106 protein-coding genes, 3 pseudogenes and 1 riboswitch (2 of these 110 running past the window's edge) are annotated in these 114479 nt (G+C 71.4%); of the genes and pseudogenes, 57 read left to right on the top strand and 52 right to left on the bottom strand.

Features of this window, described 5'->3' with window-relative positions; translation table 11 throughout:
- Nucleotides 1-73, top strand: the end of a protein-coding gene (locus CLT74_RS09410) for a response regulator (RefSeq protein ID WP_099846201.1). 374 nt of this gene lie to the left of the window's left edge; the window shows 73 of its 447 coding nt (coding positions 375-447); its start codon lies beyond the left edge, outside the window; the stop codon is at nt 71-73.
- Nucleotides 74-91: 18 nt separating this feature from the next.
- On the opposite strand, the gene CLT74_RS09405 is transcribed toward CLT74_RS09410, so the two are convergent.
- The 3 genes from CLT74_RS09405 to CLT74_RS09395 all read right to left on the bottom strand — a co-directional run bounded on the left by CLT74_RS09405 (nt 92) and on the right by CLT74_RS09395 (nt 2712).
- Nucleotides 92-961, bottom strand: a complete 870-nt coding sequence (locus CLT74_RS09405; RefSeq protein ID WP_099846200.1) for a hypothetical protein — start codon at nt 959-961, stop codon at nt 92-94.
- 321 nt (nt 962-1282) lie between these two features.
- Entirely contained in the window at nt 1283-1705 is a 423-nt protein-coding gene (locus tag CLT74_RS09400; protein ID WP_093402731.1) for an OsmC family protein, read from the bottom strand.
- A gap of 59 nt (nt 1706-1764) precedes the next feature.
- Nucleotides 1765-2712 (bottom strand): serine/threonine-protein kinase, encoded by a 948-nt coding sequence (locus tag CLT74_RS09395; protein WP_099846199.1) that lies wholly within the window; start codon nt 2710-2712, stop codon nt 1765-1767.
- Between the two features lie 165 nt (nt 2713-2877).
- Between CLT74_RS09395 and CLT74_RS09390 the strand changes: the two genes are divergently transcribed.
- The 7 genes from CLT74_RS09390 (at nt 2878) to CLT74_RS09365 (ending at nt 11188) form a co-directional block, all read left to right on the top strand.
- Complete coding sequence (locus CLT74_RS09390) at nt 2878-3102, top strand: hypothetical protein (protein WP_099846198.1); 225 nt, start codon at nt 2878-2880, stop codon at nt 3100-3102.
- 94 nt (nt 3103-3196) lie between these two features.
- Nucleotides 3197-3940, top strand: coding sequence for a response regulator transcription factor (locus CLT74_RS09385; RefSeq protein ID WP_199172151.1), 744 nt, complete (start codon nt 3197-3199; stop codon nt 3938-3940).
- Between the two features lie 5 nt (nt 3941-3945).
- On the top strand, nt 3946-5394 hold the full coding sequence (locus CLT74_RS09380; RefSeq protein ID WP_099846196.1) for a sensor histidine kinase: 1449 nt from the start codon (nt 3946-3948) through the stop codon (nt 5392-5394).
- A 532-nt stretch (nt 5395-5926) separates the two neighbouring features.
- Complete coding sequence (locus CLT74_RS30755; RefSeq protein ID WP_013734425.1) at nt 5927-6076, top strand: hypothetical protein; 150 nt, start codon at nt 5927-5929, stop codon at nt 6074-6076.
- Between the two features lie 9 nt (nt 6077-6085).
- The gene (locus CLT74_RS09375) at nt 6086-7561 is read left to right on the top strand and encodes a class I SAM-dependent methyltransferase (protein ID WP_099846195.1); all 1476 of its coding nucleotides are present in this window, start codon (nt 6086-6088) and stop codon (nt 7559-7561) included.
- 92 nt (nt 7562-7653) lie between these two features.
- The gene (locus CLT74_RS09370) at nt 7654-9654 is read left to right on the top strand and encodes a sulfatase-like hydrolase/transferase (RefSeq protein ID WP_486582712.1); all 2001 of its coding nucleotides are present in this window, start codon (nt 7654-7656) and stop codon (nt 9652-9654) included.
- Between the two features lie 250 nt (nt 9655-9904).
- Complete coding sequence (locus CLT74_RS09365; RefSeq protein WP_099846194.1) at nt 9905-11188, top strand: citrate synthase; 1284 nt, start codon at nt 9905-9907, stop codon at nt 11186-11188.
- A gap of 92 nt (nt 11189-11280) precedes the next feature.
- Here CLT74_RS09365 and CLT74_RS09360 read toward each other — a convergent pair whose 3' ends face one another.
- The 4 genes from CLT74_RS09360 to CLT74_RS09345 all read right to left on the bottom strand — a co-directional run bounded on the left by CLT74_RS09360 (nt 11281) and on the right by CLT74_RS09345 (nt 15651).
- Entirely contained in the window at nt 11281-11949 is a 669-nt protein-coding gene (locus CLT74_RS09360; RefSeq protein WP_099846193.1) for a fasciclin domain-containing protein, read from the bottom strand.
- A gap of 83 nt (nt 11950-12032) precedes the next feature.
- Nucleotides 12033-14129, bottom strand: coding sequence for a M14 family zinc carboxypeptidase (locus CLT74_RS09355; RefSeq protein ID WP_486582184.1), 2097 nt, complete (start codon nt 14127-14129; stop codon nt 12033-12035).
- 120 nt (nt 14130-14249) lie between these two features.
- Complete coding sequence (locus CLT74_RS09350) at nt 14250-14906, bottom strand: response regulator transcription factor (RefSeq protein WP_099846192.1); 657 nt, start codon at nt 14904-14906, stop codon at nt 14250-14252.
- A 175-nt stretch (nt 14907-15081) separates the two neighbouring features.
- A complete protein-coding gene (locus tag CLT74_RS09345) occupies nt 15082-15651 on the bottom strand; it encodes a hypothetical protein (RefSeq protein ID WP_099846191.1) in 570 nt (189 codons plus the stop codon).
- Between the two features lie 98 nt (nt 15652-15749).
- Here CLT74_RS09345 and CLT74_RS09340 point away from each other — a divergent pair, with 98 nt between their 5' ends.
- A complete protein-coding gene (locus CLT74_RS09340) occupies nt 15750-16196 on the top strand; it encodes a hypothetical protein (protein WP_099846190.1) in 447 nt (148 codons plus the stop codon).
- A gap of 153 nt (nt 16197-16349) precedes the next feature.
- Nucleotides 16350-16835 (top strand): DinB family protein, encoded by a 486-nt coding sequence (locus CLT74_RS09335; protein WP_199172150.1) that lies wholly within the window; start codon nt 16350-16352, stop codon nt 16833-16835.
- A 115-nt stretch (nt 16836-16950) separates the two neighbouring features.
- Here CLT74_RS09335 and CLT74_RS09330 read toward each other — a convergent pair whose 3' ends face one another.
- Nucleotides 16951-18354, bottom strand: a complete 1404-nt coding sequence (locus CLT74_RS09330) for a glycosyltransferase family 4 protein (RefSeq protein ID WP_099846189.1) — start codon at nt 18352-18354, stop codon at nt 16951-16953.
- A gap of 361 nt (nt 18355-18715) precedes the next feature.
- Here CLT74_RS09330 and glgX point away from each other — a divergent pair, with 361 nt between their 5' ends.
- The 4 genes from glgX to CLT74_RS09310 all read left to right on the top strand — a co-directional run bounded on the left by glgX (nt 18716) and on the right by CLT74_RS09310 (nt 26101).
- The gene (glgX, locus tag CLT74_RS09325; protein WP_099846188.1) at nt 18716-20833 is read left to right on the top strand and encodes a glycogen debranching protein GlgX; all 2118 of its coding nucleotides are present in this window, start codon (nt 18716-18718) and stop codon (nt 20831-20833) included.
- 1 nt (nt 20834) lies between these two features.
- A complete protein-coding gene (gene treY, locus CLT74_RS09320; protein WP_099846187.1) occupies nt 20835-23120 on the top strand; it encodes a malto-oligosyltrehalose synthase in 2286 nt (761 codons plus the stop codon).
- A gap of 16 nt (nt 23121-23136) precedes the next feature.
- The gene (gene treZ, locus CLT74_RS09315) at nt 23137-24861 is read left to right on the top strand and encodes a malto-oligosyltrehalose trehalohydrolase (RefSeq protein WP_099846186.1); all 1725 of its coding nucleotides are present in this window, start codon (nt 23137-23139) and stop codon (nt 24859-24861) included.
- 307 nt (nt 24862-25168) lie between these two features.
- Nucleotides 25169-26101, top strand: coding sequence for an AIPR family protein (locus CLT74_RS09310; protein ID WP_099846185.1), 933 nt, complete (start codon nt 25169-25171; stop codon nt 26099-26101).
- Here the strand turns inward: CLT74_RS09310 and CLT74_RS09305 are convergent.
- The gene (locus CLT74_RS09305) at nt 26093-26869 is read right to left on the bottom strand and encodes a transposase family protein (protein ID WP_099845186.1); all 777 of its coding nucleotides are present in this window, start codon (nt 26867-26869) and stop codon (nt 26093-26095) included. The genes CLT74_RS09310 and CLT74_RS09305 overlap by 9 nt on opposite strands.
- 136 nt (nt 26870-27005) lie before the next feature.
- On the opposite strand from CLT74_RS09305, the pseudogene CLT74_RS09300 reads away from it, so the two are divergent.
- A pseudogene (locus CLT74_RS09300) lies at nt 27006-27785 on the top strand (AIPR family protein); the annotation flags it as partial.
- Between the two features lie 480 nt (nt 27786-28265).
- On the opposite strand, the gene CLT74_RS09295 reads toward CLT74_RS09300, so the two are convergent.
- Nucleotides 28266-28505, bottom strand: a complete 240-nt coding sequence (locus CLT74_RS09295) for a GntR family transcriptional regulator (RefSeq protein ID WP_099846183.1) — start codon at nt 28503-28505, stop codon at nt 28266-28268.
- 180 nt (nt 28506-28685) lie between these two features.
- Between CLT74_RS09295 and CLT74_RS30750 the strand changes: the two genes are divergently transcribed.
- A complete protein-coding gene (locus CLT74_RS30750; RefSeq protein ID WP_199172149.1) occupies nt 28686-28853 on the top strand; it encodes a hypothetical protein in 168 nt (55 codons plus the stop codon).
- Nucleotides 28840-29979: a helix-turn-helix domain-containing protein gene (locus CLT74_RS09290; protein WP_099846182.1), complete on the top strand. Its 1140-nt coding sequence runs from the start codon at nt 28840-28842 to the stop codon at nt 29977-29979. The genes CLT74_RS30750 and CLT74_RS09290 overlap by 14 nt, the downstream gene beginning before the upstream one ends.
- A 13-nt stretch (nt 29980-29992) precedes the next feature.
- Here CLT74_RS09290 and CLT74_RS09285 read toward each other — a convergent pair whose 3' ends face one another.
- Together CLT74_RS09285 and CLT74_RS09280 are read right to left on the bottom strand one after the other, a co-directional pair.
- Nucleotides 29993-31105 carry a hypothetical protein gene (locus CLT74_RS09285; protein WP_486582183.1) on the bottom strand — a complete coding sequence of 371 codons (1113 nt, stop codon included), beginning with the start codon at nt 31103-31105 and terminating at the stop codon, nt 29993-29995.
- 116 nt (nt 31106-31221) lie between these two features.
- Nucleotides 31222-32100 (bottom strand): inositol monophosphatase family protein, encoded by an 879-nt coding sequence (locus CLT74_RS09280; RefSeq protein WP_486582711.1) that lies wholly within the window; start codon nt 32098-32100, stop codon nt 31222-31224.
- A 633-nt stretch (nt 32101-32733) separates the two neighbouring features.
- Here CLT74_RS09280 and CLT74_RS09275 point away from each other — a divergent pair.
- Nucleotides 32734-34512, top strand: coding sequence for a cellulose binding domain-containing protein (locus CLT74_RS09275; RefSeq protein WP_143697121.1), 1779 nt, complete (start codon nt 32734-32736; stop codon nt 34510-34512).
- 90 nt (nt 34513-34602) lie between these two features.
- Here the strand turns inward: CLT74_RS09275 and CLT74_RS09270 are convergent, their stop codons facing one another.
- Nucleotides 34603-35589: a DMT family transporter gene (locus tag CLT74_RS09270; protein WP_199172148.1), complete on the bottom strand. Its 987-nt coding sequence runs from the start codon at nt 35587-35589 to the stop codon at nt 34603-34605.
- An 81-nt stretch (nt 35590-35670) separates the two neighbouring features.
- Here CLT74_RS09270 and CLT74_RS09265 point away from each other — a divergent pair, with 81 nt between their 5' ends.
- Nucleotides 35671-36579 (top strand): LysR family transcriptional regulator, encoded by a 909-nt coding sequence (locus CLT74_RS09265; RefSeq protein ID WP_099846179.1) that lies wholly within the window; start codon nt 35671-35673, stop codon nt 36577-36579.
- A 107-nt stretch (nt 36580-36686) separates the two neighbouring features.
- On the opposite strand, the gene CLT74_RS09260 is transcribed toward CLT74_RS09265, so the two are convergent.
- From CLT74_RS09260 to CLT74_RS09250, 3 genes are all read right to left on the bottom strand, one after another.
- Nucleotides 36687-37037, bottom strand: a complete 351-nt coding sequence (locus CLT74_RS09260) for a UBP-type zinc finger domain-containing protein (protein WP_099846178.1) — start codon at nt 37035-37037, stop codon at nt 36687-36689.
- A gap of 99 nt (nt 37038-37136) precedes the next feature.
- Entirely contained in the window at nt 37137-37751 is a 615-nt protein-coding gene (locus CLT74_RS09255) for a GNAT family N-acetyltransferase (protein WP_099846177.1), read from the bottom strand.
- A 96-nt stretch (nt 37752-37847) separates the two neighbouring features.
- Nucleotides 37848-38342, bottom strand: coding sequence for a nitroreductase/quinone reductase family protein (locus CLT74_RS09250; RefSeq protein ID WP_486582181.1), 495 nt, complete (start codon nt 38340-38342; stop codon nt 37848-37850).
- Between the two features lie 209 nt (nt 38343-38551).
- Between CLT74_RS09250 and argG the strand changes: the two genes are divergently transcribed.
- The 3 genes from argG (at nt 38552) to CLT74_RS09235 (ending at nt 41704) form a co-directional block, all read left to right on the top strand.
- Nucleotides 38552-40000, top strand: a complete 1449-nt coding sequence (gene argG / locus CLT74_RS09245; protein ID WP_099846176.1) for an argininosuccinate synthase — start codon at nt 38552-38554, stop codon at nt 39998-40000.
- A 130-nt stretch (nt 40001-40130) separates the two neighbouring features.
- A complete protein-coding gene (locus CLT74_RS09240) occupies nt 40131-40457 on the top strand; it encodes a hypothetical protein (RefSeq protein ID WP_143697120.1) in 327 nt (108 codons plus the stop codon).
- Between the two features lie 269 nt (nt 40458-40726).
- Nucleotides 40727-41704 (top strand): hypothetical protein, encoded by a 978-nt coding sequence (locus CLT74_RS09235; RefSeq protein WP_143697119.1) that lies wholly within the window; start codon nt 40727-40729, stop codon nt 41702-41704.
- Nucleotides 41705-41712: 8 nt separating this feature from the next.
- Here CLT74_RS09235 and CLT74_RS09230 read toward each other — a convergent pair whose 3' ends face one another.
- The 5 genes from CLT74_RS09230 to CLT74_RS09210 all read right to left on the bottom strand — a co-directional run bounded on the left by CLT74_RS09230 (nt 41713) and on the right by CLT74_RS09210 (nt 45250).
- Nucleotides 41713-42705, bottom strand: coding sequence for an NAD(P)-dependent alcohol dehydrogenase (locus tag CLT74_RS09230; RefSeq protein WP_099846173.1), 993 nt, complete (start codon nt 42703-42705; stop codon nt 41713-41715).
- Nucleotides 42702-42926, bottom strand: a complete 225-nt coding sequence (locus CLT74_RS09225; RefSeq protein WP_099846172.1) for a helix-turn-helix transcriptional regulator — start codon at nt 42924-42926, stop codon at nt 42702-42704. The genes CLT74_RS09230 and CLT74_RS09225 overlap by 4 nt, the downstream gene beginning before the upstream one ends.
- Nucleotides 42920-43348, bottom strand: a complete 429-nt coding sequence (locus tag CLT74_RS09220; RefSeq protein WP_099846171.1) for a hypothetical protein — start codon at nt 43346-43348, stop codon at nt 42920-42922. The genes CLT74_RS09225 and CLT74_RS09220 overlap by 7 nt, the downstream gene beginning before the upstream one ends.
- Before the next feature lie 118 nt (nt 43349-43466).
- Nucleotides 43467-44372, bottom strand: coding sequence for a serine hydrolase (locus CLT74_RS09215; RefSeq protein ID WP_099846170.1), 906 nt, complete (start codon nt 44370-44372; stop codon nt 43467-43469).
- The gene (locus tag CLT74_RS09210) at nt 44369-45250 is read right to left on the bottom strand and encodes a LysR family transcriptional regulator (RefSeq protein ID WP_099846169.1); all 882 of its coding nucleotides are present in this window, start codon (nt 45248-45250) and stop codon (nt 44369-44371) included. Before CLT74_RS09210 ends, CLT74_RS09215 begins: the two co-directional genes overlap by 4 nt.
- Nucleotides 45251-45384: 134 nt before the next feature.
- Between CLT74_RS09210 and bla the strand changes: the two genes are divergently transcribed.
- On the top strand, nt 45385-46299 hold the full coding sequence (bla, locus tag CLT74_RS09205; protein WP_099846168.1) for a class A beta-lactamase: 915 nt from the start codon (nt 45385-45387) through the stop codon (nt 46297-46299).
- Between the two features lie 144 nt (nt 46300-46443).
- Here the strand turns inward: bla and CLT74_RS09200 are convergent, their stop codons facing one another.
- Nucleotides 46444-47520, bottom strand: a complete 1077-nt coding sequence (locus CLT74_RS09200) for a hypothetical protein (RefSeq protein WP_099846167.1) — start codon at nt 47518-47520, stop codon at nt 46444-46446.
- An 85-nt stretch (nt 47521-47605) separates the two neighbouring features.
- Entirely contained in the window at nt 47606-49084 is a 1479-nt protein-coding gene (locus tag CLT74_RS09195; RefSeq protein WP_099846166.1) for a glutamate-cysteine ligase family protein, read from the bottom strand.
- Between the two features lie 87 nt (nt 49085-49171).
- On the opposite strand from CLT74_RS09195, the gene CLT74_RS09190 reads away from it, so the two are divergent.
- The gene (locus CLT74_RS09190) at nt 49172-49516 is read left to right on the top strand and encodes a DUF3817 domain-containing protein (RefSeq protein ID WP_099846165.1); all 345 of its coding nucleotides are present in this window, start codon (nt 49172-49174) and stop codon (nt 49514-49516) included.
- A gap of 33 nt (nt 49517-49549) precedes the next feature.
- Here the strand turns inward: CLT74_RS09190 and CLT74_RS09185 are convergent, their stop codons facing one another.
- Nucleotides 49550-50089 (bottom strand): hypothetical protein, encoded by a 540-nt coding sequence (locus CLT74_RS09185; RefSeq protein ID WP_099846164.1) that lies wholly within the window; start codon nt 50087-50089, stop codon nt 49550-49552.
- A 147-nt stretch (nt 50090-50236) separates the two neighbouring features.
- Between CLT74_RS09185 and CLT74_RS09180 the strand changes: the two genes are divergently transcribed.
- From CLT74_RS09180 to CLT74_RS09165, 4 genes are all read left to right on the top strand, one after another.
- On the top strand, nt 50237-51355 hold the full coding sequence (locus CLT74_RS09180; RefSeq protein ID WP_099846163.1) for a baeRF2 domain-containing protein: 1119 nt from the start codon (nt 50237-50239) through the stop codon (nt 51353-51355).
- Nucleotides 51348-52457 (top strand): thiamine pyrophosphate-binding protein, encoded by a 1110-nt coding sequence (locus tag CLT74_RS09175; protein ID WP_099846162.1) that lies wholly within the window; start codon nt 51348-51350, stop codon nt 52455-52457. The genes CLT74_RS09180 and CLT74_RS09175 overlap by 8 nt, the downstream gene beginning before the upstream one ends.
- Before the next feature lie 291 nt (nt 52458-52748).
- Nucleotides 52749-54119: a hypothetical protein gene (locus CLT74_RS09170; RefSeq protein ID WP_099846161.1), complete on the top strand. Its 1371-nt coding sequence runs from the start codon at nt 52749-52751 to the stop codon at nt 54117-54119.
- A 219-nt stretch (nt 54120-54338) separates the two neighbouring features.
- On the top strand, nt 54339-55214 hold the full coding sequence (locus tag CLT74_RS09165) for a SigB/SigF/SigG family RNA polymerase sigma factor (protein WP_099846160.1): 876 nt from the start codon (nt 54339-54341) through the stop codon (nt 55212-55214).
- Between the two features lie 66 nt (nt 55215-55280).
- On the opposite strand, the gene ctaD is transcribed toward CLT74_RS09165, so the two are convergent.
- The 3 genes from ctaD to CLT74_RS09150 form a co-directional block, all read right to left on the bottom strand.
- Nucleotides 55281-57284, bottom strand: coding sequence for an aa3-type cytochrome oxidase subunit I (gene ctaD / locus CLT74_RS09160; protein WP_099846159.1), 2004 nt, complete (start codon nt 57282-57284; stop codon nt 55281-55283).
- An 87-nt stretch (nt 57285-57371) separates the two neighbouring features.
- The gene (locus CLT74_RS09155; protein ID WP_099851633.1) at nt 57372-58100 is read right to left on the bottom strand and encodes an ATP-binding protein; all 729 of its coding nucleotides are present in this window, start codon (nt 58098-58100) and stop codon (nt 57372-57374) included.
- Nucleotides 58101-58185: 85 nt separating this feature from the next.
- Complete coding sequence (locus tag CLT74_RS09150) at nt 58186-59166, bottom strand: glucosyl-3-phosphoglycerate synthase (RefSeq protein ID WP_486582710.1); 981 nt, start codon at nt 59164-59166, stop codon at nt 58186-58188.
- 318 nt (nt 59167-59484) lie between these two features.
- Between CLT74_RS09150 and secA2 the strand changes: the two genes are divergently transcribed.
- The 4 genes from secA2 to CLT74_RS09130 all read left to right on the top strand — a co-directional run bounded on the left by secA2 (nt 59485) and on the right by CLT74_RS09130 (nt 64161).
- Nucleotides 59485-61779: an accessory Sec system translocase SecA2 gene (secA2, locus tag CLT74_RS09145; protein ID WP_099851631.1), complete on the top strand. Its 2295-nt coding sequence runs from the start codon at nt 59485-59487 to the stop codon at nt 61777-61779.
- Nucleotides 61780-61969: 190 nt separating this feature from the next.
- Complete coding sequence (locus CLT74_RS09140) at nt 61970-62710, top strand: GAF and ANTAR domain-containing protein (protein WP_099846157.1); 741 nt, start codon at nt 61970-61972, stop codon at nt 62708-62710.
- 77 nt (nt 62711-62787) lie between these two features.
- Nucleotides 62788-63288 carry a DUF2231 domain-containing protein gene (locus CLT74_RS09135; RefSeq protein ID WP_099846156.1) on the top strand — a complete coding sequence of 167 codons (501 nt, stop codon included), beginning with the start codon at nt 62788-62790 and terminating at the stop codon, nt 63286-63288.
- A 117-nt stretch (nt 63289-63405) separates the two neighbouring features.
- Entirely contained in the window at nt 63406-64161 is a 756-nt protein-coding gene (locus CLT74_RS09130; protein WP_099846155.1) for a methyltransferase domain-containing protein, read from the top strand.
- Nucleotides 64162-64268: 107 nt separating this feature from the next.
- Here the strand turns inward: CLT74_RS09130 and CLT74_RS09125 are convergent, their stop codons facing one another.
- Nucleotides 64269-64658 (bottom strand): ankyrin repeat domain-containing protein, encoded by a 390-nt coding sequence (locus CLT74_RS09125; RefSeq protein WP_099846154.1) that lies wholly within the window; start codon nt 64656-64658, stop codon nt 64269-64271.
- Between the two features lie 227 nt (nt 64659-64885).
- On the opposite strand from CLT74_RS09125, the gene CLT74_RS09120 reads away from it, so the two are divergent.
- The 8 genes from CLT74_RS09120 (at nt 64886) to CLT74_RS09080 (ending at nt 70450) form a co-directional block, all read left to right on the top strand.
- Nucleotides 64886-65344, top strand: coding sequence for a cysteine dioxygenase (locus CLT74_RS09120; protein ID WP_099846153.1), 459 nt, complete (start codon nt 64886-64888; stop codon nt 65342-65344).
- Between the two features lie 241 nt (nt 65345-65585).
- A complete protein-coding gene (locus CLT74_RS31230; protein WP_486582180.1) occupies nt 65586-65885 on the top strand; it encodes a rhodanese-like domain-containing protein in 300 nt (99 codons plus the stop codon).
- A 43-nt stretch (nt 65886-65928) separates the two neighbouring features.
- Nucleotides 65929-66453 carry a winged helix-turn-helix domain-containing protein gene (locus CLT74_RS09110; RefSeq protein WP_099846152.1) on the top strand — a complete coding sequence of 175 codons (525 nt, stop codon included), beginning with the start codon at nt 65929-65931 and terminating at the stop codon, nt 66451-66453.
- Nucleotides 66454-66802: 349 nt separating this feature from the next.
- The gene (locus CLT74_RS09105) at nt 66803-67414 is read left to right on the top strand and encodes a winged helix-turn-helix domain-containing protein (RefSeq protein WP_099846151.1); all 612 of its coding nucleotides are present in this window, start codon (nt 66803-66805) and stop codon (nt 67412-67414) included.
- Between the two features lie 175 nt (nt 67415-67589).
- On the top strand, nt 67590-68216 hold the full coding sequence (locus tag CLT74_RS09100) for a uridine kinase (protein ID WP_099846150.1): 627 nt from the start codon (nt 67590-67592) through the stop codon (nt 68214-68216).
- 136 nt (nt 68217-68352) lie between these two features.
- On the top strand, nt 68353-68751 hold the full coding sequence (locus CLT74_RS09095; protein ID WP_099851628.1) for a TraR/DksA family transcriptional regulator: 399 nt from the start codon (nt 68353-68355) through the stop codon (nt 68749-68751).
- Between the two features lie 45 nt (nt 68752-68796).
- Nucleotides 68797-69672: a DUF72 domain-containing protein gene (locus CLT74_RS09090; protein ID WP_099846149.1), complete on the top strand. Its 876-nt coding sequence runs from the start codon at nt 68797-68799 to the stop codon at nt 69670-69672.
- Nucleotides 69673-70021: 349 nt separating this feature from the next.
- Nucleotides 70022-70450, top strand: a complete 429-nt coding sequence (locus CLT74_RS09080; RefSeq protein ID WP_099846147.1) for a DUF2267 domain-containing protein — start codon at nt 70022-70024, stop codon at nt 70448-70450.
- Nucleotides 70451-70525: 75 nt separating this feature from the next.
- Here the strand turns inward: CLT74_RS09080 and CLT74_RS09075 are convergent, their stop codons facing one another.
- Nucleotides 70526-71263 (bottom strand): PIG-L deacetylase family protein, encoded by a 738-nt coding sequence (locus CLT74_RS09075; protein WP_199172147.1) that lies wholly within the window; start codon nt 71261-71263, stop codon nt 70526-70528.
- A gap of 207 nt (nt 71264-71470) precedes the next feature.
- On the opposite strand from CLT74_RS09075, the gene CLT74_RS09070 reads away from it, so the two are divergent.
- Both CLT74_RS09070 and CLT74_RS09065 read left to right on the top strand, forming a co-directional pair.
- Nucleotides 71471-71713, top strand: coding sequence for a hypothetical protein (locus tag CLT74_RS09070; protein WP_099846145.1), 243 nt, complete (start codon nt 71471-71473; stop codon nt 71711-71713).
- A gap of 9 nt (nt 71714-71722) precedes the next feature.
- A pseudogene (locus CLT74_RS09065) lies at nt 71723-73018 on the top strand (cupin domain-containing protein); the annotation flags it as partial.
- Nucleotides 73019-73249: 231 nt separating this feature from the next.
- On the opposite strand, the pseudogene CLT74_RS31225 reads toward CLT74_RS09065, so the two are convergent.
- The 5 genes and pseudogenes from CLT74_RS31225 to CLT74_RS09040 all read right to left on the bottom strand — a co-directional run.
- Nucleotides 73250-73906 (bottom strand): annotated as a pseudogene (locus CLT74_RS31225) (hypothetical protein); the annotation flags it as partial.
- On the bottom strand, nt 73903-76572 hold the full coding sequence (locus tag CLT74_RS09055) for an FtsK/SpoIIIE domain-containing protein (protein WP_099846144.1): 2670 nt from the start codon (nt 76570-76572) through the stop codon (nt 73903-73905). The gene CLT74_RS09055 and the pseudogene CLT74_RS31225, both read right to left, overlap by 4 nt.
- Nucleotides 76565-77632, bottom strand: a complete 1068-nt coding sequence (locus tag CLT74_RS09050; RefSeq protein WP_099846143.1) for a hypothetical protein — start codon at nt 77630-77632, stop codon at nt 76565-76567. Before CLT74_RS09050 ends, CLT74_RS09055 begins: the two co-directional genes overlap by 8 nt.
- A gap of 8 nt (nt 77633-77640) precedes the next feature.
- The gene (locus tag CLT74_RS09045; RefSeq protein ID WP_099846142.1) at nt 77641-77901 is read right to left on the bottom strand and encodes a hypothetical protein; all 261 of its coding nucleotides are present in this window, start codon (nt 77899-77901) and stop codon (nt 77641-77643) included.
- 147 nt (nt 77902-78048) lie between these two features.
- The gene (locus tag CLT74_RS09040) at nt 78049-78438 is read right to left on the bottom strand and encodes a hypothetical protein (RefSeq protein ID WP_099846141.1); all 390 of its coding nucleotides are present in this window, start codon (nt 78436-78438) and stop codon (nt 78049-78051) included.
- A gap of 140 nt (nt 78439-78578) precedes the next feature.
- Here CLT74_RS09040 and CLT74_RS09035 point away from each other — a divergent pair, with 140 nt between their 5' ends.
- From CLT74_RS09035 to CLT74_RS09030, 3 genes are read left to right on the top strand one after another with little or no spacing between them, the layout of a single operon-like run.
- Entirely contained in the window at nt 78579-81137 is a 2559-nt protein-coding gene (locus CLT74_RS09035; RefSeq protein ID WP_099846140.1) for an ATP-dependent Clp protease ATP-binding subunit, read from the top strand.
- A gap of 14 nt (nt 81138-81151) precedes the next feature.
- Nucleotides 81152-81316 carry a hypothetical protein gene (locus CLT74_RS30745; RefSeq protein WP_199172146.1) on the top strand — a complete coding sequence of 55 codons (165 nt, stop codon included), beginning with the start codon at nt 81152-81154 and terminating at the stop codon, nt 81314-81316.
- A complete protein-coding gene (locus CLT74_RS09030) occupies nt 81316-81666 on the top strand; it encodes a DUF3140 domain-containing protein (protein WP_099846139.1) in 351 nt (116 codons plus the stop codon). Before CLT74_RS30745 ends, CLT74_RS09030 begins: the two co-directional genes overlap by 1 nt.
- A 76-nt stretch (nt 81667-81742) precedes the next feature.
- Here the strand turns inward: CLT74_RS09030 and CLT74_RS09025 are convergent, their stop codons facing one another.
- The 3 genes from CLT74_RS09025 to CLT74_RS09015 all read right to left on the bottom strand — a co-directional run bounded on the left by CLT74_RS09025 (nt 81743) and on the right by CLT74_RS09015 (nt 83674).
- Complete coding sequence (locus CLT74_RS09025; RefSeq protein ID WP_099846138.1) at nt 81743-81979, bottom strand: hypothetical protein; 237 nt, start codon at nt 81977-81979, stop codon at nt 81743-81745.
- Between the two features lie 19 nt (nt 81980-81998).
- The gene (locus tag CLT74_RS09020) at nt 81999-82997 is read right to left on the bottom strand and encodes a LysR family transcriptional regulator (RefSeq protein WP_099846137.1); all 999 of its coding nucleotides are present in this window, start codon (nt 82995-82997) and stop codon (nt 81999-82001) included.
- Between the two features lie 77 nt (nt 82998-83074).
- Complete coding sequence (locus CLT74_RS09015; protein WP_099846136.1) at nt 83075-83674, bottom strand: hemerythrin domain-containing protein; 600 nt, start codon at nt 83672-83674, stop codon at nt 83075-83077.
- A 115-nt stretch (nt 83675-83789) separates the two neighbouring features.
- Here CLT74_RS09015 and CLT74_RS09010 point away from each other — a divergent pair, with 115 nt between their 5' ends.
- Together CLT74_RS09010 and CLT74_RS09005 are read left to right on the top strand one after the other, a co-directional pair.
- A complete protein-coding gene (locus tag CLT74_RS09010) occupies nt 83790-85118 on the top strand; it encodes a M20/M25/M40 family metallo-hydrolase (RefSeq protein ID WP_099846135.1) in 1329 nt (442 codons plus the stop codon).
- A 92-nt stretch (nt 85119-85210) separates the two neighbouring features.
- Nucleotides 85211-85864 carry a hypothetical protein gene (locus CLT74_RS09005; protein ID WP_099846134.1) on the top strand — a complete coding sequence of 218 codons (654 nt, stop codon included), beginning with the start codon at nt 85211-85213 and terminating at the stop codon, nt 85862-85864.
- Between the two features lie 491 nt (nt 85865-86355).
- Here the strand turns inward: CLT74_RS09005 and CLT74_RS09000 are convergent, their stop codons facing one another.
- Nucleotides 86356-86547 (bottom strand): DUF5703 family protein, encoded by a 192-nt coding sequence (locus CLT74_RS09000; RefSeq protein WP_053655860.1) that lies wholly within the window; start codon nt 86545-86547, stop codon nt 86356-86358.
- 55 nt (nt 86548-86602) lie between these two features.
- On the bottom strand, nt 86603-87574 hold the full coding sequence (locus CLT74_RS08995; protein WP_099846133.1) for an aldo/keto reductase: 972 nt from the start codon (nt 87572-87574) through the stop codon (nt 86603-86605).
- A 177-nt stretch (nt 87575-87751) separates the two neighbouring features.
- Here CLT74_RS08995 and CLT74_RS08990 point away from each other — a divergent pair, with 177 nt between their 5' ends.
- Nucleotides 87752-88804: an LLM class F420-dependent oxidoreductase gene (locus CLT74_RS08990; protein WP_099851626.1), complete on the top strand. Its 1053-nt coding sequence runs from the start codon at nt 87752-87754 to the stop codon at nt 88802-88804.
- Nucleotides 88801-89637, top strand: a complete 837-nt coding sequence (locus CLT74_RS08985) for an undecaprenyl-diphosphate phosphatase (RefSeq protein ID WP_099846132.1) — start codon at nt 88801-88803, stop codon at nt 89635-89637. The genes CLT74_RS08990 and CLT74_RS08985 overlap by 4 nt, the downstream gene beginning before the upstream one ends.
- Before the next feature lie 277 nt (nt 89638-89914).
- Here CLT74_RS08985 and CLT74_RS08980 read toward each other — a convergent pair whose 3' ends face one another.
- Entirely contained in the window at nt 89915-90499 is a 585-nt protein-coding gene (locus CLT74_RS08980) for a hypothetical protein (RefSeq protein WP_099846131.1), read from the bottom strand.
- A 566-nt stretch (nt 90500-91065) separates the two neighbouring features.
- On the opposite strand from CLT74_RS08980, the gene CLT74_RS08975 reads away from it, so the two are divergent.
- The 4 genes from CLT74_RS08975 to mshC all read left to right on the top strand — a co-directional run bounded on the left by CLT74_RS08975 (nt 91066) and on the right by mshC (nt 94571).
- Nucleotides 91066-91779 (top strand): MSMEG_4193 family putative phosphomutase, encoded by a 714-nt coding sequence (locus tag CLT74_RS08975; protein ID WP_099846130.1) that lies wholly within the window; start codon nt 91066-91068, stop codon nt 91777-91779.
- Nucleotides 91780-91873: 94 nt separating this feature from the next.
- A complete protein-coding gene (locus CLT74_RS08970) occupies nt 91874-92452 on the top strand; it encodes a DUF3090 domain-containing protein (RefSeq protein WP_099846129.1) in 579 nt (192 codons plus the stop codon).
- Nucleotides 92449-93267, top strand: a complete 819-nt coding sequence (locus CLT74_RS08965; protein ID WP_099846128.1) for an SCO1664 family protein — start codon at nt 92449-92451, stop codon at nt 93265-93267. Before CLT74_RS08970 ends, CLT74_RS08965 begins: the two co-directional genes overlap by 4 nt.
- A 65-nt stretch (nt 93268-93332) precedes the next feature.
- Nucleotides 93333-94571: a cysteine--1-D-myo-inosityl 2-amino-2-deoxy-alpha-D-glucopyranoside ligase gene (gene mshC / locus CLT74_RS08960; protein WP_099846127.1), complete on the top strand. Its 1239-nt coding sequence runs from the start codon at nt 93333-93335 to the stop codon at nt 94569-94571.
- A gap of 150 nt (nt 94572-94721) precedes the next feature.
- On the opposite strand, the gene CLT74_RS08955 is transcribed toward mshC, so the two are convergent.
- Nucleotides 94722-95513 carry a GntR family transcriptional regulator gene (locus CLT74_RS08955; protein WP_099846126.1) on the bottom strand — a complete coding sequence of 264 codons (792 nt, stop codon included), beginning with the start codon at nt 95511-95513 and terminating at the stop codon, nt 94722-94724.
- A gap of 148 nt (nt 95514-95661) precedes the next feature.
- The gene (locus tag CLT74_RS08950; RefSeq protein ID WP_093402074.1) at nt 95662-96531 is read right to left on the bottom strand and encodes a PAC2 family protein; all 870 of its coding nucleotides are present in this window, start codon (nt 96529-96531) and stop codon (nt 95662-95664) included.
- A 303-nt stretch (nt 96532-96834) separates the two neighbouring features.
- Here CLT74_RS08950 and metH point away from each other — a divergent pair, with 303 nt between their 5' ends.
- Nucleotides 96835-100350 (top strand): methionine synthase, encoded by a 3516-nt coding sequence (gene metH / locus CLT74_RS08945; protein WP_199172145.1) that lies wholly within the window; start codon nt 96835-96837, stop codon nt 100348-100350.
- Here the strand turns inward: metH and CLT74_RS08940 are convergent.
- From CLT74_RS08940 to CLT74_RS30175, 3 genes are all read right to left on the bottom strand, one after another.
- Nucleotides 100337-100564: a hypothetical protein gene (locus CLT74_RS08940; RefSeq protein WP_199172447.1), complete on the bottom strand. Its 228-nt coding sequence runs from the start codon at nt 100562-100564 to the stop codon at nt 100337-100339. The genes metH and CLT74_RS08940 overlap by 14 nt on opposite strands.
- 273 nt (nt 100565-100837) lie before the next feature.
- Nucleotides 100838-101548, bottom strand: a complete 711-nt coding sequence (locus CLT74_RS30180) for a hypothetical protein (RefSeq protein ID WP_143697118.1) — start codon at nt 101546-101548, stop codon at nt 100838-100840.
- Between the two features lie 12 nt (nt 101549-101560).
- Complete coding sequence (locus tag CLT74_RS30175; RefSeq protein ID WP_143697117.1) at nt 101561-101938, bottom strand: hypothetical protein; 378 nt, start codon at nt 101936-101938, stop codon at nt 101561-101563.
- On the opposite strand from CLT74_RS30175, the gene CLT74_RS08930 reads away from it, so the two are divergent.
- From CLT74_RS08930 to CLT74_RS08920, 3 genes are all read left to right on the top strand, one after another.
- Nucleotides 101859-103127: a helix-turn-helix domain-containing protein gene (locus tag CLT74_RS08930; RefSeq protein ID WP_486582178.1), complete on the top strand. Its 1269-nt coding sequence runs from the start codon at nt 101859-101861 to the stop codon at nt 103125-103127. The two genes, CLT74_RS30175 and CLT74_RS08930, sit on opposite strands and share 80 nt — an antisense overlap.
- A gap of 565 nt (nt 103128-103692) precedes the next feature.
- A riboswitch (cobalamin riboswitch) is annotated at nt 103693-103898 on the top strand.
- 188 nt (nt 103899-104086) lie between these two features.
- Nucleotides 104087-106402 carry a ribonucleoside-diphosphate reductase subunit alpha gene (locus CLT74_RS08925; protein ID WP_486582709.1) on the top strand — a complete coding sequence of 772 codons (2316 nt, stop codon included), beginning with the start codon at nt 104087-104089 and terminating at the stop codon, nt 106400-106402.
- Between the two features lie 35 nt (nt 106403-106437).
- Entirely contained in the window at nt 106438-107433 is a 996-nt protein-coding gene (locus tag CLT74_RS08920) for a ribonucleotide-diphosphate reductase subunit beta (protein WP_199172350.1), read from the top strand.
- Nucleotides 107434-107520: 87 nt separating this feature from the next.
- Here the strand turns inward: CLT74_RS08920 and CLT74_RS08915 are convergent, their stop codons facing one another.
- From CLT74_RS08915 to CLT74_RS08885, 7 genes are all read right to left on the bottom strand, one after another.
- Nucleotides 107521-108216 carry a class I SAM-dependent methyltransferase gene (locus CLT74_RS08915; protein WP_099846122.1) on the bottom strand — a complete coding sequence of 232 codons (696 nt, stop codon included), beginning with the start codon at nt 108214-108216 and terminating at the stop codon, nt 107521-107523.
- 76 nt (nt 108217-108292) lie between these two features.
- Entirely contained in the window at nt 108293-109078 is a 786-nt protein-coding gene (locus tag CLT74_RS08910; RefSeq protein ID WP_099846121.1) for an ABC transporter ATP-binding protein, read from the bottom strand.
- Nucleotides 109075-110061: an ABC transporter substrate-binding protein gene (locus tag CLT74_RS08905; RefSeq protein ID WP_099846120.1), complete on the bottom strand. Its 987-nt coding sequence runs from the start codon at nt 110059-110061 to the stop codon at nt 109075-109077. The genes CLT74_RS08910 and CLT74_RS08905 overlap by 4 nt, the downstream gene beginning before the upstream one ends.
- 25 nt (nt 110062-110086) lie before the next feature.
- Nucleotides 110087-111175: an iron ABC transporter permease gene (locus CLT74_RS08900; RefSeq protein WP_099846119.1), complete on the bottom strand. Its 1089-nt coding sequence runs from the start codon at nt 111173-111175 to the stop codon at nt 110087-110089.
- Nucleotides 111176-111360: 185 nt separating this feature from the next.
- Nucleotides 111361-112488 (bottom strand): alanine racemase, encoded by a 1128-nt coding sequence (locus tag CLT74_RS08895; protein ID WP_099846118.1) that lies wholly within the window; start codon nt 112486-112488, stop codon nt 111361-111363.
- The gene (locus tag CLT74_RS08890; RefSeq protein ID WP_099846117.1) at nt 112485-114122 is read right to left on the bottom strand and encodes an IucA/IucC family protein; all 1638 of its coding nucleotides are present in this window, start codon (nt 114120-114122) and stop codon (nt 112485-112487) included. Before CLT74_RS08890 ends, CLT74_RS08895 begins: the two co-directional genes overlap by 4 nt.
- Nucleotides 114119-114479: the 3' end of an IucA/IucC family protein gene (locus CLT74_RS08885; protein ID WP_099846116.1), read on the bottom strand. Its footprint extends 1265 nt past the window's final position; 361 of the gene's 1626 nt are visible here — the last part of the coding sequence; the start codon falls outside the window, past its right edge; the stop codon is at nt 114119-114121. The genes CLT74_RS08890 and CLT74_RS08885 overlap by 4 nt, the downstream gene beginning before the upstream one ends.

The raw sequence follows: 114479 nt of genomic DNA, 5'->3' as shown, positions 1-114479 counted from the left end.
CGACTTCAACGACGTCGTGCACCGCATCGACGAGTTCTTCGGTCGCGTGGTCGTGCTGCCCAAGCGCGCCTGACCCGGCGGCCCGTCCGGCTCAGGTCAGTGCCGCCACGATCGTGGTCGCCCGCTCCTCGTGCTGGGCGTAGGCGTACGGGAAGGCCGAGATCTGCACGGCCTGGGCGGCCAGGGTGAGGCTCATCTGCTGCCATCCGGGCACCTCCAGCAGCGCCTCGTAGAACGCGCGGGCCGCGTACGCCGGCCGCATCAGGTCCCGCACGCTGCCCCAACCGCTGCTGGGTCGCTGCTGGAACAGCCCCACCGAGTCGTGGTCCCAGCCGATGGCCTGGTGCGGGTAGTTCTGCGACTCGGGCAGCACACCGCTTGCGTAGTTGAGCAGGGTGCTCTCCTGCATCGCGGTGGCGACCGCGATCACCAGCCCCTGGCGGGGGATCTTCATGTCGACGCCGACGTCCACGATCGCCTTGGCGTTGTCCATCTGTGCCTGGTTGAGCCCGGCGACGGGCCGGGGGCGCGGTGGCTTGGTGGGGGCCTTCTTCTTCGTCGCCTTCGGCTTGGGGGTGGCCGACGGCTTGGCGGTCGGCGAGGCGGTAGGCGTGGGGCTGGCGCTGGACGGGGCGGGCGTGGGGCTGCGGTCGAGGGAGCGGGAGGCCGCCTCCTCCTGAGCGGCGAGCGCGCGCTCGGTGAGCGCCTCGGTCACCGGAGGCGGCGATGCCCCGTCGTCGTGCCTGGCTGCCACCACGGCTGTCGCGCCGAGGCAGCAGGTCACACCGGTGGCCAGGGCCACCCGGACGGGGGTGGAGGCGAGCACCGCGCGAACGCCGCGGCGCTGCGTCGGAACGGCGCGATGTCGGCCCATCACCCTTTCGGGTGATGCCTCGTCGGCCGAAAGGCTTGCCGGTTGCCCGGGGGTCAGCTTCTGGTCGATGTCGTCGTCGGGATGCACCCGCCGAGGCTAGAAACTTAACGGCGGTCTGCCATCGGCCCGGTTGGTGGCATGCGTCACAATTCGCGGCTATCCGCCAGGAGATTCTCCACGCTCACTGACAAAGGGAACTAAGCCCTCCTGTCCGTCGATGGGTAAATGTCGTTAATGTCTGGACAAAGCAGGGCGAAAAGCGAATCTTGCCGGCGTCTATCGACCCCGTGGGGTGCCTCCCCCGAACGGACGAGGACAGGGTCGACCCGACCGCGCCGACGGGTCGGGCGGTCGGGCCAGCAGGTGCCCCGGGTGCCAGGGAAAGCCCGGGATCAGCTCACCAGCGGGTCAGTGCCGGCCATTCTCCGCCGGACTCACGGTGAGCCGGTGCCGGCCGCCGTCCTCGCTGGAGAACGGCCACAGCCGGTCGGCGTGCTCGACCAGTTCGGCGAGCTGCTGTCGACTCAGCCCGACCGAAGAGATCGAGGCGTGCACGTCAGCCCGATACCGGCCGTCGTCGTCGCGTCCGAGTTTCGCCTCCGCGCGTACCTGCACGGTGTGTGCCTCGTCGGTGATCCCGCCGGCCGCCTCCACCGCCGCGTGGTGCAGGCAGGACGCGAACGCGGCGGCCAGCAGCTGCGACGGGGTCAGCCCGGTGCAGTGCGGTGCCAGGGGCGAGGCGAGGGCGGTCGAGAGCGCCTCGTCGTCGGTGTGGATGTGACCGCCCTCGGCGGTCGCGGCGGCAACCTCGTTCAGCCAGGAACTCGGCATCGCGTTCCTCCCGTCACTCCCCGCCCGGCTACCCGGGGCGGGTCGGGTGAAACCGGGAATCAGCCGCCGTGCCGACTCCACTGGGCGACCGCGGCGGCCTCGGTGACCTCGGCCGCGGCCCGCTCCGTCCACGGGCTCACCGCCGGCGGCCGCTGCCGTGGCATCAGCGGCTCGTGCATCGGCACGTACACCCGGGCGTCGACCGCCTCGGCCAGCAGCAGCGCGGCCACCAGGCTGCTGGGCCGCCGGGTCGGGTCGTCGGCGAGGCAGCGCCGACACAGCTCCGCCACCTCGGCGGGCAGTCCGGACAGCTCGGGCAGGGGGCGAGGCTCCCGGCGGCCCTCTCGGCCGAGCAGCTGGCTGACGCTGTCCGCCGGGTACGGCAGGCGTCCCGCGAGGCAGTAGTAGAGCAGCACCCCGAGGGCGTAGATGTCGGCCGCCGGGGTCGCCGGGGCCCGGTGCAGCTGCTCCGGCGCCAGGTAGGCGGGCGTACCCACGACGACGCCGTCGGGCGTGGTGTCGGCGGCGCCGGCAGGGGTGGCGATACCGAAGTCGAGCACCTTCACCCCGGACGGGGTGAGCATCACGTTCGCCGGCTTGATGTCGCGGTGCACGATGCCGTGGGCGTGCGCGGCGGCCAGCGCGGCACTCACCTCCGCACAGACGCGCACCGCGATCCGCCAGTCCAGCGGACCGGCCCGCAGGTGCGCGGCAAGGGTCTGCCCCTCGGCCAGCTCCATCACGATGTACGGCAGCTCGCGCCCCATCACGGTGTCGCAGGTGCCGAAGTCGTGCACGCTCGCCACGTTCGGATGGACCAGGCGGGCCGCGGACCGGGCCTCGCAGCGGATCCGCTCCACCGAGGCCGAGCCGTCGGGCTGCCCGGGCGAGACCAGCTTCACCGCGACCGGCCGGTCCAGCACGGCGTCGTACGCCCGCCACACCTCCGACATCCCGCCGATGCCGATGCGCTGGTCGAGCCGGTAGCGCCCGTCCAGCGTACGCATCGATCGCCCCCTGTCCCTCGTGCCGCTCCGTCACGACCCGACGGACCGTGGCCTCGGCACGGTACCCCACCCCCGATCAGGGCAAACCCGCCTCCGACGGCGGCTGGTGCGTTAGCGTGCGAGCCGGGACGCCCGACGCGCCGGGCGGGCTGGAGGCGGAACGTGATGAGTGAGGTGACCGTGCGCTTCGTCGGCGGTCCGGCCCACGACCTGGTCCGGTCGTTGCCGGCCGGACCGGACGGCACCCCACCGCGACTGTGGGTGCTCCGCCGGCCCCAGGAGGCACCCACGCCGGCCGCGGACCATCTCTACGTGCGGCAGCGACCTGACGGGTCGGGCACCTGGTCCATGCGCTTCGTCCGTACCGACCCGGTAGGTGTGACCGAGTGACCCCGGGCCCACCTCGGGCGATCGTGGCCGCACAGCCGGCCCACAGGAGCCGCACAAGTGGACCCCAGCACGCGGCACCACCATGGGAACCGTGATGACCGAGGGGGAGGCCGCGCCGGGCCGGGTGGAACTGCGTCGACCGGACGGTGAGCCGGTCCGGGTGCTGGTCGTGGACGACGAGCCGACCCTGACGGATCTGCTGTCGATGGCCCTGCGCTACGAGGGCTGGCAGGTGCGTACGGCAGGCGACGGCATGGCCGCGGTACGCGCGGCGCGGCAGTTCCGACCGGACGCGGTGGTGCTCGACGTGATGTTGCCCGACCTGGACGGCTTTCAGGTGCTGCGCAAGCTGCGGGCGGACAACGACACGGTGCCGGTGCTCTTCCTGACCGCCCGGGACGCGGTCGAGGAGCGGGTCGCCGGGTTGACCGTCGGCGGCGACGACTACGTGACCAAGCCGTTCAGCCTGGAGGAGGTCATCGCCCGGCTGCGCGCGTTGCTGCGCCGTTCCGGCTTCGCGGTGGCCACCCGGCCCGACGCGGTGCTCACCGTCGGCGATCTCACCCTCGACGAGGACAGCCACGAGGTACGCCGGGACGGCCGGCTGATCACTCTCACCGCCACCGAGTTCGAGCTGCTGCGGTACCTGATGCGCAATCCCCGCCGGGTGCTGAGCAAGGCCCAGATCCTCGACCGGGTGTGGCACTACGACTTCGGTGGCCAGGCCAACGTCGTCGAGCTGTACATCTCGTACCTGCGGAAGAAGATCGACGCCGGTCGCCAGCCGATGATCCACACGCTGCGCGGGGCCGGGTACCTGCTCAAGCCGGCGGAGTGACCGGGATGCGCCGCTGGCTGGCGGGCTGGTCGCTGCGGACCCGCCTGGTGCTCACCCTGGTGGCGCTGCTCGCCGCGGTCAGTCTGGCCATCGGCGGCCTCACCACCGTGGCGCTCCGTCAGTTCCTGATCTCCCGGGTGGACGAGCAGTTGCGTTTCACGCCCTCGGGACGGCCCACCGCCCCATGGGAACCCGGCCCCGGCACCGGCCCCTGGGGCGATGTGCGGGTGCCGCGCGGCTTTCCGCCCGGCACGATAAGCGCGCAGGTCGTCGACGGCCGCGTCACCGAGGCGTGGACGCTCGTCGGCCGGCAGGAACAGTCGGTGCCTGTCGACGAGGTGGGTGAACTGGCCGAGGTGTCCACCGACGGTCAGGCGCACAGCCTGAGCCTGGGGGAGCGGGGCGGCTACCGGGCGGTGGCCCGGCAGTCGCCCACCGGGACCGTGCGGGTGTTGAGTGTGCCGCTGGCCGGCGTACAGGAGACCGTCTGGGCGCTGGTGGCCGCGCAGGCCGGGGTCACCGTGGTCGGCCTGCTCGTCGCCGGCACCGCCGGGGCGCTCATCGTCCGGGTCACCCTACGTCCGCTGCGCCGGGTCGCCGCCACCGCCGCCCGGGTCAGCGAGCTACCGCTCGACCGGGGTGAGGTGGCGCTCTCCGAACGGGTCCCGGCCACCGACACCGATCCGCGTACCGAGGTCGGGCAGGTCGGCTCCGCGCTCAACCGGATGCTCGGCCACGTCGCCGCCGCGCTGGCCGCCCGGCAGGCCAGCGAGACCCGGGTACGCCAGTTCGTCGCCGACGCCAGCCACGAGCTGCGTACGCCCCTCGCGGCGATCCGCGGCTACGCCGAGGTGGCGCGCCGGGGCCGGGACCAGGTGCCGCCCGACGTGGCCCACGCGCTGCGCCGGGTCGAATCGGAGAGCACCCGGATGACGAGTCTCGTTGACGACCTGCTGCTGCTGGCCCGGCTGGACTCCGGCCGACCCCTCGCGGTGGAACCCGTCGACCTCTCCGCACTCGTCGTCGATGCCGTCAGCGACGCGCACGTGGCCGGCCCCGAGCACCGCTGGCGGCTCGACCTGCCCGAGCCGGTCATCCGGGTGACAGGTGACCCCGCGCGGCTGCACCAGGTGCTGGCGAACCTGCTGGCCAACGCCCGGGTGCACACCTCGCCGGGCAGCACCGTCACCACCCGGCTTCGGCTGGCCGGCGACACCGCCGAACTCAGCGTCACCGACGACGGCCCCGGCGTACCCCCCGAACTGCGGCCGGAGGTGTTCGAACGCTTCGCCCGGGGGGACAGCTCCCGGTCCCGTGCCCACGGCAGCACCGGCCTCGGCCTGGCCATCGTGGCGGCCGTGGTGGAGGCGCACCACGGCACCGTGGCGCTTGACTCCCGGCCGGGCCACACCGTGTTCACCGTCCGGCTGCCCAACTCCCCAGCCGACGCATAGCCGACGCACGGAGGCGGGCCAGTTGCCCGGCCGAGGCTGGCCGGCATGGACAGTACGGACAACCGGTCCGCCACGCTGACGGTGCACGAGCGCCCCGACGCCCCGCCGGCAGCCGCTCCGCCCGGCCCCGCACCTGGAGCTGACCCTCGGCGACAACGGCCTGGGTCGGATCACCGGCACCGAGGTGGGCAGCGTCGGCGGTGGTGGCGGGCCGGGCGGCGGTGGTCCGTTCTCCGGGCAGATCGGCCCGCTGCGGATGTTCGGTAATTCACCCTCCTCCGCCTAGCCATGCACCACCACCCCTGAACCCCCTCCCCTCGCGTTGATCATGAGGCTGGCGGCACGTTTGGCGTGGCGTGACAACAACTTCATGATCAACCGGCCGGAAATGGGGTGGGAAGTGTGCGGTTGTGGCCTGCGCGGGTTGGATGGGGGCGTACGGTGGGGTAGGTCCGGCTATGTCGCCCTCATGCTGAATGTGAGCTGTGGCGGTTGGTGTCGGTGTCGTGACGGCAGAGGGAAGGAGCGGTCGGTGAACCACCTGGCCTACCTGGACGCGGGATCCGGCAGCCTCATCGTGCAGGCGGTGGTCGGCGGTGTCGCCGGGGTCGCGGTGGCGGCCAAGCTCTACTGGCGCAGGCTGGTCAGCCGGTTCCGCCGCCAGCCGACCGACCAGAGCTGACCCGACGCGATGGTGATCCCAGACCTGGGCCGGTCGACCCGACCGGCCCCGCTCGACGTCGACCCACGCCCGGAGCCCGGTTCCTTCCGTGACCCGGCCAACCGGGTGTTCCACGCCGGCGACGACGTGCTGCGCGCGCTCGACCGGACCGCCGCGGACCACTGGCGTGCCCTCGCCGCCAGCAGCTTCTTCCCGCCGCTGCTCGCCACCGGCAAGGTCTGTGGCACCGAGGAGTTGCCCGCGGAGTCGCCGCTGCGGGACCTGCCGACCGGCTCGGCGTCGTCGAGCTGGGCGACGGTGCTGCGGCACGAGCGTGTCCCGTTCGTCTCGCACCCGTACGAGTGGTCCTTCGCCATGCTCCGCGACGCGGCGCTGCTGCACCTGGAGATCCTCCGGGCCGCCCTGCCGGCCGGGTTCACCACCAAGGACGGCTCGGCCTACAACCTCCAGTGGCGTGGCACCGATCCGGTCTTCATCGACGTCGGGTCCTTCACCCCGCTGCGCGACGGCGAGCCCTGGGCCGGCTACCGGCAGTTCTGCCAGACGCTGCTCTACCCGCTGATGCTCGGCGCGCACCTGGGGCTGGCGTTCCAGCCCTGGCTGCGGGCTCAGGTCGACGGCATCGAGCCGGAACAGATGGGACCGTTGTTCCGGGGCGCCCGCCGACTGCTGCCGGGAGTGCTCACCCACGTCCACCTGCACGGCTCCGTGCAGCGCCGCAGCGCCGCCACCAGCACCGCCGAGGTGCGCGCCCAGTTGCGCGACGCCGGCTACACCCGTGAGCTGGCCCTGGCCACCGCGCGTGGGCTGGAAAAACTCGTCCGCCGCCTGGACCATCAGCCGCCAGCCACGCACTGGGTCGACTACCAGCACACCTGCGGCTACTCCGGCGACGACCGGACCGGCAAGGAGCGTTTCGTGGCCGCCGCGTTGACCGCCGCCGGTCGGCGCCGGCTGGTGCTCGACCTGGGTGCCAACGACGGACGGTACGCCCGGCTCGCGGCCCGGCACGCCGACTACGTGGTCGCCGTCGAGCAGGACCCGGCGGTGGTCGACCGGCTGTACCGCACCCTGCGCGGGGAGGGCGAACGGCACGTCCTGCCGCTGGTGATGGACCTGGCCGACCCGTCACCGGGCGGTGGCTGGCGCGGCACCGAACGGGCCTCGTTCGCCGCCCGGGCCAAGGCCGACACCGTGCTCGCCCTGGCCCTGGTGCACCACCTGGCGATCGGGCGCAACGTGCCGCTGCCGGAGGTGGTGGCCTGCCTCGCCGGCTTCGCCGCGCCCGGCGGCCGGCTGGTGGTGGAGTTCGTCCACCCGGACGACCCGATGGCCGCCCGGCTGCTGGCCAACAAGCCGGACGGCATCTTCCCCGACTACCGGCGGGACGCCTTCGAGGCGCTGCTCGCCGGCCACGGGACCGTCGAGGACCGGCTGGAACTGCCCTCGGGCACCCGCACCCTGTACCGGGTGGCGCTTCCGTGACCGACCGCCCCACCACCGGAGCCGACGCGAGCGGCTCCGGCGACGACCTGGTGCCGGGTCCGGCCGCGCCAACCGGTACGACCGGGGAGCCGGTGCGTCGTAGCTGGGGCTGGGGCGGCTGGCGGGCCGAGGGTCGGCGGCTGCTGGAGGTCACCGCGCTTGTCGGGCTGGTGGTCACCCAGCCGCTGCTGGACATTCTCGGCCGCAGCCCGGACTTCTTCCTGTTCCACCGGGCTGACCGGGGCGAGATCCTGCTGCTTGTGGCCCTGGTCGCGGTGCTGCCGACGGTGGCACTCGGGCTGCTGGGCCTGCTGTCCGGCCTGGCCGGAACCGTGACGCGGACGACGATCCACAGCCTGCTGCTCGGGCTGCTTGTCGCCGCGCTGGCGGTGCAGGTGGGGCGGCACACCACCGCGCTGCGGGGCGTACCGCTGCTGCTGGTGGCGCTGGCGGCGGGCGCCGCCGCAGCCGTCGCCCACCGGCGCTGGACGGCGCTCGGCGGGGTGCTGCGCCTGGCGGCCGTCGGCCCGCCGCTCTTCGTCGGGCTGTTCCTGTTCGCCTCGCCGACCGGGCCGGTGGTGCTGCCGCTCGGCGACGGCGGCGTGGCCGGTACGGCCACCGGCAACCGGCACCCGCCGGTGGTCATGCTGATCCTCGACGAGCTTCCGCTGGTCTCCCTGCTCGACTCCGCCGGTGGCGTCGACGCGACCCGGTTCCCGCACTTCGCCGAACTGGCCGCCGCCTCCACCTGGTACCGCAACGCGACAGGGGTCAGCGGGTGGACGCCCTACGCGCTGCCGGCGATGCTGACCGGCCGCTACCCGGCGGAGCCGTTCGCCCCGCACTACTCCCACTACCCGGACAACCTCTTCACCGCCTTCGGCGGGCTGTACGACATCCGCGCCGAGGAGAGCATCACCCGGCTCTGCCCACCGAGCCGCTGCGAGCAGCCGGTCACCCCGGAACAGGGGATCGGCGTGCTGGTGCGGGAGACGGCGGGGCTGCTGCGTCAGGTCACCGCACCGTACGACAGTCGGATCGACCCGGAGGACTCCTACCGCGAGCGCACCGCTGAGGAGGCCGGCATCGACGCCGCCGAGCCGGTGCCGACCGACCCGAAGTTCCGCTGGGACAGCCTCAACGTCAACCAGCCGGCCCGGTTCACCAGCTTCCTCAACGGCCTGACCCCGTCGTCGCGACCGACGCTGCACTTCCTGCACCTGCTGATGCCGCACTCGCCGTGGGCGTTCCTGCCCTCCGGGGCGCGGTACGAGGCCCCGGAGGACTTCCCCAACGAGGGCGACGGCTGGGTGGATCTGGCCCGTGCCCGGCACCTGGCCCAGCTCGGCTACACCGACCGGCTGATCGGCGAGACCATGCGTACGCTGCGCGCCAGCGGGCTGTGGGACGAGGCGCTCGTGGTGGTCACCGCCGATCACGGGGTCAGTTTCACGAAGGGCGTGCAGGGGCGCGGTGAGGACGCGATCCGGGCCGCCGCGGACGAGGTGGCCTGGGTGCCGCTGTTTGTCAAGACACCCGGCCAGCGCGGTGGGCAGGTCGACGACCGCAACTGGGCACACGTCGACCTGCTGCCGACGATTGCTGACGAGGCCGCGATCCGGCTGCCCTGGCGGGTCGACGGTCGTTCCGCCCGCCAGGCTCCCCGCACCGACGCGGGCAAGGTCTTCTACGACCGGCCGTCGCAACCGATGCCGATAAGCGGCGGGGTGCCGGCCGCGCCGCCACCGGCGGCCCCGCATCGGCTGGTCGGCACCGCCGTCGGCGCGGTGCCCACCGCCGGCAGCGCCCGGGTCGGTGGGTTGGGCGCCTTCCGGGCCGTCGATCCCGACGAGGGTGTGCTGCCCGGCATGATCTGGGGCACCGTCGACGACGACGTCGCCGACGGCACCGAACTGGCGGTGGCCGTCAACGGCACCGTCGCGGCGGTGGTCCCGGTGGTCGCACCCGATCCGGGTGGCCGGCGCTTCGCGGCGCTGCTCGCCGACGACCGGCTCTTCCGAGCCGGCGCCAACCGCCTCGACCTGTACCTGGTCGGCCAGGACGGCGGGCTGCGGCAACTGTCGATCTCCTGACCGGCGGGGCAGGCCGGCCGGCCGCACAGTTCCGCCCCTCGACCACGGTTCTCTTCGCCCGCCTGCTTGCACGCTACGTGTGCCTTTCGTACCCGTCCGTCCCGGTCGTCGGGGTTTCCCGGCGCTTCGGTCGGGAATCGGGTGACGCATGCCTCACCGCCGAACCACGAGCGGCGGTGTCGCCGCAACCGCAATTACGGTAGAAGCGAAGGCAATTCAACGTAGATCTGCCGGCGAAGCGAGGAACCACATGACGGAAGTCAAGCTCGATCACCCCGGCGGGCAGCTGTCGATGCCGGTACATTCCGCGGTCGAGGGCCCCGCCGGAATCGGTGTGGGCAAGCTGCTGAAGGAAACCGGGCTGACGACGTACGACCCGGGGTTCGTCAACACCGCCGCCTGTTCGTCCGCGATCACCTACATCGACGGTGACGCGGGAATCCTGCGTTACCGTGGCTACCCCATCGAGCAGCTGGCCGAGAAGAGCTCCTTCCTGGAGGTCTCGTACCTGCTGATCTACGGTGAGCTGCCGACCACGCAGCAGCTGACCGAGTTCACCGAGCGGATCCGCCGGCACTCGTTGCTGCACGAGGAGATGCGGCGCTTCTTCGACGGCTTCCCCCGGGAGGCCCACCCGATGGCGGTGCTCTCCTCCGCTGTCAGCGCCATCTCCACCTTCTACCAGGACAGCCTCGACCCGTTCGACGCCGAGCACGTGGAGATGTCCACGGTCCGGCTGATGGCGAAGGTGCCGACCATCGCCTCGTACGCGTACAAGAAGGCCATCGGGCAGCCGCTGCTGTACCCGGAGAACTCCCTGGGCTACGTGGAGAACTTCCTGCGGATGACGTTCGGCGTGCCGGCGGAGCCGTACGAGGTCGACCCGGTCATCGCCCGGGTGCTGGACATGCTCTTCGTGCTGCACGCCGACCACGAGCAGAACTGCTCCACCTCGACGGTGCGGCTGGTGGGCTCCAGCAACGCCAACCTGTTCGCCTCGGTCTCGGCCGGCGTCAACGCGCTGTTCGGCCCGCTGCACGGCGGCGCCAACCAGGCGGTGCTGGAGATGCTGGAGCGGATCCAGGCCGAGGGCGGCGACGTGCAGTCGTTCGTCCGGAAGGTCAAGGACCGCGAGGACGGCGTCAAGCTGATGGGCTTCGGCCACCGGGTGTACAAGAACTACGACCCGCGGGCCGCGATCGTGAAGAAGGCGGCGCAGGACGTGCTCGGTCGGATGGCCAAGCCGGATCCGCTGCTGGACATCGCGATGCAGCTGGAGGAGATCGCCCTCGCCGACGACTTCTTCGTCTCCCGGCGGCTCTACCCGAACGTGGATTTCTACACCGGCCTGATCTACAAGGCCATGGGCTTCCCGACGAAGATGTTCACGGTGCTGTTCGCGCTGGGCCGGCTGCCGGGCTGGATCGCCCAGTGGCGCGAGATGATCAACGACCCGGAGACCAAGATCGGCCGCCCGCGGCAGGTCTACACGGGTGCCGCCGAACGGGACTACCTCCCCGTCGAGCAGCGCTGACCGAGCAGCTCGACCGCAGCCCTCACGACGACGGCCGCCGCATCCGGAGCACGGGTACGGCGGCCGTCGTCGTGACCGGGGCGGGTACGCGTTCAGTGGGCCGGATGACCGTCGTCGTCCTGACCCGCGGTGGTGGGCAGGTCGCCGAGCACCTCGTTGATGACGTGGATCCGGGCGCCGCCGGCCCGGTAGTCGGCGCACACCGTCTCGGCCTGGTCGTCGAGGCGGGCGCCCTGCCCCACGCCGGTGACGGTCAGGTTGGTGCCGGCGACAGTGGTCACCGTGCCGGCGGCGACCAGGTCGGCCACCGGCCGCGCCCCGGTGACCAGGTGGTCGCGCAGCAACTCACGCAGCTCGTCGGTGTCGCGCAGGAGCAGCTCGTCGAGGTTGGTCCGGGAGAACTTGCCGGCGAACGCGTCGTCGGTGGGGGCCAGGATGGTCACCTCCCGGGTCAGCTCCTCGGCCAGGCCGGTGGCGCGTACCGCCGCCTCGAAGGTGGTGAGGACCGGAATCCACTGGAGAGCCTGGTCGGCGGGCTGGTCGGCGAGCGAGGCCGGATTGCCCGGCTCGCTGCCGGCCGGCAGCAGATCGCACAGCGGCCCGGTCACGGCGACCCCGGCCGGTCCGGCGTCGGCCACGCCCCTGTCCTTGCCGGACGTGCTGCCGAGCCCGATGAGCAGCACAGCGGCCAGGGCGGCGCCGGTGATCGGCAGGATCCGGCGCAGCGCCGGCCGTCCGGCCGCGGCGTTGGTGTCGGTCACGGTTTCTCCACTCCTGCGTCGGGGTGTACCGGCAGGCCGGGCGCGGGTCCGGCCTGCCGGTACGAGAGGGCGGGATCAGCGGGTCAGAGGCCAGCGCACTGGTTGAACCGTGGGCCACTGACCGCGTTGGTGACCTCCAGGTTCACCGGCGCGGCGGCGTTGCCGGCGCAGCCCAGCGGACCGTTCACGGTGTTGCCGGCCAGCAGCGGAGCGACGCCCGCGTTGTTGACCACGTTGACCGGGCCGCTGATCCGGTTGCCGACCAGCAGGACCGGGCCGGTCGTGCCGGTGACGTTCACCGGGCCGTTGACCGTGCCGGCGGTCAGCACGAACCCGGCCGCGCCACTGGCGTCCACCGGACCGCTTATCGAGCCGCCGTTGACGATGAGCGTGGCGCCGGGCTGGACCCGGACCGGACCCCGGACCGTGGCACCGGCGAGGCAGGCCACCCCGCTGACCGTCAACGGACCGTTGCGGGTACCGGTGAGCGTCGGCGCGACCCGTTCCCCGGCCACCAGGCCCTCGGCGGCCTGCTCGTCGAGCAGCAGCGGCACCAGCCCCCGCTCCGGCTGCGACAGCGGTACGAGGTAACCACCGGCCACCTTGATGACCTTCCAACCGTGCGCGGTGAGCCGTTGCGCCACAGTGGTCTGTCGGCCGCTCGGGCCGTCGGTACGGGCACCGTGGTACTGCTCCTCGGTGAGCTTGTACGCGCACGGCGGCTGCTCCAGGATCTGGTTATCCCCGGGGGCGTCCAGTGGTGGCGGCGTGTCACCCGGGTGCGGCGCCGGGTACGCCTCGATCGGGCGCGAGCCCCGGAAGACGATCCGGCCGGTGTTCGCGGACTGGAACCTGATCGCCTCGGCGCGGGCGGCGGTGATGTCGCCGACGTTCGCCCCGTGGTACGCGAGGAACTGGTGGAACGTCCACAGCGCCGAGTACGTCTTGCGGCGGCGGTTGTTTGCGGTGTTGCCCTCGTCCGGCCGGGTCGGTCCACCCGAGCTGCGCAGCTCCAGCAGAGAGTTGACCACGTTCTTCAGCCCGAGGGTGTTGCGCAGGATGGTCTCCTCGCTCAGCCCGACGTTGGCGCCGGTGCACCCGTACGGGCAGGCCCACCAGCCGTCCCGGGCGCCCTGGGTGTACATGTGGCCCTCGATCATGTCCTGCGACCGGTCGAAGATCCCCTGCGCCACGTTCTGGTGCCGGGGCGGCAGCATCGGCAGGTCACCGGTGTTGGCGTTGCCGTACTCGTGACCGTCGTAGCTGGCGATCGGCCGGTAGTCGCGGACCATCTCCACGAACGCCTGGGTCTCCGGCTGGCGGATCAGCGAGTAGTCCCGGTTGAGGTCCTGGCCCGTGGAGTTGCCCCGGCTGTTGGCCGCCCGGCCATCGCCGTTGATGGTCGGCACGATCAGCATGGTGGTCTTCGACAGCAGGCCGAGGGTGGCCGGGTCGTCGGTGAAGGCCAGTTGCCGGGCCATGATCAGGCAAGCCTCGCGGTCACCTGGCTCGTTGCCGTGCACGTTGCAGTTGACCGCCAGCGGGTTGGTCGCGGCGACCGCCTCCGGGGTGGCCGGTGGGGTGGGGTAGCCGATGACGAACATGTTGATCGGCCGGTCCTGCACGGTACGGCCGATCTCGACCACGCGTACCCGGTCGCTCAGCTCGTCGATCGCGGCGGTGTAGGCGTACTCGTTGACGTCGGTGGTGTACTGCGCGCCGAGCGTGTTCTCCCACTGGGTACGCAGGCTCCGACCCGGGGTGTCCGGGTCGCCCCAGTGGCCCCGGGTGGCGTCGCTGACCGGCGCGGAGTAGGGCTGCGCGGTGCTGCCGAGGCGGGCGCGGACCCGCCACTGGAACCGGTTGCCGGGGGCGAAGCCGGCGTCGGCGAAGGTCGGCGCCGAGTTGTTGATCTGACGGTTCGGTCGCCACACGCCGACGATCACCGACGCCCCGGTGGCGCTGCCGTCCTCGGCGACGGCGGTGCGCTCGATCTGGTAGTCGGTGGCCACGTCGACAGGGGTCCAGGCCAGGGTCGCGTACCCGTCGCCCTGGACGACGGTGAGGCCCTGCACCTGGTTCGGCTCCGCCTGCTGGGCCTGGGCGGGTTGTGCGGTCGCCGCGAGGGTGACGGCGAGCAGAGCGGAGAAGACACCGGCCGTTGTCCGTCTGTATCTCAAGGGGATCTCCAAACAGGAGGGATGGCTGGGTACGCACAGCACACCCGCCCTGGCCCGGCCACGGGGCCGCGAGCTGGGATTCTTGAGGATGCTCTGAGGTTGCCTCGACTGAGCGGAGAGTCAGCTCACGCGTAGGCGGTAGCCGACGCCGCGTACCGTCTCCACCAGACCCGGGTCGTCGAGCTTGCCGCGCAGCGCCGCGACGTGGACGTCCAGGTTGTGCCGGGTGGCCCAGGTGGTCTGCCAGACCTCGAGCTGCAACCGGTCCCGGGGCACCACCGTGCCGGCCTGCCGGGCCAACGCCACCAGCAGGTCGAACTCCTTGCGGGACAGGCCGACCTCGCGGTCACCCACCCGCACCCGCCGGGCGTCCACGTCGATGCGCAGCACGCCGACCCGCAACGTGGTCGCCTGCCGGACGGTACGGGCGGTACGCCGCATCACCGCCTCGATGCGCGCCTGCAACTCCACCATCGAGAACGGCTTGACCACGTAGTCGTCGGCGCCGGCCCGCAGCCCGGCCACCCGGTCGTGCTCCTCGTCCCGGGCGGTCACCGCGATGATCGCGACGCCCTCGTCGTGCTGACGGATCCGGCGGCACACCTCCAGACCGTCGCGGTCGGGCAGGTTCATGTCGAGCAGCACGAGGTCGACCGGATCAGCCTCGACCGCCTCCGCGGCCGTCACCGCCTGCACCACGTCGTGCCCCCGCCGCCGGAGCGCCGAGGCGAGCCCCGCCGAGACGCGCAGGTCGTCTTCCACCAGGAGCACCCGCACCCGCGCCCTCCTCGGACCTCACCGCCGTCGGATGCCTGCGAGTGTGTCGGATGCGAAGCGACGCTGACCAGTGCGGATACAAGATCGTAACGACAGATTGAACTGTCCGAACGGGTCTGGCGGGGGCGCGCGACCCGTGTGGACGCGGCCTGGCGCCGCTTTGCGACATTGCGGGTCAGCCGACGGCGGCCTTCAGCACCCAGGACGTGAGCCGGGGATGGCCGGGCAGTTCGGCCCGGCCGGTGCACCAGAGCAGCACGTCGACCGGATCCCCATCCGGGGCCTGCGGAAAGAGCCGGGCGAGCACCGCCGTGCACAGCGACGCCGGTGGCCGCCAGTCGATGCCGAGCCCCTGGGTGATGTCCCAGGTGTGCACGAGCGTCTCGTTGACCCCCAGCGCGGCGAAGCCACCCGGGTCGGTCGGCCCCCAGTGCCAGCCACGCGCGGTCGGTTCCGCAGCGCCGACCGCATTGCTCAGCAGCCGTCCGCAGGCCGTGACCACGGCGAGCACGTCGCGCGGCGCGGCGTCGTCCCGGACGACCAGGTCGAACGGCAGGTACGCGTCGGTCGGGCGGGCGGCGACCTGACCGGCGTACGCCAGCAGGTCGTGGGCGATGTGCACCGCCGTCGTCCAGCAACTCCACTCCAGCGTCCCCGCCCGGTGTTCCCGCCAGTCCCGGGACACGTGTGGGCTGAGCACCCGCACCATCTCGGTCACCGCCAGGTCGACGTCCGCACCGTCCATCGCAGCCATGTCCACATGCTGCCAGTCGCCCTGCCGGCCGGCGGCCCCGTCGGGTCAGGGACAGCCCTACCCGCCGGGTGAGCGGTACGGTGCCGCCCATGAGTCAGCAGGTGCAGTCCCGACCGATCTCGCTCGGCGGGCGGGTGGTGCTGGCGGGCCAACTGCTTGCGCTGACCGCCGCGCTGGTCGGCAGTTTCGGTGTGCTGCTCGCGGCGGCACTACGTGCCGGCGACCTTCGGGCTTTGCTGGACCCGGGGCTGGAACGGTTGGGCGATCCGAAGGACTCCCTGCCACCTGTGGGCCCGGACTCGGCGTGGAATCCGCTGCTCTGGGTCTTCGAACTCAGCCGTGTGGTGGCGATGCTCATCCCGCTGGTCGCCGCCGTCGCTGTGCTCCTCGGGCTGGTGTCCCTCGGTCGCACCTGGCGGGTCGGCGATCGGCCGGCGTTCCGCTGGCTCGCCGTCGGCACCGCCCTGTGGTGCGCGGCGGCGGTTCTGGCGCTGACCCCCTACGGCACCCAACTGCACCGCTGGTTGCTGGACTAGCTAGGGCCCGATCCATGAGGCCGTCGGGCGGGCGGGTCCCGGAGTTCGTGAGCGGAGGCTGTCGGTCGTGCCTGTTACCGTCCGCGATCGCCGGAGACGATCCGGCTGGCTCGTCCGACCGGCGCACGAGCTGACGGGGAAGGGGTGCCCGGAATGGGCGACGGGGAGAAGACCGCACTGTCGATGTTCCTGGAGGCGCAGCGGGCCAGCGTCCTCGCGATCATCGACGGGCTCGACGTGACAGCGCTGACCACCGCCGTGCTGCCCTCCGGGTGGACGCCGCTGGGCCTGGTGGAGCACCTCGGCTACGCCGAGCGGCACTGGTTCCAGGAGATCATGTTCGGCTCGGCCGACCCGGTGGCCTGGCCCGACGACGATCACGCCCCGCTGACCACACCCCGACCGCCGTCGGTGGTGCTGGCGTTCTACCGCGCCCAGTGCGAGCGGTCCGACGCCGTCCTCGCCGCCACGCCGCTGTCCGCGCCGGTACGCGAGCGGCACCCCGGTCCGCTCGGAGAAGAGGTCACCGACCTACGACGCGTCGTCCTGCACATGATCGAGGAGACCGCACGACACGCGGGCCATCTCGACGCGGCGCGCGAGCTGCTCGACGGCCGGACCGGCCTCGGGCCCCGATAGCCGCCACCCCGGTCAGCGCCGCCCGGCCCTCGGCCGGTCAGTCGCCCCGACCCGGCCGAGGACCGGGTCGGGGCGACTGCGAGCGCGAAGACAAGCGCGTCAACGGAAGCAGCGGTCAGCGCAGTCCGGCGACGGCGAGCAGGTTGCCCTCCGGGAGTGCCGGTAGCGCCCGCCCGTGGGCCATCTGTCGCGCCGCGCGTTCGGCGGTGAACGTCGGCGCCTGGACGATCGCCGAGGCGTACGTCGAGGCGGTGCGGCTGGCGATGGCCGCCCAGCCGTACTGGTCGTGCACCATGGCGCGGGCCCGGCGGGCCAGTGTCCGGGCGCGGTCGGCGTCGGAGAGCAGGGTGTGCACCGCGTCGGTGAGCGCGTCCGGATCGTGCGGCCGGAAGGTCACGCCGGTGACGCCCGGCTCGACGATCTCGGCCAGCCCGCCGGTCTCGGCGACCGCCAGCGGCGCACCGGCGGCGGCGCCCTCCAGGGCGACCATGCCGAACGGCTCGTAGATGCTGGGCACGGCGAGGCAGTCCGAGGCCGCCATCACCGCGGGCAGGTCGGTGCCGCCGAGGAAACCGGGCAGGCTGACCGTGCCGGCCAGGCCGAGCCGGTGCACGTGGGCCTCCAGCTCACCCCGGTACGGGCCGTCGCCGACGATCACCGCACGCAGCCCCGGGTGCCGCTCCCGCAGTCGGGGCAGCCCGGCGATCAGGTGCTGCACACCCTTCTCGTAGACCAGCCGGCCGGCGAAGGTGACGAGCGGGCCGTCCCCGGCGAACCGGGCCCGCGCCTTCGCCACGGCGGCGGCGGAGACCCGCCAGCGGTGCGGCTCGACCCCGTTGGGCACCACGTCGACCCGGCCGGTCGGCACGCCGAACAGACCGGTCACCTCGTCGCGCATGTAACCGGAGCAGACGATGACCCGGTTCGACTCGCCGCCCAGCCAGTGCTCCACCCCGTGGATGGTGCGGTTCATCTCCTCGGGCAGCCAGCCCTGGTGCCGGCCCGCCTCGGTGGCGTGGATGGTGGTGACCAGCGGCAGGTCGAGGTGGTCGCGCAGGGTCATCGCGGTGTGCGCGACGAGCCAGTCGTGGGCGTGGATCACGTCGTAGCCGCCGGTGGCGGCGGCGCGTAGCGCGGCCCGGGTGAGGGTGTGGTTGAACGCCATCGTCCAGGCCAGCAGCGAGCCGGTGGCCAGCGGGAAGGTCACCGGGTCCTCGGCGGCGCGCACGACGCGCACCCCGTCGACGTACTCCTCCAGCGGGGCGCCGTCGGCGTGGCGGGTGACGACCGTGACCTGGTGACCGGCGGCGGCCAGGGCCACCGACAGGGCGTGCACGTGCCGGCCCAGGCCGCCGACGAGCACCGGCGGGTACTCCCACGACAGCATCAGGATGCGGCGGGACTGCGACCCGGCGGTAGGGCCGGACTGGGCCGGCACCTGGGGTCGCGAGGTGAGCGTGGGGCGGTGGACGCGGTCCGAGGCGGTGGCGGTCCGTCCGCCGACCCGCAGGGTGGTCACAGTCAGTCTCCGTCCGTGCAGGAAGGAACGCGCCGGCTTCGGTGGCGGCGGAAGGGGCAGGTTGGGTTTCGGACACGCGGGAACGCGCCGGCGGTGCGAGGATCTGATGGGCGCGCGGACAACGCGCCCGCGAACAAGCAAACGTCATCGTGGCCGATCCCGCATCTCGAAGAGGGCCTCAGTGACCGACGACACCGCAGGGTTCATCTCGGCTCAGTCGGGCGGATACCGGGCATTCACCCGATCGGATGGATTGGCGGTGGACCGTGCGGGGCATTACCGCCGCGCGCATCACCGGCTCACCCCGGTTGGTGCGCTCATCGTGCGAGCGAGCTCATGACGTGTGGGCCGAAGGAGCGACATGCAGGTCTGGCCGGGCGAGCGGTATCCCCTCGGCGCCACCTACGACGGGATGGGCACCAACTTCGCGATCTTCTCGGAGGTGGCGGAGAAGATCGAACTCTGCCTCTTCGACGAGTGGGACGTGGGCCACGAGCGTCGGGTCGAGCTGCGGGAGGTCGACGCGTACGTCTGGCACGCGTACATCCCGGGCATCGGGCCGGGCCAGCGGTACGGCTACCGGGTGCACGGCCCGTACGACCCGGCAAACGGGCTGCGCTGCAACCCGGCCAAGCTGCTGATCGACCCGTACGCCAAGGCCATAGACGGGGACGTGCGGTGGGATCCGGCGGTGTACGACTACACCCACGGAGACCCTGAGCGGATCAACACCGACGACTCGGCGCCGTTCATGCCGAAGTCGGTGGTGGTGAACCCGTACTTCGACTGGGGCAACGACGCGCCGCCGCGTATCCCGTACCACCACTCGGTCATCTACGAGGCCCACGTACGCGGGCTGACCATGCGGTTGCCCGGCATCCCGGAGGAGCTGCGCGGCACGTACGCCGGCATCGCCTCACCCCCGATGATCGAGCACCTGACCCGGCTCGGCATCACCGCCATCGAGCTGATGCCGGTGCACCAGTTCGTCAACGACCACCGGCTGACCGACCTGGGGCTGCGCAACTACTGGGGTTACAACACCATCGGCTTCTTCGCCCCGCACCACGCGTACTCTGCGCTGGGTCACCTCGGCCAGCAGGTGCAGGAGTTCCGGGGCATGGTCAAGGCGCTGCACGCGGCCGGCATCGAGGTGATCCTCGACGTGGTCTACAACCACACCGCCGAGGGCAACCATCTCGGGCCGACGCTGAGCTTCAAGGGTGTCGACAACCCCAGCTACTACCGGCTGTCCGAGGAGGACAGGCGCTACTACGTCGACTACACCGGCACCGGTAACAGCCTCAACGTCCGCAGCCCCCACTCGCTGCAACTGATCATGGATTCGTTGCGGTACTGGGTGACCGAGATGCACGTCGACGGCTTCCGCTTCGACCTGGCCGCCACCCTGGCCCGGGAGTTCTACGAGGTGGACCGGCTCTCCACCTTCTTCGAGGTGGTGCAGCAGGACCCGGTGGTCAGCCGGGTGAAGCTGATCGCCGAACCATGGGATGTGGGCCCCGGCGGCTACCAGGTCGGCAACTTCCCGCCACAGTGGACCGAGTGGAACGGCAAGTACCGGGACACGGTCCGCGACTTCTGGCGCGGCGAACCGGCCACCCTCGCCGAGTTCGCCTCCCGCATCTCCGGCTCCGCCGACCTCTACCAGGACGACGGGCGCCGCCCCTTCCACAGCATCAACTTCGTCACCTGCCACGACGGGTTCACACTCAACGACCTGGTGTCGTACAACGACAAGCACAACGAGGCCAACGGCGAGGACAACCGCGACGGGGAGAGCCACAACCGTTCCTGGAACTGCGGTGTCGAGGGCGACACCGACGACCCGGGCATCCTCGGGCTGCGCGCCCGGCAGCGCCGCAACTTCATCGCCACCCTGCTGCTCTCCCAGGGCGTACCGATGATCGGCCACGGCGACGAGCTCGGCCGCACCCAACGGGGCAACAACAACGCCTACTGCCAGGACAGCGAACTGGCCTGGATCGACTGGGACAACGTCGACACCGACCTGCTCGACTTCACCCGACGGCTCGTCCAGTTCCGCCGCCAGCACCAGGTGTTCCAGCGCCGCCGCTTCTTCAGCGGCCTGCCGGTGCACGGCCGCGAGGTCGACGAGCCGCTACCGGACCTGGCCTGGTACACCCCCGACGGCCGGGAGATGGCCGGCGAGGACTGGGGCAACGACTTCGGGCGCTCGGTGGCGCTCTTCGTCAACGGCGAGGGCATCCGGGAACGCGGCCAGTACGGCCAACGCCACCACGACGCCTCCTTCTGGCTCTGCTTCAACGCCCACGACGCGCCGCTGGACTTCACCCTCCCGCCGGCCGAGTTCGGCCAACGCTGGGAACTGGTGATCAGCACCGCCGAACCGGACCAGGACAAGGGCACCACAGTGGAGGCCGGCGGCACGCTCTGCGTACCGGACCGCTCCCTGGTGGTGCTGGAGAGGGTGGCCTGACATGCCCGCGAAGCCCGTCGCCGCCACCTACCGGGTGCAGGTGCGCCCCGGCTTCGACCTGGACACCACCGCCGGTCTCGCCGGCTACCTCGCCGACCTCGGCGTCACCCACCTCTACAGCGCGCCGCTGCTGGCCGCCGCCCCGGGCAGCGCGCACGGCTACGACGTGGTGGACCACCGGCAGGTCAACCCGGAGATCGGCGGCGAGGCCGGCCGGCAGCGGCTGCTGCGGGCGCTGCGGGACGCCGGCCTCGGCCTGGTCGTGGACATCGTCCCCAACCACGCCGGAGTGGCCGTGCCGGCGGCCAACCCGGCCTGGTGGGACGTGCTGCGTCGCGGGCGGGAATCGGCGTACGCCGGCTGGTTCGACATCGACTGGCAGCGGGGGCGGCTGCTGCTGCCGGTGCTCGCCGACACCCCCGACGCCCTCGACGACCTCAAGATCGCTGACGGGGAGCTGCGCTACCACGAGCACCGCTTCCCGATCGCCGACGGCACCGGCGACGGCAGCGCCCGCGAGGTGCACGACCGGCAGCACTACGAGCTGGTGTCCTGGCGACGCGGCGACGCCGAACTGACGTACCGCAGGTTCTTCGCCGTCTCCAGCCTGGCCGGGCTGCGGGTGGAGGACCCGGAGGTGTTCGCCGCCACTCACGAGCTGATCCTGGCCTGGGCGGCGGCCGGCGAGGTCGACGGCATCCGGGTCGACCACCCCGACGGGCTGCGCGACCCCGCCGGCTACCTGGCCCGGTTGCGCGAGGCCGCCCCCGACGCCTGGCTGATCGTGGAGAAGATCCTGGAGTACGGCGAGGAACTGCCGGCCTGGCCGGTGGACGGCACCACCGGTTACGACGCGCTCAACGCCGTCGGTGGGCTCTTCGTCGACGGCGACACCGAGGCCGACTTCACCGCCCTGGACACCCGCCTCGCCGGCCGGGCCACCTCCTGGGCCGACCTGACCCACGACACGAAACTCGGTGCCGCGACCCGGCTGCTGGCCGCCGAGCTGACCCGGCTGGCCGCGCTCGCCCCCGACGTCGACCCGGACGCGGCCCGCGCCGCCCTGGCCGAACTGGCCGCCGCCTTCGCCGTCTACCGCGGTTACCCGCCCGACGGGGCCCGGCACCTGGCCAACGCCCGCGCCGAGGCCGGCCGCCGCCGCACCGACCTGACCGGCGCATTGGACGCGGTCACCCGGCGGCTCCGCGACCCCGACGACGAACTGGCCCGCCGCTTCCCGCAGTTCACCGGCGCGGTGATGGCCAAGGGCGTCGAGGACACCGCCTACTACCGGTGGAGCCGGTTCATCGCGCTCAACGAGGTCGGCGGCAGCCCCACCCACTTCGGCACCCGGCCCGGCCGGTTCCACCGCTTCGCCGCCGCCCGGCACGAGCGCTGGCCGGCGAGCATGACCACCCTGTCGACCCACGACACGAAACGGGGCGAGGACGTCCGCGCCCGCCTCGCCGTACTCGCCGAGCTGCCGCAGCGTTGGGCCGACCTGGTCAGCCGTTGGATGGCCGCGGTGCCGCTGCCCGACGCCGCCCTGGCGCACCTGCTGTGGCAGACCGCCGTCGGCGCCTGGCCCGTCGAGCGCGAGCGTCTGCACGCGTACGCGGAGAAGGCCGCCCGGGAGGCGGCGGCCTCGACCAGTTGGACGGACCCCGACCCGGACTTCGAGCGGGCCATGCACGTCCTTGTCGACGCCATGTACGACGACCCGGCCGTCACCACGGAGCTTGCCGCCTTCGCCGCCGAGATCACCCCGCCCGGCTGGTCGAATTCGCTGGGGCAGAAACTCGTGCAACTGGCCATGCCCGGGGTGCCCGACACCTACCAGGGCACCGAGCTGTGGGACAACTCCCTCGTCGATCCCGACAACCGCCGCCCTGTCGACTTCGGTGTACGCCGGGAACTGCTGGCCCGGCTCGACGCCGGCTGGCAGCCGACGGTGGACGAGACCGGCGCGGCGAAGCTGCTCGTGGTGTCGCGGACCCTGCGCGCGCGCCGCGACCACCCGGAGCTGTTCGGCGACTACCAGCCGCTCATCGTGCACGGTCCGGCGGCCCGGCACGCGGTGGCCTTCGACCGGGGCGGCGCGGTCGCCGTGGCCACCCGGCTGCCGCTGCGCCTGGCCGCGGCCGGTGGTTGGCGGGACAGCACCCTGTCACTACCCGTTAAAGAGATGTCGTGTCTGTTCACCGGTCGGGTCTACAGTGGCTCTCAGGTCCGCCTGGCCGAGCTGTTGGCCACCTATCCCGTCGCGCTGCTGGTGCCCACCACCTGACCCGGGAGGCTGCGTCATGACCGAGTTCACCGTCTGGGCGCCCGAGGCGAAACGGGTACGGCTGCACCTGCCCGGTGCCGCCGACCACGAGATGCGGGCCGGCCGGGACGGCTGGTGGCGGGTCGAGGTGCCCGAGCCCGGCACCGACTACGCGTTCCTGCTCGACGACGACGACCAGCCGCTGCCCGACCCCCGGTCGGCGTGGCAGCCGTCCGGCGTGCACGGGCCCAGCCGGGTCTACGACCATGCGGCCTTCCGCTGGACGGATGGCTCCTGGACCGGCCGGCAACTGCCCGGCAGCATCCTCTACGAGCTGCACGTCGGCACCTTCACCCCGGAAGGCACCTTCGACGCCGCCATCGGCAAACTCGACCACCTGGTCGAGCTGGGCGTCGACCTGATCGAGCTGCTGCCGGTGAACGCCTTCAACGGTGAACACAACTGGGGTTACGACGGCGTCTGCTGGTACGCCCCGCACGAACCCTACGGCGGACCGGACGGCCTGAAACGTTTCGTGGACGCCGCCCACGCCAAGGGGTTGGGGGTGATCCTCGACGTCGTCTACAACCATTTCGGGCCCTCCGGGGCCTACGCGCCGAAGTTCGCGCCCTATGTGGGGGAGCGGCACACCCCCTGGGGGCAGGCGGTCAACCTGGACGGCCCGCACTCCGACGGGGTACGCCGCTTCATCATCGACAGCATCCTCATGTGGCTGCGCGACTACCACGTCGACGGGCTGCGCCTGGACGCCGTGCACGCGATGCCCGACACCCGCGCCGTGCACCTGCTGGAAGAGATCACCGTCGAGGTCGAGAGCCTCTCGACGCACCTCGGCCGGCCGCTGTCCCTGATCGCCGAATCCGACCTCAACGACCCCCGGCTGATCACCCCCCGGGAGGCTGGCGGCCACGGCCTGGACGCCCAGTGGAACGACGACGCCCACCACGCCCTGCACACCCTGCTCACCGGGGAACGACAGGGCTACTACGGCGACTTCGGCACCATGGAATGCCTGGTGGAGGTGCTCACCGGCGGTTTCTTCCACACCGGCACCTGGTCCAGCTTCCGCAGCCGCCAACACGGCCGCCCGGTCGACCCGCGCACCCCAGGCCACCGCTTCGTCGCGTACCTCCAGAACCACGACCAGATCGGCAACCGCGCCCTTGGTGATCGCCTCTCCGCCTCGCTGTCGCCCGGGCTGCTGCGGGTGGGGGCTGTCCTGCTGCTGACGGCACCCTTCACCCCGATGCTGTTCATGGGGGAGGAGTGGGCAGCCGCCACACCCTGGCAGTACTTCACCTCCCACCCGGAACCGGAACTGGCCACCGCCGTGGTCACCGGTCGTCGTGCGGAGTTCGCCGCCCACGGCTGGCCACCCGGCGACGTGCCGGACCCGCAGGACCAGCAGACCTTCCTCCGCTCCCGGCTCGACTGGGCCGAGCTGGACAAACCCGAACACCGCGAGATGTACGACTTCTACCGCCGCCTGATCGCGCTCCGCAAGTCCCGCCCGGAGCTGTCGGATCCACACCTGTTCGCGGTGGACGTACGCCACGGCGACCAGTTCCTGGTGATGCGCCGGGGTGGCTGCCTGGTCGCGGCGAACCTGGCCGGCAAGCCCCAGCGGGTGACCCTGCCCGGGGTAGCGCGGCGGGTGCTGCTGGCCACGGGGGACGGCGTCACAGTGATGCGCGACCGCATCGAACTACCAGCGGAAACGGCAGCGATCGTGGCCCTCTGAGTCGAAAATCCAGACTGAGTTGTGGGCGGAGAACTGAATGCAATCTTCGCTATCCGCTCTGCAATTGCCCCTAGCGGTACAGCAGGCACATGCTTGCCTGGAACGCTACTGACGTTCGCCAACCAGGGATTCTGTCAGCATCCGACACTTGTCTAGTGCGCTGCGGCGGATTACGGTGACGTGCCGGATTCGTATAGTCAGGTCGCCAGGAAGTCATCACGTTGTCGCATACTCCTGCGATTCGATGCCCCGGTTAATTGAATTGAAGGCGGGCATATCTCGTCCATGATGCCGTGGAGGTTAATGCATGAGCAAGCTGCACGTCCGCCATGTACGCGAGGCGTTGGAGCGTTCATATGCCGATTTAATCGACTTCTCGGACGTTGGCGATGCTTCGAGCGCACACAAGGCCAAGCTCTTTCTAACTCGGGCCCTAGCTGCCTTCGCAATCCAGCGCTTGACGAATCTAAATCCGAGCGAAGCAGCCGGAACCGTTGTGGATGGGAGCAACGATAATGGTATCGACGCAATCTACATCGATCAGGCGCGAGCGCGGATAGTTCTTGTTCAGGCTAAATGGGACGGTAATGGAACCGGCACCATCGGGTTGGGTGACTCTCGGAATTTTATCGCAGGATTCCGTGACCTTACTAACGAGCTTTTCGATCGTTTCAATGACAAGATTCGCGCTAGGCGATCGGAAATCACTGAGGCCCTGAGCGACTATGACATCAAATTCACTCTCGCTGTCGTCACAACTGGGTCAACTGATTTGGCGAGGCCAGTTCAAGAAGTATTTGATGACTTTTTGCAAGAATTGAACTACGGTAATGAAACATTTGCGGAGGTGGAGGTTGTTGGATTACGGGACCTTCATGCGGCAATTGCTCAGGGGACATCGGGGGGGAGCATTGACCTCGACGTTGTGCTTGAAAGCTGGGGCACCATAGGTGAGCCGTACGAAGCCTATTACGGCATTGTTGGCGCGCCGATAGTCGGCGAGTGGTATGACCGGTACGGAGACCGACTGTTCGCTAAGAATCTTCGCAACGCCCTGGGTAACACTCTCGTCAACTCGAGTCTCATAGAAACCCTCACTGCGGAAACTGATCACTTCTGGTACTTCAACAACGGCGTCACTGTTCTGTGCGATAAGGTCCGGAAAAATCAGCGAGGAGCCAATACTCGGAACTTCGGCCACTTCTCGCTAACGGGAGCAAGTGAGCCATTTTCATCGTGAGTAGCGGGCGTCTTCGGCGGCTTGGAGCACGAGGATGGCCTGGACGATCGGGGTGGCTCGGCGGGGGCAGCAGCGGAGCTTCGTCAGGATTTTCCAGGTCTTGAGGGTGGCCACGGCGCGTTCGCCGAGGGCTCGGATCTTGGCGTGGTGCCGGTTCACGGACTTCTGCCGGCGGGACAGGCGGGTGCGGCGGCGTTTGAACGGGGTCCAGATGGTGCCGCGGGCGCCTTGATAGCCCTTGTCCGCGAAGGTCAGCACGTTCGCGCTGGTCAGCGCGTCGATCAGGCCGTGGGTGCGGCCGGCGGTCAGGTCGTGCACCGAGCCGGGCAGCGCGGCCGAGGCCCAGACCAGCCGCCCGGCCGCATCGGCGAGGACCTGCACGTTCACGCCGTGGCGCTTGTGCTTGCCCGAGTAGTAGGGCCGCTGGTCGGCGACTCGGTCGATCGGGATCAGCGTGCCGTCGAGGATCGCGTACGCCAACCGGGCAGCCCGGCGCATGACCGCGGTGAGGTCGTCGGCGCAGCCGGCGAGCAGGTCGACGGCCTCGCGCAGGTAGCGCCACACGGTGGTCACCGACACGGCGAAGCCGGCCGCGAGGCGGGTGAGGGTGTCACCGTTGCGCAGGTGGGCCAGGGCCATCAACGCCTGCTGCTGCGCGGGCAGCCTCCGCCAACGACCGCCAAGCACGCGGCGCCGGTCGCGGATCAGCTCGGTCAGGCGGGTCAGGCTGCGCGTGGACAGCGGGATGCTGGCAGGATAGGTCAGCAACGAAGCTCCCGTACTGGGCGGTCGTTCTTGGTCGACTGCTGTCCTACCGGGAGCTTCGTCCTATCTGGAGCAACGACACGCCGCTGCGTACCTGCTCAGGCCCCTCTGATCACGATGAAAATGGCTCAGTGTTGTCAATGGCGCGCAAACGGTCGCCAGTATTAGCAATGCGCTGCGGCTGGCGGGGGATAAACTTGAGAGCGCAAGAGTTTGGGTGAGGTTCATATCGCTCGAAGGTTGCCCGTCAGACTTTGCAACCGCCGTGACGAGGGCTACCAATACGCAAAATACTGTAGAAGGCAGGGACTTTGTAGCGCTAGATCCAGAGCAGGGCCGGCTTAGGACCGAGATGCTCTTGTCGCTGCAGAAGTCCTACGCCATTAAGAGGGGCGATCAACCCCCTACGCAAGCAACGGGTTGTACCATTACGGATGCAACCGTTGCCTTAGCCTGCGCCTCGCGGGATCCCAATTTGGCTGTGCAGGCGAAAAGTACTATCGGCCGGCTTTGGGAATATACTGACAGGCCTCCTTATACCGCGCTTTTTAACTCCAGCGTGACTGCTTATAAGGTTTGGCGTGCTGTAGAGGTGCTGCGGGCGGTAGATGTAGCACTTACCGCAGAGAAGCACATTCGAGAGGGCCGTGCACGTGCCATTGCAGTCCAGGGAAATCGGATAGTAGCGCACCTCGTTTTCCGTATGATTGACATGTCGCGCATCGACAGTCCGGATGAGCCATGGGACAAGCAGTTGGGATCTGTTCCTGACCTGACACGCACCGTTCTTGATCTGTTGACGAATCACGTCGAGGAGGTCTATGGAAACAACTATATAACCAGCCTTTTCAAGAATGCGACTAGATGCCGAGATTTGGTTGCTCGCGTGCGTCACGAGCTGTCACATGTAGACGAGTAAAACTCCCACGTCTGAGAATGCGACTAACCGCCGGCCTGGCTTAAGAGCCCAGCCCAGTCCGCTTCGCGCAAGTGCCGCTGCGCCGGTGGCACCGGGCTACTGGTCGTACCGCCAAACGTACGAGTGGTGTCGCTTTTGGTGGCGAATCGTTTCTATTAGGAGGCACCCGGCGTGCCAGGCGAAAGGATGACTGAGCGTTCTGCGGTTGAAAGTGCGTATCGGCAACGGGCTGAGGGCGACTTGCGTCTAATAGGGTGCCGGAAGTAATGCTGTTGGCGAAATTGCCCGGCAGTGGGGTCGTGCCTTGGCTTGGGCCGCCGTGCCGCTGGATTAAGCTGTTGAAGATTCTTTCGAACGGTCCGCAATTATGTCTGCCTGAATAACTAACGAGCAGCAGTTCGCCAAGTTCCGCTCAAACTGCTTCTGACCGGATCGGGACGTTATCCGAACTCATTGGTTGGAACCTGTGGTGGGCCGCTGCTATTCGGTTACGAAGACGCCTACGCCCGGCAGAGTCTCGGTCATGCCCTTGATCCGCAGCACCTGCATGGCGCGGTCGATCACCGGCTCGGTGACGCCGTAGTGCTCGATCAACTCGCGTCGGCTGGGCAACTTCGAGCCGGGTGGGAACTCGCCGGAGGCGATGCGTTCGGCGAGGTTGTCGGCGATCTGTTCGTAGCGGTAACGCGGCGGCACGGTCTTCCCCTCGGTTGGCAACACGAGTAGACCACCTACGTCAGCCCTTGACTACCCAACGCTACCCATGGGAGGTTGGCGAGGAGGTCGTGCCCTCGGTTGGCGCTGTCGGGCCGTCCTCGCGTGGATGCCCGCGCACCCCTGTGATCGGGCATCCACACCTCTGTTCCAAGAAGCACGAGGAAGACAGGCAGTGGTGGTGGCATGCAGGGCCGGGACAGCGAGTCGGTCAGTCAGGGTGAGCGGATGGAGGCGGAGGAGCGGGAGGCGGCCAGGCGACGGCTGCTGGAGCAGGCGGAGGCGGAGCGCGTACCGGTTGAGGAGACCACGCGGGCGGTGCCGGACCGGCGGTGGCGGCGTGAGCGGCGGTGAGCTGCCGATCGGTCGGCGGGTGGCGCGTTGGCGGGTCCGGCGGGGGATGACCCAGCAGATGCTCGCCGACCGGTTGGGTAAGTCGAAAAGCTGGGTGGACAAGGTGGAACGGGGTGCCCGGCGACTGGACCGGTATCCAACAATCCAGCAGATCGGCGAGGTGTTGCGGGTGGATCCGATGGTGCTGCTCGGTCAGCGTCGCCCGCCGCAGCAGCAGGATGCCGGTACGCCGGACGAGGTGGACGGGATCCGAGAGGCGCTGGCCCGCTACGACCGAACGCTCGGCGATCCTGTCTCGCCTGTCGAGGTGCGACGGCAGGTCGAGCATGCTTGGTTGAGTTTCCAGCATGCGCACTACGCGCCGTTGGTGCGGGCGATGCCGGGGCTACTGGACGCCGCGCAGGCGTCGTCGGCTCGGGAACTGTTGGCGCTGGCGTACCGGATCACCGCATCGGTGCTGGTGAAGCTCGGCGAGGCCGACCTCGGCTGGCTGGCCGCAGACCGGGCGATGGGTGCGGCGGGTGGTGATGCGCTGCTGTCCGCGTCGGCGGCGGTGTCGGTGGGGCAGGCGTTGCGGGCGCTGGGCCGGCATCGGCTGGCGCTGGCCATGACGGATGCCGCCGCGATCCACCTCGGGCCACACCATGCCGCCGTACAGGGAACGTTGCTGCTTGAGGGCGCGCTGGCTGCCGCAGGGTGCGGCGACGCCCGACGTGCCGCCGAGCTGACTGGACGAGCGGCCGGGCTCGCCGCCGAGGTTCGTGAAGACACGCAGCGGACTGGGTTCGGGCCGGCGGCCGTCGAGTTGGCGCGGGTGGTGGTGGCGATCGAGTTGGGGGACGCGGGGGCGGCGATGCACGGCCACGCGGTGGTCATGCGGCGGGACGGATGGCGGCGGTTGCCGGCCGAACATCGGGGCGCGTATCTGGTGGACGTGGCGCGGGCGTACCTCCAGATCGGTGACCTGCGGGCTGCGGCCCGCGCGCTGGTCGACGCCGACGCCATCGCGCCGGCCGAGATTCGCTGCCGGCCGCTGGCGCGTACCGTCATCGCCGATCTCGCCCACCGTCACCCGGCCCCGGCCGGCGTCGCCCGCCTGGCCACCCTCGTCGGCCTCACCCGCTGACCAGCCCGGCGGGTCAGCGGCCGGCGCGTTTCCAGGCGCGGTAGAACTCCTTGTAGAGGAAACGCTGCACCGGCGTGCCGGTGGCGGAGACCTGTTTGCCGAGCGCCCGTGCGCCGATCCACATGCCGGCGACCTTGGGTACGCCGGGCACCGATTCGGTCACCGAGGCCACCCCGTTCACCAGCTCCTGCTCCACCGGCGATAGCGCCACCCGGCGCAGACCGAGCCGCTCCAGGAGCTGTCGTTTCGCCCCGTTGATGTCGCGGGCGAGGCGAAGGTGGTCCTCGTCGGTGACGCAGCGGGCGACGGCGGCCCGCAACTCGGCTGCCTTGTCCCGGTAGTCGGCGATCCGAGCGACGACCAGGTCGATCCAGTCGCGTTCACCGAGCCGGCCGGTCTCGCCGGTCTGCCAGAGGCGGCCGCCGAGCAGCGGAAGTTCGAGTTCGAGAAGCTGTACGCGGTACGTGTCGCTGTCGTCCGCCGCCGTGACGAGAGACTGGTGGATGCCTCGGATGGCCTTGATGACGTCGAGCACCACCGTCTCGGTCGCGCCCTCGGTGGAGAGGTCAAAGGTCAGCAGGAAATCGCGTCGGACGGGGTGAGCCTGGTAGGACAGGCTCGTGACGTCCGCCCGTGCCTGATATTTCAGCCCGCGCGCCAGAATCGCCGCGACGTAGACCTCCTCGCCAGGCGGTGCCATCAGCCGCAGTGGGCCACGTAGCACGATCGAGGCTGCCCGTGCCCAAGTGCCGAAAGGGTCGTCCTCGACCCCGTCAGTCGTGGTGATGCGATCCCCGTGGTGGCCAGCCACCCGCACATTGGCCGCCTGGAAGGCGCACCAGCGGTGGACCCTCTTCGACAGTGAGTTGCGTTCATCGGGCAGGGCGTCGTCGCAGGCGACAGCCTGCTCGATGAACTGACCAAGCACCTGGTTACCGCGCCAGCTCTGCAACTCGTGCAGCGCCACCTCCTCGGCGTCGCGCACCCGATCCGTATCGCCGGTGTCCAGCTGCAACGGATGCAGTAGCGCCGCGTCGGCAAGCGCGCGTAGAAGATACGGCTTGCTGCCGAAATCAGCGGCCGAGGGGCGGGTGAGGACCGGATGCGGCACCCACACCCGTTCCATGAAGATGAGAGATTGGATCAGTTCGACGAACGCCTGGCGGGCGAACGGGTCGTTGGGCCGAGTAGAGCGGTTCTGCGCAACGACGAAATCTTCCGCGCTGATGATCGACGTGACGTCTACGAGGACTTCGGTGTTCCGGTGGGGGAGTCCCGGGCTAGCTCCACGAACCACTTGACGGCCTCCGGGCGCCCCATCACGGTGCTGGCGAAAGTCGGCTCAGGTTGGGCAAGCGTCTCCATGGCTACCGGCAGATGCTGGTTTCCATTCACGTCTGTGGACATTAGACCGACGATCTCACCGAGGCACAAGCCCGCGAGGCCGTCCCAGACCTTCTGGCGAGGGCGGTAGAAGAGGTCGAAACGCGGTGCATCCGCCGCGAGATCGGTGAGGTCCAAGGCGGTACGCAGCATGTCGAGCGTCTGTGACGTGGTGCGCGTCTTCACGGTGTAGCCGGCCTCGGCCATGGCAGTCTCGTGTGGCGGGGCTTCCGATCGGGCGCTGCGGGTCAGGGATGCGACACGAACGGGTTCGCTGTTGTGCGCCGCAGGCCGGCCGTTGACCGTGATCGTCCCGTCGGCCCGGGAGGCCAGCACCACGATCGGATCGCCGCCGTCGCCCAGCTCAGGCGCGACGATGAGCGCGGCAACCGGCTCCCGTCGCTCCAGTAGGCAGACCACCGAGCAGAACTCGATGCTGTGCGGATTGACGAACTCGGCGGTGCCGTCGATCGGGTCGATCACCCAGATCCGCTCGGGTTCCTTGTCGTGTTCGGGCCGCCAGGTGCCGCTGCCCGATTCCTCGGCCAGCACGCGAGCCTCGGGGTCCACCGCACGGATCTTGCTGATGACCATGTCCTCGACCGCGAGGTCGGCCTCGGTGAGCAGGGTGTGGTCGGCCTTCTCCCGCACGTCCAACTCCGCTACCCGGGATCGGTACGAGGCGAGGACACTCAACAGTTCTGTCGTCAGGTCGGCCCACAACGGGTCAAGGTTCATCGACTCGACACTCCTCGCGACCGGCTCGGTGCCGCCCTCGATCGATGGTCCCATCATTGCACTCCGGCACTCATTCGCCGAGCTGGCCCAACGCCACCCGGCACCCGCCCGCGTCGCCCGCCCGGCCACGCTGGTCGGCCTGACTTGCTGAACGCCTCCGGTCGCGCTGAACTTCCGATCTGTGGCAGCTGAGGTGGTCGACACGCCGGGCCGGAGAGACCTTTAGTGCCACGGATATCTCGCTCTTACCGCCACGAATACCTCGCCTGACGCCATCCCGCGTCCGCTGATCGCGCACGCACCTGCCGTGTGACCAAGAGGTTTGCGGCGCTGGAACGCCGTGGCCAGGACGCAAGGTTCTTGATCTACCAGGCGGGGTGGGGGTCGGTCCTGCAAACGGTTGCAGTGGGGTGGCGCGGGCTGGCACGATGACCGTCGATGTGGTGCCGGCGAGTGGCGGCCATGACCACCTGCGTCGAGGGCAACGGCGCGGGAGCGGATCGTTCCTGATCGACTTGTAGCTGGGAGGCGGCGGCCGGGCCGCTGTCCGCCCGTCACGCGGGCCGACTCGCCGTGCCCAGCTGCGTGGAGTGCCGTCTCCTGCATGGCAGGCGGCCGTAGAGAGGAAGCCCGATGAGGCTTGCCCACCCTGACAACATCCCACCGTCGCGGCGGCGGCGCGGTGCCGTCGCGGTCGCCGTGCTCGCCGCGACGACCTCGCTGGTCACCGTGGCGGGAATCCTGACCGCCCCGCCCTCGCTGGCCGCCACACCCGACATCACCGTCAACACCGCTACGAGCTACCAGACGATCGACGGATTCGGGGCCGCGACCCCGATCTTCGGTGGTTCCGGTGACCCGTGGACGACAAGCGAAACCCAGACCCTCGTCGGTACCGGGCCGGGACAGCTCGGTCTGTCGATCGTGCGGACCGTGGTGTCGCCCGTGTCGAGCGAATGGGGCCTGTACGCGAGCAGCCTGCAAACGGCGAAGTCCTACGGATCCGGCGTCAAGATCCTCGCCTCGCCGTGGACCGCGCCCGCCCACTTCAAGACGAACAACAGCCGGGTCAACGGCGGCAAGCTCAGGACCGACTACTACGACGACTATGCGGAACACCTGAACAGCTACGTGCAGTTCATGAAGAGCCGGGGAGTCACCATCGACGTGACCTCGGTGCAGAATGAGCCGGACTGGCACCCCGACTACGATTCGATGGACTGGTCCGGTGCCGAGATGCGGAACTTCGTCCGCGACCACGGCACCAGGGTCAGGGACACCAGCCTCATGGTGGGTGAGTCCCTGAGGTTCAACCGCGCCTACAGCGACCCCACGTTGCAGGACGCGACCGCGCGCAACAACATCGGCTACGTCGGCGGCCACCTGTACGACGCGGAGAACAGTGGGAACCTGTCTCCGTACCCGCTGGCCGCCCAGCACGGCAAGAACCAGTGGATGACCGAGTGGAACCTGCACGCGGCCGACGGGAACGGTTCGAACATCTGGGGAGACCCCAGCAACGCGGCCGTCTGGAACGAGACCCTCGACGACATAATGCGGACCGTGCACAGGTCGATGGAGGCGAACTGGAGCGCCTACGTCTGGTGGTACGGACGCCGCTTCTACTCCTTCATCGGTGATGGCGACTCGCAGTACGGGACCACGAAGGGCGCGGTCCTCAGGCGCGGCCACGCGTTCTCCCAGTACGCCAAGTACGTCCGTCCGGGTGACCGGCGGGTCGCCGTGTCGAAGAGTTCGCGCGCTTCCGCCCTGGAGGTCACCGCCTACCGCGGCCGGGGCAAGACCGTGCTGGTGCTGCTCAACAGGTCGAACAACGCGGTCAACGACGCTGTCGTCCAGGTGCCGCAGAACATCTCAGCGGCCGAGTACATCGTCACCTCTCGGACCTCGGGTGGCCAGTCGCAGGCGGTGAACATCAGCGGCGGCCAGGCGACCGTCACCGTTCCCGCCCGGAGCATCTCCACGATCACCCTCACCGAAGGCGCTGCCTCACCCACGCCGACGGCTACCCCGACGGCCAGCCCGACTCCGACGACCACCCCGACCGTCAGCCCGACTCCGACCACCAACCCGCCTGCGGGGACCTGCCGGGTGACCAACTCGATAAATGCGTGGAACAACGGCCTGGTCGACACCATCACCATCACCAACACCGGCACGAGCGCCGTCAACGGCTGGTCGCTGAGATTCACCCTCGCGGCCGGGCAGACGATCACGTCCGGCTGGGGCGCCACGTACTCACCAGCCAGTGGTCAGGTGACCGCGACCAACGTCAGCTACAACGCCGCAATACCGCCAGGAGCCTCCATCACCATCGGCTTCCAGGCCAGCCATGGCGGCAACGACGCCGCCCCGAACGGCTTCACGCTCAACGGCGCCGCCTGTAGCTGAGCGATCCTTTCTGACCGGGGTCGGCGCTCGCCGGCCCCGGCGGGAATGCGACGTCAGGGGGTGGACCGCCCTGGCTCCGATCGTGGGAGGTCAACGACGCGTCGCGAACACCACGCCGGTCAGGCAGAGCGCGCCACCCAGCAGGGCCAGCGGTGCCGGTACCTCACCCAGCAGCGTCCAGGACAGCAGGACGGTGACCGGCGGGACCAGGTAGGTGGCCGCGGTGGTGCGCCCCGCCGTCCAGCGGGACAGCACGTAACCCCAGGTCAGGAAGCCGATCGCGGTCGGGAACACGCCCAGGAACAGTACGCCGAGGGTGGCCGGTGGCGGGGCTGCGGCGAGTTCCGCCAGCAGGGCGGGGGCGAACGGCAGCAGGGCGGCCGTCCCGGCCAGCGCGCCGAGCCAGGTCATCGTCGGTGCGTCCATCCGCGCCAGGAGGCGTTTCTGGAGCAGCACGCCGAAGGCGTACAGCAGGGCGGAGAGCACCGCCAGCGCGACGCCGACCTTGTCGGCGTGCCCGGTGAAGCCACTGGCCGCGATCAGGGCGACACCCGCGAAGGCGACAGCCACCCCGACACCGAGCCGGCGGGTGAGCCGTTCACCCAGGACGAGGACCGCGGCCACCGCGACGAGGATGGGCGCGACCGCCACGAGCAGGGCCGCCGTACCGGCGTCGACAAGCCGCTCGGCGGCGTTGAGCGCCACGTTGTACCCGCCGAACCAGGCCACGCCCCAGAGCGCGACGAGTCCCAGCGTGCCACCACGGGGCAGGGCGCGACGGGGAGTCGCGGCGTGCGGTGCTCGGGTGCGCCGGAGCCTGGCGGTGAACGCGACGAACACGCTGAGCGCGGCGGACGCCGCGACCATGCGGCCCAGCGCCATGGCACCGGGGGAGTAGTCGTGCCCGGCGAAGCGGATGCCCACGAACGCTGAGGCCCACAGCAGCACGGTGGTCCCGGCGGCGGCGCCGATCGGCCAGGACCGGGGCCGCTCGTCGCGCCGGGCGTACCCGGTGACGATGTCTTCGGGAACGGTCCGGAGCGGTGCGGCGGGTTCGGTCATCGGCGGGCTGCTCATGAGGTGATTCTCGACCGGCCGAAGATTCAGCACCAGCGACTGTTTCTTCACAACAATTTAGTCAGGCTTTATCGTTGGGCCGTGCTCGACGTTCACCGCCTCCGGGTCTTCCGTTCCGTCGTGGCGTCCGGGTCGGTCCAGGCCGCCGCCGCAAACCTCGGCTACACCCCCTCCGCCGTCAGCCAGCACCTGACCGCCTTGCAACGGGAGACAGGTCTCACCCTCCTCGCCCGCGCCGGGCGCGGTCTGCGCCCCACGGCCGCCGGGCACGCCCTCGCCGCCGAGGCCGATCGGGTGCTCGCCCGGGTCGGTGCTGCCGAATCGCTCATCGCGGACCTGCGTACCGGCCGTACCGGCGCGCTGTCCATCGCGTACTTCGCGTCGGTCGGCGCGGCGTGGATGCCGCAGGTGGTCCGGGGCATCCTCACCGAGCTTCCCGGTGTGCGGCTGGAGCTGCAACTGCGCGAACACATCCCGGACAGCCGGGAGGAGCGCGCCGACGTCCAGGTGGTCGTGGCGGGCACCGGCTTCGACCCCGGCTCCGGCTTCACCGCCCACCACCTTCTCGACGACCCGTACGTTGCCGCGGTGCCGGCCGGGCACCGCCTCGCCGGTCAGGCCGAGACGGACCTCGCCGACCTCGCCGACGACCGCTGGGTCGACAACGACTTCGCCCGGGGCTGGTGCCGGGCCAACCTCCTGGAAGCCTGCACCGCCGCCGGTTTCAGCCCGGCCTTCCGGGTCGAGGCGCACGACTACCGGACGGCGCTCGCCTTCGTCGCCGCCGGCATCGGCGTCACGGTGCTCCCCGCGCTCGGCGCGGCACACCTGCCGGAGGGTGTGACCTGCGTCCGGCTGCTCCGCCCGACGCCGACCCGGTCGATCCACGTGGTGGTGCACGACGCGGTCGAGCACACCCCGGCGGCCCGGATGGCCGTCGCCGCGTTACGGGACGCCGCCCACACCGCCGCCCGCACCCCTACCCCCTGACAACCCCGCCCCGCAGCCGCCCTCACCTCGCCGATCATGCACTTGTGGCACCTGACAAACGGGGGTGTTCCCGGCCTTCCGGGTGCCAGAACTGCATGATCGCCGCGCTAGCGGTGCAGGTGCCGTTTCCAGTCGGCGGGTACCCGGTCGGCCGGGGCGGGTGCGCCCTGCTCGGGCGGACGGCTGACGGGTGCCACCAGCTCCGGCCCCTGGTCGTAGAGCGCCTGCTCGTCGTAGTCCCAGAACCATTCCTCGCCCGGCTCGAAGCTGCGGACGAACCGGTGCCCGGTCGCGGCATGGTGTGCGCTGGCGTGCTGGCTGGGTGAGGAGTCGCAGCATCCGACGTGACCGCACTGGCCACACCGCCGTAGATGGAACCACCAGCCCGGTGGGTCGGCCGAGGTGCAGTCGGCGCAGCCCGGGCCGCTCGGCGGCACCTCGGGGTCGATGCCCTCCATCGTGCGTCCTCTCCACTGAACGGGTGCGCCACGACCTACCTTGGGCGGCCCCGCGCGGGGACCCAACCGTAGCTCGCCTGGTACGGCGGGCGGACGGTCTCACCGGTGCCGGGCGGCCCGCCACTCGTCGCGGGTGATGGCGTACTCGACCTCGCCCTGTTCCGTTCCGGGCAGCGGGTCGTCCCAGGACGGGAAGAAGGTTCGGACATAGCGCAGGCCGACGGACTCCATCACCCGGCGGGACCCGGTGTTCACGGTCATGGTCTGTGCGACGACCCGGCGCTGGCCGACCGTGTCGAAGGCGTGCCGCAGCAGTTCCCGGGACGCCTCGCTGGCCAGCCCCTTGCGCCAGTGCCGACGCAGGATGCGGTAGCCCAGATCGGCGACCGTGGGATCGTCCGGCTGGTCGGGGCCGTGCGCCGGCGGAAGCATCAACAGCCCGACGAACTCGCCGTCGTCCTCGGCCGCCGGCGGCGTCGAACCGGGCGCCCCGCCGTCGGTGCCGAACGCCATCCAGTAACCGAGGCCGTCCACCTTGTCGGCCAGGGCCAACCGTCTCTCGTGCGAGGCGACCACCTCGTCCCGGCTGCGGGCCCGGCCGAAGAGGTAGCGCAGCACCTCCGGGTCGGAGTCCAACTCGACCTCCAGGTCGAGGTGCCGGTCGGCGAGCGGGACCAGCAGCAGACGAGCGGTACGCAGGACCGGTTGCGGCATCGGGCCACGATCGCACGATCCCATCCGCGCGGCGCGCGATTATTTCGCGGCCGGCGGCCGCCGGTGCGGGGCGGGATGCGCGCGGTGCCCCCGGGGTCAGGTCTCCGACCGCGGCAGCACCCGGAACACCGGGTACTCGGCGGCGATCTGCGCGAACTCCGCGAGCGGCGCTCCCCGGCGGACCGGCACGTGCGGCCTCGCACCCGGGGCCTTCTCCAGATAGTGGCGCAGGATCGGCGCCCGCTGCTCGACCGGCTCCTCCACCAGCAGCACCGGTTGGCGGCGGCCGTGCCGCAGCACCGCCCGCCCGGCGGCGGCGCGCACGTTGCGTACCCAGTTCGCCTGCTCGCCGAGCATCGACACCAGATAGCGCCGGCCCTCGTGGTCGACGGCGACCACCGGAAACGACACGGTCCGACCGGAACGCCGCCCCGCCACCTCCAGGGTGACCCAGTTGCCGGGGGCGAGAAAGCCGGCCGAGAACTGCCACGCCGAGAAGCGGTTCATCGGCCGCGCGAGCCAGTTGGGTCTGCCGTTCCGGTACATCCACCGCTTCAGCCGGTGCAGCCGGCGGTCGCTGACCTGGTCCATTGACGGTCCTCCCCGACGTCGTGTCCCTCTCGCCGACGGTACGACCGTGGTGGTCGGGCGCGAAGGGGCGGAAGTCCCGAGGCGGCGGGCCGAGTTGGCCCACCGCGACCGGTCAGGTTGCTCGACCAGGTGTCGATTCCGTCCCGCCGCCCGCGCCGGTCTCGGCAGCCGGCTTGCATGGGTATGCGTGCTGGTGCATACTCTTCCTTGTGTCCAAGGTTCTGACCTCCCTGCCCACTGGTGAACGTGTCGGCATCGCCTTCTCCGGTGGCCTCGATACCTCCGTCGCGGTCGCGTGGATGCGCGACAAGGGCGCCATCCCGTGCGCCTACACCGCCGACATCGGCCAGTACGACGAGCCCGACATCGCCTCGGTGCCCGATCGCGCGCTCAACTACGGTGCCGAGGTGGCCCGCCTGGTCGACTGCCGTGCGGCGCTCGTGGAGGAGGGGCTGGCCGCGCTTACCTGCGGCGCCTTCCACATCCGCTCGGGCGGGCGGGCTTACTTCAACACCACGCCGCTGGGGCGCGCGGTCACCGGGACGCTGCTGGTCCGGGCGATGATCTCCGATGACGTGCAGATCTGGGGCGACGGCTCGACCTTCAAGGGCAACGACATCGAGCGGTTCTACCGCTACGGCCTGCTGGCCAACCCGCAGCTGCGCATCTACAAGCCGTGGCTGGACACCGACTTCGTCAGCGACCTCGGTGGCCGCCGGGAGATGTCGGAGTGGCTGCTGGCCCGGGGCCTGCCGTACCGGGACAGCACCGAGAAGGCGTATTCCACCGACGCCAACATCTGGGGCGCCACGCACGAGGCGAAGACCCTCGAACACCTCGACACCGGCATCGAGACGGTCAACCCGATCATGGGCGTCCGGTTCTGGGACCCGACCGTGGAGATCCCCACCGAGGACGTGACGATCGGCTTCGACCAGGGCCGGCCGGTCACCATCAACGGCAAGGAGTTCGGCAGCGCGGTCGACCTGGTGCTGGAGGCCAACGCCATCGGCGGCCGGCACGGACTGGGCATGTCCGACCAGATCGAGAATCGGATCATCGAGGCCAAGAGCCGGGGCATCTACGAGGCCCCCGGCATGGCGCTGCTGCACGCCGCGTACGAGCGGCTGGTCAACGCCATCCACAACGAGGACACCCTGGCCAACTACCACAACGAGGGTCGCCGGCTGGGTCGACTGATGTACGAGGGGCGGTGGCTGGACCCGCAGGCGCTGATGCTGCGCGAGTCACTGCAACGCTGGGTCGGCACCGCCGTCAGCGGTGAGGTGACGCTGCGGCTGCGCCGGGGCGAGGACTACTCGATCCTGGACACCACCGGCCCGGCCTTCAGCTACCACCCGGACAAGCTGTCGATGGAGCGTACGACCGACTCCGCCTTCGGCCCGGCGGACCGCATCGGTCAGCTCACCATGCGCAACCTCGACATCGCCGACTCGCGGGCCAAGCTGGAGCAGTACGCGCACCTGGGCATGGTCGGCGGCGCCCCGCAGCGGGTGGTCGGCGCGGCGCAGGCGGCCTCGACCGGGCTGATCGGCGCGATGCCGGAGGGCGGCGCGGAGGCGATCGCCTCCCGGGGCGTCCCGTCGGCGGAGGACGAGGCGCTCGACCGCGCCGCGATGGAGTTCGGCGTCGACTGACCGACCCGGCCCCGACCGAGGCCCGCCCGCCACCGACCGGCACACGGTCGGCGGCGGGCGGAGCCGTCTCCGACCTGCCGATCCCTGACCGGTACGCTTGCCGCCTTCGGACGTGCTGAAGGAGGTGGCGGTGCTCGCAGGTGTCCGACCCTGGCAGGCGGTCGCAGTGGCGAGCGCCGTCGCGGTCATCGCCTGGGCCGGCTTCTGGTACCTGGCCGTGCCGCGCTTCGACGTGTGCCCCGCGGTGCATCCGGCTCCGGCCGGTTGTCGGGTCGACGCCCGGATCTCCGCCGCCTGGGTCTGGACGACGATCGTGGCGGTGCTCTACGTGGCTGTCGTCGTCGCCGTCCGGGTCCGTCCAGGTGAGCACCCCCGCCGGTCGGTCGCGCTGGGCACTGTGGCGCTGGGCGTCGCGGCCCTGTACGGCCTGTGGACGGTGTGGCAGGCGGGCGGCTGACCGTCGCGACCTCCCCCGCCCGGCGTGCCGCCGTGCAGCGTCTGTCTCCCGGCCCGGCGTGCCGCCGTGCGGCGTCTGTGGGCGCACGGCGCCTGCGGGCCATTTGGGCCACCTGAACGGTCGCGGGCAGCGCACGGCCATCGATCGATGACCGATCGACCGAGGTGACCTTCTCGAGAGTCCGCTCTACTTTGCGTAGTCGACCGGTCGCGCATCGTTCACGGAGTGAGGGTGGCGTCGGTTTCTCGTCGCTTCCCGAGGAGGACCTGTTGAGGTATCCCACCGGCCTGTCCGTCGCCGCGACCGCGACCGTGCTCGTCGCGTCCGCGCTTACCGTCCTGCCCTCCGCCGCCTCCGCCACCCCGACCGCGTACGCCTACCGCGCCGTCGACCTGGGCACCCTGGGCGGTGCCGTCAGCGCCGCCACCGCGACAAACGACCGGGGCACAGTGGTCGGCTGGAGTCTGACGGCCGACGGCGTCCGCCACGCCTTCGTCTGGCGAAACGGGGTGCTGACCGACCTCGGTGTGTTGCCGGGGCACCTGGAGTCCACAGCCGTGGACGTCAACGAGCGCGGTGACGTGGTCGGCACCTCCACCGGCCCGGAGCTGATCACCCGGGCGGTGCTCTGGCGCAACGGCCAGATGATCGACCTGGGCACCCTCGGTGGCGACTACAGCGAGGCGGTCGCCGTCAACGACCGAGGGCAGGTGCTCGGGCTGAGCAACCCGGCCACCGACATCCCGCACCGGGTCGTGTGGCAGGACGGCACGATCACCGACCTGGGCCGGCAGGACTTCTACGAGCTGACCACCGGGTTCAACAACCGGGGCGACGTGGTGGGCACCTTCAACGTCCCGCCGTACGACTACCCGTGCACCTGCGTGGGAGGCCGGCTGCGGGACGGCGTCGTCACCCGCGTCGGTGACGCGGCGACGGCGATCAACAATGTCGGCCACGTGGTCGGCTCCGTTGGCGGCCAGGCCTTCCGCTGGCGCGCCGGGGTGCTGACCAAGCTGGGCACGCTTGGCGGCCCGACAAGCCGGGCGACCGCCGTGAACGACCTGGGAGTGGTCCTCGGCAGCGCCGACACCGCCGCCGGTGTGCGCCGACCAGTCCTGTGGCGGGCCGGGCGCATCGTCGACCTGACCGCCCACGGGCTGGACGCCACGGACGCGGTGCAGGACCTGGACACCATGGGACGGCTGGTGGGCAGCCGGGGCGGGCGCGCCACGCTGTTCCGGTAACGGCCCGGCTAACCGTCTGGATGGGTCACGGTGATCACCAGCTTGCCGGCCGGGTGCCCGTCGGAGAAGTGCCGCAGCGCGTCCGCCGCCTCGGCGAGCGGATAGCTGCTGTCGACGGGCGGGGTGAGCGCCCCGGACTCGATGAGGTCACGCAACTCGTCAAGATCCTCGATGCGCTCCCCGGCGCCCACGGCGCGCAGCCGGTGCCCGACGACCGTCGACAGCAGCGGCGCCCCGAACATCTGCCGGCCGTACCCACCGAGCAGGGCGCCCCTGGTCCAGTCGCCACCAACCAGGGCCAGCGTCCCGCGCCGGGTGAGCGCGCGCCGTAGCAGGGCCAGTGGACGGTTGCCGCCGGTGTCGACGACCACGTCGTACACCGGACCGTCCCGGTCGATCTCCTCGCGGGTGTAGTCGAGGATGTCGTCGACGCCGAGCGAGCGCACGAAGTCGACGGCCGTGGAGGAGCAGACGCCGGTCACTGTCGCCCCGTACGCCTTGGCGATCTGCGCGGCCTGGGAACCGACCCCGCCGGCGGCGCCGATGACAAGCACCCGGTGACCTGGGCGCACCTGACCGGTGTCGCGGACCGCGCGCAGGGCGGTCATCCCGGAGACGGGCACGGCGGCGGCCTGCGCGAAGGTCAGGTTGGTCGGCTTGCCGGCCAGCCGCCGCTCGTGGGTGGCCGTGAACTCGGCGTACGACCCGCGCAGCGAGGTGCCGTACACCTCGTCGCCGGGGCGGAAGCGGGTCACCCGCGCGCCGACCTCGGCCACCACGCCCGCCACGTCCCGGCCGAGCACCGGTACCCGGGGCCGGCGTAGCCCGGAGGCGAGTCGTACCAGGTAGGGACGCCCGGCCAGGAAGATCAACACTCCCGGGTCGACCCCGGCGGCGTGGACCCGCACCAGCACCTCGTGCTCGCCGACCTCGGGGCGGTCGATGTCGCGGAGTCGGAGCCCGGACGGCGGGCCGTAGCGGTCGTGCACGATGGCCTTCATGTTGTCTCCTCGGGGTACTGGAACACCTCGTCGAGCCGTACGCCGAACACGTGGGCGATCCGGAAGGCCATCTCCAGCGAGGGGGAGTAGCGGCCCTGCTCGATCGCGATGACTGTCTGCCGGGTCACGCCGATCCGCTCGGCCAGCGCCGCCTGGGTCATCTCGTCCCTGGCGAAACGCAGCGCCCGGATGTTGTTCGTGACCCGCGTCGGTTTCACCACTGCGGCACGCCCCGGCGGTAGACGATCACCTTCGCCAGCGAGCCGACCACCGCCGACAGCACGAAGCAGAGGTAGATCACGTTGGCGATCCAGAACCAGTGCCACTGCGCCATCGCCATGAGCATCGCCGACACCGCGCCGATCACCACGAACGCCTGCCCGACGTGGTCGCCGAGCCGCCCGATCTCCCGGTCGCGCACGTCACTTGCCCGGGAGGCACGCGGATTCACGATGCCCAATCCGATCTCGAGGACCATGCTGGCGGCGATCGCGCCGCCGACAGTCCAGAACAGTGCGCCGGCGTACGGCGTCGAGGCCAGCCGCCCGTCGCCGACCCGGCTGAGGACGACGGCCACGTAGACGGCGTAGCCGACCACGCTTACCACCAGCATGATCCAGGCCCGCTTCTCCTGGTGCGTCATCACCGACTCCTCGATGTAAAGAATCCTTGACACTGTCAGAGTAAGGTCTCTTTGACGTCATGTCTACAAACTTTTACATCGGGTTCCGTGCCGCCGGCTGTCGTGAGCCGTCGGGAGGTCAGCGTCGGGCGGCGCGCAGGGCGTCGTGCAGTTCGCGGGCCACCTGCGCGAGCGCCGCCTCGGCCTGCGGCTGCACGGCCGCCGGCACCGTCGACTCACTGAGCGCGGCAACGGCGTACGCCTGCCCGTCGGCGTGTTCCACCACGCCCACCTCGTGCCGCAGGTTCAGCAGGGTGCCGGTCTTCGACGACCAGCGGGAGGCGTCCGAGCTGAAGTCCGGGGCGAGCCGCTGGCGCAGCAGGTTGTCGCCCATCAGCTCGCGCACCCGGGCGGCCACCGCCGTCGGGATCCGCGCCGGGCGCCACAGCGCGTGCAGCAGGTCGACGAAGGCCCGGGCCGAGCCGGCGTTGGCCCGAGCGGCGTCCAGCTGCGCGACCGGATGGCCCTGACCGGCGGTGGTCGCGGACGCGGCGAGGGAGTGCGCGAGATGCACCTCCGGCGCGAGCCGCTCGGCCGGCGTGTCGGTGAGATCCCGGGTGCGGTGCCGGACGCTTATCCCGTCGACGCCGAGCCGGCGCAGCGTGTCGGCGACCGCCACCGGCGGGGTGAGGGCGAACAGCGCGTCCGAGGCCCCCTCGTCGCTTATCGCCACACTCAGGTAGAGCAGGTCGTCGATCGCCACGGTGGCCGGATGCCGGAACCGGCTCAACCCGGTCGGCCCGGGCGTGCGTACCCGGCCGGGTGCCACCGTGACCGCTGTGGCACCGTCGAGTTCCCCCCGGACGATCCGGTCCACTGTGGCCACCGCGAGCGGCACCTTCACCAACGAAGCGACGGGCAGCACCACGTCGGCGTCGATTCCCAGTTCGTCGCCGGTGTCGAGGTCGCGGACCAGGAGGCAACCGCGCAGGCCGGCGTCGCGCAGCGTCTCCCGGGCGGTGCGGAGCAGTCGACCGACGGTCACGTCGCCTCCGGTACGCCGAGGCACCGCGCCACCGCGGCGCCCAGCTCGCCGCGCAGCCGCTCGGCGTCCTCCCGGGCGCCGGCCGCCACCTGGTAGCCGCGCACCGGTCGCGGATCGCCGAGGGGTCGCCAGTGCAGCCCCAGTTCCTGCGCCTCGGCGGGCGAGCAGAGCACCAGGTCGCTGCCGGCGAGTGCGTCGGCGGCGGCGTCGACCACGGACACCGCGACCGCCACCTGGGTCGGTCGCAACCCGACGGCGTCGCGCAGCCGGGTCATCGGGTCGCGGACGTGCGGCACGTCGTCCTCCGGCGAGATCCAGACCCGACGCCGACGGGCCCGGCGGTCCGCGCGCGGGGCGCGCAGCGATTCCAGCCGCAGGGTCTCGACACCCGGGTCGGTGCCGCCCGCGAGACCGAGCGGCACCCGCCACGCGGCCTCGTCCGGCGGTACGCAGACAAGCGCGGCACGCACCTCGAGCTGCTGGCGCATCCGGGCCCGTTCCGCCGGCTCACCCCGGCGCAGTTCCAGATTCAGCTCGTGCCGACGGGCCTCGACCACCAGCCGGGCCAACGACCGGGGTGCGCAGACCGCCGGCACGGCCAGCCGGAACGGACGCAGTCGGGCCCGTTCGGCGTCGTGCTCCATCGCCTCGGCCAGGTCGACGATCCGCCGGGCCGAGGCGAGCATGTCCCGCCCGAACGGGGTGAGCGTGACGCTGCGCGAGGTGCGGTCGAACAGCCGCCCACCGAGGTGCCGCTCCAGCGCGGCCACCCGTCGGCTCGCCACCGACTGCGGGATGCGGGCCACCGCGGCGCCGACGGTGAAGCTGCCGTGGCTGCCGACCGACACGAACGCCCGACAGGCCGCCACCAGGTCCACACCGGCATCCTATGCCGATCCGGCATCAGTAGCCCTCCCGACGTCTTCGACAGCATGGGGCGGCGCTGCGAACCTGGTTGTCGGCCGTCCGGACGACCTCCGGTGGACCGGCTGAACGAGGGAAGGACCCAGCCGTGACACGTACCAACCGCCGTACCCGCGCCGTCGCGCTCGCCGCCGCCCTGACGCTCGGCCTGCTGGCCGGTTGCTCACCCGGCACCCCGACCGCGCCCGCGCCGACGGCGTCCACCCCGACGGCGTCCGCCGCGCCGGTAAGCGTCGACTTCGCCCCGCTGGAGCGGGAGTTCGACGCCCGGCTCGGCGTGTACGCGATCGACACCGGCACCGGACGCAGCGTCGCGCACCGGGCCGACGAGCGCTTCGCGTACGCCTCGACCTTCAAGGCCCTCGCCGCCGGCGCGGTGCTCGCCGCGACCTCGGACGAGGAACTGGACCGGGTCGTCAGCTACTCCCACGACGACCTGGTCACCTACTCGCCGATCACCGAGCGGCACGTCGACACCGGCCTGTCGCTGCGCGCGATAGCCGACGCGGCGGTGCGCTACAGCGACAACACCGCCGGGAACCTGCTGCTCAAGCAGCTCGGCGGCCCCTCCGGGTTCAAGCAGGTGCTGCGTGAGGTCGGCGACGAGGTCACCGAGCCGGCGCGGTGGGAGACCGAACTCAACGCGTACGTCCCGGGCGAGTCCCGCGACACCAGCTCACCGCAGGCGCTGGCCACCACGCTGCGGGCGTACGCGGTCGACGACGCCCTCTCCCCGGCCGACCGGGCCGTGCTCGTCGACTGGCTCAAGCGCAACACCACGGGCGACGCGACGATCCGCGCCGGAGTGCCGGACGGTTGGGCGGTGGGGGACAAGACCGGCTCCGCCGACCACGGCACCCGCAACGACATCGCTGTCGTCTGGCCGCCGGACCGGGCACCGATCGTGCTCGCGGTGCTCTCCGACCGGGTCGAGCCCGATGCCGAGCGCGACGACGCCCTGCTCGCCCGGGCCGCCGAGATCACCATCGACGCGCTGAGCTGAGCGGCCCGTCGGGGCGCGCGGACCGGCCACCAGGCGACCGTGCGGGGTCGTCCTGGTGGCCGGTTCCGGTCGGTGGCCCGGGTTGGTACGGAGGTCGGCCCCGGCCGTGCCGACGGTCGCGCGGTGACCGGTTCCGGTCTGCCGTCAGCCCGTCGCGGGCCCGGTCAGGTCGAAGTCGGCGGTGACCGGGGTGTGTCTGATCCGCAGGGGTTGTGCCCCGGACACCTGCTCGGCGTTGGGGAACCAGCGGCTGGGCACGTGGGCGCAGTCGCACCGCAGCAGCACCCGCTGCCCCGGCAGCAGCCGCAGCCTGTAGTCGGCACCGACGTCGACCACCCCCGCCACGTCGCCGGTACCCGCGTGGAAGGCGATCACCTGGGAGTAGTTCGGCATCTCGTCGACGGCGATGGTGCCGCTGACCACGGTGCCCGCGACGAGCTTCTGGTCGCTGGTGGCCGTCGCGCCGGACCGGACCCGTACGGTGTCGGCCTTCGTGCGGTCGGCCACCCCGCCGGACCACTGACTGGCCAGCCCGTAACCGGTGTAGTACAACGGCCAGCGGTACGGCCCGAGACCGGTGAGCGTGTACCGGCCGTCGTCGTCGGTGAAGACGCCGTAGTCGCTGTACTTGGGATGCGGGACCACCGGCAGGGGCAGGACGTATCCGAAGGAGACCGGGGTGCCGTCCGCCGCGCGGGTGACCCGACCGGTGACGGTGCCCGGCGGATCGAACCGGACCGTCGGGGCGGTGACGGTTGCGCCCGGTCGCACCTTGATGATCACGCCGCGCTCCCGCTGGCCGGTGCCGCCGTGCCGGCCGACCCACTGCATGCCGTACTGCGCGTTGTCGTAGGGCTCGGCGAGCAGGTGATAGCGGCCGGGCGGCACGTTGCTGGCGAGCACATCGCCGCCGTCGACGCCGGTGCAGCCGGCGTGCCGGCCGTCCTGCACCTCGCCGAGAAACACGACGGTGAGCAGGTCGCGGTCGACCGGGACCAGGGACACGCACCCTCGTACGGTGGCCCCGGTGGCCCGGTCACGCAACGTGGTCCGTACCTCGCCGGGGGCGGCAGTGGTCGGGGCGAATGAGGGCGCGGCGGCGGTGGCGCGCGGAACGGCGGCGGACTGTGCGAGCCCGGGACTCGCCGTGGCGGGCAGCGGCAGGCTGACGACGAGCAGGGCGACGGTGAGTGGGACGGCATGACGTGGGGACCGCGACATCGGCGGGATCCTCTCCACCCGGCGGACGAAACCCACTCACGGTAGCGACTGTGACGGACCCGTCACGTGTTGTGTCGGGAGGTGGTCACGGGATCGGCCACTCGTGGACCGGCCGGTTGCTGTGCATCAGCTCCACGTAGTGCCGGACGACCTGACGCAGGGCGTCCGGGCGGTCCAGCTGGTCCGTCGACTCCAGTCGGTGCAGCGTCTCCACCTGCCAGCTGGCGCCGTTGCGCCCCGTCAGGCAGCGCTGCTCGATGATGCCGAGCAGCCGGTCCCGCTCGTCCGGTTCGACACCCCACCGGTCCAGACCGTGGTGGGCCAGCGGCAGCAGCCGGCGCAGCACCAGCTCGGTGACCGGCAGATAGCCCAGGCCGGGCCAGAAGACGTGCGCGTCGATGCCGTGCCGGGCGCAGGTGTTGAAGTTCTCCTCGGCGGCGCTGAACGACATCTGTGACCACAGTGGCCGGTCCGCCTCGGCGAGCGCCCGGACCAGACCGAAGTAGAACGCCCCGTTGGCGACGGTGTCCAGCACTGTCGGTCCGGCCGGCAGGACCCGGTTCTCCACCCGCAGGTGCGGCCGGCCGCGCAGAACGTCGTAGACCGGCCGGTTCCACCGGTAGACGGTGCCGTTGTGCAGCCGCAACTCGGCGAGGGTCGGTACCCCTCCGGCGGCGAGCGTCTCGGACGGGTCCTCCGGATCGCAGACCGGCAGCAACGCCGGGAAGAAGCGCACATTCTCCTCGAACAGGTCGAACACCGAGGTGATCCAGCGTTCGCCGAACCAGACCCGGGGGCGTACGCCCTGGGTCTTGATCTCCTCGGAGCGGGTGTCGGTGGCCTGCTGGAACAGCGGGATCCGGGTCTCGCGCCACAGCTCACGGCCGAAGAACAACGGCGAGTTCGCGCCGAGCGCCACCTGGATCCCGGCGATGGCCTGGGCGGCGTTCCAGTAGTCGGCGAACTGGCCGGGACCGACCTGGAGGTGGAACTGGGTGCTGGTGCACGCCGCCTCCGGGGTGATCGTGTCGGCGGTGACCGCCAGCCGTTCCACCCCGTTGATGGCGATCCGCAGGTCCTCCCCCCGGGCGGCGAAGATCTGCTCGTTGAGCAGCGCGTAGCGGGGATTCGGCGACAGGGTGGCGGCGGTCAGGTGCTCCGGCAGCACGGTGGGCAGGATGCCGATCATCACCAGGTGCGCGCCGACGGTGCGGGCCCGCTGGTCGGCGGCGTTAAGGCTGGCGCGCACATGTTCCTCGAACTCGGCGGTGCCGGTGCCGGTCAACCGCCGGGGCGCGACATTGATCTCGACGTTGAACTGGCCGAGTTCGGTCTGGAAGCTCGGGTCGGCCACCGCGCGCAACACGTCGCTGTTGCGCATCGCCGGCATCGAGTCGTCGTCGACCAGGTTCAGCTCGATCTCCAGCCCGGTCATCGGCCGGTCGACGTCGAACCGGGACTCGCGCAGCATCTCGGCGAAGACGTCGAGACAGCGGCGCACCTTGTCCCGGTAGCGAGCCCGATCCTGGCGGCTGAAGGTCTGTACGCCGACTTCCTCGCCCATTGGTCACCACCCTGTCACCGCTGGTACCCCGAACGTCGCACGTCCATGCCACCTGCGGGAGTCGGGACCTGTCGGGTTGTCCGTAGCATGGCCGTCGTGCGTGACAAGGTGACCCGACTGTTCGTGGTGGCGGCGATCGCGGAGGCGATCTCCTGGGCCGGCTTGCTGGCCGGGATGCTGGTCAAGTACGGCCCGCCCGACAACGAACTGGGCGTGCAGGTGTTCGGCCCGATCCACGGCGCGCTCTTCGTCGCGTACGGGGCGTTGGTGCTGGCCGTGGCGCGGGTGCACAGGTGGAGCCTGCTGGCCACCGGCGTGGCGTTGGCCTGCGCGGTGCCGCCGTTCGCCACGCTCGTCTTCGAGCGCTGGGCGCGCCGGCGGGGCATGCTCGACGTCACCGAGCCGGCCCCGGAACCCGCCCCCGTCGGCTGACGTCGGGCCGTCGCCGGCGCTCGGACGACGGCCTCAGCCCACCGCCGTGCAGGCGGCCACCCCGGCGAGGACCAGCACCCCCAGGACCGCCTGAAGCAGCAGCGAGGGCCCCAGGTGCGACCACATCGTGGCCGTACGCGGCCGGAGCAACTGCCCCGTGGTGAGGTTGACGATCCGTTCGATCTTCGGTGCCAGGTCGGGATCGCCCTGGTCGCGCAGGGTCAGCTGGACGTGGTCGGCCGGATGCAGGGCGCTCTGCGGCAGGTGCCCGTGCAACTCCACCTCGTACAGCCGGCCGTCGGCGTCCCGGAGGCGAACCGGGGTGACCAGATACTCGGGGCCCTTCTTCAGCTCCTTGAAGCTGCGCCGGCCCGTCCCGGAACCGACCGAGAGCAGGGCTCGCACCAGTCGGGCGAGCAGGCCGGCCACCCCGGCCGCGGCCAGCACCACCACCAGCACCGGCTGCCCCACCCGCACCTCCCGGGGGTAGCCGTCCATCAGGCGCACGATCTGCGCGGTGAGGATCCGCCCGGTGGGGTGCAGGCTGCGCCGGGAATACGATGTCGTGTCCATCCCACCACCCAGAGTCCGCTTACGCCTACAGATCGTATCGATCCTCGAGGTTGAACGACGTGAATGAAAACCGGTCACGCGGCTGCCGGCAGGTGACAAGCACGGCGACGCGGGTATGCGGTGGGCCGAGCTGGAAAGGGGTCGAGCATGCAGCTGTCCTTCCTGCGCCCGCTGTACCAGCGTCCGGGCCCGTGGTGCTCGGTTTACCTGGACGCCTCCCTGGACACCGAGGACGCGCACGCGGCGCTCGATCTGCGCTGGCGCGGCCTGCAACGGCAACTGGCCGAGCAGGGGGCGGACGAGCCGACGCTCGCCGCGATCGACCGGGTTGTCCGGGGTCACGACCCGATGCCCGGCGACTACGGGCTGGCCGTGTTCGGCACCCGGGGAGAGGTGGTGCTCTCCGAGTACCTGTCCGCTCCGCCACGTCGGGACCTGGCCGCGTACGACCCGTTGCCACACGTGATGCCGCTGCTGGCTCAACGTGGTGAGCAGGTGGCGTGGGTCCGGGTGCTGGCCGACCGGACCGGTGCCGACGCGATGTCGGTGAGCGCCGGTGGAGTGCCGCGCCGGGCGCACGTGACGGGCCGGGAGAGCTACCAGCTGCGCCGGGTCAAGCCCGGCGGCTGGTCCCAGTCGCGTTACCAGCGGGCCGCGATGGAGGCGTGGCATCACAACGCCGGTGACGTCACCGCCGCGACAGTGGAACTGGCCGAGCGGGTGGGTGCCGAGGTGGTGGTGGTGGCCGGTGACGTCCGCGCCACCGGCATGATCGCCGCCCAGATGCCGGATCGCTGGCAGGACCTGGTGGTGCGTACCGACGCCGGTTCCCGGGCCGGTGGCGCCGACCAGACCCTGCTGGACGACCTGACCGTGCAGACCATCGCCGAGGTGGCCGACCAGCGGGTGAACGCGGCGCTGGACCGCTTCGGCACGCAGGAGGACGTCGGTGCCGGGCTGGACGCCGTGGTGGCCGCGTTGCAGCGCAACCAGGTCGACACGATGCTCATCGTCGACGACCCGTCGGCCGACGGCCACCTCTGGATCGGCCCGGCGGCCACCGACATCGCCACCGAGCCGGGCCAGCTGCCCACGGTCGCCGAACCGGAGCGGGTCCGGGCCGACGCGGCGCTGGTGCGTGCCCTGGTGGGCACCGACGCCGAGTTGACGGTGCTGGGGCCGGACGAGGCGCCGCAGTTGGTGGACGGGGTGGGCGCGGTGCTGCGCTACGTCGACCCGGTCACCCCGGGACGGGGCGGTGCCTGACCCGAGCGTCGACGACGCCGTCGTCACCCGGCTGCTGGCCTGGCGTATCCCGCGGGTCTTCGGCCATCCGGCGGCGGCGGTCGCGTCCCTTGCCGAGGCGCTCGACTCCACCGGCGGCGACCCGGAGTTCGTGCCCACCCGCGACGCCGGAAGCGCCGCGGTCATGGCGGCCGGTCACGCCCGGTTCACCGGTGGCCCGGGCGTCTGCCTGGCGGCCGGCGGCGTGGCCGCCGCCGGCCTGCTCGCCGGGCTCGACGCCGCCCGGCGGGCCCACCTGCCGGTGCTCGCGGTCGTCGCCGAGCCCGGCCCGGTCCGGGACGACGAGGTGGGTGTCACGACGCGACTGCTCGCCGAGGTGTGCCACGGCGTCCGGTACGCCGCCGACCCGGTGCGGGTGCCGGAGTTGATGGACGAGGCGCTGCGCGCCGCCTCGCGCGGTGGCGGCCCGGTGGGCCTCGTGCTGCCGTACCGGCCGGCGGACCACCGGATGCGGTCCGCGTCCCCGGCCACCGGGTTCGCCGCGCGGCTGGTGCTCGACGAGCTGTCCACCCGGTTGCCGCCGACCGCGACGGTGGTCGTCGACGGCACCCTGCCGATGACCGGCCTCGCGGACCCTCCGGGGGCAACCGCTGATGTCGCCGTCATGGGTCTGTCCGGGGGCGCGTTGCCGTACGCCGTCGCCGTGAAGCTGGCCGCCCCCGACCAGCCGGTGGTCGCTCTGGTCGCCGACGACGGGATGCGCGCGCACGGGCTGGCCGAGCTGGTCACCGTCGCCCGGCGGCGACCGGCGTGGCCCGATCCGCGCCTGGTGGTGCTGGTGTGCAACACCCGGTCCGGTCATCCCCGGCACCTGGATCCGGGCCGGCCGATCACCGACGACGTCCCCTACGCCGGCTGGGCCCGGTTGCTCGGCCTGCACGGGGTACGCGTCGACCGGCCGGAGCTGGTCGGCGCGGCCTGGGACGAGGCGCTGAACGCCGACCGGCCGTGCGTGCTCGAGGTGATGACGGACGCGCTGACCCACGGCTCGTGGAACCGGCTCACCAACCCGATGGTCGAGGTGTCCGCGCAACCCCCCGTCCCGGCCCGTCACCCCACCTGACCTCGCAATCCCCGACACGTCGGGGATGCGACAACATCGGGGATGTTGCCGCATCAGGCGACGGCGAGACAGCAGCATCCCCGATGTTGCTGGCCGGCAACGGCGCGCCGGCGAGGGCGGGTGGTCGGTGTTGGGGGGAAGGGGCAAGATCCGCTGATTGATGCCGCTCGGTGGGGGGATGCCCTGTTTAACCCTCATCGTGGCGGGAAGCCGGGCCGCGTGGTGAGCGATCGAGGCAAGGTGGAGGCGGGGCGTACGGTGCGTCCGGGACTCACGGCGGCCGGAGCGGGGATGGCTGGCGACCGCGTCGTCGCCGCTGGCAGCACCGCCCGGACCCTGGTCGCGGCAATTGCCCGCGCGCTGCGGGGCAGCGACTGCGCCGACCTCGGGCACGCCGGGCCGGTGTCCCGTTTCGCCGGTACGCCCGACCCGGTGCGGCGGGCCGCGGCGATCCGCTCCGCCGGTCGGATCGCCCTCACCGCCGGGCAGGCCGCCGAGGTCGACGCGGGGCGGGTGGCCCGGTGGTTCGTCGACCAGTACCCGCGTCGTCGGTATCCCGGGGTGCTGTTGGGCTCCCCGCACGGCGGCGTCGCGCACCTGGCGCTGGCGCTGGGCATGCCCTGGCTGCCCGCCGGGTTCGAGATGATCGCCCACTGGCCGCAGGGCGCGGTGGACCGCCCGAGCGCCGCCCTGGACCACGGTGCGGCGCTCGCGGGACGGCTGCTCGCCGGCAACCCCGACCTGCATCTGCGGCAGGTGCACTGTCCGGCCAGCCGGGGTGCGCTGGCCGGGGCGACCGTGGCGCTGACCGGCCGCTGGCAGGCGCTGCCGGCCGCGTACCGCAGCTTCCTTGCCGACCGGCTGACCCCTGGCGCGCCGGTGCTGGTGCTGCGGGACACCCGGACCTGGCCGGTGGTCGCCGCCGCCGACGGACACAGTTTCCAGCTCGGTTGTCCGGCCAGCGGCCTGAGCCCGGTGGACTTCCACCCGGACAGCCACGCGTTGCGGCAGGTACTACGTTCCGCCGGTGGCGACAGCGCCCACTGGGATCCGCCGGAGATCTCCGCGCCGCCCGCCGCCGCCGAGCACGGGGTGGAGTCCGGTTTCGACACGGGTGTACAGGACTGGACCGTCCGGCACGGTCATCCCGTACACCGCGTCCTGGTGCCCGCGCCGGAGGCGCTCAGCGCCGCCACCGCCGACCTGTACCGGCGCTGGCTGCGGGCCGCCGGCAAGACCGGGGACCGCCTGGTGGTCGAGTGCGGCCGGCTGCTCGACCCCTGGCAGGTGCTCCGGGCCGGGCTGGTGCCGTACTGGTGCGAGAACGCCACCCGGCGCAGCGTCGAGCAGGTGGAGTGGTGGCTGGCCGGCAGCGAGTCGTTCACCTCGGTCGACGTGCTGCCGGAGCCGCCGGGCGTACGGTCACCGGCGCTTGCTGGTCTGCCGCAGTGGCTGGCGGTCGCCGGGTTCGGCCGGCGGCGGCGGGCCCTGGACCGCGCCTCGGCGCGCGGCTACCCGGTCACCTCGGTGCCCACCCGACGGGCCACCGAGGTGCTCCGCGCCCAGCCGTACGACCTGCCCAGTCCGGCGCCGTTGGCGACCTCGGAGGCCCTGGCCGCGCTGCGCGACGGCGGCGGCCACCACGGCCTGCTGATCTGTTGAGACCGGGCTGACGAAACATCCTCGCGAACCCGCGATCCCGTGATTGAGTACCTACGGAGCGGGAACACCGCCGGCTGCGACAGGCTGATCACCTTGCGTGGCGCGGCGCCGTCGCCCGCTGGCATCCCAGTCACGTAACCCAGTCACAGGCCCGTGCGTGCCTACGCGCGTGCCCGGTGTCGGTGAATCCGGGCGGGGTCCTTCCCGAGGGAGGCGCGGATGTTCGGACAGACCACCACAACCACACCACCACCGACCGATCGGGGGTTGGAGGACCTCGACGCCGCGGCGCTGGCGTACGCGGCGCGGATCGAGGGGCTGCCGCCGGAGCGTCGGCACGAGGCCCGCGACGACCTGGTCCGGTTCGCGTTGCCGTTCGCGGGCCGGCTGGCCCGCCGCTACCGGGGGCGCGGGGAACCGCTTGAGGATCTGGAGCAGGTGGCCCGTCTGGGGCTGGTCAACGCGGTCGACCGGTACGACCCGGAACGGGGCTCGTTCACCGCGTACGCGGCGATCACCATCGTGGGTGAGATCAAGCGGCATTTCCGGGATCGCACCTGGGGGGTGCATGTGCCCCGCCGGCTGCGGGACCTGATCCTGGAGGTCGGACAGGCGACGGCGGCGCTGACAAGTGAGTTGTCCCGGGCGCCGACGGTGGCCGAGTTGTCGAAGCGGCTGGAGACGCCGGAGGCGGAGATCCTCGCGGCGCTGGAGTCGGCGGCCGGCTACAGCCCGGCCTCACTGAACGCGCCGGTCGGCGGGGAGAGTTCGGCGGAGTTCGGCGACCTGGTCGGCGAGTCGGACATCGCGCTGGAGTCGGTCGACGACCGGGTGACGGTCAGCGGCCTGCTGCACCGGCTGCCCTGGCGGGAGCGGCGGATCCTGGCCATGCGGTTCTACGGCAACCAGACCCAGGCGGAGATCGCGGCCCGGTTCGGCATCTCCCAGATGCACGTGTCCCGGCTGCTGTCGAGGGCGCTGACCTGGCTACGCCAGGCGATGCTCGCCGACGCGCCGCCACCCTGGCAGAACGGTCCCGCCGAGTCCGAGGCGGCCAGCCAGACGCGGGCCACGGCCGCGGTACGAGGCCGCTGAGCAGGCACCACGAAAGACGTCGCGAGGGCGGCACCTGTCGGTGCCGCCCTCACCCGTACGCGTCGATCAGTTCTCCGGAGTGTCTCCGTGCCCACGCGGATGCCGCCAGCGGTCGTTGGGTTGCGCGTCGCGCTGCGCGCCCAGCGGGTTGTCCTCCGGTTCGTCGGTTTCCTCGAAGCTGGGCCGGCGTATCTCCTCCGGCTCCGGCACCTCGACCGGCCGGGCACCGGACTGCGGCGCCGGCTGGTACGCGACGGCCTCCCGCGCGCCGTGCGCTCCCTCGGCGCTCGGCGATTCCGGCATGTGCACCTCGCGGTGTATCTCGTCGCGGAACTCCTGCGGTGGCCGGGTGGTCCGCTGTGGAAGGTCGCGGCCCAGGTCGGAGACGAGTTCGCCGTACTTTGCGTCGAACGCGGGTCGCTCCGAGCGGATCCGGGGCATCCGGTCGAAGTTGCGCAGCGGCGGTGGGCAGGTGGTGGCCCACTCCAGCGAGTTGCCGAAACCCCAGGGGTCGTCCACTGTCACCTCGGCGCCGTAGCGCCAGGACTTCCAGGCGTTCCAGATGAAGAACAGGGTGGACGCCCCCAGCACGAACGAGAAGATGCTGGAGATCGTGTTCAGCGTGGTGAAACCGTCGGTGGGCAGGTAGTCGGCGTACCGGCGGGGCATGCCCTCGTTGCCCAGCCAGTGGTGCACCAGGAAGGTGCCGTGGAAGCCGATGAACATGGTCCAGAAGTGCAGTTTGCCCAGCCGCTCGTCGAGCAGCCGCCCGGTCATCTTCGGCCACCAGAAGTAGAAGCCGGCGAAGAGCGCGAAGACCACGGTGCCGAAGACCACGTAGTGGAAGTGGGCCACCACGAAGTAGCTGTCGTGGGTGTGCCAGTCGGCCGGCGGGCTGGCCAGCAGCACGCCGGTGAGCCCACCGAGCAGGAAGGTCACCAGGAAGCCGATGGAGAACAGCATCGGTGTCTCGAAGGTGAGCTGCCCCTTCCACATGGTGCCGATCCAGTTGAAGAACTTCACCCCGGTGGGCACCGCGATCAGGTAGCTGAGGATGCTGAAGAACGGCAGCAGCACCTGGCCGGTGGCGAACATGTGGTGCGCCCAGACCGTCATCGACAGCACGGTGATCGCGATGGTGGCCAGCACCAGCCCGGTGTAGCCGAAGATCGGTTTGCGGGAGAAGACCGGGATGACCTCGGTGATGATGCCGAAGAACGGCAGCGCGATGATGTAGACCTCGGGGTGGCCGAAGAACCAGAACAGGTGCTGCCAGAGCATCGGTCCACCGGTGTCGGGGTTGAACACCTGGGCGTCGAGCAGCCGGTCGGCGCTCAGCGCCAGCAGCGCGGCGGCCAGCAGCGGGAAGACCAGGATCACCAGCACGCTCGTGAAGAGCATGTTCCAGGTGAAGATCGGCATCCGGAACATGGTCATGCCCGGTGCCCGCAGGGTCAGGATCGTGGTGATCAGGTTGACCGCGCCGAGGATGGTACCCAGACCGGAGACCACCAGCCCGATCACCCACATGTTCGCGCCGACCCCGGGGGAGTGCTCGACGGTGCTCAACGGGGTGTACGCGGTCCAGCCGAAGTCAGCCGAGCCGCCCGGGGTCAGGAAACCGCCGACCACCATCGCCCCGCCGAACAGGTAGAGCCAGTACGCCAGCGCGTTGAGTCGGGGGAACGACACGTCCGGAGCGCCGATCTGGATCGGCACGATGTAGTTGGCGAAGCCGAACGCGGCCGGGGTGGCGAACAGCAGCAGCATCACCGCGCCGTGCGAGGTGAAGAGCTGGTTGTACTGTTCCGGGGCGAGAAACTGCAGACCCGGCCGGGCCAGTTCGGCCCGGATCAGCATGGCCTCGATCCCGGCCAGCACGAAGAAGCCGAAGGACGTCAGCAGGTAGAGCAGGCCGATCTGCTTGTGGTCGGTGGTGGCCAGGAACCTGACGAGCTTTCCGCCCGGCAGCGGCCTGCGCAGCGGTCCGGGATAGCCGCCGAACCGGGCCGGGGCGAGAATCGCCGGCCCTCGGTCCTGTCCGGGTTCGGTGGTTACCCGCTTGGGCATGAGCGCTCACCCCGCTGACGACGGAAAAGGACGGGCGTGGCTACCCACCCCGCCGACCATGTAACCAGGCGACAGCGGTAATTTCGGTCAATTCGCCGGCAGCGTGGCCCAGACGGCCTTTCCGTCACCGGCCGGGGAGCTACCCCAGCGCTCGGCCAGCTCGCGGACGAGCAACAGCCCTCGACCGCCCTCGTCGCGCTGCCCGGACGTGCCGGGCCGGGCCGCCGCGCTGCTGCCGTCGACCACGGCCAGGTGCAGCCACGGGCGTCGCAGGGTCACCGTGACCTGCATCGGGGTGCCCGCGTGCCGGACCACGTTGCCGACCAGCTCGCTGAGCACCACCGAGGCCGGGCCGACCGCCTCGGGGAGGTTCCACCTGGCGCACGCGTCGGCCACCAGCTCCCGGGCCCGCCGGCAGGCCGTCGCCACCGGGTCCAGGCGCAGCCGCAGCCGGGTCACGGCCGTCGCGTCGGCCACCCGGCTGGCCTCGTCGCAGTTGTCCCGCACCGGCACCACCCGGCAGGCCGTCGACCCGGCCAGGGAGGCGGCGGCGTCCGGGCGCGGCGCGCAGAGCACCAGCGGGACGACCGGCCAACCCGCGGCGCGGCGCGCCACGGCGGCGAAGACCGACACCGCCAGCTGTTCCCGCACGTCCAGCTCGGTCAGGTCCACCACCAGCGCGTCGGGCTGCCGGGCCAGACATTCCTCCAGGATCGCGTACACCTGGCGCATCGAGATCATGTCGAGGGTGCCGGCGAGGCGGACGACGGTGACGTGTGCCCCGTCGTGTACCTGGCAGGTGATCCGGCTCGCCATCTCCACCCTCGTCTCGGCGTTTTCCGCAGAGCCTGGCAGGTACCCGGCCTCCCACCGGGTGAAACGCCACGTGGGGCCGGACACGTCAGGCCGCGACCCGGCGTCGGGGCAGTTGGTGTCGCAGCTCGGCCAGCGGTGGCCGTTCCTCCACGGCGACGTCGCTGACCACGATCTCCCGGTCCAGGTTCGGCAGCGCGTCGGAGCCGCCCCGGCGGAACTGGGTCAGCAGGGCGGTGGGCAGCACCTCGGGGTTGGCCCAGCCCCGGCGCTGCAACCGCGACCAGGCGGTGAGCATGATCTGGGCGGACATCCGGCCCAGCGCCGCGGTGTCCTGGTGCCGGTGCTTACGTTCACCGAGATCCACCTGGGCGAGCGCGTCCAGCCCGACGAGTTCGAGCAGGTCGATGAGCATGGCGGTCTCGACGCCGTAGCCGGAGACGAACGGCACCCGCGCCAGCACCTCCCGGCGGCCGGCGTACTCGCCGGCGAGGGGCTGCACGAAGCCGGCCAGTTCCGGCCAGAACAGGTTCAGCATCGGCCGGGCCATCAGCTCCGTCACCCGGCCGCCACCGTCGGCCTCCACGCCGCTGGTGCTGACCAGGGGTCGGTGGTAGAAGCCCTTGACGAAGTCGACAGACGGGTCGGTCAGCAGTGGGCCGAGCAGCCCGGTGACGAAGTGCGGCCGGAACTCGCGCAGGTCGGCGTCGACGAAGGCGACCACGTCTCCCTCCGCCGCGGCCAGGCCGGCCCAGAGCGCGTCGCCCTTGCCGGTCAACCGGGGCAGCCCCCGGGTCATCGCGTCCTGGCTGACCACCTCGGCGCCGGCGGACCGGGCCACCGCGGCGGTGCGGTCGGTGGACCGCGAGTCGACCACGATCAGCTCGTCGACGAGCGACACCCGGTCCATCAGATGCTCGCGGATGGTCGAGACGATCGCCCCGACGGTGGCCTCCTCGTTGCGCGCCGGCAGCACCACGCTGACCCGGCTGTCGCCCTTGGCCCGCAGCAGCCGTCGGGTCGGCCAGTCGGCCGCCGAGGTGGTCCGATAGGTGGCCCAGGCCTCCACCACCGGCGAGACCAGAGATTCGTTGTCGTGCACAGGCACCCCCTCGTCGGCGGGAAGACCGGGAGATGGATTTCCCAGCACCCCGCACGCTAACCGGACCGGCACCCCAGCTTGATCAGCGCTGTGCTCCCGCCACGTTCCCATCTGATGAACCTTTGATTGCGCCCGCCCACCCCCCGGCCCTCCGCGATCTTGCACTTCTGGTCGCCCTTATGTGCTGCACATCCCTTATGTCGGGACCGAATGTGCAAGATCGCGGGGATCTGGTGGGTCGGGTGGGACGTTCAAGATCGGTTCGGTCGCGTACCGTTGCGGCTCATGGGTGTGTCGCAACGGTTGAAGACCAGGTTCCGCCGGTTCCTCCAACGCCCGGGGACGACTGTCGATCTGGCTCCGCTGGAGAAGCTGCTGCCGGTCATCGAGGCCCGCGAGGAGGAGATCTCGGCGTTCGACGACGCCGAACTCACCGAGGCGGCAGCCGCGGCGTCCAGCTACGAGGAGATCTGCGCCCTCGGTCGTGAGGCGGCCCGCCGAGGCATCGACCAGCGTCCGTACGATGTCCAGCTGCTGGGCGCCATGTCACTGCTCTCCGGCAAGGTCGCCGAGATGGCCACCGGTGAGGGCAAGACGCTCACCGCCGCGATCGCCGCGTACGGGCACGTCCGCCTCGGCAACGGGCCGGTGCACGTGCTCACCGTCAACGACTACCTGGCCCGCCGCGACGCCCAGTGGATGGAGCCGATCTACACCCTGCTCGGGCTCACCGTCGGCTGGGTCAACGAGGCGTCCACCCCGATCGAACGGCGGGCCGCGTACGCCTGCGACGTCACCTACGTGTCGGTGAGCGAGGCCGGCTTCGACTTCCTCCGCGACCAGCTCGTCACCGACATCGAGGACCGGGTGCAGCGCCCGCTGCGCACCGCCATCGTCGACGAGGCCGACTCGATCCTGATCGACGAGGCCCGGGTGCCGATGGTGCTCGCCGGCTCGGTACCGGGCGAACAGGACCCGGTGCACGCCGCCGCGGCGCTCGTCCGCGGCCTGCGTAGGGGCAAGCACTACACGGTGGCCGAGGACGGCCGCAGCGTGGCCTTCACCTCCGCCGGTCTGGCCGCCGTCGAGGCCAAGCTCGGCATCGACCTGTACGACGAGGAGAACGTCGAGCAGCTCTCGGCGGTCAACGTGGCGCTGCACGCGCACGCCCTGCTGCACCGGGACGTGGACTACATCGTCCGGGACGGCACTGTCGAGCTGATCGACGAGATGCGGGGGCGGGTCGCCCAGCGCCGCCGGTGGCCCGACGGGCTCCAGGCGGCGGTCGAGGCCAAGGAAGGACTGGACGCCTCGGCGGAGGGTGAGGTGCTGGGCACCATCGCCGTGCAGGCGTACGTCGGGCTCTACCCGATGGTGTGCGGCATGACCGCCACCGCGGTGCTCGTCGGCGACCAGTTGCGGGAGTTCTTCGGCCTGGAGGTCGCGGTGATCCCGCCGAACACCCCGTGTGTCCGGGCCGACGAGCCGGACCGCATCTACGCCACCCGGGCGGAGAAGGAAGAGGCGCTGATCGACGAGATCCGGCGCTGCCACGCCGACGGGCGGCCGGTGCTTGTCGGCACGCTCGACGTCAAGGAGTCCGAGCAGTTGGCCGCCGGGCTCAACGCCGCCGGAGTGCCGTGCGTGGTGCTCAACGCGAAGAACGACGACGAGGAAGCGGCGATCATCGCCGAGGCCGGCGCGTTCGGCACGGTCACCGTCTCCACCCAGATGGCCGGCCGGGGCGTGGACATCCGCCTCGGCGGCAGCGACCAGGCCGACCGGGAGCGGGTGGCCGAACTGGGTGGCCTCTACGTGATCGGCAGCGGCCGGCACGACAGCCGCCGCGTGGATGACCAGTTGCGTGGCCGGGCCGGTCGCCAGGGCGACCCGGGTGGGTCGGTCTTCTTCGTCAGCCTGGAAGACGATCTCGTCGTCCGCCACGCCGGTGACTCGGTGCCGCCGTCGCCCCGGATGAACGCCGACGGCCTGGTCACCGACGCGCAGGTGGACTACGCGGTCGAGCACGCCCAGCGGGTCGCGGAAGGGGTCAACCACGAGATCCACCGCAACACCTGGCGGTACAGCGTGGTGATCGAGCAGCAGCGCAAGGCGCTCGCCGAGCGGCGGGAGCGGCTGCTCACCAGCGACGTCGCCGCGCTGATGCTGCTGGACAAGATGCCGGAGAAGGCCGGCGAGATGGACGAGGACCTGCTGGCGCAGGTCGCCCGCTCGATCGCCCTCTACCACCTCGACCGGCTGTGGGCGTCGCACCTGGCCGAGCTCTCGGAGGTCCGCGAGGGCGTGCACCTGCGGGCCCTGGGCCGGCTCGATCCGCTCGACGAGTTCCACCGGGCCGCGGTTCCGGCGTTCACCGAACTGGTCCCGGCGATCGAGGCGCGGACGCTGGCGACCTTCGCCGAGACCGAGTTCGACGAGGACTGGGAGCCGGACGCGGCGGAGCTGGTCCGGCCGAGCGCCACCTGGACGTACCTCGTGCACGACAACCCGTTCGGCTCCGAGCTGGACCGGCTGATCGCCTCGGTCGGTCGACGGCTCAGCGGAGCCGGTTCCCGCTGAGGTCGGCTGGTCCGACGGCGCCCCTCCCGGCGGCACCCGTATCCTGGGAGGGGCGCCGCTTTGCGCCGTTTCGACCGTTGTGCCGTGGGTAGTAGGGCGGTCGTGTTGTCGAGGGTGGCCGCAGCGCGGGGGCCCAGCGGAGGAGGAGACGGGTGGCGACGCTGATCGGGCGTACGGGAGCCGCAGGCCGGTGAACCTGGAGACGCGTGCACCACTGGCAGAGACGCTCGGCGTGCTGGAGACGGCTGCCCTGCTGCGGGAGCTGACCGCCGGGTTGATCGCCGTGGACGACTTCGACGCGGCGCTGTCCGCGCTGGTCCGGATCACCCGGGAGGCGCTGGCGGGGGTGAGTTGGTGCGGGTTCACCGCCCTGCGGGCCGGCGAGCCGGCGGGTGTCGCCGCCTCCGATGCCCGGCTGAGCGGGCTGGACGACCTGCGCTACGGCGCGGACACCCCGGCGATGGACGCGATCCGCCGCCGGGAGATGGTCGGCGCGGAGGAGCTGGGTGTGGAACCGCGCTGGCCGCAGTGGACGCCCCGGGCCCGCGAGCTGGGCGTACGCGGGGTCATCTCGGCACCCGTGGACATCGACGACCAGGTGATCGGCGCGGTCAACCTGTACGCCGCCGAACCCGACGCGCTGACCCCCGGCCACCAGTTGACCGCGATGCTGCTCGCCGAACACGCGGGTCTGCTGCTGGCCGCCGTACGCGACCGGGAGAAACGTGCCGCGCTGACCGGGCAGCAGGACACCGCGCTGCTCAACGACGGCGTGATCGGTCAGGCCGTCGGCGTCATCATGACCCAGCGGGGCTGTCCCGCCGAGGACGCCCTCGACGTGCTGCGCAGCGCGGCGTCGTCGCTGTCGATCCCGCTCCGCGAGGTGGCGGAGCGGCTGGTCAGCACGGTCTCCCGGCCCCGGGACAACTGACCGGGGCGTGTCGTTTCGCCCGGGTGGCGCCCGGGTAGCACCCTGGACTGATGGACTGACTATCCCAGGGGGACCAGATGCAGAGCCGGCTGCGGGTGCAGGGACACCCCATCCAACCGATGCTTGTGACCTTTCCGTACGGGCTCTTCGTCTGTGCCGTCATCTTCGACCTCGCCGACGTGGTCGGCGGTCCGGTCTTCCTCGGCGAGGTCGGTTACTGGACGGCGGTGGCCGCGCTGGTGGCGGCGGCGTTGACGGCGGTCGCCGGGATGGTGGACCTGTGGGACGTACCGCCGGACCGCACCCGGCGCACCGCGATCAGCTTCAACGTCGTCAACGCGGGCATGGCCGGGCTGTTCCTGCTCTCCTGCCTGGTCCGGGCGGACGCGACGAACCGGGGCGCCGCCCCGGCGCTGCTCGTCGTCGAGCTGCTCGCCCTCGGCGTCGGCGGGGTGGGCGTACACCTCGGTGCGCGGCTGATGCGGCACTTCGAGGGCAGCCGTCGCGAGGCGGCGAGCGTCGAGATCGTACGCGGCCTCGACGCCCCCACCGTCGAGGTCGTCCGCCCCCGTCCGTAGCGCCCGCTGCCGGCCCCGGGTCGCCGGTCCTGCCCCGGTTGCGCGCGGCGGCGGAGACCGCCGCAGGGGACGGATAAGGCGTTGCCACAGCGGTGCCGGCCGGACACGCTGACAACCGTGCCGCGAGAGACGAGCTTCGAGGATCTGATCGCCGAGGGGGCCGCCGCCCCGGTGGAGGGGTGGGCGTTCGACTGGCTCACCGGACGGGCCACCGAGGAACGCCCACCCTGGGGGTACGCGCGACTGGTGGCGGCCCGGATGGCGAGCGCCGACGCGGCGCTGGACATCGACACGGGTGGGGGAGAGGTGCTGGCCGAGGTGCCGGACCCGCCGCGACTGCTGGCCGCGACCGAGGCGTGGCCGCCGAACGTACCTGTGGCCCGGGCGAACCTGGCGCCGCTCGGGGCGAGCGTGGTGGCGGTGCTCGGCAACGCGCCCCTGCCGTTCCGGGACGCCGCCTTCGACCTGGTGGTCAGTCGACATCCGGTACGCACCGACTGGCCCGAGGTGTCCCGGGTGCTGCGTCCGGGCGGTACGTTCCTGTCCCAGCAGATCGGCCCGGGCACCGTACGTGAACTCAGCGAGGCGATCCTCGGTCCGCTGCCGCCGCCGGCGCACCGCCATCCGGAGCACGCGGTGGCCGCCGCCCGGGCGGCCGGGCTGACCGTGGTGGACCTGCGCGAGGCGACGCTGCGTACGGTCTTCCACGACATCGGCGCGGTGGTCTGGTTCCTCCGCAAGGTGATCTGGACGGTGCCCGGCTTCACCGTGGCGGCGCACCTACCCGCCCTACGGCGCCTGCACGACCGGATCCGCGCCGAGGGGCCCTTCGTCGCGTACGCCCGCCGCTTCCTCATCGAGGCCAGAGCGTAGGCGTCGCACCGACGCCGCCACCGGCCCACCTCGACGCCGCACGTCCGCCGTGGGGGCCGCGCGGCCACCAGGTGCGCCGCTGTTGGGCGAGCCCTCGGGAACGCCGCCTAGGCCCGCAGGAGGGCGAGCATCTCGGGCAGGTCGAAGAACTCGGCGGTGGCCACCGCCGACGGGTTGCCGCCGTCGGGGTCGGCGCCCGCGTCGAGCAGTGCGCGTACCGCCTCGGCGTTGCTGCGGAACACCGCAGCGGCCAGCGCCGTCTGACCCCGATCGTTCGCGCGGGAGTGGTCGGCGCCCCGGTCGAGCAGCGCCCGGACCGTCTCCGGGTGGGCGTGGTACGCCGCCAGGATCAGCAGGCTGTCACCCTTCTCGTTGGTCAGGTTGACCGGCAGCCCCGCGTCGACGTACCCGGCGAGGTCCGAGGTCGCGCCGTCGCGCGCCAGGTCGAACATCCGGTGCGCGAATTCCAGGGTCTCGGCGTCGAGTTCGTCGCTCACCGGTACAGGTTAGTCGGCAGCGTCGCGCCGCTCGCCACCGCCGGCCGACACGTGATCTTCGACTGGGCCACCGGCCGCCGGGCCGCCGGGCCAGCCGGGATCGTCCGGCCATGACCGGGGGCCCGACGCGACGACAGCGTCCCGCGATACGGGATAGCATACTAAACCTATAGGCTTTACCGTCTAAGCTGGTCGGGACAACCACTGGCCACCGTCGCGAGGATCTGATGCCCTCCGTACCCACCGAATCGGACCTGCTCGCCGTCGCCCGACGCTGGGCCGCGGCTCCCGCGAGCTGGCCGGTGCCGCTGCGCTTCGACCCCGCCACCCGGTGGTACGCCCGGCTGGCCGTGCACCACGACCACGAGGTGTGGGCGCTGAGCTGGCTCCCCGGCCAGGGCACCGACCTGCACGACCACGGTGGCTCCTCGGGCGCCTTCCTGGTGGTCTCGGGAACCCTCACCGAGCAGACCGTCAGCGGCGGCCGGCTGCGTCCACACCTGCTCGCCGCCGGTACCGGCCGTCGCTTCGGTCCCCGACACGTGCACGTCGTCACCAATCGGCACGCCGCACCCGCGGTAAGCGTCCACGTCTACCGTCCGGCGCTGCGCCGGATGATCCGCTACCGGCTCGCGCACGGCCGGTTGCGGGTCGCCGAGGTGGCCGAAGCCGGCGTGGCATGGTGAGACGCCGACCGGCCACAACGCCTCCCGCCTTCTGGAAGGAACCGCCCATGCCGCACACCGATCCCACCACCGGCTGTCCGGCGCCGGTGCCACCCCCGGGCTCCCGGGGATAGCCGAGATCCTCGCCGCCGCCCGCGCCCGACTGGACCGTCTCGACCCGGAGCGGGCACACCTGGCGTACCGGGCCGGTGCCCTGCTCGTCGACATCCGTCCCGCCGCCCAGCGGGCGGCGCACGGCACGGTGCCGGGTGCCCTGGTCATCGAGCGCAACGTGCTGGAGTGGCGACTGGACCCCCGGTGCCCCGCCCGGCTGTCGCAGGCGGTCGGCTACGACCTGCCCGTGGTGATCCTCTGTCAGGAGGGCTACACCTCGTCGCTGGCCGCCGCCTCGCTTCAGGACCTCGGGCTGCGCCGGGCGACCGACGTGGTCGGCGGCTTCGCCGCCTGGCAGGTCGCCGGTCTGCCCGTGCTGGGCCCCACCCCACCAGCCGCACCGTCCACTCTCGCGCCCCCGGCGACCGCCGGCCGGGCGTCCCGCTGAACCGTCACGCCCGTCGGCGTGGCGGTAGCCCCAGGAGGCCACCGTGTCCGTCGTCGCTCTCGGCCCGCGCCAGCACCCACCCCGCCACACCAGCCGGATCCGGCCGGTGCGACAGCGCACCCGGCCGACCCTGACCATCACCGTGGACCTCGGGGCAGGCCCGGTGAGCCCCCGCCTGAACCGGCTGCTCGAACTGCTCGGCGAGATCACCGAGTCGGGTGAGGGTCGACTGTCCCGGGAGGACGACGCCCCGGCAGCCGTGGCAGACCCGAACCTGGTCCGGATCCGCACCGGTCCGCGTGTCGTACGCCAGGGCGACCGGACGATCCCGCTGACCCGGATCGAGTACGACCTGCTGCTGTTCCTGGCCGAGCGGCCCCGTCGGGTGTTCACCAGGCGGCAACTGCTGCACGCGGTCTGGGGCTACGACCACGCGATGGTCCGCACCGTCGACGTGCACGTCCGTCGGCTGCGCGCCAAGCTCGGCGCCGACAGCCCGCTGCTGACCACCGTCCACGGTGTCGGCTACCGCCTCGCCGACGAGGCACGGGTGACCGTCGAAGGTTGAACCGCCGCACCGGCAGCCCGTGGCGGGCCGGTCCATGGGGCGACACCTGTGTCCCATTCGCGTGACGGTCGGGGCGTGGGAGCGCGAACAGCCGACGTCACGGCGGGTGCGGACATCCCGCCCGAAGGCCGCGAACGGTGTCGACCCACCCCCCGTATCAGGTCAACTTGGCGACTCTGCTGTAATCATCTGGCCTCGTACGCAGAGCGAGCGGACGGCTCCGATGTGTCGGTCAATTGTCACATTCATGCAACGCAGCCGCCCCTTGACCCTCGCACGGGCGCCGGGAAGCATCGATAGAGCGGCGTCCCGGGGCCGTGGGGAAAACCCGGACCAGCCAAGGAGGACCATGTCGGTCAGCCCCGCTTCGTCGCGTGCCGGATGGCATACGTCCCAACCCGCGGTGCCCGGTCGGCCTCCCGGCGGTCAGCGTCGTCCCGCCAACACCGCCGCCCCCGTCCTCACGGTGACCCTGAGCATCCCGCTGGCCTGCGAGGAGTCGCTGACGCCGGCCGCCCGTCGACTGCTCGAGGCGGCGCGGGAGATGCTGGAGCGGGGCGAAGGCACCATCACCACAGTCGGTCCGGTCGTCCCGGAACGCCGTGCCGAGGCCGTGCCGGCGGGCCGGACGCCGACGCGACAGCTCGCGCCCGCCTTTCCGACCCTGCACATCCTGGCGTCCTCCCGGTCGGTGCTGCGCGACGGTGAGCCGCTGCCGCTGACCCGGCTGGAGTTCGACCTCCTGCTGCACCTGGTCGCGAACCCCCGGCGGGTCTTCACCCGACTCCAGTTGCTCAACGCCGTCTGGGGTTACGAGCACGCCGGGGTACGCACGGTCGACGTGCACGTGCGTCGGCTACGCGGCAAGGTCGGCGTGGACGTTCCGCTGGTCACCACCGTCTACGGGGTCGGCTACCGGCTGGCCGACGACGCCCGGGTCACCCTCGACCGCGCCGGCTGACCCGCCACCGCGCCGGCTGACCCGCCACCGCGCCGGCTGACCCGCCACCGCGCCGGCTGACCCGCCACCGCGCCGGCTGACCCGCCACCGCGCCGGCCGGATGGTCGGGAAGCGACGCGGATCCCGCTCGGTCGGGACGGGCGTGTGAGCGCCGGCCAGCGGGCACCATTGTCGGATGCGCGTGCGTCCCATCTCACCGCCGCTGCTGGTCACCGAGCTGGCCGACCGGCTCGCCGGCGCGGCGTCGACCGGGCGGCTGCGGGTCGCCGTGGACGGTGCGCCGGCCGCCCGCCCCGACGACCTGGCCGAGGCCCTGGTCGACCCGCTGCGCGCCCTCGGCCACCCGGTGCTGCACGTACGGGCCGACGACTTCCTGCGCCCCGCCTCGGTACGCCTGGAACGGGGTCGAACCAACCCGGACGCGTACTACGAGGGCTGGGTGGATGAGGCCGGCCTGCGCCGGGAGGTGCTGGACCCGGCAGGGCCGGATGGGCACGGCAGGGTGCTGCCCTCGCTCTGGGACGCCCGGGCGGACCGGGCCAGCCGGGCAGCGTACGTCGACCTGCCGCCCGGCGGTGTGGTGCTGGTCAGCGGCGCGTTCCTGCTCGGCGGCGGGCTGGCCTTCGACATCGTGGTGCACCTGGAGATGTCGGCCGCCGCGCTGCGCCGGCGTACCGACCCGGAACTTGCCTGGACGCTGCCCGCCTTCGACAGGTACGCCGCCGAGGTGGCCCCCGCCAGCTTCGCCGACGTGCTGGTCCGGGTGGACGATCCGCGCCGCCCGGCGTTGGTGAATCCGTGAACCTGTCGGTTTGAGCCGTGGACAACGAGGGTAAACGCGGGGCTCACAGCGCCCGGGTGCGATGACTTGGGCGTTATGACCGGGTGCGGACCGACCCGCCCGCGCAGACCATATGGCCCAGGAAAGGCAGGCAGCGATGCTCGTCCACGACACGGTCGGCACGAGCCGATCCCAGGCGGAGATCGACCAGATCCGGCTCTCCCTGCAGGCCCGCCACGACGAGCTGACCGAGGAGTACCAGCAGGCGGTGCAGCAGAGCCAGGTGCTGCGGCTCGTCGAGGTCGGCGACACCGCCGGCGACGACCAGGCCGACAGCGGCACCAAGACGGCCGAGCGGGACACCGCGCAGTCGCTGCTGCGGACCATCCTGGACCGTCGCGCCCAGTACGAACATGCCCTCGCCCGGCTCGCCGAGGGCACCTACGGCTTCTGCGAAGGCTGCACCGCGCCGATCCCGGTTGAACGGCTGGAGATCTTCCCGTCGGCCACCACCTGTGTCACCTGCAAGCAGACCCGCGAACGTCGGGCGGCCTGACCCGTAACGGTTGCCGGTCGGTCCGGGACACGGTGAACTCCACCCATGGGCGAGATCATGGTGGGCACCGCCTCCTGGACCGACCGGACCCTGCTGGACTCGGGCTGGTATCCCCAGACGGCTGACACGCCGGAGAAGCGGCTGGTCTACTACGCGCGCCAGTTCCCGCTGGTCGAGGTCGACGCCACCTACTACTCGCCACCCGCCGAGCGCACCGCGAAGCTCTGGGCTGAGCGGACCCCGGCCGGTTTCACCTTCAACGTGAAGGCGTTCAGTCTGCTCACCGGTCACCCCACCCGGGTCAGCGCGCTCTACAAGGACCTGCGACCGGATACCGACAAGCGCAACGTCTACCCCGACGATCTGCCGCCGCAGGCGTACGAGGAGGTCTGGACCCGTTTCCTCAGCGCCCTCGACCCGCTCGTCGAGGCGGGCAAGCTCGGCGCGTTGCTGTTCCAGTTCCCGCCCTGGTTCACCATCCGGCGGGACAACAAGCAGTACCTGCTGGAGGTGACCCGCCGGTGCGCGCCGCTGCGCCCGGTGTTCGAGTTCCGGCACGCCTCCTGGTTCGACGGCGACAACGCCGCGGAGACCCTCGACTTCCTGCGTGAGCACCAGCTGGCGTACGTCAGCGTGGACATGCCGCAGGGCCACCGCTCCTCGATCCCGCCGGTGCTGACCGCCACCTCGGACCTCGCGGTGGTGCGCTTCCACGGCCACAGCGACAAGTGGACCAGCAAGGACATTCACGAGAAGTTCGGCTACCACTACTCCGCGCGGGAGCTCAAGGACTGGGCGCCCAAGCTCCGCGAGCTGGCCGGCGAGACCGAGCAGACCCACGTTCTCATGAACAACTGCTACCGCGACTATGCCCAGACCAATGCCCAGCAACTCCAGGCCCTGCTCACCGGGACCGACTGACCGCCCCGCCTCCACCAGGGAGCCGGGCAGGCGAGCGGGCGGGTGGATTCTCACCCGTACGGGGTGAGGACGACTCACCCGGGCGGTGCGGAGCATGGTGGCAGCGGCGCGGGTGCTCCGGTGATCGTCCGCGCGGGAGCGACACCACGGAGGTGGCAGGCGATGACCGTTCGGCTGGTACCGCACCGGCGGCGCAATGCCGTCCTGCGCATTGTCGGAGCGTCCGAGCCGCCTCGGCGGCTGGCAAGCGTCGGGCGGGACAGCCCGATCCGGAACCGGCGTGGCCCGGCGGGTCCGCCGCGACGCCACGACGACCGACGGTGGGAAACCGACAGACAGGGGTGGACAGATGGCTGAGCAGTTCCAGTCCGCGATCGAGTCCTCGATGGACAAGACCAACCTGATCCTGAAGGACATCGAGAAGGCGTACGGATGGCCGAAGGAGCAGCGCAACCAGTCGTACGCCGCGTTGCGTACCGTGCTGCACCTGCTGCGTGACCGGATGCCGGTGCAGGAGAGCGTGGAGTTCTCCGCCCAACTGCCGATCGTGGTGCGGGGCATCTACTTCGACGGCTGGCAACCGCAGGACGTCCCGATCAAGCTGAACCGGGACGACTTCCTCTACGAGGTCCGCCAGGGCTTCCCGTACGACGTGGCGGGCGGTCCGGAGCGGGTGGTCCAGGTGGTGCTGGACACGCTGCGCCGGCACATCACCCAGGGCGAGTGGGATGACGTCAAGGACACCATGCCCGCCGACCTTGCCCGGATCATGCCCTGACCGGGCGCGTCGCGACCCGCCCCACCGTGGGGTGGGTCGACGCCTGCCGGCTCGACCCCGGATGCACCTGCTGGGTCACCAGAGGTCGAAGTGGAACACCTCGAACGAGGTGCCGTAGCGCACGCCCAGCCGCGCCCCGACCGGCCGCGCACCGCCCTCCAGGAACTCCTCGGCGTCGAAGCTGCCGTCACCCAGACCGGTCAGGTACGCCTCGTGGGCCAGCAGCGACGCGACCCCTCGGTCGAACGTGTCGGTGGTGTCCACGCCGTGCCGGGAACGCGGTGACGAGGCGGCCCACACCTGCCGTACCCGGCCCCACGGCTCGACACCGTCGGTCAACTGCTCCGGGAAGATCCAGCGGTTGCCGGCGTCGCGGACCGCGTCCAGGGTGGCCCGGCCCACGGCGATGTGGTCGGCCTGGTTGAGCACGTCCGCGCCGTCCCAGGTGGCCCGGAAGTTGTTGGTGATGACGATCTCCGGCCGGTGCCGGCGGACCACCGCGGCCAGTTCGCGGCGCAGCGGCACGCCGTACTCCAACACACCGTCGGGCAGGCCCAGGAACTCGACAGTGTCCACGCCCACCAGCGCCGCCGATTCCCGCTGCTCCTGCTCGCGTACCTCGCGGGCACGCGGTGGCGGCATCCCGTCGATGCCCGCCTCACCACTGGTGACCAGGCAGTAGACCACCTGCTTGCCCTGCCCGGTCCAGCGCGCGATGGCGGCGGCGGCACCGAACTCCAGGTCGTCAGGATGAGCCACGATCGCCAGGGCGCGTTGCCAGTCCTCGGTCACCGGCTCCAATGGTTCGGTCATCGGCACCTCCGTCGGCGTGTTCGGCCCATCCTGTCACTTCCCGCTCGCCGGTGCCCGACGCCGGACTGGCGAAGCGGTACATGCCGGATGGTTCGGGCGATTACGGTAGGACGAGGTGTGGTTAGAGAAGATCGGGAGCGGGGTACCACCCGCGGCAGGACGCACCCGACCGACGGCGGCGGGGGCGGGTCAATCCGAGGGAGCACGATGCCACTCAACGACGATGACATGCAGACCACCAGCGGCGGCGCGGCGGAGGGCCCGGCCGACGGCGGCGCGACTCCGGGTCAGCACGACGGCGGCGCGGACGGCAGTGCCGAAGGTCCGGCCGACGGCGGCGCGACTCCGGGTCAGCACGACGGCGGCGCGGACGGCAGTGCCGAAGGTCCGGCCGACGGCGGTGCCACTCCGGGTCAGCACGACGGCGGTGCCGACGGCGCCGCCCGGTAACGGATCGCCATGACGCATCTCGACCCGCCGGGCGGCCACGGCCGCCCGGCGGCTCCGTCACCGTCCGACCTCGACCAGCCTGCGGATCGGACCTCGGCCGCTGCCGCGTTGGCCCGCTGCGTCAGCGTGGAGGCGGCGAAGTTCGCCGCCGCCCACTGGGGGCGTACCCCACTGTTGTCCCGCGCCGCCGAGCTGCCCAACCCGGCCGGCTTCACCGATCTGCTCAGTCCCGCCGACGCCGACGAACTGCTCAGCCGGCGCGGTCTGCGTACCCCCTTCCTGCGGGTGGCCAAGGACGGCCAGGTGCTGCCGGCGGCGCGGTACACCGGCGGTGGCGGCGCCGGCGCCGAGATCGACGACCAGGTCCTCGACGAGAAGGTCCTCCAGCTGTACGCCGACGGCGCCACCCTGGTGCTGCAGGGGCTGCACCGCACCTGGCCGGCGTTGATCGACTTCACTCGGGACCTGAGCCTCGCGGTGGGGCAGCCGTTGCAGGTGAACGCTTATCTGACCCCGCCGGACAGCCAGGGCTTCGCCACCCACTACGACACCCACGACGTCTTCGTGCTCCAGGTCGACGGCCGTAAGCACTGGCGCATCCATCCGCCGGTGCTGCCCGACCCGCTGGAGCGGCAGCCGTGGGGTGGCCGGGCCGACGAGGTCACGGCCACCGCACAGGGGCCGGCCGCGCTGGACGTGGTCCTGGAACCGGGTGACGCGCTCTACCTGCCCCGGGGGTGGCTGCACAGCGCCCAGGCGCAGGAGTCCAGCTCACTGCACCTGACCGTGGGCATCCGGGCGTTGACCCGGTACGCGCTTGTCGAGGAACTGCTCGGGCTGGCCGCCGAGGACCAGCGACTACGGGCGACCCTGCCGTTCGGCACCGACGTGGCCGATCCGGACGCCATCGAGCCGGAGCTGACCGAGACGGTCGAGGCGCTGCGGGAGTGGCTGCTGCGGGCCGATCCGGACGCCGTGGCTACCCGGCTGCGGCAGCGGGCCTGGTCGGCGTCGCGCCCGGCACCGATCCGGCCGCTGGCCCAGGCCGCCGCGATCACCGCGTTGACCGCTGACAGCCGTGTCATGGCCCGTAGGGGCCTGCGCTGGCAGCTTGTCGGCGAGGGGGATCGGGTGACGCTGCGCCTGTTCGACCGCACGATCACCCTGCCCGCGTCGTGCGAACCGGCCGTGCGGGCCCTGCTCGCCGGCCCGTCGATCCGCGTCGGCGACCTTCCCGGCCTGGACACCGACGCCGACCGCCTCACCCTCACCCGCCGCCTCCTCCGCGAAGCCACCCTCACCCCGCCTGAACCCCGCCCACCACCCCACCCCACCCCACCCCACCCCGTCGATCTTGCACTTATGGTCGCCGGATTGTCCGCTATGCCCCGTCTCATCCCGACAAGAAGTGCAAGATCGCCGGGAGCGGGAGCGGGAGCGGGAGCGGGAGCGGGAGCGGGAGCGGGAGCGGGAGCGGGAGCGGGAGCGGGAGCGGGAGCGGGAGCGGGAGCGGGAGCGGGGGTGGTTAGGGGAGGGGAGGGTTAGGAGGAGGAGGGTGGTGGTGAGGCCGGCGATGACGACGATGAGGACCGGGCGGGGGCTCAGCACGGCGTGGCGACGGTCGGCGATCAGGCGCGCCGGAATCAGGCCCAGCACCGGGCCGAGCAGCGTCACCACCAGGGCCAGCACCGGCAGGCCGACAGCCAGGTCCCCGTCGCCGCGCGCACCGAGGGCGCGGGCGACGGCACCGAGGGCGTACGCCAGCACCGCACCGGCGACGCCGCACATCGCCAGCAGCGGGTTGACGTTGCCCGGCAGTTCACCGGGCTGACGGGTACGGCGCAGCAGGTCGCGTACCCCGTCCAGCAGCACGGTTGGGTCGCCGGTGGCCTCCGGCGCGGGTGCCGGTGGTGCCCCGGCCCGTCGCCCGCCACCGCCCAGCCGGGCGTTCAACTCCTGCCACAGCACCGTCGCCTCGGCATCCACCCGTTCCTGTGCCTCGCGCGCGGCGGCCAGCTCCCGCTCGGCCCGGTTCACCTCGTCGGCGGACTCGGCCACCGCCCGGTCCGCCGCCGCGCACTGCTGTTCGTACCAGTCCTGGGCCTCCTCGCGCTGCTCCCGCACCCGGGCCGTCAACTCGGCGAGCCGGCGCAGCTGGGCGGTGTACGACTGGCTGGTGACCGGTTCGTTCATCGTGCCGGTCCGTACGGGATGATGGTCTGCCCGGTGCGGTGCACCGCCCGGTCGAAGAAGAGCCCACGCCACGGGCGGGGGTACCAGTCCGGCCCACCGCTGCCCGGGTACAACGACGGGCCCAGCTCCCCGCCGTGGGTGTCCAGCGCCACCCAGGCGCCGATCTGGTCGGTACGCGCGCCGGTACCACCCAGGTCGGCGCGCATCCGGGCCACCCCGCGCCACCAGGCCAGCACGTGCGTGCGCCGCTCCGGGCCGTCGTGCAGGATCCGGCGCAGGTGTTCCAGCCCGGTGGCCCGGCCGGTGCGGGCGGCGAGCGTACCGGCCGCCGCGTCGACGGCGAACAGCAGCAGGTAGTGGGGTGCCCCGGTGGCGCCGGGCGCGCCCAGGGCGTCAGCCGTCTCGGCCATCAGCTCGGCCACTGTCTCCTCGTCGTACCAGGCGGCGTCGTCGGCGAGGTCCTCGTAGAGGGCCCGGGCCGCCGGGTCGGCGTCCGGATCCAGGCAGGCGATCGAGAAGCGGGCGCTGCCGGGGCGGTGCTGGCGGGCCAGCGAGCGGGCCGCCGCGTCCAGCACCGCGCACGCCTCGTCGACCCGGGTGCCCAGCACGGCCAGGTTACGGCCCGGTGCCCGGGGCAGCCGCAGCACCGCCGAACGGGCCTGCACGTCGATGATCTCGCCGAGCAGTGCGACAGGCCCCCGGGGCGTACCGACCTCCGGCGCGCGCAGCGCCCGGAAGTCCGGCGCGTCGGCCAGCCGTGGCACCGCGTCGCCGTCGAAGAGGCGGGCGGGCGACGCCTCGGCCGGACGCATCCGCCACAGCCGGTGTTGCAGGTCGCTCCACGTCTCCCAGTCGCTCGCCGACGGGATCCGGGCCACCTGGTTGCCCTCGGTCAGACCAGACTCGGCGTTGACCACGGCGTGGAACTTGGGCAGCGACTGGGCGGCGTCGTTGCGTTCGGCGAGGATCCGCAGCGCCTTCGGCAGCGCGATCCGCAGGGTGAACTGGGCGACCAGCGCCGGCCGGCCCCACAGCGCCTCGATGCCGCGTACGTCCTGCGAGGCCAGCACCAGGTGAATGCCCTGGGAGCGGCCCCGGCGGGCCAGGTCCTCCAGCAGGTCGGCCGCCTCCCGGGCGACCGCGTCGCGGCCGGCCAGCAGCATCTGGAACTCGTCGACCACCGCGACGATCCGGGGCCAGTGCCCGGTCGGGTCCACCTGCCGCAGCTCGGCCAGCTTGGTGACCTCGTGCTTCTTGGCCGCGTCCGCCCGCCGGCGCAGCTCCTCGGCCAGGAAACGTAGCAGCGCCAGCCCGAACTCCCGGTCGGTGTTGACGTTGATGCCGACCAGCCGCATGTGCGGCAGCCAGCTCGGGTCCCGCCGGCCCTTGGCGAACCGGGCGAAGGACACCCCCTCCTTGAAGTCGAGCAGGTAGAACTCCAACTCGGCGGGGGAGTAGCGGGCCGCGAGGGCCCCGATCCAGGCGAAGATCAGGTTCGTCTTTCCGGTGCCGGAGGGCCCGCCGATCAACGCGTGCGGTGGATAGTCGCCGAGGGTGAGCAGCACCGGCCGGCCCTGCGGACCCTCACCGATCGGCGCGGTCAGCCCGGTCGCCGAGTCCTCCCGCCACATCTGGTCGGCCGGCGGCAGCAGGTCGGTGAACGGGGTGGGGGCCGGCCCGGCGCTGACCACCGAGGCGATCTCCCGACAGGTCTCGGTGACCAGGGTGGCCGGCGGGGGCGGGTCGAGCCGGACTGGCAGGCGGCCGATCCGGGCGCCGTCGGCGGTCACCGTCACCCGGGTCACCGACGGTTCGTCGGGCACCGGCACACCCCGCACGATCAGGTGTACGCCGCAGGCGACACCGGCACGTACCACCCGGTCGAGTTGACCGCGCTCGTGCCGGGACAACTCCTCGCCGCCGAGCAGCACCGCCACCCGCCACGGCTCGGGGCGGCGTCCCGTCGCGGCGGCCAGCTCGCGCAACGAGGCGTGCTCGCCGGCCAGCACTGTCTCGTTGATCCGGCGGATCTGTTCCACCAGGTCGTCCAGCAGCCGACCCAGGCCACCCGGGCCGACGAAGGTGAGCAGCCCGGCCGGACCCAACGGGGCGAATCCGGCCAGCCCACCGCCGAGCCGGTCCGGGTCGTAGCCGACCAGCCGGACGTTGCCCGGCGCGGCCCGACCCAGGCTTCGCAGCAGCAGCGCGGCGACCACGGCCGCACACCCGTCGGCGTCCCCGTCGAGCGTGACGTGCCCGGCGTCGAGCAGCGGCACGAGCGCCGGTACCGGCGCGGTGCCGGTCAGCCGGACGGTGCCGATCCTCGTCGCCCCCGGCGCCTCGGCCCGCTGGGCCGGGGTCGGGCGCCACCCGGGCCAGTCCGACGAACCCGCGCCGGGCGCCTCCCGGGCCGCCGCCTCGGCCGCCTCCCGGGCCAGCACCGCCAACCGTGCCGCGTGCCGGGAATCGATCTCGGCGAGGCGGCGGTCGCGTTCGGCCCCGACCCGCTCCGGCACACCTGCGGCGGCCTGGCGTACCCGCACCGCCCGCTCACGGGCGGCGGTCAACGCGAGATGGGCGGCGGCCGACCGGTCCCGGGACGCGCCAAGTGCCTCGGCGAGCAGTTCCCGGACCCGGGTGACCAGCTGGTTGCGCCGGTCAGCCATCGATCCCGCGCCTCGGCCGGCCGATGGACCCGTCGCCGGAGGTGGACCGCGACGGTGCGCCGGACCACGGTGTCGTGCGACCACCCCCGGAGCTGACCGGCCCGGCGGGACGAACGGGCTCGGGACGCCGGCCGGGCTCCGGCTCACCGCCCCACCCGGTCGGGCGGCCACCTGGTGCTCGGCTGGTCGTGGGCCGGTCGGCACCGGTACCGCCGGCCGTCGACGGCAGGTCGCGGCCGAGGCGGTCGAGCAGGACCCCGGTGAGCACCCCGGCGGTGACCGCCGGATCGGCGGCGTGTTGCTGCTCGCCCTCGCCACGGCGCGGCGGCGGCATCCGGCAGACCCGGCTGAGCAGCGTGTCCAGCACCGGGGCCGGCAGACCGGGAAGCAGATCGCGGACCCGACCGTCCAGCTCGCGGTGCAACCGGGCCAGGTCGTCGCCGCGTGGCGGATGGCCGAGCAGCTCGCTGGCGAGGTCGCGGAGCAGCGGCGGGGCCACGGCGGCCAGGCCGAGTCCGACGTCGGCGTGCGCGCCTCGCAGGTCGCGGTGCAGCCGGTCGCGGTCACCGGCCCGGACGCCGCGTACCACCCGGTGCAGCAGTTCGCGGGAATCGGCGACGCGCTCGTCAGGTTGCTCGGCCGGGCCCTCCCGCCCACCCGTCAGTTCGGCCACCCGCACCGACCACCAGCGGCGCAGCCGCACCTCACCGGCCGGCTCCGGAGCGGCGACCTGCGGTTCGGCCGCCCCGGGCGCGTCGTGCACCGGCTGCCGCTGCGGCTGCCCGGGGGGCGGTGGCGCGCCGTCGGGGGCCAGCCCGATCGCGGCTAGGTACGCGGTCAGTTGCTCCTGGGCCAGCCGCAACGCGTAGCCGGCGGTCTCCGCGTGCTCGGTGGCGGCGGACAGCTCCGGCACCCCCATCGGATCTGCCGACTCCTGACGTACCCAGCGCAGCCGCTCACTGGCCAGGCCGAACTTCTCCAGCGCCTGCCCCAACAGCCCCAGCGGCAGTTCCTCGGCGGCGGCGCGGACCTGTGCGCCGACCTCCTCGACGATGGACACGCCCGCCCCTACAGCGTCGAGACGTACTGTTGGGCCTGCTCGACCGCGACGAGCGTCGCGGCGAGGCACTCCTCCAACTCCTGGCTGGCCTGGGTCAGTGACGCCTGCGCCGCCTCGACAGTGGTGTGGCCGCTGCCCTCCAACGCCCCGGCGAGGGTCTGCTGTGCCTCGGCCAGTTTCTCGCCCGCGGCCTGCACGGCGCTCTGACCGTCACCGATCTGCTGAAGTGCGATATCGATGGCTGCCTTGAGCTCGGCGACGCTCGCCACGCGGAACCTCCTGGGGGCGGGGAGGACTCCATTAGAGCCTATGCCGGTAGTGGACCGAACAGGTGCCCTGTCAGTGTTCCTGCCCCGCTGACCGGTTGTCGACCGCAGCGCCCGTCGGTCCGATCAGTGGGACCGGTGGCCGGGCGCTCACCCACCGCCACCACCTGTCAACCAGCGGGGACCGTGCACCTCGGCGCCATGTGCGGTGACCCGCTCCCGCAGCTCCCGGTCGGCCGTCACCACCACCCGTCGCCGCTGCCCGGCGCCGGCCACCAGGTCGACCACGGCGTCGTCGCCGGAACCGTCGGCGGACACCACGCGTACCCCGTCGACGCCCGGCACGTCCCGGGCCGCGCCCTCCACCACCAGCACCACCTCGACGGGGGGCGGCAGGTCCGGGGGCAGACCCCGCCCGCCCACCGGAACGAGCGTGTCCCGTAGTCGGGCGGTCGCGCCGGCCCGGTCGCGCCACCAGCCGTTCGGGCGCGAGCCCACCACGTTTGCGGCATCCACGATCAGCAGCGGTGTCGGTTCCATCCGTCAACCCTGCCATCCGTTCGGCCGACCCGCCGGGTAGCCGCGCCGGGCCGAGGGCCGGGGCCCGGTGGTGGCGTTTGTCCGGCCGGGGGCTGGGTAGCCCGTGCCGACCGTCTCGCGCCCGACCGCGGAGGACAGACATGATTGGACCCGGTGACTTCGGCTCCGACCCGTGGGACGAGTTCCTGGCGCGGTACTTCGGTCGGGGCGAGGGCGGGCGACGCCCGGCGCACCGGGTCGACATCACCCGGCTGATGACCGCGGACGCGCGGGAGATGCTCGCCGACGCGGCGCGTCGGGCCGCCCAGAAACAGAGCAACGACCTGGACACCGACCACCTGCTCTGGGCGGCGTTGCAGCGCGAGCCGCTGCGCGACCTGGTCCGGCGGGCGGGCGCGGACCCGGACACCCTGGTCAACGCCCTGGGCGGACGGGGCGACGGTGCCCCACAGGGCGAGGTCCCACCGAACCTGTCACTGACGCCGGCGGCCAAGCGGGCGCTTCTCGACGCCCACCAGCTGTCCCGGGCGATGGGTGCCAACTACATCGGGCCCGAGCACATCCTGATGGCCCTGCCGTTGAACCCCGAGTCGCCCGCCGGCCGGATGCTCGCCGCCGGACGTATCCAGCCGGAGTCCCTGCAGGCCGCCAACGCCGAACGCGGCCCGGCCGGCGGCCCCCGCCCCGACCGGGGCACGCCCACCCTCGACCAGTACGGCCAGGACCTCACCGACCTGGCCCGCAACGACCAGATCGACCCGGTGATCGGGCGCACCGACGAGATCGAGCAGGCGGTGGAGATCCTGTCCCGGCGTACCAAGAACAACCCGGTGCTCATCGGTGAGGCAGGTGTCGGCAAGACCGCGATCGTGGAGGGCCTGGCGGAGAAGATCTGCGACGGCGACGTGCCGCAGACGCTGCTCGGCAAGCGGGTGATCCAGCTCGACCTGGCCGGCCTGGTCGCCGGCACCCGCTACCGGGGCGACTTCGAGGAACGGCTGAAGAAGGTGATCGACGAGATCCGGGCCCACCGGGAGGAGCTGATCATCTTCCTGGACGAGATCCACACCCTGGTCGGTGCGGGCGGGGCGGGCAGCGAGGGCGGCATGGACGCGTCGAACATGCTCAAGCCGGCGCTGGCCCGGGGCGAACTACGGGTGATCGGTGCGACCACCCTCGACGAGTACCGACGCACCATCGAGAAGGACGCCGCGCTCGCCCGGCGGTTCCAGCCGGTGTTCGTCCCCGAACCGACGGTCGAGGACACCGTTGCCATCCTGCGCGGCCTGCGGGACCGCTACGAGGCACATCACCAGGTGCGCTTCACCGACGAGGCGTTGGTGACCGCGACGGAACTGTCCGACCGCTACATCACCGACCGTTTCCTGCCCGACAAGGCGATCGACCTGATCGACCAGGCCGGCGCCCGGGTCCGGCTGCGTACCCGGACCCCGGACGCCGACGTGCGTGACCTGGAACAGCAGCTTGAGGAGGTACGGCGGGACAAGGAGCAGGCGGTCGCCGACGAACAGTACGAACGCGCCTCCGCGCTGCGCGACCGGGTCGCCGAGCTGGAGAGCCAGGTGCACCGGGCCCGGGGCGACGACGGCAACGGCAACGGCAGCCAGGTGCCGGAGGTGGGGCCGGAGGAGATCGCCGAGGTGGTCTCCCGGGCCACCGGCATCCCGGCCAGCCAGCTCACCGAGGAGGAACGGGACCGGCTGCTGCGGCTGGAGGGCCAGCTGCACGAGAAGGTCGTCGGGCAGGACGACGCGGTCACCGCGGTCGCCGAGGCGGTCCGGCGCTCCCGTACCGGCCTGGCCGACCCGAACCGGCCGATGGGCAGTTTCCTGTTCCTCGGCCCCACCGGCGTCGGCAAGACCGAACTGGGCCGCGCGCTGGCCGAGGCGTTGTTCGGTGAGGCGGACCGGATGGTCCGGGTGGACATGAGCGAGTTCCAGGAACGGCACACGGTCAGTCGACTGGTCGGCGCTCCGCCCGGCTACGTGGGGTACGAGGAGGCCGGCCAGCTCACCGAGGCGGTCCGTCGCCGCCCGTACGCGGTGGTGCTGCTCGACGAGATCGAGAAGGCCCACCCGGACGTGTTCAACATCCTGCTGCAGGTGCTCGACGACGGACGGCTGACCGACAGCCAGGGCCGCACCGTCAACTTCAAGAACACCGTGCTGATCATGACGAGCAACATCGGCTCCGAACTGATCACCGGCGCGCAGCGGGCGGTCGGCTTCGGCGCCGGCGAGCCGGGCAGCGCCCAGGAGAGCGACGAGCTGCGGGAGCGGCTGATGCGCCGGTTGCAGGAGAACTTCCGCCCCGAGTTCCTCAACCGGATCGACGAGGTGATCATCTTCCGGCGGCTGGAGGCCGAGCAACTGCGGCAGATCACGGAGCTGCTGCTGGAGGAGACCCGCCGCCGGCTGCACGCCCAGGACATCGAGGTCGAGTTCACCACCGCCGGCATTGACTGGCTCGCCGAGCACGGCTACCAGCCCGAGTTCGGTGCCCGGCCGCTGCGCCGGGTGATCCAGCGGGAGGTCGACAACCACCTGTCCCGGATGCTGTTGGAGCAGCAGATCTCACCCGGTCAGCGGGTCACCGTCGACGCCCGGGACGACCGGCTGGCCTTCGACGTCTCGGCCGGCCGGGGTCACGCGAGGGCGACGACCTCGCATCCCCGCTGACCGGAAGGGCACTGATGACCGAACCGGACGAGGCCCGCGAAGACGAGCGGACCGAGGCGATCCTGGCGCCACCGACGGCCAACCCCGCCCGGGTGCAGGTGCCGCCGGAGGGGCCGGGCGGGCAGACCGACGAGGGGCACCCGGAAGAGTCCGGGTCGCCGCCGGCAGAGGAGGGCTGATGGTACGCGAGCAGCGACTCGACCCCGAGGTGGAAGTGCTCTGGGAGGACTTCCACGCCGAGGTCAACGTGCCGTCCGAGCAACTGCGCCAGTGGCTGCTGACCCGGGGCTCCGGGGAGACCGCGTTCGGCCCCGACCCGGACCTGAATCTGCCGGAGCCGGGCCGGCAGATCCTCGCGGTGCTGCGCAAACGCAAGGTCGACCTGACACCTGAGGACATCGAGGTGATGCGTGACGCGGTCGAGCGGATCAGGTCGCTGACCGCCGCCAAGCCCGGCCGCGGCAACTCCGACGACGAGTGGCGGCACAGCCTGCTCGACCTGGGTCACGACGTGCTCGTCGAACGCTGACCCGCCACGCTCGTCCCCGGCGCCGCCGCCTCGCGCCGGGGACGAGCGCACGTCCGCCCGGACCGCCCGGACCGGACTACTCGGCCTCGAGACTGGCGATGGCGAGCCCGGCGGCGTCCGCGGCGGCCTGCCGGTCGGCGCGGGTCTGCTCCTCGCGGGTGAGCAGATTTGCGTACTCGGCCAGGTCTGCCGGGTCGGGCACCTCCGGCAACCGGCGCAGGAAGGCTTCGGACTCCCGGACGGCGGCGGTGTGCGCGGCAGCGGCCTGACGCAGCAGTTCGCGGTCGTCGGCGGCGGGATAGAGGTCGGTCATACCCGCCCCTTACCCGCGCTCAGGCGGTTCGCACCCGGTGAGCCGTCACCACCGGCGCCGGTCGCCGCACCCCGAACGCCGGGTTGCGCAGCAGCCAGGCCAGGTACGCCGGATGCGGCGCGAGAGCGTCGGTGTACGCCACCAGAGCGGTCTCCAACACCAGGTCGGCGGTGCGGGCGGCGGCGGACTCCGGGTGCCAGCCCAGCATCAGCCGCCAGCGCAGCGGCGTGTCGACAAGCCGGCGGGTCACCAGGCCGGCGACCGGCCGGAACGTGGCCTGGCACAGCGCCACCGCCTCGCCGGCGTCCACCAGGTCGATGCAACTGCGCACGTCGGCCTCGTACACCTTGCGGGGGGTGAATCCGGCCCGGGCGCAGGCGGCGGCGAAGCAGTCGCCGAAGCAACCGTCCCCCGGGGCCGCCACCCACTGCTCGTGCCGCAGGTCGGCCAGGTCGACCTCGTCCCGCCCGGCCAGCGGGTGGGTCTCCGGCAGCAGCACCATGACCGGGTCGACGGCCACCTCCCGCCAGCTCAGCCCGTAGTCCGCCGACGGAGTCGAGTCACCGCACACCCCGGTCAGCGCGTAGTCCAGCCGTCCACCGGCGACCAACTGGGCCAGTTCGTCGACCGACCAGGAGGCGTGCGTACTGATCTGCGCCTGCGGTTGTTCGGCGGCCAGCCGGTGCACCAGCCGACCCAGGATCGGGCTGTTCACGCCGCCGAACCGGTACCGGCGGGGGGCGTCGCCCGCGCCGGCCAACCGGGCCGCCTCGTCCTGCAGACCCTTCATCGCCGGCAGCAGCACCCGGGCCCGGGCGAGCACCAACTCACCGAGGGCGGTCGGCCGCGCGCCGCGCCGGTCCCGCTCGAACAGTGGCCCACCGAGGGTGCGTTCGATCCGCTGGAGCTGGGCGGTCAGCGCCGGCTGGGCCAGGCCGAGCGTCGAGGCCGCCTTGGTCACGCTCCCCGTCTCCGCGATGGCGCAGACCACCCGTAGGTGGCGCAACTCCAGATTCATAGCGTGACGGTAGGGCCACGGAGCAGCCGGCGGTAGTGCCCGGACGGATCAACGACCATGAACGTGTCGCGAGTAACTCACCGAGGTGGCGGCTCGGTCAGCTCGCCCAACTGGGTGTGCCGGCCGGCGAGGACATCCCGAACCTTGTCGACCACCCCGACCGCCGGCTCGACGATCCGGTTCCACGGCGGGCTGTGCGGGACCGCCGGATGCGGGCGGGTAGGTGCCGCCTCCTCGGCGATCTCCAACCGGTTGCCGAGCCGGATCAGCTCCTCCTCGGTGGCGGCGGCGCAGAGTCGCTGCATCAGCGGGTCGACAGCCCGGGCGTGCGCCTCGACCCGCGCGGCGACGTCGGGCAGGCTGTCGTCGGTCAGCCCCTGCAGGGCCCGGAGCAGCTCGACGTCGCCGGCCAACACCTCGTCGACGAGGGGGTCCGCCCCCTCGACCGCGTGCCGGACGGCGGGCAGGAGGTACTGCTCCTCACCGGAGAGATGGCGCGACAGGGCGGCGACCAGGACGTCGCGGCCGTGCTCCGGATCGGGCCCGGGCTCGATCAGCCGCCGGGCCAACTCCAGCAACTGCCGGTGCTCCTCGGCGACGAGGTCGGCGATGCTGCGTCCGGGGGGCTGGTATTCGTCCCCGGGGGTGGGGGGCAGCGGCGGCAGGTGGACGGACATGGTCGCCTCCTGGGCGGGCGGGCGGAGCGACGAGGGGGGCTTCGACGGGCATCGGGCAGGCGCGGCAGTACCCGCGGTCGCCCGAACCGAAACTCTAGGCTGATATGAAGGCACGATGACGAGCGACGCCCACGCCGCCCTCCCCGCGCCGACCGACGAGGTCGTCGAGCTGTGCCGGGACCTGCTGCGCATCGACACCACGAACACCGGCGACAACGCCACGAGCGTTGGCGAACGCGGCGCGGCCGAGTACGTCGCGGAGAAGCTGGCCGACGTCGGCATCACCCCGGTCATCCACGAGTCCGCGCCCGGCCGCGCGAACGTGGTCGCCCGGATACCCGGCACCGATCCCAGCCGAGGCGCGTTGCTGGTGCACGGCCACCTGGACGTCGTGCCGGCCGACGCCGACGAGTGGTCGGTGCACCCCTTCGCGGGTGAGTTGCGCGACGGCTACCTGTGGGGTCGCGGCGCCATCGACATGAAGGACTTCGACGCCATGGTCCTCGCGGTGGTACGGGACTGGCAGCGTACGGGGGTGCGCCCCCCTCGGGACATCGTGCTCGCGTACACCGCCGACGAGGAGGCGGGCAGCGAGTACGGCGCGCACTTCCTGACCACCCGGCACCGCGACCTCTTCGACGGTTGCACCGAGGCCATCGGCGAGGTCGGTGGCTTCTCGTACACGGTGGACCCGTCGCAGCGGCTCTATCTCATCGAGACCGCCCAGAAGGGCATCGACTGGCTGCGGCTGCACGCCCGGGGCCGGCCCGGGCACGGCTCGATGCTGCACGACGACAACGCGGTCACCGCACTCGCCGAGGCGGTGGCCCGGATCGGCCGGCACCGCTTCCCGGTCGTGGTCACCGACACCGTACGCGCCTTCCTGGAGGAGGTCTCCGAGGTGCTCGGGGTCGAACTCGACCCGGACGACCCGGAGGCCGCCATCGCCAAGCTCGGTCCGATCGCCAACATCATCGGCGCCACCATCCGCAACACCGCGAACCCGACCCGGCTCGCCGCCGGCTACAAGGACAACGTCATTCCCGGCCGGGCCAGCGCCACCATCGACTGCCGTAGCCTGCCCGGACAGTCGGAGCTGCTGGAGCGGCAGTTGCGCGAGCTCGTCGGTCCGGACATCGCCATCGAGTACGTCCAGCGGCAGCCGGCGCTGGAGACCACCTTCGACGGGGATCTGGTCGCGGCGATGGGCGCCGCGCTGCGGGCCGAGGACCCGGGGGCCCGACCGGTGCCGTACATGCTCTCCGGCGGCACCGACGCCAAGGCGTTCTCGCAGTTGGGCATCCGTTGCTTCGGGTTCGCGCCGCTGCGGCTGCCGGCCGACCTGAACTTCTCGGCGCTGTTCCACGGCATCGACGAGCGGGTACCGGTGGACGGACTACAGTTCGGCGTGCGGGTTCTCGACCGGTTCCTGCGTACCTGTTAGCCGGCGTCCAGTCGGACGCCCGACCACAACCTGCTAGCCCGCGTCCCGGTTGGACGCGACATCCTGGATTCTTCGTGAAGGGGACGCCTCACATGACCGACCAGCACGGTGAGCTGGACGCCGCCCTCGAGCGCGTGATCGAAGCGGCCCGCCACCATCTGGCCGCTGTCCGGGCCGCGCAGGGCCGGATCGACGACGACGACGTCTGGCAGGCGTACGTCGCGTTGAACAACGCGTCGTTCGCCTACGACGAGCAACTCATGGACGCCTTCGGTGAGGTCACCCCGTGGGACGTCGAATCCATCGATCCGGACGAGGCCGATCAGCGTTTTGGCGGCGGCGACGGAGTCGAGTCGACTGACCCGCACCCGCAGGTGATCTCCGTACGCCAGCGGCGTGACTACCGGGTGCCGAGCGTCTCCGCCCTGATCCGGGTCGCCGAGGCGGCCCGCCGGGAGGGCGTACCCGGCGACGAGGAGGTGCCTCCGGTGGAGGGTGTCGGCGAGGCGGTGCTGGAGCTGCTGCAGAGCGGCGACGGGTCGCTCGGCGCGCTCGACGTGCCGGAACTGGAGCCGCTCGACGGTGTGGTGATGGTCAGCGAGGTCGGTACCCCTGTCGACCTGGAGTCGTTCGCCGACGACGACCCGATGGGTCCGTTCCAGCCGGGTGCCGACGACCGCCTGGTCGGCCGCCTCGACGAGCACCCGTTCCTGGAACTCGACGACGAGCACGACCACGTGCACTGACGGTGCGGTTGCCCGGACCGGCCACCGGTCGGCGACTCGCTCCGACCATCCCGGCCCCACGCTGTCGAGCTGACGGGTAGCCGGGTCGGCGGTGCGATCAGGTCGGTGGTGCGGTCCGGTCCGCGTGCTGTCGAGCTGACGGCGCAGATGGATCGGTGATGCGCTCGCCGGCGGCTTTCGGCCGGCATCACCCGGCGGCCGGTTCGGGAGCAGAGCTGGTTCGGGGACGGTGCTGGCTTGGGACGGTGCTGGTTCGGGACGGTGCTGGTTCGGGGGGCGGTGCCCGGTCGCAATCGGTCCGACCGATTCCGACCGGGTGAGCGGCCCGGCGGAGCCGGACCAGCGGCCTCATCCTCGCGAGAGCGCAGACGGCTCAGCTCGACAGCGACCGAGGGAGGCATACGGCAGTACCGCAGCACCGGCTGCCGGTCGGCCCGGCCCAGCCGGTTGCCGATCGGGAGCCCGGCGCGGGACCGCCGGCTCACCGTCGGTCAGTACGACAGGCCGGGCTGCGGCTGGTTGACCCGTCGGCGGCGCAGCACCACCTGCCGCGTACCGTCGCGGAACAGCCGCACCCGGGCCAGTTCCCAGCCGGAGAACTCCGCCTGGATCGCCAGCTGCGCCGCGGCGGTCAACCTGTCGACGTTCGGCGGTAACCGCAGCGGCGCGTATTCGTAGTCCATGGGGCCTATGCTGCCCAGCCCGACCCCTTACGCGCCACCCTTCACCGGGTGATGCTCAACCGTCGCGCTCCGGATAGCCGACCTCCAGCGCAGAAACGTCGTCAAGCGCGGTGGTGATCTCGTCGGGCAGGGTCACCCGTTCCACCTGAAGCGCCCCGAGCAGCTGACCGGAGGTACGTGCGCCGAGGATCGGCGCGGTCACTCCCGGCCGGTCCCGGATCCAGGCCAGCGCCACCTCCAGCGGGGAGACGCCGAGACCGCTCGCGGCGGTGGCCACCGCCTCCACGATGCTGGAGCAGCGCGGATCAAGATAGGTGGCGACGAAACGCTCGAAATGCGGCGAAACGGCCCGGGAGTCCGCTGGCCGGCCGTGCCGGTACTTGCCGGTGAGCACCCCACGGCCCAACGGCGACCAGGGCAGCACACCCAGCCCGAGCGCTTCGCAGGCGGGCAGCACCTCCCGTTCCACCCCCCGCTCCAGCAGCGAGTACTCCACCTGTGCGGCCACCACCGGCGCCCGACCCGGCCAGGCCGTCTGCCAGGCCGCGGCCCGGGCGGTCTGCCAGCCGGAGAAGTTCGACACGCCGACGTAGCGCACCCGGCCACTGGCCACCGCGTGATCAAGTGCCGCGAGGGTCTCCTCCAGCGGGGTCTGCGGATCGTAGCCGTGCACCTGGAACAGGTCGACGTGGTCGGTGCCCAGCCGGCGCAGCGAGGCGTCCAGGGTACGCAGCAGGTGCCCACGGGAGCCGTCCCGGCGCCGACCACCGCCCGGCCGAAGCCCCGCCTTCGTCGCGATCAACAGCTCGTCTCGGGGCACCAGCGTGCCCAGCAGCGAGCCGATCACCGACTCGGCGTCGCCGTCGCCGTACACGTCGGCGGTGTCGATCAGGTTGCCACCGGCGTCGAGGTAGCTCTTCAGTTGCGCGGCCGCGTCGTCGGCGTCGGTGTCCCGGCCCCAGGTCATGGTGCCGAGCGCGAGCCGGGAAACCGCCAGCCCGCTTCGGCCGAGCGGTCGCTGCTGCATGGGTGAACCTTATTTCGAACCGGGCCTGACCGATATCCTCGCTCCCGTCGAGTCTGCCCGCCGGTTCGTGCCTCCGCTCGTCCGGGTCACGCCGTCGGAGCCTGGTGGGTGAGCCGGTGATCGTCCCTGCCACCGACATTGCGTAACCTGATGCGACTGCGGATGGGGGAGGACTCTGTGCGACTCGGGCTAAGCCTCGGATACCAGACAGCCTGGAGCACGCCGGCCGATCATCTGGCCCTGGCTCAGGAGGCGGACCGGCTCGGCTACTCGGTGGTGTGGGCGGCGGAGGCCTACGGCTCCGACTCGCCGAGCATGCTGGCCTGGATGGCCGGGCAGACCGAGCGGATCGACATCGGCAGCGCGGTGATGCAGATTCCGGCCCGGACGCCCGCGATGACGGCGATGACCGCGGCCACGATCGACTCGCTCTCCGGGGGCCGGTTCCGGCTCGGCCTCGGGGTGTCCGGCCCGCAGGTCTCCGAGGGCTGGCACGGCGTACGTTTCGGCAGGCCGTTGGCCCGCACCCGCGAGTACGTGGACATCGTCAAGCTGGCGGTGGGCCGCAAGGAGGTCGCCTACGACGGCGAGTTCTACACGCTGCCGCTGCCCGACGGCCCCGGCAAGGCGCTGCGGCTGGGCTTCCACCCGCCGCGGGAGCACATCCCGATCTACCTGGCCGCGGTGGGCCCGAAGAACCTGGAGCTGGCGGGCGAGATCGCCGACGGCTGGTTGGCCGTCTTCTACGCCCCGGAGTTCGCCGAGGAGCAGCTCGCGGCGGTGCGTGCCGGCCGCGCCAAGGCCGGTAAGGAACTTGCTGGCTTCGACGTGGTGCCGTCCGTGCCGGTGGTGGTCGGCGACGACGTGAACTCCTGCGCCGAACTGGTCCGCTGGTACGCGGCGCTGTACGTCGGTGGCATGGGCAGCCGCCAGCAGAACTTCTACAACCAGCTGGCCACCCGGATGGGCTACGGCGACGCCGCCCGTGAGGTGCAGGAGCTCTACCTGGCCAAACGGCAGCGCGACGCGGCGGCGGCCGTGCCGATGGAGTTCATCGACCGGACGTCGCTGCTCGGGCCGAAGGAGCGCATCGCCGAGCGGATGCGCGAGTACGCCGCGGCCGGCGTCACCACCCTGTCGGTGACCCTCTTCGCCGCCGACCGCGACACCGGTGTGCAGACCCTGCGGACCGTCGCCGAGGCGCTGGACCTCTCGGGAGTCGGGGAGTGACCTGGATCGAAGCCATCGTCCTGGGCATCGTCCAGGGCCTGACCGAGTTCCTGCCGGTCAGCTCGTCGGGGCACCTGCGGATCACCTCGGCGATCTTCTTCGAGCAGGACGCCGGAGCGTCCTTCACCGCTGTCACCCAGTTGGGCACCGAGGCGGCGGTGTTGCTGTACTTCGCCAAGGACATCTGGCGCATCGGCCGGACCTGGATCATCGGAATCTGGGACAAATCAGTCAGATCCAGCCTGGACTACCGCATGGGCTGGTACGTGATCGTCGGCTCCATCCCGATCGGCCTCTTCGGTTTCCTGTTCAAGGACCAGATCCGGGAGACCGCCCGCAACCTGTGGGTGGTGGCCACCACCCTCATCGTGTTCGCCTTCGTGCTCGCGTTCGCCGAGTACTGGGGCCGGCAGACCCGGACCCTGCGGGACTTCCGGATGCGCGACGGCGTGGTGATGGGCTTCGCCCAGGCACTGGCGCTCATCCCGGGCGTCTCCCGGTCCGGCGCGACGCTCACCTTCGGCCTCTTCCTGAGCCTGACCCGGGAGACCGCGGCCCGCTACTCGTTCCTGCTGGCCATCCCGGCGGTGGTGATGTCCGGGATCTTCAGTCTGGGTGACGTCTTCGAACCGGCGGCGGCCGGCACCTCGGTGCCCACCGTCGCGCAGATGATCGTGGCCACACTCATCGCGTTCGGTGTCGGCTACGCGGCAATCGCCTGGCTGCTGCGTTACGTCGCGCATCACACCCTGTACATCTTCGTGCTCTACCGGGTCGCGGTCGGCACGCTCGTGCTGGCTCTGCTGATGACCGGGACGATAAGCGCCACCTGATTCCTGATCTTGCGCTGGGGCTGGGGCGGCTGTGCCTCGCTCGGGGTGGTTGCGGTTGGGGCTGGGGCGACCGTGCCCGGCTCCGGGCGGTCAGGCTTGATCCCTGCGCCGGGCACGGTCGCCCCCAGCCTGACCTGGTCGGTCTCCATACGGGCGTTGGCCAGCTCGGGTGGGTTGATCTGCTGGATAGGCCGCTGGCCGGCACCCTGGGATCGGGTGCCGGCCAGCGGCTTGTTCCCCCTGTGGAGGAATGTCTTCGGTTGTCAGCTGGTGTGGGTCAGCTGGTCCAGTGCTGGGCGACGAGGTCGGCGGCCTGCTGTTCCCACTGGGCGTAGTGGTCGGGGTAGGCCGACACCTGCACCGTCTGCGCGGCCTCAGTGAGGGGCATGTCCTGCCAGCCGTCGACCTGCTTCAAACCCTTCAGGAACGCCAGGGTCGAGTACTCGGGGTCGGTGATCTGCTCCACCGTGCCCCAGCCGCTGGACGGGCGCTGCTGGAACAGGCCCTGCGAGTCGTGGTCGTTGCGGTCACCCAGATGACCCAGGTTCTCCAACTTCGACTCCTGCAACGCCGTCGCGATCGACACCACGGCGGCCCGCTCGTCCATACCGGCCTTCTTCGTCGCCGCGATGATCGCCTTCACATTGCCGACCTGCTCGTCGTTCAGCTCGATCGTCGACTGGCCGGTGGGGGTGCCGTGGGGCAGCAGCTTGCCGGTGTCGGGCTTGTCGGCCTGCACCACCGCGACCGGGTTGGCCGGGGTGGGCTCGCCGACGGTGTGGTTGAGCGGGCCGGCGGCGAGGCCAGCGGCGGCGGTGAGACCAGCGATGCCCAGGATGCTCTTACGCAGCGTGGTGTTCATGAGGGGCTCCTTCGCGTTCGGGGGTTTGGTCCGGTCCGCCTGGTCAGGGGGTGGCGGTGGACCGTGCGCGGTGGGGCGCCAGCAGAACTGGTGCGACCGTCGGCCTCAGGGGGTGGCCGGGTCGGTTCCGGGGGCTGGGGCGAAATGTGCCCGAGGGGTGACGCGCGGGACGGTGCCATATCACGCGCCGGGACCATGTCCAACGACTGACCGGGGCGGGTCATTCCCGTGTCCCGCCGGCCCACCAGGGGTGGGTGGGTAGGTGCTGCGTGGTCAGCCACCGGTTACAACGCCGACCGCCCGCCGATCATTCCGCCCGGCCACCCGCCACCGCCCGGGAAAACCGGACACCACACCACACCCGCCCGCAAGAACCGGACACCACGCTGAACCACCCACAGCACCGGATCTTGGTCCGAGACTGCCCACCGGACGGCCAAATCGCACCAAGATCTCCCCGCCACCCGCCACCGCCACCCGCCACCCGCCACGGTGGCGGGGGTGGCAGCGGGTTGACGTCGGGGGAGTTGGGCACTGCCCTGAGGGGTGTGGGGTGAGGGCCTAGGGTGGTGCGAGTGGCGACACTTCTGCTCCTGCGGCACGGACGTACCACCGCGAACGCCGACGGTGGCCTCGCCGGCCGGCAGCCCGTCGAGCTGGACGAGACGGGCCGTGCCCAGGCCACAGCGGTCGGCGAACGGTTGCGGGCGGTGCCGCTGGCGGCCGTGGTGACCAGCCCGCTGATCCGCTGTCGGCAGACCTTGGAGCTGGCGCTGCCTCAGGCGACGCCGGTGGCCGACGACGGCCTGATCGAGTGCGGGTACGGCAGTTGGGAGGGGCAGCCGCTGAAGAAGCTGGCCAAGGAGCCGCTCTGGCCGGTGGTGCAGCAGCACCCCAGCGCTGCGGTCTTTCCCGACGGAGAGGCGATGGCGCAGATGGCGGCCCGGGCGGTCGCCGCGGTACGCGCCTGGGACGCCCGCCTGACCGCCCAGCACGGTCCCGAGGCGGTCTGGCTGGCGTGCAGCCACGGAGATGTGATCAAGGCCATCGTCGCCGACGCGCTCGGCGTACATCTGGATCTCTTTCAGCGGATCGTGGTGGACCCGGCGTCGGTGACCGCGATCCGCTACACCCCCTTGCGGCCCTTCCTGGTGCGCCTCAACGACGTCGGCGGTGACCTGGCCGGCCTGGTGCCGCCGCCGGGTAAGCGGCGTCGGCGGGCCGCGCGGTCGACCGACTCGGACGCCGCGGTCGGCGGTGGCGCGGGGGCGTCCCGGTGAGCCGCCCGGCCTCGCATCCGGCAGTGGTCGGGGGCGTCGCCATTCGGGTCGGTGGGGTGCGCGCTGCGTGGGGCCGCCGGATAGGGTCGTGGGTATGACCCACCAGGTGCACGCCTTCGAGCCGCCGGAGCGGTTCGTCGCCGGGACCGTCGGGCCGCCGGGGGAGCGCACGTTCTTTCTCCAGGCGCGCGGCGGTGGCCGGCTGGTAAGCGTCGCGCTGGAGAAGGTCCAGGTCTCCCTGCTCGCCGAGAAGCTGGAGGAACTGCTCACCGAGGCGCAGCGTCGGTTCGGTGTGGAACTGCCCGAGGCTGCTGCCGTCCCGGCCGGTGACAACGACCCGCTGGAGACGCCTGTCGACGAGGAGTTCCGGGTCGGCACGCTGGGCCTGGCCTTCGACGCGGACACCGCGACAGTGGTGATCGAGGCGATCGCCGTCGGCGAGGCGGAGACCGAGATCGAGCTTGGCGAGTCGGAGGAGGACGAGCCTGACGACGTCGAGCCCGACGAGGACCTCGACCGGCTCCGGGTCCGGCTGACTCCCGAGGCGACCCGCGCGTTCATCGAGCGGGCGCGCCGCGTGGTGAATGCCGGCCGACCGCCCTGCCCGTTGTGCGGCCAGCCCCTCGACCCGGCCGGTCACCTCTGCCCCCGGAACAACGGCTACCACCGGTGACCTCGTCCGGCGTGGCCCCCCGGCAGGACGGAGATGCCGCGCTGCGCCTGCTGCGCGACGGTGAGCTGACCGTCGAGGGGCGACTCGTCGACGCGTCGAACACCACCCTGCGTGGTGTGCTGACCCTCGATGGCATGTCGGCGCGGTGTGTGTACAAACCGGTGCGTGGTGAACGCCCGCTGTGGGACTTCCCGGACGGCACCCTTGCCGGCCGGGAGGTGGCCGCCTACCTGGTCTCCGCGGCCACCGGTTGGGATCTGGTGCCGCCGACGGTGTTGCGGGACGGGCCGTTCGGGCCTGGTTCCTGCCAGCTCTGGATCGACGAGCCGCCGGACGCCGAGCCGCTCGTGGGGTTCGTGCCCGCTGACGCGGTGCCGCCCCGCTGGTTCCCGATCGCGGCGGCCCGCGACGACGACGGCACCGCGTACGCGCTGGCCCACGCCGACCACCCGCGGCTGGCCCGGCTCGCGGTGCTCGACGCGGTGATCAACAACGCGGACCGCAAGGGTGGCCACGTCCTGGTCGGCCCGGACGACCGGATCCACGGCGTCGACCACGGGGTGAGCTTCCACGTGGAGGAGAAGCTGCGGACGGTGCTCTGGGGTTGGGCCGGCCGGTCGTTGCCGGCCGACGCGCTCGACATGCTCGGTCGCCTGTCCCGTCTCCTCGCCGGCCCGCTCGGCGAGGAACTGGCCGAGCACCTCACTCTCGGTGAGATCGCCGAGTTGACCGCCCGGACCGACAGAATGTGCGAGGGTCGTCGCTTTCCGCGGCCGTCACAGGACTGGCCGGCGGTACCCTGGCCGCCGATCTGAGCCTGTCGCGTTGATCACTCGCGGGCCGGCGTGACGTCGCCCAACGGCTGGTTAGGCTGGCGGTCATGGACTCTTGGGTGGGGCACGAGGTGCCGCGGCTACCGGGCCGCAGCGAGCCGTTGAGGTTGTTCGACTCGGCGCGCGAGAGCGTGCAGCCGAGCGAGCCGGACGGCACCGCCACCATGTACGTCTGTGGCATCACCCCGTACGACGCCACCCATCTCGGCCACGCCGCCACCATGATCACCTTTGACCTGGTGCAGCGGATGTGGCGCGACGCCGGTCACGAGGTCCGGTACGTACAGAACGTCACCGACATCGACGACCCGTTGCTGGAGCGGGCCGAACGTGACCGCGAGGACTGGAAGGTCCTGGCGATGCGGGAGACGGCGCTGTTCCGGGAGGACATGGAGGCGCTGAGGATCATCCCCCCGGCCCACTACGTCGGCGCGGTGGAGTCGATCCCGGACATCGCCGAGAAGGTGCTCATGCTGATCAAGGATGGCGCCGCGTACCGTCTCGACGACGGCACCGGCGACGTCTACTTCGACATCTCGGCCGCGCCGAGCTTCGGTTACGAGTCCAACCTCTCCCGCGACGAGATGCTCAAGATCTTCCCCGAGCGCGGCGGCGACCCGGACCGCGCCGGCAAGCGCGACCCGCTGGACCCGTTGCTGTGGCGCGGCGCCCGGGACGACGAGCCGTCCTGGCCCGGCGGGGACCTCGGCCCCGGCCGACCGGGCTGGCACATCGAGTGCGCGGTGATCGCCCTCGGCCTGCTCGGCTCCACCATCGACGTGCAGGGCGGCGGCAACGACCTGGTCTTTCCACACCACGAGTGCTCCGCCGCGCACGCCGAGCGGCTGACCGGCGCGGCGCCCTTCGCCGGTCACTACGTGCACGCCGGGATGATCGGGCTGGACGGCGAGAAGATGTCCAAGTCCCGGGGCAACCTGGTGTTCGTCTCCCGGCTGCGCGCCGACAGGGTCGACCCGATGGCCGTCCGGCTGGCGCTGCTCTCCGGCCACTACCGCGCCGACCGGTCCTGGACCGACGACCTGCTCACCGCCGCACAGGAGCGGCTGGCCCGCTGGCGGCGGGCCGCCGCCGCACCCACCGGCCCGTCCGGGGAGACCTTCCTGTCCGGCGTACGCCAACGACTCGCCAACGACCTCGACACCCCCGGCGCCCTGCGGCTGGCTGACGAGTGGGCCGAGCGAACCCTGGCCGGCACCGGCGACGACCCGGCCGCCCCGCCCCTGTTCGCCACCACCCTCGACGCCCTCCTCGGCCTCCGCCTCTGACCCCACCCCCACGCCCCACCCCCACCCTGCCCGCGATCTTGCAGTTGTGGTCGCCGTTACGCGGCTTTCGTGACTTTCGCGGCGACGGAAAGTGCAAGATCGCGGGGGTGGGCGCGGGCGCGGGTGGGGGTGGGGGTGGGGTGGGGCAGGTCAGCCGAGGACGAGGCCGGGGTCGGGGTCGGGGGATTCGGTGGGGGCGGGGATCTGGTACTCCTCGGTCAGCGTGGTGACCGGGCCGGGCCAGGTGGCCTGGGCGACCTCGATCGGTTTGCGGTGCGGGTCGTAGGCCACGTGCAGCAGGTGGAGCACGGGGGTGTCCGGCCGGATCTGGAGGGTCTCGGACTCCTCCCGGCTGGGCTGGCGCGCGGTGATGGTGTCGGTGGCGGTCGCGTACCGCCGGCCGGTGGCTTCCTCGGCCTCCTGGTAGAGCGGGCGGCCGAACGCCTCGGCGCGTTCCAGGCTGGTGCCGGCGGTGTCGGCGGGCAGGAACCAGGAGGCGCCCACCTCCACAGGTGAATCCTCGGTGCGGACGAGGTGGCGGCGGCAGAGCAGTTCGGTGCCGTCTGGCACGCCGAACGCGTCGGCCACCTCGGGCGGCGCGGGGGAGCGACCGACGGAGACGAGTTGCTGACGGTAGCGAGCGGCCAGGTCGGTGTGGTAGCCGCGGAAGCCGCCGTAGCGGCCTCGGGAGAGCCGGTTGAGTCGCCGCCGGGTGCCCCGGACGTACGTACCGGAACCGGGCTTGGTGATCAGCACGCCCTCGACCCGCAGCTGGTCGACGGCGCGTTGCACTGTCTGCTTGGCCACCCCGAACATCTCGGCGATGGCCGGGATGGACGGCAGGCGCTCGCCCGGCGCCCAGTCGCCGCGCCGGATCTGGCTCTTGAGCTGCGCGGCGATCTGCCGGTGCGGGAACTCGGCCGCCCCCGGGTTGATCTGCATCCCGGCCTCCTATCAGCTAGGTTCCTAGGATGCCCTACGCGGGATGGCCACCGCCACCCCGACACGGCGTGAACCAGCAGCCAACAAAGGCCCGCCCCGGACACCTCAACGTGTCCGGGGCGGGCCAGAGGCAGCAGCGGGGGAAGGGCTACCAGGAGCCGGCGGTGGGGCCGGCGGATCCGCCCCGGCGACGCAGATACTTCTCGAACTCCTGGGCGATCTCGTCCCCGGTCAACGGGGTGATGCCCGCGTCACCGACGCGTTCCTCCAGCTCACGGACGTACTCGCCCAGCTCGGCGTCCTGCTCGGCGGCGCTGCGGACCCGCTGCTCCCACTCGGCGGCCTCCTCGGCCAGGTCGGCCATGGGCACCGGCAGGTCGAGCACCTCCTCGACCCGGTGCAGCAGGGCGAGAGTGGCCTTCGGGCAGGGCGGGTTGTTTGCGTAGTGCGGCACGTGCACCCAGAACGAGACGGCGTCGACCTCGGCGCGGGTGCACGCGTCGTGCAGCACACCGACGATGCCTGTCGGCCCGTCGTAGCGGGTCGGGGTGAGCTGGTAGCGGCGCGCGGCGTCGGCGTCGGAGGCACTGCCACTGATCGGCAGCGGCCGGGTGTACGGCACGTCGGCCAGCAGGGCACCGAGCAGCACCACCCGTTCGACCTCCAGGCTGTGGCAGATCTCCAGCACCTGCTCGCAGAAGGTGCGCCACCGCATGCTCGGCTCGATGCCACGGATCAGCACCACGTCCCGTTCGGTGCCGGCGGGACTGGCGACGGTGAACCGGGTGGTGGGCCACTCCACCCGGCGGGTGGCGCCGTCGGACATGGCGATGGTGGGCCGGCTGACCTGGAAGTCGTAGAAGTCCTCCGGGTCCAGCTCGGTGACGGGCCGGGCCTCCCACACCTGTTCCAGGTGCTCGACCGCCGCGGTGGAGGCGTCCGCCGCGTCGTTCCACCCCTCGAAGGCGCAGATGGCGACCGGGGACCGCAGCACCGGCAGCCCGTCGAACTCGGTCACGCCGTCACCTCCTGCTCGTCACCGGCGGTCCGGGGCGCGGGCCCGGTCGTCCGCAGACGGTGCGTGGTGGTGTCGCTGTAGTCCTTCACGTCAGTCAGCCTACGTGCCGCGCCCGGACCCGGCCCGTCGGCCGCGCCGGATCAGCCGGGCGTCGGCACCGGCGGCGGAGGTCGCCGGCACCGTCCGGCGGTGCACAGTGTTGGGCATTGGCCACCAAAACGGGCAACGTGATCCCGATGACACAATGTGGGATCGGACGGTACGCCGGGGCGCGGGCCCGCCCCACCGCACTAACCTGAGGTCGTGCGGACTTCGTTGCTCGATGCGCTGGCAGACCGGATCCTCGTCACCGACGGGGCGATGGGCACGATGCTGCAGGCTGCGGACCTGTCCCTGGACGACTTCGACGGTCTGGAGGGGTGCAACGAGATCCTCAACGTCACCCGGCCGGACGTCGTCCGTGGCGTGCACGAGGCGTACCTGGCGGCGGGCGCGGACTGTGTGGAGACGAACACGTTCGGCGCGAACCTGCCGAACCTCGCCGAGTACGACATCGCCGACCGGATCTGGGAGCTGTCCGAGGTGGGGGCGCGGCTGGCCCGGGAGGCCGCCGACGCGTACTCGACCCCGGAGCGGCCCCGCTGGGTGCTCGGGTCGATCGGTCCGGGCACGAAGCTGCCGACCCTCGGCCACGCCTCCTACGCCAGCCTCCGCGACGCGTACCAGCAGAACGCCGGCGGCCTGATCGCCGGTGGCGCGGACGCGCTGATCATCGAAACCTGCCAGGACCTGCTCCAGGTCAAGGCGGCGGTGATCGGGTCCAAGCGGGCGATGGCCGAGGCGGGCCGGCAGGTGCCGATCATCTGTCATGTGGCGGTCGAGACCACCGGCACCATGCTGCTGGGCAGCGAGATCGGTGCGGCGCTCACCGCCATCGAGCCGCTCGGCGTGGACCTGATCGGCCTCAACTGCTCGACCGGCCCGGCCGAGATGGGCGAGCACCTGCGTTACCTGTCGCAGCACTCCCGCATTCCGGTGTCGGTGATGCCCAACGCCGGCCTTCCGGTGCTCACCCCCGACGGGGCGTACTTCCCGTTGGGCCCCGAGGAGATGGCCGACGCCCTGGAACGGTTCGTCGTCGACTACGGCGTTGCGCTCGTCGGCGGCTGCTGCGGCACGACTCCCGAGCACATCCGGGTGCTCGCCGAACGGATGCGCGACGTGCGGCCGGTGGTCCGCGAGCCGCGCACCGACCCGGGTGTCTCCTCGATCTACCACCACGTGCCGTTCGCGCAGGACGCCAGCGTGCTGATGGTGGGGGAGCGGACGAACGCCAACGGCTCCAAGGCGTTCCGCGAGGCGATGCTCGCCGCCGACTGGCAGTCCTGCGTGGAGATCGCCCGTGGCCAGGCCCGCGACGGCTCGCACCTGCTGGACCTCTGCATCGACTACGTCGGTCGGGACGGCACCACCGACATGCGCGAGCTGGCCGGTCGGTTCGCCACCGCCTCCACCCTGCCGATCATGCTGGACTCCACCGAGCCGGCGGTGATCGAGGCCGGGCTGGAGATGCTCGGCGGGCGCTGCGTGGTCAACTCGGTCAACTACGAGGACGGCGACGGCCCGGAGTCCCGCTTCGGCCGGGTGATGCCGGTGATCATGGAACACGGCGCGGCCGTCGTGGTGATGTGCATCGACGAGGAGGGGCAGGCCCGCACCGCAGCGGACAAGGTCCGTATCGCCTCCCGGATCGTCGACGACCTGACCGGACGCTGGGGGATGCGGCTGCCGGACATCATGGTCGACGCGCTGACCTTCCCGATCTCCACAGGTCAGGAGGAGACCCGCCGCGACGCCATGGAGACCATCGAGGCGATCCGTGAGATCGCCCGACGCTACCCCGGGATCAACTTCACCCTGGGCATCTCCAACGTCTCCTTCGGACTCAACGCCGCCGCCCGGCAGGTGCTCAACTCGGTCTTCCTGCACGAGTGCGTGCAGGCCGGGCTCACCTCGGCGATCGTGCACGCCAGCAAGATCCTGCCGATGTCGAAGATCCCCGACGAGCAGCGCGAGGTCGCCCTCGACATGGTCTACGACCGCCGCCGCGAGGGCTACGACCCGTTGCAGCGGTTCATCGAGCTGTACGAAGGCGTGGACGCCGCCTCGGCGCGCGCCACCCGGGCCGAGGAGCTGGCGGCGCTGCCGCTGAACGAGCGGCTCAAGCGGCGGATCATCGACGGGGAGCGCAACGGCCTGGAGGCCGACCTCGACGCGGCGATGGCGGCGGGTACCGCCCCGCTGCTCATCATCAACGACATCCTGCTGGACGGCATGAAGGTCGTCGGTGAGCTGTTCGGCTCCGGTCAGATGCAGCTGCCGTTCGTGTTGCAGTCCGCCGAGGTGATGAAGACCGCGGTGGCCTACCTCGAACCGCACATGGAGAAGGCCGACGACGACGGCAAGGGCCGCATCGTGCTCGCCACCGTCAAGGGCGACGTGCACGACATCGGCAAGAACCTGGTCGACATCATCCTGTCCAACAACGGCTACGACGTGGTGAACATCGGCATCAAGCAGCCGATCTCCGCCATCCTCGATGCCGCCGAGCAGCACCGCGCCGACGCCATCGGCATGTCGGGCCTGCTGGTCAAGAGCACAGTCATCATGAAGGAAAACCTGGTCGAGATGGCGTCGCGCGGGGTCGCGGAGCGCTGGCCGGTCCTGCTGGGTGGCGCGGCGCTGACCCGGGCGTACGTCGAGGACGACCTGCGGTCGATGTTCCCCGGCCAGGTGCACTACGCCCGCGACGCCTTCGAGGGGCTGTCCCTGATGGACCGGGTGATGGCCGCCAAGCGCGGCGGTGCCCCGGTGGTGGATCCCGAGCGGGAGGCGGCCCTCGCGGCCCGGCGGGCCCGCCGGGAACGGCAACGTGCGGTGGTCGCCGAGTCGCTGCCGGAGCTGCACGACACCTCGGTACGCTCCGACGTCGCCGTCGACGTGCCGGTGCCGGTCGCACCGTTCCACGGCACCCGGGTGGTCAAGGGGGTGCCGCTTGCCGACTACGCGGCACTGCTCGACGAGCGGGCCACCTTCATGGGCCAGTGGGGTCTGCGCGGTGCGCGCGGTGGCAAGGGTCCGTCGTACGAGGAGTTGGTGGAGACCGAGGGCCGGCCGAGGCTGCGCTACTGGCTGGACCGGCTGATCGCCGACCAGGTGCTGGAGGCGGCCGTGGTGTACGGCTACTTCCCGGCCTACTCCGAGGGCAACGACCTGGTGGTCCTGGACGAGAACGGGCACGCCGAGCGGGCCCGGTTCACCTTCCCCCGGCAGCGGCAGGAGCGGCGGCTGTGCCTGGCCGACTTCTTCCGGCCGCGCGGCGAGGACCTGGACGTGGTCGCGTTGCAGCTGGTCACCGTTGGCCAGCCGGTGAGCGAGTACGCGGCGAAGCTGTTCGCTCGCAACGAGTACCGCGACTACCTGGAGGTGCACGGCCTGTCGGTGCAGCTCACCGAGGCACTCGCCGAGTACTGGCACAAGCGGGTCCGGGCCGAGCTGAAGCTGCCCGACGGCCGTACCGTCGCCGACGACGACCCGGCCGACCTGGCCGGTCTGCTGCGCACCGACTACCGGGGTTGCCGGTACGCGTTCGGCTATCCGGCCTGCCCCGACCTGGAGGACCGGGCGAAGATCGTGGAGCTGCTCGGTGCCGAGCGGATCGGCGTGCAGCTGTCGGAGGAGTTCCAGCTGATGCCGGAGCAGGCCACCGACGCCATCGTCGTCCACCACCCCGAGGCCAGCTACTTCAACGCCAAGTGACGCCCGCAGGTGCCGTGACCTGCACTTCCGGCACCTGCGGTAGGAGTTTGATCATGATCAGGCCGTCCAGGGCCTCCGGTTCGTCATCGTCGGCCTGGTCCTCACCGAACGCCTTGTCAATGGCCCGGCGGGTACGGTCCGCACTGGTGGGCAACAGGTGGGTGTGGGTCCACAGGGCGAATCCGGGGTCGGCGTGACCCAGGTACGCAGGCATCGCATTGGCGCTTGGCCGGCTCATGCCGGTGACACGGAATGACGGCGGTCACGGTGCCGCAGCGGCCAGCACCACACGCTAGACGGCCTGATCCCGATCACCGTCAACGAACTCCGACGGCTGTTCCACGCTCTGATCATCGAACCCACCCGACGCGTCGGCGACGTCATCGCCTGGTCCATCTTCCAACGCCAGCGCCAAGCCAAAGCCAAGATCGGTCACTACACCCGATAAGACCTCACCGAGCCCTGAAACGGATCTGCTACTGGAGTACTAGGGCCACTGGACGGCCTCAACGACGAGTTCTGCGGAACACGAATTATCATCGATCCGCTCGGCTCGAATGGTGAGCGATGACTTGCCCTTAGGCACGCGTAGTTCCTGTTCCTGACTCCCAGAACCAGCCATGCCATTGCCGAGAGCTTCGCCATCAGCGAGAAGCTCCCACCGAACCCGCGCGCGGTCCAAGCATCCGTCAACGACGATGCTCAGATCTCGCTGGCGTGCCGGACCCGAGAGGGTGGCCTGTGCCTGAATTATCTGTCCCGACGAGTCAAGGAACCAGCGATTGGTACATGTAGTATGCATTCCGAAGTTGAGACCCCCGGTCGTGCATTCCTGCTGTGCCGCGTCGCCGATGGAGAACCGCATTTCGGTGCGATTAGGAACCTGAGGAAGAAGCAAGGCGGCGACGACCGACAGTGCAGGGAGGCCAAGTGCCACTCCTGCCACACCGAGCCTACGGCGCGTCTTCTTGCGCAGGATGTCCTTGGCGGTCGTGCACTCGGATTCGTATGCGGCCAGGATCTCTGGCTTGTCCAGGGAGAGCGCCAACGCGCGGACAAAGGGCCTCGCCATATCCAGCGTCGCCTTCGTTCGAGAGGAGGTGTTCGACGCTTGCACGGCCACGATGACAGCGACTAGCGTGCCTGTTATCGCCGCAAACCAGGACCCCCGTTCCAGCCAGTCTGTCCAGTCCGACATGGCTCTCCCTTTTCACCGCTCCGCAGTTGCAGGAAATACGAGCGAGCATAGACGGACGTCCGGCGGCACGCCGGTTCTGCTTCGCTCTGCGGCAGGCACCCATTGCCCCATTTGCGCGTATTCCGGCGGGCTCCCAGTTCCCACGCTCGCCGCACCACTTCCGGCGCGCCCACCACGACCGGTCGCCAGCACCGAGCGGCGTAGTAGGTCGACCGAGTTCTGCCGCAACGCCAGGGTGGCCAGGCGGGTGCCGTAGCGGCCGAGGGCGAGCGCGGTGGCGGGGTCGAGGGAGCGTACGAAACTCTGCTCGATGCGTCGCGGCGCGCGGGCGAGGATCTCCTCCGCGAGCCGGTCCTGCTTTCCTGGGATTCTGTCCAGGTTGGGCTTCACCCGGCCAGGATGGCAGAACCGCGCGAGGTTCAGCACTCGTCGCTGTCCATCTCGCCGACACGGCCCGGCTCGTCCAGCGGCTCCTGCCGCTGCGTGTCGGAGCCGGGTACCGTCGATTGTGGCGGCTCGCTGGTGGGAGGCCAGCAGATCGCCGCACAGTCCTCCTCCCGGCAGCTTCGCCATGCCGCCGAGCGCGCGCACCATCGTCGACCCACGGTTCCCCGCTGAGCTTGCGCGAATTCGACGTGTCCGTGGCCTGTCACTGCGCGATCTGGCCCGCCTTGCGTACGTCGGGAAGAGCTACGTGCACGACCTTGAGACGGGCCGTACCCGACCGTCCCGGGAACTCGCCGCGTACCTTGACGACACGTTGCAGGCCGGCGGGCAGCTTGCCGCGATGGTCGTCGACGCGACGACGGTGACCACCCCCGACGACGATGACCGCCTGGCGTACGTGCTCGCCGAGCCGACCCGCCTCGACGCCGCTGCGGTGCGGCTGCTCGCCGAGGTGCTGGCTGCGCAACGCCGCCTCGACGACGTCCTGCCGGCTCCGGTGACACTGCCGGCCATGCTGGCGCAGTGGTCCACTGTGCAGCACCTCGCCGAGCGGGCCGCCGGGCCGTACGTCGGCCAGCTGCACGAGTTGGTAGCGGAGTGGACGCAGTTCGTCGGCTGGTTGCATGCGGAAGCCCGCAACGACGGTGAGGCGATACAGGTGCTGATCGAGGCCGCCAGGCAGGCCGACGCCGTCGACAGTGGCCCGCTCGCGGCGCAGGTGGAGAACTTCCGAGGCTACCTGGAGCGGCAGCGAGGCAACCCGCGCGGCATCGTGCGCCACTTCCTCACCGCGTACCACACACCCGGGGCGACGGCCCTGCAACGCGTCGGCGACGCGGTCCAGGCCGCCCACGGGTACGCGCTACTCGGCGATCGACGCTCAGCGGCAGGGCTCCTCCGTGAGGCGAGCGACCTCGCCGAGGCGGCCGAGCGCGAGCAGGCGCCGGTGCTGGCCTACTGGCTGACGCCCACGTTCAGCAGGATGGGGCTGGGGCTGGCCTATCTGGCGCTCGGCGACACGCCGGCCGGCGTCGACAATCTGCGGGCCGGGTTGGCCGGGTTGCCGCCTGACCAGCGGGATGCCGCATGGACGCAGGAGTATCGGCAGGCACTCGCGGTCGCCACCGGCTGAGCTGTCCGTCAACCGTCCCGGACAGGACGCCGGACGCCTCGCACCTGCCCTGAGTGCCCGCGGCCATCGCACGATTCTGGTGGGTGGTGGCGGTGCACCCCCACGTACCGCCGCCCCCGTCCCCGACCTTCGGCGGAGGTGATGGCGTGAGCAGATGGCACAGGTTCTGGTGGTGGCTGCGGCGGCGGCCGATACCGCTGGCTGACGGTGGGCAGTGGCGGGAGACCGTCGAGCAGGAGGCCGCCCGGCAACGCCTGCTCGACCAGGCCCGGCGCAACGCCGGGTGGTCCGTTGTTGACGGCGGCGTTGGACGACCTGCCGCGCGAGGATCCCGGCGAGCTGACGACCCGGTTCCTCGCGTGGCTGCGGTGCACCTGCGGGGCGTAGCTACGCCGGGGCGTGACCGACGATCGGCACCCCGTCGTATCCGCCGTCCTTTTCGTACGCCCGCCTGTCTGCGACCGGTCAAGCACGGCCCGGCCGGACGGCGCAGCCGGATGTGACGTCTGTTGCATGGACACGCCGACACACCATCTGGTGTCTTGCGTTCACGGGTGGCCCATATATGGTGTCACTCGTAGCTGGTTCGGGCGCCCATCCGGGGCGGCCGAGGCAAGAGGGAACCCGGTGGAAATCCGGGGCTGCCCCGCAGCGGTGAGTGGGAACGACAGCCGTCACACAGCACTGGGCTCCGGCCTGGGAAGCGACGGCCAGTAGGAGCGCGTAAGCACGCCCACGAGTCCGAAGACCTGCCAGCACGCCGCCCGCACTCGTGGGCGGCGGCCGCAGGCCGCGTGGGACGGCCGACGCCATCAACGGGCCGTGCCTGCTGCGCGGATCCCGTGGCGTCCTCCCGCGTGTCCGAGGCCCTGGGCAGACGGCGCGAGGAGAGAGACGTGACGGTCGTGCGGGAGGTCCCGGCCTCCGACGCAGGTGTGTCGGAGCAGCGCCGGCAGGTGATGCAGGTCCGCAAACGCGACGGCGCCACGGAACCGGTGGACGTCAACAAGATCGTCCGGGCGGTGGAGCGGTGGGTGGCCGACCTCGACGAGGTCGATCCGCTGCGGGTGGCCACGAAGACCATCAGCGGCCTGTACGACGGTGCCACCACCGCTGAACTGGACAAGCTGTCCATCCAGACGGCCGCCGAGCTGATCGGTACGGAGCCGCAGTACTCGAAGCTGGCGGCGCGGCTGCTGGCCGCGTACGTGGACAAGGAGGTCCGGGGGCAGCAGGTGGCCAGCTTCAGCCAGTCCATCCGGTACGCCCATGGCCTGGGACTGATCGGGGACGCGACAGCGGCGTTCGTGGCCCGCAACGCGCGCAAGCTGGACGACGCGGTGGACCCGGACGGTGACCTGCGGTTCGAGTACTTCGGACTGCGCACCGTCGCGGACCGTTACCTGCTGCGGCATCCACAGACCCGCGAGGTGGTGGAGACGCCGCAGTACTGGCTGCTGCGCGTGGCCTGTGGGCTGTCGCAGACGCCGGGTGAGGCGATCGGGTTCTACCGGCTGATGTCGAGCCTGGCGTACCTGCCGAGCTCACCGACGTTGTTCAACTCGGGCACCCGGCACACCCAGATGTCGTCGTGTTTCCTTGTCGACTCGCCGCGCGACGAACTCGACTCGATCTACGAGCGCTACCACCAGGTGGCGAAGCTGTCGAAGTTCTCCGGTGGGATCGGCATCTCCTGGTCGCGGGTCCGGGGTCGGGGCGCGTTGATCCGGGGCACCAACGGCAGGTCCAACGGCATCGTGCCGTTCCTCAAGACCCTCGACGCGGGGGTGGCGGCGGTCAACCAGGGTGGCCGCCGCAAGGGCGCGGCCTGCGTGTACCTGGAGCCGTGGCACCCGGACATCGAGGAGTTCCTGGAGCTGCGGGACAACACCGGCGAGGAGTCCCGGCGTACCCACAACCTGAACCTCGCCAACTGGATCCCCGACGAGTTCATGCGCCGGGTCGAGGCGGACGGCGACTGGTCGCTCATCGACCCGTCGGACGCGCCCGAGCTGCCGGACCTGTTCGGTGAGGCGTTCGACGAGGCGTACCGGGCCGCGGAGAAGAAGGCCGTCCGGACGGTGAAGGCCCGCGACCTCTACGGCCGGATGATGCGTACGCTCGCGCAGACCGGCAACGGGTGGATGACGTTCAAGGACGCGGCGAACCGCTTGTCCAACCAGACCGGCGCGCCCGGCAACACGATCCACCTGTCGAACCTGTGCACGGAGATCCTGGAGGTCAACAGCGACACCGAGACGGCGGTGTGCAACCTCGGGTCGGTGAACCTGGGCGCGCACGTCACCGCCGACGGCGTCGACTGGGAGAAGCTGCGCGCCACGGTACGCACGGCCGTGGTGTTCCTCGACCGGGTGATCGACATCAACTACTACCCGGCCGAGCAGACGGCGGTGTCGAACCCGCGCTGGCGTCCGGTCGGGCTCGGGTTGATGGGTTTGCAGGACGCGTTGTTCACGCTGCGTCTGCCGTTCGATTCGGCACCGGCACGGGAGTTGTCGACCCGGGTGCAGGAGGAGATCTTCCTGACCGCGCTGGAGACGTCGGCCGGGCTGGCCGAGCGGTTCGGCCCGCATCCCGCGTACGCCGAAACCCGTGCCGCGAAGGGCGAGTTGCATCCGGACCTGTGGGGTGCGGAGGTGACGCAGGCGCAGCGGTGGACCGAGGTGCGGGAACGGATCGCCCGCCACGGCCTGCGGAACTCGCTGCTTGTCGCGATCGCGCCGACCGCCACGATCGCCTCGATCGCCGGTTGTTACGAGTGCATCGAGCCGCAGGTGTCCAACCTGTTCAAGCGGGAGACGATGTCCGGTGAGTTCCTCCAGATCAACACCTACCTGGTCCGGGAGTTGAAGGCGCGCGGACTGTGGACCGCGCCGATCCGGGAGCAGATCAAGCGGGCCGAAGGGTCGGTGCAGGGCATCGCCGAGCTGCCGGCTGAGGTGCGGGAGCTGTTCCGTACCGCCTGGGAGCTGCCGCAGCGGGCACTGATCGACCTGGCCGCCGCCCGCGCCCCGTTCGTCGACCAGTCGCAGTCGCTGAACCTGTTCCTGAGCGCGCCGACCATCGGCAAGCTCTCCTCGATGTACCTGTACGCCTGGAAGGCCGGGCTGAAGACCACCTACTACCTGCGGTCGCGTCCCGCGACCCGGATCCAGCAGGCCACCGTCGCCGTCAAGCCGATCGTCGCGGTCAGCGACGACGAGGCGCTGGCCTGCTCCCTGGAGAACCCCGAGAGCTGCGAGGCGTGCCAGTGACCACAGTTTCCGAAACCAGCACCGACAAGCGGCAGATGCTGCTCGACCCGGGCATGGACCTGACCCTGCGGCCGATGCGCTACCCGCAGTTCTTCGACAGGTTCAAGGACGCCATCAAGAACACCTGGACCGTCGAGGAGGTCGACCTGCACTCCGACCTCGCCGACCTGGCCAAGCTGTCCCCGGCGGAGCAGCACCTGGTGTCCCGGCTCGTCGCGTTCTTCGCCACCGGCGACACCATCGTCGCCAACAACCTCGTGCTCAACCTCTATCAGCACGTCAACTCCCCGGAGGGGCGGCTCTACCTGTCCCGGCAGCTGTTCGAGGAGGCGGTGCACGTCCAGTTCTACCTGAACCTCCTCGACACGTACGTGCCGGACGAGCGGGAACGGTTCGCGGCGTTCGCCGCCGTGGAGAACATCCCGTCGATCGCCCGTAAGGCCGAGTTCTGCTTCAAGTGGATCGACTCGATCTTCGAGCTGCGGGAGCTGCGGACCCGCGAGGACCGGCGGGCGTTCCTGCTGAACCTGATCTGCTTCGCCGCCTGCATCGAGGGGCTGTTCTTCTACGGCGCCTTCGCCTACGTGTACTTCCTGCGGTCCCGGGGCCTGCTGCACGGCCTGGCCTCGGGCACCAACTGGGTGTTCCGGGACGAGTCGATGCACATGGCCTTCGCCTTCGACGTGGTCGACACCGTACGCGCCGAGGAGCCGGACCTGTTCGACGACGAGATGCGGCGGCAGGTCCGGGACATGCTCGCCGAAGCCGTCGAGTGCGAGGTACAGTTCGCCGCCGACCTGCTCGAACAGGGCGTGTCCGGGCTCTCCCTGGTGGACATGCGCGAGTACCTCCAGCACGTCGCCGACCGCCGGCTGGCGCAGCTGGAGATCGAACCGCTGTACGGGTCGAAGAACCCGTTCGCCTTCATGGAGTTGCAGGACGTGCAGGAGTTGTCCAACTTCTTCGAGCGGCGGGTATCCGCCTACCAGGTCGGGGTCACCGGCACCGTCGCCTTCGACGACGACTTCTGACGGCGGTCCGGCCGTAACCGCTGACCGGGTCCGGCCCGGCGATGATCCTGCCGATCACCGCCGGGCCGCCCGGTTCGTGGGCCTGCCTCAGACCCGACCGGCGATCAGGTACTGCATCCGGTGCTCGTGGTTCGGCGCGACTCCGAACCGCCGGTCCAGCTCGAAGACGGACGTCAGCGGCGTGGCGGTGACCCCGGTGAGCCCCGCCCGTACGAGCACTGCCACGGTCTGGTCGATGGAGGTCGCGGCGGCCAGTGGCAACGCGGCCCGTACCTCGCTGTCGTAGTGGTCGGCGAAGTTCTCCGAGGCGTTGTCCAGGCCCTCGGGGAACCAGGTGCTGTCGACCACCGCGACGGTGCCGCCGGGGCGCAGCAGGCGGGCCCAGTTCGCCACCGCGGTCTCCGGCTCGCGCAGCGTCCACATCAGGTAGCGGCTGACGACGGCGTCGAAGCTGGCGGGTGGGAAGTCCGGGTGCACGGCGTCGCCCCGCCGGATGACCGGACCGTTCGCCATCGCGGTGGCGTGCCGGCGGGCCTGGTCCAGCATGCCCTCGGCGAGGTCGATGCCGGTGACCCGGTGGCCGAGTCCGGCCAGCACCATGGCGACCTGCCCGGTGCCGGTGCCGACGTCGAGCACCTCCAGTGGCGCCGGGGGCAGCGCCTCGGCCCAGATCTCTGCCCAGGCCCGGGTGTCGGCGGCCAGGCGATCGGGACGTTGCTGGTACTCGTCGTAGCCGGGGGCCCGGCCGGTCCAGTACGTGTTGATGCGGTCCTGTGCGCTCATGACGGCACTTCGCTTCGCTGCGTGCCGTCATGAGGCACCACGGCGCTGAGTTGATGATTCGCTCGCTGACGCTCGCTCATGCGGCGCTCCTTTCGACGGCGGGCTGACCGTGCGGGTGGTACAGCAGGTGAATCGCGCCGTCGAGGTCGAGCCGCTGGATGCCGATGCCGTAGACGGGTTCGAGGACTGCGGGGTCGAGGACCTCGTCGACGGTGCCGGCGGCGGCGACGCCGCCCTGGCCGAGCAGCACCAGGTCGTCGCAGTAGCGGGCGGCGAGGTTGAGGTCGTGCAGCACGACGACGGCGCAGGTGCCGAGGTCGCGTACCAGCCGCAGGATCTCGTGCTGGTAGCGGATGTCGAGGTGGTTTGTGGGTTCGTCGAGCAGCAGGTGGGTGGCCTGCTGGGCCAGCGCCCGGGCGATGAGCACGCGTTGGCGTTCACCGCCGGAGAGGCGGGCGAACGGGCGTGACCCCAGGTGGGCGGCACCGACCCGGGTCAGGCACTCCGCCGCGATCCGGTGATCCGTCGGCCCGGTGCGTTGGAAGGTGTTCAGGTGCGGGCCCCGGCCCAGCAGCACCAGCTCCGCCACGGTGAGGGCGGTCTCGCCGCCGGTCTCCTGCACGACGACTGCCAACCGGCGCGCGGCCTCCCGCGGCGACAGCGCGGTCAGCTCGTCACCGTCCACGACGACCCGCCCGGTGCCGCTGCGCAGCGCGCCGTAGAGCAGCCGCAGCAGGGTGGTCTTGCCACTGCCGTTGGGGCCGATCAGTCCGAGGACCCGGCCGGGTCGCGCTGTCACACTGACCCCGTCGATCACCGGGTTGGCGCCGTAGCGCCAGGAAACCCGGGTCGCCTGGATCACGAGTCGTCCCGGAACCGTTGCACGATCCGCTCCAGACCGTCGATCGACAGCGGGGTCGGCGGCTCGGTGAAGTTGAACAACTGGGTCATCACCGCGCCGTTGCGGACCGCGTTGAGCTTCTCCGCGCCGGGAAGTCCGGTCAGGCCCTGCTCGACCGCGGCGGGGTCGCCGTCGCTGTGGAGCAGGATCAGCACGTCGGGGTCACGGCCGAGCAGTTCCTCGACGGTGACCTCGAAGACGCGTTCCGGCGTGTCGCCGAAGACGTTGCGGAAGCCGGCCGCCGCCAGTTGCGGGTGTGCCATGCTGGCGGAGCCGTACGCGTACGTGGTGCCGCCACCGACCGTCGGGTACAACACGGCGGCGGTACGACCGGATGCCGTACCCGCTGTGGCCTGGACCGCCGTCATCCGGTCCCTGAGCGCGCCGACCGCCGTGGCCGCCTCCGCCTCGCGGCCGAACACCCGACCGTAGGTTTCCATCTGCCGGTAGATGTCGTCGAAGCTGGGGGTGGCGGTGTTGTCCGGGCACATGGCCGGCTCCTCCAGCAGCGGGATGTCCACCGCCGAGAGGGTGTCGCGGGACAGGTTGTCGACCTCCCCGAGCACCAGGTCAGGCTCCTGGCTGATCACCACCTCCTTGGAGATCTGCAGGTGGCCGCTGGTGTCGGTCTTGTCGGTGAGCAATGGGATCCGGTCCAGCTCGGCGAGGGTCGCGGTGTCGTAGTAGTCCCTGGGGTACTGCCCGGCGCGGGCGGTGACCCGGTCCATCACGCCGAGCGCGTGCAGGTACGGCACCGCAGCGCTCTTGAGCAGCACGACCCGCTCCGGCGCGGCGTCGAATGTCACGTCGACGCCGCAGTTGGTGACGGTGACCGGGTACCCCGGACCGGCCCCCGCCGGCTCGTCGGTGCCGCCGCCGCAGGCGGCGACAAGCAACACCAGGGCGGACGTGGTCGCGGTGACGGCGAGACGGGTTGCCTTCATCGGTGCTCCTCGGCTCAACTGGCGCTCAGGCGCCGGTGGCGTGCAGACGGCGGATCAGGACGAGCAGGAAGGGGGCGCCGAGCAGGGCGGTGATGATGCCGATCGGGATCTCCTGCGGGGCCAGCAGCACCCGGGCGAGCACGTCGGCCCAGACCAGGAGGATGGCCCCGAGCAGGGCGGCCACCGGCACCACCCGGACGTGTGGGGCGCCGACGATGCGCCGGGCGAGGTGTGGCACCACGAGACCGACGAAGCCGATGCTGCCGGCGGCGGAAACCAGCACGCCGACGCTGAGCGACACCAGCACGAGCAGCCGCAGCCGGAACCGGTCGGGTGACACACCCAGGGTCTGCGCGGTCTCGTCGCCGATGGCCAGCACGTCGAGCCGACGCCCGACGATGGTCAGGTAGCCGATCATGCCGCCCAGCACGACTGCGGCGACCAGCAGCAGGACGTTCCACCGGGCCAGCCCGAGGGAGCCGAGGAGCCAGAACATCACCGAACGGGCCCCCTCGGCGGACCCCGAGGCGAAGATCAGGAAACTGGTGGTGGCGTAGAGGGCGTATCCGACGGCGACGCCGGACAACAGCAGCCGGATCGAGGTCACCCGTCCGCCGCTGCGGGCGATCAGGAAGACCAGCAGCGACGCGCCGAGCGCGCCGAGAAAGGCGCTGCTGGACAGGGCGTACTGTCCGAAGCCGGCGCCCGCCCCGAACAGGATCGCGGCGGCGGCCCCGCTGGAGGCGCCGGAGTTGATCCCCAGCAGGTACGGGTCGGCCAGCACGTTGCGCACCATGGCCTGCAACGCCACCCCGCAGGCGGCCAGCCCGGCACCGACAAGCATGCCGAGCAGCACCCGGGGCAGTCGTACCTGCCAGACGATGGCTTCCTGCGCCGGGGCCCAGGTCACCTGACCGGGCAGGCCGACGAGCTGATGCCCGATGATCCGGGCCACCGTGATCGGCGGGATGCCGATCGCGCCGGACCCGACCGCGACCACCCCGGTGACGACCAGCCCGACCGTCAGCGCGAGCAGCCAGATCCCGGTGCGGCGGCGCTGCGCCGCGACGCCGAGCAGGTCCGCCCGGCTCCCGGGCAGGGCGGTGGTGGTCACCGCACCTCCATCTGCACTCTTGTGGCTCTTGCAAAGTCTTGGCAAGAAGCTATCAGCAAGATCAGGGCAGCGGAAAGCGGATGAGTCGTTGTTCACCACCCGGTCGGCGGACCGGTGGTGGCTCCGAAGGTCGTCACGCCGGGTGTCGGCCCTGTCGAGCTGAGGGCGTCACCGGATCACGGTGATCAACGACCCCAGTCATGCGCGACGGCGAGTGGGTCTCCGGCCCGGAACTCGGGCGGCTCGTGCAGGAGGAAGTCGCGGTGGCTGATGTTCCACGCGTAGGCGCCGGCCATCGAGAACACCAGCACGTCACCGACCCCGATGGCCGGGCCGTCGGAGCCGTACGCGAGGACGTCCTTCGGGGTGCAGAGCTGACCGACCACGGTGACCGGCCCGCCGTCGGTGCGCGGCCCGTCGCCACCCCGGGGCACCACCGTGTACGGCTGCGAGTGTCCCTTGGCCGCCGGGGTGCGCAGGTGGTGGGTGCCGCCGGCGACGATCACGAACCATCGTCCCTGGGACCGCTTCACGTCGATCACCTCGGTCACGTACGACCCGCAGTAGACCGCCACGGCCCGGCCGGGTTCGATCCGCAGCCGGACCGTCGGATGGGCGTCGGACACCTCGCCGAGCAGCCGGCCGTAGCCCTGCCAGTCGAACCGGTGCTCCGGACGGTCGTAGTCGACGGCCATGCCACCGCCGACGTTCACCTCCTCGGCGCGTACCTGCCGCACCGCCCAGTCGGTCACCTCGCGCGCCACCGCGGCGGCGCTCGCCGCGTCGAGCCCGCTGGCCAGGTGGGCGTGCACGCCCCGGATCCGGACCCCGGCCGGCGGGTCGGCGGCGAGCCGGACCGCCTCCTGCGGGTCCATCCCGAAGGGGCTCGGTCGCCCGCCCATCACCAGGACCGCGCCGGGCGTCGCGACCGGCAGGTTCACCCGCAACAGCACCTCGACGGTACGCCCGGCGGCCCGGGCCAGGGCGGCCAGCCGGTGCAGCTCGGCGGCGGACTCGACGTGGACCCGGTGCACGTCGGCGGCCATCGCCGCCGCGAGATCTTCGTCGGTCTTGCCCGGTCCGGCGAAGGCGGCCACCCGCCGGTCGGGCAGCACCGCAGCGAGGTGCCGCAGCTCGCCCCGGCTGGCCGCCTCGAAACCGTCGACAGTGGCCGCGAGGGTGCGCAGCATGCCCGGGTCGGGATTGGCCTTGACCGCGTAGAGCAGCTCGACCCGGTCCGGCAGCGCCGCCCGGACGGCGGCGGCGTGCGTGGCCAGGTCGGCGAGGTCGTAGACGTACGTCGGTCGGGTCAACCGGCACCGCCCAGCGGGTTCGGCACCGCGACGTAGGGTGCCTGCTGGTCGGCAGCCCGGTGCCAGCGGACCAGCAGGTTCGCCTTCGCGGCCAGCGGCGTGCCGTCGAGCAGCGGGGTCAGCTCGGCCGGCTCACCCAGGTCCGCGTACGTCGCTTCGACGGCCCGCCGGACCGTCTGCCACAGTCGAGGCTCGGTGCCGGGATGGCCGTCGGCGAGCGCACCGGCGAGCCCGGCGAGATGGTTGACGAACAGGCAGTAGATGACGCGCCGGGCCGCCTGGGCGGGGGTGTAGGCGACCTGCCGGGGGACCCGCTCGGGCCAGGCCGCCAACCGGCCGAGGTCCAGCTTCAGTCCCTCCAGGTCACGCAGGATCAGGCGCGCCGGGCGGCCGTCCGGGTCCAGCACCATGAGCACGTTCTGCAGGTGCGCCTCGTGGACGACGCCGTGACCGAGCCACAGTCGCAGAACTGTGGGGACCAGCAGCTCGACGTAGTCCCGCCACCAGTCGAACGGATCCGACACGGTCAGCGGCCCGGTGGCCAGCGCCGCCGCCAGCACCACCCGTTCGCCCGGCCGCAGATGCTCACGCACCCCGGTCCGCAGGATCGTGCCGTACGCCTCGTCGGCGCCGGGCAGGTCGACGGTGCGGTAGCCGGGCTCGCGGAGCAGTCCGACGCGGGCGGGCAGCGGCACTGTCGCCAGGAAGCGGGTCAGCGCCACCGCCCCGGCCAGCTCGTAGCGGGCGTTCTTGCGCAGGCAGTTGGTGATACGTACGTGCAGGCTGGTCTTGAGGAACAGGTCCACCGAGGGGGCGTAGAGCGTACGGACGCTGGCGGTCGGGCGGATCGGCACGCCGCCCGGACCGAGCTGGCGCAGTCGAGGGTCGGCCGGTGGCATCAGGGTCAGCTGCCACGGGTGCACCGGCAGCAGCTGGTGCCCGGGTGGTGCGTCCGGTGGATCCAGCGGGGCGATCAGCTCGTCGACCGGCCCGTCACCCGTCACCAGGTCGGCGGGTACGGCGAGCCAGCTCAGCCGGAATGCGGTGCGCAGCTCCGGGGCGTAGCGACCCCAGCTCGCCGGATCACCACTGCGCCATTTCGGGCTGGGGTGGTGCGGGTGCCCGTGCACCAGGGACTGTTCGGAGTCGACGTAGCCGTCCACCACCGGGTCGCCGGTCGGGGTGGGGTCGCTCGGCGGGCGTCGCCGCAACAGGGCGGCCAGTGCGTCCCGGCTACCGAGCACCTGCTCGACGAACTCGTCGTTGGCCAGCCCGGTGCGGGCGGCCAGCTCGGCGGCGAGCAGCCGGGCGAGCTGACCGCCGTCGACAGGTGTGTCGGTGACCGGCGGTTCCGGGAGGGCCGGATGGTGGCGGGGCGTGGACCCCGCCGTCTGCCGACAGTGGACCGGCCCGACGTAGCGGTGCGCCAGCACGGGGGAGACCCGCGCCAGTCGGCAGGAGAGCGTCAGTCCGAGATGCGGCAAGCGGATCCGGAGGACCGCACCGAGGGTGTCGGCGGCACCGTCGGGTGCGGCGACCTCCCGCAGGTAGCAGGAGAGCAGGGTGTGCGCGGCGGCACGGTCGGCGGCGCGTTCCGCCGGATGGGCGGTGGTCTCGGCGGTCCGCGGCGTCACGAGGCGCTCCGCAGGTAGTTGGGTCCGGTGCGGTGGTAGAACTTGTTGACGTCGGTGCAACCGGTCCGCTGCTTGGGCAGCAGTGTGCCGGCGGTGAGCATCGCCTTGACCGGCAACCGGTCGGCGGTCAGGACCTGGTCGACGAGCCGCCGCGCGTCGGGTGTGTCGCCCCACCGGTCGCGGGCGGCGCGCAGCCGGGGCACCAGCGCCTCGGCGGGGGAGGGCACGGCGACGCCCTGCTCCGCCAGGGCGAGCAGGGGTGCCGCCGCCGCCAGGTGGAGAGTGATCGTGACGAACATGTCGGCCAGTTCCCCGGGGTGGCGGATCCACATCCGCTTGTCGTGCAGCCGGACCGTA

It is taken from the genome of Verrucosispora sp. CNZ293, from assembly GCF_002754655.1.
This window is presented reverse-complemented; position numbering and strand designations above follow the sequence as displayed.

Coding starts and splice junctions, on each gene's coding strand:
- CLT74_RS09400 (WP_093402731.1), bottom strand. CDS start 1,705: ATGCCGAGTTCCTGGCTGAACGAGGTTGCCGCCGCGACCGCCGAGGGC.
- CLT74_RS09395 (WP_099846199.1), bottom strand. CDS start 2,712: ATGCGTACGCTGGACGGGCGCTACCGGCTCGACCAGCGCATCGGCATC.
- CLT74_RS09390 (WP_099846198.1), top strand. CDS start 2,878: ATGAGTGAGGTGACCGTGCGCTTCGTCGGCGGTCCGGCCCACGACCTG.
- CLT74_RS09385 (WP_199172151.1), top strand. CDS start 3,197: ATGACCGAGGGGGAGGCCGCGCCGGGCCGGGTGGAACTGCGTCGACCG.
- CLT74_RS09380 (WP_099846196.1), top strand. CDS start 3,946: ATGCGCCGCTGGCTGGCGGGCTGGTCGCTGCGGACCCGCCTGGTGCTC.
- CLT74_RS09375 (WP_099846195.1), top strand. CDS start 6,086: ATGGTGATCCCAGACCTGGGCCGGTCGACCCGACCGGCCCCGCTCGAC.
- CLT74_RS09365 (WP_099846194.1), top strand. CDS start 9,905: ATGACGGAAGTCAAGCTCGATCACCCCGGCGGGCAGCTGTCGATGCCG.
- CLT74_RS09345 (WP_099846191.1), bottom strand. CDS start 15,651: ATGGACGGTGCGGACGTCGACCTGGCGGTGACCGAGATGGTGCGGGTG.
- CLT74_RS09340 (WP_099846190.1), top strand. CDS start 15,750: ATGAGTCAGCAGGTGCAGTCCCGACCGATCTCGCTCGGCGGGCGGGTG.
- CLT74_RS09335 (WP_199172150.1), top strand. CDS start 16,350: ATGGGCGACGGGGAGAAGACCGCACTGTCGATGTTCCTGGAGGCGCAG.
- glgX (WP_099846188.1), top strand. CDS start 18,716: ATGCAGGTCTGGCCGGGCGAGCGGTATCCCCTCGGCGCCACCTACGAC.
- treY (WP_099846187.1), top strand. CDS start 20,835: ATGCCCGCGAAGCCCGTCGCCGCCACCTACCGGGTGCAGGTGCGCCCC.
- treZ (WP_099846186.1), top strand. CDS start 23,137: ATGACCGAGTTCACCGTCTGGGCGCCCGAGGCGAAACGGGTACGGCTG.
- CLT74_RS09310 (WP_099846185.1), top strand. CDS start 25,169: ATGAGCAAGCTGCACGTCCGCCATGTACGCGAGGCGTTGGAGCGTTCA.
- CLT74_RS30750 (WP_199172149.1), top strand. CDS start 28,686: ATGCAGGGCCGGGACAGCGAGTCGGTCAGTCAGGGTGAGCGGATGGAG.
- CLT74_RS09285 (WP_486582183.1), bottom strand. CDS start 31,105: ATGGAACGGGTGTGGGTGCCGCATCCGGTCCTCACCCGCCCCTCGGCC.
- CLT74_RS09280 (WP_486582711.1), bottom strand. CDS start 32,100: ATGAACCTTGACCCGTTGTGGGCCGACCTGACGACAGAACTGTTGAGT.
- CLT74_RS09275 (WP_143697121.1), top strand. CDS start 32,734: ATGAGGCTTGCCCACCCTGACAACATCCCACCGTCGCGGCGGCGGCGC.
- CLT74_RS09270 (WP_199172148.1), bottom strand. CDS start 35,589: ATGAGCAGCCCGCCGATGACCGAACCCGCCGCACCGCTCCGGACCGTT.
- CLT74_RS09260 (WP_099846178.1), bottom strand. CDS start 37,037: ATGGAGGGCATCGACCCCGAGGTGCCGCCGAGCGGCCCGGGCTGCGCC.
- CLT74_RS09255 (WP_099846177.1), bottom strand. CDS start 37,751: ATGCCGCAACCGGTCCTGCGTACCGCTCGTCTGCTGCTGGTCCCGCTC.
- CLT74_RS09250 (WP_486582181.1), bottom strand. CDS start 38,342: ATGGACCAGGTCAGCGACCGCCGGCTGCACCGGCTGAAGCGGTGGATG.
- CLT74_RS09230 (WP_099846173.1), bottom strand. CDS start 42,705: ATGAAGGCCATCGTGCACGACCGCTACGGCCCGCCGTCCGGGCTCCGA.
- CLT74_RS09220 (WP_099846171.1), bottom strand. CDS start 43,348: ATGACGCACCAGGAGAAGCGGGCCTGGATCATGCTGGTGGTAAGCGTG.
- CLT74_RS09200 (WP_099846167.1), bottom strand. CDS start 47,520: ATGTCGCGGTCCCCACGTCATGCCGTCCCACTCACCGTCGCCCTGCTC.
- CLT74_RS09195 (WP_099846166.1), bottom strand. CDS start 49,084: ATGGGCGAGGAAGTCGGCGTACAGACCTTCAGCCGCCAGGATCGGGCT.
- CLT74_RS09190 (WP_099846165.1), top strand. CDS start 49,172: ATGGCCGTCGTGCGTGACAAGGTGACCCGACTGTTCGTGGTGGCGGCG.
- CLT74_RS09185 (WP_099846164.1), bottom strand. CDS start 50,089: ATGGACACGACATCGTATTCCCGGCGCAGCCTGCACCCCACCGGGCGG.
- CLT74_RS09180 (WP_099846163.1), top strand. CDS start 50,237: ATGCAGCTGTCCTTCCTGCGCCCGCTGTACCAGCGTCCGGGCCCGTGG.
- CLT74_RS09170 (WP_099846161.1), top strand. CDS start 52,749: ATGGCTGGCGACCGCGTCGTCGCCGCTGGCAGCACCGCCCGGACCCTG.
- CLT74_RS09165 (WP_099846160.1), top strand. CDS start 54,339: ATGTTCGGACAGACCACCACAACCACACCACCACCGACCGATCGGGGG.
- ctaD (WP_099846159.1), bottom strand. CDS start 57,284: ATGCCCAAGCGGGTAACCACCGAACCCGGACAGGACCGAGGGCCGGCG.
- CLT74_RS09155 (WP_099851633.1), bottom strand. CDS start 58,100: ATGGCGAGCCGGATCACCTGCCAGGTACACGACGGGGCACACGTCACC.
- secA2 (WP_099851631.1), top strand. CDS start 59,485: ATGGGTGTGTCGCAACGGTTGAAGACCAGGTTCCGCCGGTTCCTCCAA.
- CLT74_RS09135 (WP_099846156.1), top strand. CDS start 62,788: ATGCAGAGCCGGCTGCGGGTGCAGGGACACCCCATCCAACCGATGCTT.
- CLT74_RS09120 (WP_099846153.1), top strand. CDS start 64,886: ATGCCCTCCGTACCCACCGAATCGGACCTGCTCGCCGTCGCCCGACGC.
- CLT74_RS09105 (WP_099846151.1), top strand. CDS start 66,803: ATGTCGGTCAGCCCCGCTTCGTCGCGTGCCGGATGGCATACGTCCCAA.
- CLT74_RS09100 (WP_099846150.1), top strand. CDS start 67,590: ATGCGCGTGCGTCCCATCTCACCGCCGCTGCTGGTCACCGAGCTGGCC.
- CLT74_RS09095 (WP_099851628.1), top strand. CDS start 68,353: ATGCTCGTCCACGACACGGTCGGCACGAGCCGATCCCAGGCGGAGATC.
- CLT74_RS09090 (WP_099846149.1), top strand. CDS start 68,797: ATGGGCGAGATCATGGTGGGCACCGCCTCCTGGACCGACCGGACCCTG.
- CLT74_RS09080 (WP_099846147.1), top strand. CDS start 70,022: ATGGCTGAGCAGTTCCAGTCCGCGATCGAGTCCTCGATGGACAAGACC.
- CLT74_RS09075 (WP_199172147.1), bottom strand. CDS start 71,263: ATGACCGAACCATTGGAGCCGGTGACCGAGGACTGGCAACGCGCCCTG.
- CLT74_RS09070 (WP_099846145.1), top strand. CDS start 71,471: ATGCCACTCAACGACGATGACATGCAGACCACCAGCGGCGGCGCGGCG.
- CLT74_RS09055 (WP_099846144.1), bottom strand. CDS start 76,572: ATGGCTGACCGGCGCAACCAGCTGGTCACCCGGGTCCGGGAACTGCTC.
- CLT74_RS09040 (WP_099846141.1), bottom strand. CDS start 78,438: ATGGAACCGACACCGCTGCTGATCGTGGATGCCGCAAACGTGGTGGGC.
- CLT74_RS09035 (WP_099846140.1), top strand. CDS start 78,579: ATGATTGGACCCGGTGACTTCGGCTCCGACCCGTGGGACGAGTTCCTG.
- CLT74_RS30745 (WP_199172146.1), top strand. CDS start 81,152: ATGACCGAACCGGACGAGGCCCGCGAAGACGAGCGGACCGAGGCGATC.
- CLT74_RS09030 (WP_099846139.1), top strand. CDS start 81,316: ATGGTACGCGAGCAGCGACTCGACCCCGAGGTGGAAGTGCTCTGGGAG.
- CLT74_RS09025 (WP_099846138.1), bottom strand. CDS start 81,979: ATGACCGACCTCTATCCCGCCGCCGACGACCGCGAACTGCTGCGTCAG.
- CLT74_RS09020 (WP_099846137.1), bottom strand. CDS start 82,997: ATGAATCTGGAGTTGCGCCACCTACGGGTGGTCTGCGCCATCGCGGAG.
- CLT74_RS09015 (WP_099846136.1), bottom strand. CDS start 83,674: ATGTCCGTCCACCTGCCGCCGCTGCCCCCCACCCCCGGGGACGAATAC.
- CLT74_RS09010 (WP_099846135.1), top strand. CDS start 83,790: ATGACGAGCGACGCCCACGCCGCCCTCCCCGCGCCGACCGACGAGGTC.
- CLT74_RS09005 (WP_099846134.1), top strand. CDS start 85,211: ATGACCGACCAGCACGGTGAGCTGGACGCCGCCCTCGAGCGCGTGATC.
- CLT74_RS09000 (WP_053655860.1), bottom strand. CDS start 86,547: ATGGACTACGAATACGCGCCGCTGCGGTTACCGCCGAACGTCGACAGG.
- CLT74_RS08995 (WP_099846133.1), bottom strand. CDS start 87,574: ATGCAGCAGCGACCGCTCGGCCGAAGCGGGCTGGCGGTTTCCCGGCTC.
- CLT74_RS08980 (WP_099846131.1), bottom strand. CDS start 90,499: ATGAACACCACGCTGCGTAAGAGCATCCTGGGCATCGCTGGTCTCACC.
- CLT74_RS08970 (WP_099846129.1), top strand. CDS start 91,874: ATGACCCACCAGGTGCACGCCTTCGAGCCGCCGGAGCGGTTCGTCGCC.
- mshC (WP_099846127.1), top strand. CDS start 93,333: ATGGACTCTTGGGTGGGGCACGAGGTGCCGCGGCTACCGGGCCGCAGC.
- CLT74_RS08955 (WP_099846126.1), bottom strand. CDS start 95,513: ATGCAGATCAACCCGGGGGCGGCCGAGTTCCCGCACCGGCAGATCGCC.
- CLT74_RS08940 (WP_199172447.1), bottom strand. CDS start 100,564: ATGCCTGCGTACCTGGGTCACGCCGACCCCGGATTCGCCCTGTGGACC.
- CLT74_RS30180 (WP_143697118.1), bottom strand. CDS start 101,548: ATGTCGGACTGGACAGACTGGCTGGAACGGGGGTCCTGGTTTGCGGCG.
- CLT74_RS08930 (WP_486582178.1), top strand. CDS start 101,859: ATGCGTCGCGGCGCGCGGGCGAGGATCTCCTCCGCGAGCCGGTCCTGC.
- CLT74_RS08925 (WP_486582709.1), top strand. CDS start 104,087: ATGCAGGTCCGCAAACGCGACGGCGCCACGGAACCGGTGGACGTCAAC.
- CLT74_RS08920 (WP_199172350.1), top strand. CDS start 106,438: ATGCTGCTCGACCCGGGCATGGACCTGACCCTGCGGCCGATGCGCTAC.
- CLT74_RS08915 (WP_099846122.1), bottom strand. CDS start 108,216: ATGAGCGCACAGGACCGCATCAACACGTACTGGACCGGCCGGGCCCCC.
- CLT74_RS08905 (WP_099846120.1), bottom strand. CDS start 110,061: ATGAAGGCAACCCGTCTCGCCGTCACCGCGACCACGTCCGCCCTGGTG.